This is a genomic window from Aliivibrio sp. 1S175, assembly GCF_001690985.1.
Classification (GTDB): Bacteria; Pseudomonadota; Gammaproteobacteria; order Enterobacterales; family Vibrionaceae; genus Aliivibrio.
This window is the reverse complement of sequence record NZ_MAJS01000024.1, coordinates 57,672-161,656: the sequence shown is the minus strand read 5'-3', so window position 1 is coordinate 161,656 and position 103,985 is coordinate 57,672. Positions and strand designations below refer to the sequence as shown.

Sequence of the window (103,985 nt, the reverse complement as noted above, 5' to 3'; positions counted from 1 at the left end):
ACTAAGTATATTTAAGAGAGTATGTAAATGAATACTATTCAGAGTCTGGAACTACTTGAGTTCGAACTATGGCGTCGCTGGCGTTTAAAAATAAGTGATCAAGTAAGTAATGATCTAACAAACAATGAATTAGACTACCTTTATGCACTTAATGGGTTAATAGAAAACGCATCACTTAGCTCTTTAGCCGAGAAGATGAATGTTAGCAATGCCTCTGCGAGCCATATGGTGAGTAAGTTAGAATCAAAGGGATATTTATCTAAAATAAAAAATCATACTGATGGCAGAGGGGTGAGATTAGTTCCAACCGAAAAAACTCAAGCATTGCGTGATTTAGAAGTAGATATCTATAAGCAGGTTGATAGTGAATTTCAATACGCTTTATCTGAGATTGAATATGAGCAACTTAACTCGCTCTTATCCAAAGCTATCGGTGCATTATTAAATCAAGATAGGTTATGAATATAATGAAATTCAATTATTTGGATGTGATGGCTAACCGCCTTTATAGTGATTTATCAAAATATTATGACTATGTAATTAGTCGAGATGATTATCAAGGAGAGGCTCAATTTTGGATAGAACTTATTGAGAATAAATGTGCTACAACGCAACCCAAGTTCCTTGAATTAGCTTCAGGGCCAGGGCACCTTCTCTCATATATCAGCCCTTATGTTGAAGCATTTGTCATTGATTTATCCCCAGAGATGCTAACAAAATGTAAGCAATTTAACCCGAATGTGAATGCCATTCAGGGTGATATAACACAATTTGGTTTGCAGCAAGATTTCGACTTTATTTTACTGCATGACAGTATCGGTCATCTGTTTAATGTCGATGATATAAAAGCTACTTTTGAGAACGCTTACCAACATTTAAGATGCGGAGGTATTTTTGCCTTGTCTCCAGAGTTTGATGGGGATAGCTTCAATAAGCCTATTGTTGATCATCGCATAACATTATTACCTGAAAGCGACTTGACCGTCATTGATTATATAGAACGACATCCAATACATAAAAATCGACTTAATATCCTGACTTCGTACTATGAAAAAGATCAAGGAGTCACTCAAATAGAATTTGACCGAATGGAGTTAGGAATATTTAGTGTTGAGTTCTATAAAAAAATTATGGAAGACGTAGGGTTTAACGTTGAACTTTATACAAAACCAGAAAACTCGAGTACCGAATGCCGAACAGCAATTGTAGGTACTCGATTATCTTAAACTAACGTTTTTGTCTAAAAGTACTATGAGATGGAATAACAAATTAACAAGGTAAGACTTATTTTTAGCTACTGAAGCGCCAATCCGAGTTTATATACAAGGTCAATATACTGCGTAACGTGAGAATCAGAGATAAAATTAACTGCATTAGGTGAAGCGAAAATCCAATATGAGTGAATTTTTCACAAATTCTTTTGCTTCAGAGGAAGCTAATTCATATCAATTCTTCGTTTCATTTGATGCGGTTGTTTAAAGTACTTACACTCTGCGCTTTTTAAATGCATACCAACCTGCACTTAGTAGAGTTTTAAATACCACCCCAAAGGCACTTAATTGAGGGTCAGCTTCTTTTCCATCAGCAATACGCCACATTTGGTGTTCATACCAAACAAGCCCAACCATCGCCATTTTATCTAATGCAGGTTTGCCCGTTGTTGGTTCGGCTAGTGGCATTCCATGGCTTGGGTCTTCAATTAGTTTATTAGGAAAATCAGGGTCAACCGCCATGGTTCGTGCAATGCCAATAAAGTCAGTTGCAGAGGTATTTAAGGCTTCATTCATTGCAGGAGCAGTACGAAAACCACCGGTAACAACCAAGGGTGTATTGACCAGTTTTCTTACTTTCTCCATGTAATCCATAAAGTAAGCCTCACGTTTAACGGTGCTTTCTTTTACAGGTTTATTTTTATCTTTGGCTCCCATCATCGATGGACTCTCGTAAGTGCCGCCGGATATTTCGATCAAATCGATGCCGTTATCACTTAGAGTTTGTACAACCTGCATGGACTCATCTTCTGTGAATCCACCTTTCATAAAATCGGCACTGTTAAGCTTAATACCCACCGGAAAAACATCACCAACTTCTTTACGGATAGCACGATACACTTCGAGAACAAAACGCAGTCGATTCTCTAATGAACCACCCCATTGGTCGTCTCGTTGGTTGTGTCTTGAGGATAAAAATTGGCTGATAAGATAGCCATGAGCCCCATGAATTTGCACACCAGTAAAGCCAACTTGTTTTGCTAGTTCGGCACTGGTAGCGAACTTATTAATGATCTCATGGATTTCATTATCAGTGAGTTCTCGTGGGGTATTAAAGCCTTTTTCTAATCCGCGTTCTAGTGGGATAGCAGAGGGAGCAACAGGGTCTGCACATAAGAATTTAGGAATTTGTTTACCTGGATGATTAAGCTGCATCCATATGTGTGAGTCGTTTTGTTTTCCGGCATTCGCCCACTCAGTAAATAACGTAAGATCACTTTTCTCATCTAAAACCACATTCTTAGGCTCACCAAGGGCAGTTCTATCCACCATGACATTCCCCGTCATCGATAAACCAATACCGCCTTTAGCCCAACGTTGATAGAGGGTTGCTAAACCAGACGTGGGGTTATGCTGCTTATCGCCAAGCTGTTCACTCATTGCTGATTTGAACAAACGATTTTTAATCACTTGGCCATTGGTAAGCGTAAATGGGTTACTGATATTTATCGAATTCATATTTGCTCTTACTGTGACATTATTGTTATTTAGTATGCCCTAAATAGCGATTAACCCCACTTAAATAAGCAGGGTTATATGATTTATTTTTTGAACTCTAACTAGTAAGGCAATTACGCTTGATACTCAGGGTAATCTGTTAAGCCTTGCTCTGCACCGCCAAATAACGTATTTGGATCGTGTTGAGCTAGAGGATAACCGTGTTTAATGCGAGTCGGTAAATCAGGGTTCGCAACAAATGGACGACCAAAGCTGATCATATTTGCTAAACCACTGGTTAATGCTTGATCTGCTTTTTCGGTATTGTAGCGACCAGCATAAATAATAGTGCCTTTGAACGCATCACGAATCGCTTCTTTAAACTCTGCAGGTGTCTCAGGAGCATCATCCCAATCTACTTCAGCAATATGCATATAAACCACATTGAGTTTATTTAATAATACAGCAGCAGCGGTGTAGGTTTCAGTTGGAGTCTTATCAACTGTCCCATTTAATGAAGTAAACGGAGCAAGACGAACGCCGACACGATCATGACCAATAGCGTCAGTCATTGCCTCAACCACTTCGCCTAAAAAGCGCAGACGATTTTCGATAGAGCCACCATATTCATCGGTACGATTATTGGCTTCAGAATCAATAAATTGGTTAATTAAATAGCCATTTGCAGCATGAAGTTCAATGCCATCAAAACCAGCTTCTACTGCATTTAGCGCCGCTTGACGATACTCTGCAATAACATCAGCAATGTCTTGTTTTGTCATTTCACGAGGTTCAACCACATCAACAAAGCCCGGAGCATCAGTGCCATTATCAATAAACACTTTTACGTTTTCTGCTTTTAAGGCTGATGATGAAATTGGTTGCTGACCACCAATATTATCAGGGTGAGTAACACGGCCAACGTGCCAAAGTTGAGCAAAAATAGCACCTCCTTTTGCGTGTACAGCGTCAGTGACTTTTTTCCAACCTGCAATTTGTTCTTGAGAGTAGATACCTGGAGTCCATGCATAACCTTGGCCCATTTCTGAAATTTGAGTACCTTCAGCAATGATAAGCCCTGCAGTTGCGCGTTGTGCGTAATATTGCGCCATCATGTCGTTTGCAATGTTACCTGGTTGGGTAGCACGAGAGCGAGTCATTGGTGGCATAACAATACGGTTTTTAAGCGTAAGATTACCCAGTTGCATTGGTTGAAATAGTGCATTTGCCATGGTAAATCCTCTTTGTGCTTATGCGAAGGTTATTATTATCTAATTAATGGAAGCGATGTGGTGCTTCCCCTTGCCTAGCTAACGGTTGTTATTTTGTATGGGAGTAAGATATACAAAAAAGAGGGTTACATGAAATTATGATTACTTATTATTTTAATAACAAAGTGTAATGATTTATTGTGGGGAGAGCCGATATTTGGAATAGAGCCTGAATGTCGATGTGATTAAGATAAGAGCTTTGGGTGCAGCGAGTAAACTAGGCTATCATTCATTACCTTCTAAATTTGGTTGATGTTGTTATGCCTACTTTCTCTTTTTCAATGATCCCGACAGGGGTTAGGTTTATGTTTCTTTCTGCGCTTGGATTTGCGCTCATGTCAGCGTGCGTAAAATACGTGAGCAATTACGGCATTCCAGTATTTGAAATTGTGGCAGCAAGGGCATTAGTTTCTTTGATCATTAGCTATGCAGATGTGAAACGAAAAGGCATTTCGATATGGGGGAACAATAAACCCTTACTTCTTGCTCGTGGGACAGTAGGCACAGCAGCGCTTATGTGTGTTTACTACGCAGTGACGACCTTACCTCTGGCTGAAGCAACTATCTTACAATACGTTCATCCTATTTTTACCGCATTGCTCGGCGTCCTGTTTCTTAAAGAACACATTCAAAAATCAACCATGATATGCATTGCGTTTTGTCTTGTTGGCTTGTTTGTTATGGTTCAGCCAAGCATGAACAGTGGCAGTACAAGTGAACTGCCTATTTTTAGTATCCTTGTTGCGTTGTGTGGTGCATTAGGAAGTTCGATTGCCTATGTGATAGTAAGAAAACTTAGCCAAACAGAAGACAGCTCTGTGATCATATTTTATTTCCCATTAGTGGCATTACCTATCTCAAGCGTACTGATTTGGAATGACTTTGTATGGCCAAGTCTGTTCCTTACCATGATCCTGATTTTAATCGGCATCTTCACGCAAATTGGACAATATGGATTGACCAAAGCCATGCAAACCCAAGCCGCAGGTAAAGCGTCTGCGTATTCCTATGTTCAGATTGTCTTTTCTGCGCTATTAGGTGTTTGGGTATTTAATGAGATCCCATCAATGTGGACTTATATCGGTGGTGGTTTGATTGTGACAGGTGCGCTTATTAACGTATTTGGTAAGCAGGCTGTTTCTACTTCTGAGAAGAGTAATTCAAGAAAGTAATTGGGTTATTTATTGGGTGTCTAACGTATTGGGTTGATTAATTGAAATAGTGCGGCAGTGTCGCACCATTTCAGTTTTAGATTAATAACAGGTATTAAGTAAACGCGTCATATGAAGCGATTGCTTGCTTTAATCTAATCCGATATCAGATGGTCGATCTTTAATTTAAAAGGAAATTGCTTTCCTTAGAAAAGTTAAATCCAGACTTCAACTATATACCAAAAAGAAAAATGCTGTTCACTCTTAAGTGAACAGCATTAACCCGCAGGTTCCTTTTTATTAGTGCCTAATTATGTTGGAGTTACGCTTGGATAGCTGACTCTTGAGTCGTTGTTTTAGCGTGCGCTATTTCTTCTGATGCAATATCAAGAATCTTATCTTGCTCACGTTGATGTTTCATAATGTCGTTGTAATTCACTTTTAAGTATTGCAGAGTTTTAACCGCAGCAATAAAGAAGATTGGTACAATCAGCACAATGATCAGAACAGGAAACGATTTTAGAATGTTCAGGTCAGCTTCAATTACTAAGAAGATGATTGGCAGTGCTGTTAGCAGTAAACACCAGAATAAACGGAACATAGGGTTTACGTTCGCTTCTTCATCCAGTTCTTTGGTTGCGATACCTGCTAGAGAGTACGATGTACCATCTAGTGTTGTAACAGTAAACAGAATCATAGTTACTAGGTAAATCGCCGTTAGAATCATTGGAATAGACGTAGAGTTAAAGATTTCTTTTACGAGCGTCGTTGGTTGGCCTTCCGTGATCATTTTCACACCATCAACAGCACCACTATTCACAAGATCCATTGCGAAGGTACCACAGACACCGAAGATAACCGCTGAGCCCATAGTGCCGCCGATAACCAGAATAAGTACGACGTCACGTAGTTTTTGACCTTGAATGATCTTAGTAATGAATACGCCCACACCCGGAGAGTAAGAAATCCAGTTTGCTAGGAAGAACACTGTCCAGTACTGAGGGAACATAGTCGTACCGTATGGATCTGTGTTTGTACTCATGCGGATGTATTCAGACAGCATCACGCCAATACCGTTAGTTAGGTTATTCATAATCAGTGCGGAAGGACCGATGATGAAGATGATACCTACGAATGCGGCACAAATGTAGATTGTTGCGCTAGATAGACGAGCCATACCTTTTTCTATACCGATGTATGAACTCATAGAGAAGATCACCGATAGGCCAAGGATTACGCCAATACCCAACATCAAGTTATCTGGAATACCCGTTAAGCTTGCAAGGTTTGACGAAATCATTGGAATTCCAAGGCCGAGTGTCAATGCCGTTGCTGCAAGTGTTGTGATGATGAACAATAAGTCGATGAATTTTTGCGCCCAGCCTGGTAGACGGTCATTAAATAGTGCGTTGATAACACCACTTAAGCTCATCCGACGGTTGCCTTTTAAGTAGAACACAACCGCGAATGGAATCGCTACGATTAGATAGATGAACCAACCAGCAGCGCCCCAGTGGAACATGTTGTACGCAGAAGCGTACTCCATCGCCATTGCTTTGTCTTCAATACCAAACTGTGGGTCCATGAAGTAATAAATCGCTTCGATAAATCCCCAGTACATCGTACTTGCGCCCATACCAGCAGATAATGCCATAGCGAACAGTTGGAACTTGGTGAATTTTGGCTTGCTGTCACCCATACGGATATTGCCGTATTTAGAGAAAGCGAGGAACAAAAGAGTACCCGTCGCAAAAATGGTGTACCAAAGGAAACCAGAACCGAAGTTAATCACGGTGAAGTCTAGCATGCTGCCCATGGTGGTTTTAACCGCTTCTGGATAAAGTACCGCTAGAATTCCCAGTAGCAGCACAAATCCAAAGCTGCTAAAGGTGAGTTTCCAGTCTATTTCTGAAGTATTCAATTTCATTGTATGACTTTCCATTATTGTCTAATTTTGAGAATACTCGGACGGCGTGTTCTTAATGACTGACATTAGGTTTGTTTACCCTCCAACCGCTCCAAAAACGTAACTTGAAGGGCAAACAATGTAGGTAGAGGCGTGTCAGTTTTTGCTGTCTCTGTATTAGTTATTTTTATTCATTAACAAGTAATTACTCGAACACGTAAGACGTTACAGACATTTCTTTCACTTTATCCCAATCCATTTCAATGCCAAGACCATTGCCTTCAGGTGCGTGGACAAAGCCTTCTTTATCTGTGCGAATGGTATTGATCGATGCTAGCTCAAAGTCATCGTATGGGTAGAACTGTTCGAAGAACTTACAGTTGTTGTGTGCCAGAGCTACGTGTAGGTTTGCTGCTTGCGTTAGCGTGTAGCCCATCGATTGAATTTCTAGGTTCTTGGAGAAGCCTTCCGCGATGTGGAAGCATTTGTTTAACGGTGTGATACCTCCACATACAGTTGCGTCTTGACGAATATCAGACCACATGTTTTGTGAAAGAGCGTACGTCACTTCTTGAAGTGTCAGTAGGCAGTTACCATGGCTAGAAATTTCTAGGTTCGTGTGATCAACTAAGCGTTTGTATGTGTTGTAGTCATAATCAGAGACTGGTGCTTCGAACCATTCCCAGTTGTAGCTTTCTAGGCGTTTTGCCATCGCCATTGCTTGTTCTGGCGTATAGAACGTTGCGGTATCGAGCATAAAGCGAATGCTTGTTTTACCGTAACGTGCTTGTACTGCATCAACAAGAGCAACATCTTTTGCGTATACGCAGTAGCAGTGCAGTTTGATTGCAGTGAAGCCGTGCTCAATACAGTCATCTAGGTATGGGAAGTACTCTTCAACGGTGTCAAACATTGGCGTTGATGCGTAAGAAAGCATTTTTGAACGAGCGCCGCCTAATAACATGTAAAGAGGCATGCCCGCTTTTTTGCCTTTGATATCCCATGCCGCGATATCGATAGGAGATTTCGCTGGTAGACCGCCCCAAGTACAACGAGATTGTAGCCAGTTGTATAACTCTTGGGTAGCAAGTGGGTTTTTACCAATCAGGCCCGGAACGATAGTTCGTTGTGATTCAATGATACAACGGTCAAAGTCGTTTTCTGTGTAGCTGATTGTTGCACCAGCACCTTCCGTACCGTCGTTACAGATAAGGCGCACAATGTTGTTGGTGTATAGTAAAGGTTCTTGGTTATCAGCCCAAGGCACAGGAGCCGCTAGGCGATCTGCAACAGCGTAAAGTTCAACGCGTTCAATTTTAAGATCTGACATTTTATAATCCTTACAGGCGTGAGCCATTTTTAATCATGATGGCGCGAATATCCGCAACGTTTAGGTCGCGAATCGCAGAATTTGTATCAATTGCTTTTACTGCGGCAATGCCTGCAGCATGACCCAATTCAAAACATTGAGCCGTTACTCGAGCTGATGCGAGAGCTTCATGTTCAGCACTCAAACAGCGGCCCGCGACGATGATGTTTTCACCGACGATGGGAACGAGAGTATGAAACGGGATGTCATAGTAGTCGTTCAGTAACCAGTGCAGTTTTGGCTTATCACCAGAGTGCAATTCGATTGGCCATGGAGTTCGACAGATGCCGTCTTCACGTTTACGGCAATTAACTACGTCTTCGTTAGTTAGTGTTTCAACACCAACAATTGAACGTGTTTGACGAATGCCAACTTCAACACCAGTATCCACCACGTAAGCGTCTTCGCAGCCCGGTACATACTTATTAAGGAAACGTGCGTAGTCACGAACTTGGCGACGACCAAAAATTTCTGCTTCGGTAAAATCTTTCGGATCGATAACGTTCAAGGTGCGGCCATCTTGGCCAGCTAAGCGAGTAGCGTTAACCATCAGTTCGCTAGGGCGAGTAGTAGGGAAGATCCAGATCTTATGACGAGGAAGATCATAGTTACCCGTCGCATTCGCCGCGAGGATGTTCTCGGTTACTTTTGGTGGGCAGATTGTGTCTTCACCGTAGTACGCTAGGTATTTGTCCATGTCGACACCAGCGTAGCGGAAGAACATGGTCGGGTTTTGAATGCGCCCATTGTCACCGAAATAGTAATCCATACCTGCACGAGCGATAATTGCGGCATCACCAGAAGCATCGATGATTTGTTTACTTAGAATGATGCTTTGGCCTGCGTTTGATTCAACGACAACGCCTTTAAATGCATCACCATCCATGATCACGCCAGTTACTGAAGTGTGGAACAAAGTAGTAACGCCAGCTTGCTCTAAAAGATCATCTGCGACTTCACGCCACACAAGTGGGTCGTGCGTCACAGTGAAGGTTTTTCCGTAAATTTGTGGAGGCGTCACGCCACCACGTTTTTCCAATTCTTGACGAAAACGTTCAGTAAAACCGAAAACAACTTGCTCTGGTTGGGCATTTTCGTCTTCTGTTGCCATGTACATGCCGCAAATGGTGCCGGATAGGCCAGCGACCGCTGCACCACCGCAAAATCCATATTTCTCAATCAACCATGTGTTCTTACCCATACGACCTGCGGTTTCTGCTGCGGCTACGCCAGCAGGGCCACCACCAATAACCAACACTTCGGTTTCTGCCAAGATTGGCAGCTCCGGTAGAGATTCAAAACGACGGATAATGTTCCAAAATTTCATTGTTGCCTCACTAATAGATTACTGATGTTCATCTGATATATCAGTTGTGTATTTTTAATATATGCCTGTATTTTTTGTGGTACAATTAATTTCGTCCTTAATGTGAGATTGCTCACTAAACAATTTATTGAGGGAACAAAAGGAAATGAAAATTAACCCCGTAAATAAGAATGAAGTTGCATACCATCAATTGGAGAAAATGATTATTTTCCGCGAACTAGAGCCGGGAACTATGGTGAGTGAGAAACAACTCGCAGAAAACTTAGGGTTAGGAAGAACACCAGTACGTGAAGCATTGCAGCGTTTATCTTATGAGCGAATGGCAGAGATTCATCCGCGAAGAGGTATTCAAATCCCCCCGATCTCGGTCGAAAGTCAGCTCAAAATATTAGAAGTACGTCGAGACATCGAAGCTCTGTGTGTTCGTTATGCCGCATCGAGAGCCAGTGTTGAAGAGAAGCAACAGATGTTGCAGTTAGCGGACGGCTTAGAAATATGTGCTCAGAATCGCGATGATTTTGAATATGCAGAATTGCTAAAAGAAATACATGTATTATTGGTAAAAGCCGCAGATAATGAATATCTGGAGTTAGCTATGGCCCCACTACAAGGGCTATCTCGTCGATTTTGGTTTGCTTATAAAGATGAAGGTCAAGATTTGTTCAAAGCGTCTTCTCTTCATGCTGCGGTGCTGCGAGCCGTCAGTCATACCGATGCAGAAGAAGCAGTAGCGGCATCTCATCGATTGAATGATTATCTGACCGACGTGGCTTATCGAAGTATCAAGCCGCGGGTTCTTCCGTATGATTAGGAACTAAATACCCCGTGTGATGCTCAAACTGGTGTTTTTAATCTTAATTCGAGCATTACATGGATTTCTCCAGCCACTAATATTCAGCTGATATCATTTCTTTTAAATTTGTTGATGCCTTATACCTACGTTTTTTCAATGATCCCGATTGAGTTAGATTTATGTTTCTTTACTACGCTTGGATTTGCACTCATGTTGGCGTGCGTAAAATATGTGAGTAACTATGGCATTCCAGCACTTGAAATAGGGCCGGTAAAGCGTCTGCGTATTCCTATGTTCAGATCGTCTTTTTTGCGCTATTAGGCGTTTGGGTATTTAATGAGATCCCATCAATGTGGGCTTATATCGGTGGTGGTTTGATTGTGACAGGTGCGATCATTAACGTATTTGGTAAGCAGGCTGTCTCTATTCCTAAGAAAAATAACTCACTTAACTAAGCGGGGCTATGTTTATCCCTTTTATGTAACCAATCAACACCTGATCTTAGGCACATCGTTCCATCTGGTTGTATATTGCGGCGTTAATCTATCGCGCCGCATTCCCCATTTTTCATTAATCCCTTGAGCGCCTAAAAACAGCGCATCCGTGCCATATTTTTGGTTAATACCATCAAATACACTCATCAATTCCGTATTATTTGGGGTCGGGTTTAGCATATCAAATTGCTCATGATCGCCATCGCTTAAGTCCAGCAAACCAACGCCCACTTTGTAATAATTAACACCTGGCTGAAATAACGCTTTAGCAAGAGAGGTCGCGACGGAAGTCAGTTGTGTTGCATCTGCTGTTGGATACGCAAAGTTATGAATTAGTTTTCTATTTACTGGCTTTTCATCAAAAGGGGAGTTAGAAGAAAAACACATCATAATTTTACACAGCGAGCCTTATTTTCTCGCCTTATAAGAAGCAATCGCCGCGTGCTTGGCTAACGCTTGCTGCAGTGATTCTAAATCGGTAATTCGGTTACCCATGCTTCTTGTTGAGAATATCTGTTTCTTATCCGCTCGTGCTACGCCCCATGATTTACAGACTTGGCCATTTAACTCCAGAACCACGCGCTCTACTTCCACATTGAAATTTTTACGAACCAGACCTATCGGCATCGCGCACAATTGCAACGCTGTATAAATTCCCATTGTGTTCATGCGTTTTGATAATTGGCGACCAATTCCCCATACATCACCGACGTCTAAAACCCCCAATACTTTTAAACGCTCTTGCTCTGAATCTAGAACGCAAACCCCATTGTATTGTTCTATTGTTATAACTACCATCTACAAATGGATATAATTCAAAATCACTTTTTAAGTACTTCTTTTGAAAGCCCATCAAATGGGCTTTATTCGCACCGAATTTTTGATAATTGGTAAACATCCCGTTCACGTAGAATATTTTAACTTTATCTACGTTTTCCTCACAAGATGCTGCGTAAGAAGAGCTAATAGAAAAAAGTGTGATAAATATTGATGCTAATACTTTATTCATTTTGAAACCCCTTCTAAGAACACATTACAATCAATCTCATAAATATCAGGCTCGTTTCCTTGTAAAGCTTTATACAGCTGAGTTGATGCTTCGTTACTTGCAATTGCACGTTCGATTGTGTCGTAATATAAGTCGATAGGGTTTACGAAGTGAGGGTTGGCTTGCTTGTAAATATCAATACAGTATTGAATTGTAATACCATCAATTGCCATTAACTGAGCATCTTCTACCGTAATTTCAATGTTATTTTCACTAAATTCGAGAAGTTTTCCGAACTCTTTACCAGCCTGAGTAGCTAGTGCAACTTCTTGTGTATTTGTATAAGTTTCTTCGACGGTAACTGCATAGTCGTCACGTAAGCCATCTCCATCACTATCTTTCCCAATTACATTTCCGTCGTCAGGAGTAGGGTCTGGGCTAGGTTTTCCCCCAACATCGAGATCTAATCTTTGCCACTCTGCTGAATCACTAGGAATCGAATTATTATTCCACCATTTTGCAATATAATACCCAACATTATATTCAACAACAGTACCACCATTGTACGGGGTTGATTGTTGCCAACGTTCAATCTCCTCAGTATTGATTGTTATCCAACCGTCCCAGCTTACTTTGTTATTTAAAGGTTCAGTGCCTTGAGTCCAGTGCGACGATATATATGTCAAGTCTTTCCACTGAACAACATCACCAGAATTGTATACTTTCTTTTCATCCCACTCTTCGGCTGAAAGGGCGACGTTAGGCAAACTAAAAATCGAAAGTAGAATGCCGAACTGAATAAACTTGTTTTTCATAAACCACTATGTCCTTAAAAGAAAATTTCCATTTGTTCCTTAGAAGATGAATAAGTTACTTCATCCAATAATTCTTCATATTTATTTAGTATTCTTATAGTGTCACCATTGTTGTTTAGTGTTACTCCTGATTGAATTTTATGAATAATTGTTTGTTGTTTAGCTAGATCGATTTCAATTACTTCATTTTTAAGTGAAGCATCTTGGATGATAATTTTTCCTTGAAAACTATTACCGAAATTTTGGATTTTGATTAATTCGTTACCCGAGTCTGAGTCTAAAGGGTTAGGGAGCAACGCTGTGATTCTTAACTTAGGTGCATCACAATCAGGGCAGTGAAAATCCACATAAACAGGAAGGTGGTCTGAAGCTCGCGTGTCATCATTTCCATCAATACCAACGACTTCATCAAATATTTTGGCTGCGGTAGGTTGACTGAAAAGAGTAATTAAGGCGGGTGAAACTAAGATTTGGTCGTACAAAGCCTTTCTTGCTGGTATGTCGTTTAAGAAATTATCAATATTTTATTTTCTTGAACCTGGTATCGATGGATTGACTAATCTTACAGATAGAATCTGTCTTATCGAGGCTTTTTAGACCAAATGAAACATGTTCTTTTAACGTTAATGGCTCGGTAATGTTAATAAGAAAACTGCCATTAACATTCTCTATTTGCATAGGGGAGTCGATGCCACGTTCTAATGTGTTAAGCGATCTATCATCTGGTGTGTCGTTGAAGTCACCTAAAAGAGCAGCATATTCAGTAGGAGCTTGATATATATAATCAATAAGGTCTAATGCTGCATTTGTCCTCTGCTCATCCGTAATCATTCGACCGTTATAACGAGATTTTGCATGATGATTTAACAATAAAATTTCTTTACCTTTATACGAGATGAATAATTTTAAAACTCTTCTTTCATCAATAAAATTTGGGTTCGACTTAGGAAAGGCAAAGTCTATGTTTTTATCCACGTTCTTCAAATTCCCAGAATCCAATCTATATTGAAAACCTTTTCGGATGGCGAACGCCAAATTCATATCATCTGTGCTGTCATCATCGATAATTATGTTCCAATCTGTTGCGGGGAAATATCGTTCTACAGCGTACCGATCTCTAACTTCCTGCAGTGCCACAACATCAGCGTTCAGATTGTTTATAACGCTTTGATAATTAATGACACGTACCTTGTTCATACAAGCAGGCAGGAATTTTGAGTTGTACGTAGCTAGTCGAAGGTTTTCACTTGATATGGCATATGGGGTAACGATTAAAAGACAAAGTAAAATAATTTTCATAAGTGCAGTTATATAAAAAATAGATATGAAAATAGTATCGTAATTATATTTAAATTTGCTAATTCGCCAATTATTTTTCGATTAGACTCACCTCACTCACTCCTGTATGGACAATGATTTCAGCTGATTATGTGATTTTAGTTGCTCAAAATCAGGGTTGCATAAATGCGGTTTGAGAGCATTGAACTTATCTGTAGGCCAATCGTAAACTTTAAAAGATAACAGCTCTTCTATCGCGGAAGGCTCAAAGCGATATTTCACGTGTTTTGCTGGAGAGCCTGCAACCACGCTATATGGCTCAACATCTTTGGTGACGACTTCATGAAGTAACTGAAACTTTGACCAGTGCTTTTCTTGCATAATAAACCTTTAAACGTATATAAAAATAATGCGGTTGGCATTAATTTAAAATAAGTCAGTGGATTCTAGGCTGTTTACAGTGGTTTACTTTTGAGCATGTATAATTCGTAACGTATTAAAATATAAAGAAACATTACTCTGATATGTTGTATTACTTTAATAGTCAACTACACTAATACAACTTACCAACTCATATGGATATTTAGCTAATGAACACCAAAAAAAATCATGTCATTTCATTTTTATCAGTACTGTTTTTGGTTGTCGGTTGCTCGCCATCATCTGATGTACCTTCTACGACTATTAGCGATTACAGTGGTTCAGCAAGTATTACGCAAGGTGCCGCCAAAGCGGTAGAGTCGGATATTTTTGAGTGCAAAAATGGGCGCAGCCGAGTTGCAAGTATTGGTGATATCACTGATTTAGAAGGTAAGGTTTGGCGCGTTCCTGCAAAAAATAATTTTTCCACAGGCCCTAAAGCTGTCGATCTATATGAAGAATGTGCAAATATCACGCCTTCAAATATTTCTAATGTAGATGAAGCTTCAGTGCCTGTTGTCGTTATTGATCCAGACGGTGAAGAAATTACGGGGTATATTTTTGCTGATAACTATTTTGAATTGTATATCAATGGTTCTCTTGTCGCGGTAGATACAGTGCCGTTTACACCGTTTAATTCTAGTATCGTGAAATTTAAAGTTAAGAAACCTTATACGATAGCGGTAAAAGTTATTGATTGGGAAGAAAACTTAGGTTTGGGAACAGAGAATAACCGTGGAAAGAGTTATCACCCAGGAGACGGTGGTTTTATTGCTAGCTTTAGCGATGGTACTGTTACAGGCTCAGATTGGAAAGCTCAAACATACTATACGTCACCTATTTATGATCTTACGTGTCTAAGTGAAGTGGAAGAGGTACGCCTGTCTGAAACTTGTACTACAGAAGGTACAGATAATGGAGAGAATGCTTACGCCGCTCATTGGGAAACCCCAAATAACTGGATGGGTAAAGAGTTTGATGCAACATCTTGGCCTCAAGCAACGTTATATACAGAAGGCGACATCGGCGTAAATAACAAGAAGGCGTACATGAATTTTATTGATAAATTTAGTGGTGCGGGAGCGAGTTTTATTTGGTCAACGAATGTGGTGCTTGATAATGAAGTATTACTTAGATATGAGGTTAAGTAATATTTCTGGCTCTGTGTAACTATCTTTTAGTTATCTCAGGTATAGGCGATTTTGATAAAAAAACAAAAAAGGCGTTAGCAAATTATTCTCTGCTAACGCCTAAATCATTATGTATAACGAATATGGAACGTTTACTGATTATGCTTAGTTTAAGTCTTAATCAACGTTACATTCAGTACAACTTTGTAGTACGATTTCATGTTCAAATACTGCTGTATCATTACCGTCTTCTAGTAACTCAGCTATTTCATCCGCAACTTCTTGCTCATCTTCCGCTTTAACTTGATCTGCTAGTTGTTCTTCTGAGTAACCGTAGAAATTCAGCAATAAGTAATCACGAGCTTCTGCTTTAGTACAAGTTACGTTCACAGAAAGCTCTGACTCTGCGCCTTCTTGCGCGATAATTGCAGCCGCTTGTGCTACGACATCATCTTTCATCGTCGCCGTTAACCAGCCAAGATCCGTGTTTACTTTGGTTTTTTTACAGTTAAAACAAGGCAGTTGTTGAAAGTAATATTGAAAATTAGTCATGGGTAATCTCTCTTTGAGTTCTGTATAGCAAGATTATGCGTATTTTGGGGTAAAATACTATCTTAATTAGGTTATTACCCCGAAACTAATTATTTGCGGACTCAAAGATAAGCAAGTGAACCTTTAGGGCGTTAATCTAAAGATGCCGATACTTTACTGTGACACTCTTGCTGTCACTAAAGGATAAATGCGCCATAAGTGTGACACTTTCATCCAGAAAAGTGTCACAATTAAAAGGGTATCTGTCATGAATAGGTTTGAAATTAAACGCAATATCGAGCGAAGATAAAGAAGATTGTTAAACAAGTCATACTGACGCCGGAATCTCAACCTCTTGATATAATTGAATCGTTTATTAGCAATGAACAAGAAACGGATAAGCAAAACATTATCGCCCTTGTATTAGAGGAGCTAGGACGAATTCACGAGGGAGTATTGGCACGATACGGCCTAAGACTGTCTCAGCTAGAAAAGTGGCGTTAATTGCATGGGTAATGAGCAACAAGGCAAGTGTGCAAGCGGGACAATAACCATGCGCAAAAAGCACAAACAACGTGCTTATTGCGGCCACGTTCCGCAACAAGTTCCATTGAAATGGTTTAATTCTTTGAATTTACTTTAATTTATTGTTTAACCTATACTAACATTCTATGAGTTTGAGTATATTAGCCATACCTTTCAGCCAATCCCGCTCTATCTCGCTAACCTCCTTAAAGCAAACAACGCTTAAACTCGATGGCTCGACAATGAAAGTTTCACCGCGTACGGTATTAGTAAACTGGTCTGAATCGAACCACTTAAAGATGACCGAGAAATGGATTTTTAAACCTTCTAAGGCATTGCATTACAAGCCGCGCTAAATAACCCAGAAGACGGTTATGATAAAACCAATATTGCGTGACGCTTGTTAGGCGACGGTGTTGAATAAAGTGTGAATAGGTTATTTATCTATGAATTTTTGCAATATGCTCATACTTATCGACTACGGATAATCCTAGTACATTTTTTTGTGCGGTTAATGCAACCTTTTGACCAATCGATATTTCCTGCCAAAATTTCTCTTTAACTCGTAGTTCTAACCGAGGGTAATTAACGGGTTGTACTGTAATGGTGTAATAGGCGCTTCGGCCACTACGGTGTGCTTTTTCAATGACAGGGGTATTGATAATAAAAGGAGAGCCAATTAAGGCATGCATGTTAATCGCCCCAACAAAGCCAATGCAAAGCACCATATAGATAGAACGGTATTTAAAAATATAGAACGGATGTTGGCGAACTTTACTGTTGTGATTTAATTTCTGAATATCATTGTAATGCGTTAATACTAACCAACCAAGTGCATAACCAAAAATAGCCACGGCAAGCATGAGGTAATAACCGTAAAAAGTTGTGTTGGTGGTTTCTAAGAAAAACCAACCACAAATCATAAGCGGTACGAACCAAGGGTGACCTATTGTTTCTATTATTTTATTCACCGGATTCTGTATTCCAAAAATAGAGAGCATTAAACAAGATTACCCCAAAATCATCACAAGAACACAATAAAACTGAAGTATAACTGTCATCTTCAATCCCTACTATGAGCATCACATTAACGGTTACTCATACTAAATCATTAGGGAATAAGATGAAAAAGCAATTGATAACAGGTGTTCTAGCGTCGTTACTTTCAACGACAACCATGGCAGAAACCAACATAACGTGGTGGCATGCAATGAGTGGTCAGCTAGGCGAAACAGTCAATACTATTGCTCGTGATTTTAATGCGTCACAAGATGAATACAAAATTACCCCAGTGTTTAAAGGCTCATACGTAGAAACCCTCACCGCAGGCATTGCCGCTTATCGTGCCGACCAAGCGCCGAACATTCTGCAAGTGGCCGATGTGGGTGCCGCAACCATCATCAATGCCCCTGGGGTTGCAAAACCTGTCGAAGATATTCTCGTTCAATCTGGTTATTCATTTAATAACAAAGACTACATTGCAGGGGTTCGTAACTTCTACGCAGACAGCAATGGAAAAATGATCGGTATGCCATTCAATAGCTCAACCCCAGTGCTCTATTACAACAAAGACATTCTTGCAAAAGCAGGGGTCGAAGCGCCTAAAACCTATGAAGAGCTAGAACAAGTCGCGAAAAAATTAAAAACGCAAGGCTACGCCACTTTCTCACAATCTTTAACGCCTTGGATCATGTTCGAAAACTTCAAGTCTCGCCATAACCTTCCTGTTGCTAATAAAAACAATGGCTTTGATGCGCCAGCGACCAACATCATGATTAATACGCCAGACATGGCAATGCACTTTAACAAGCTAAAAGAGTGGTCAGACAAAGGGTATTACAAGTATTACGGCTCAGATTGGGATGCAAACCAACAACCATTTGAGAAGCAAAAAGTAGCAATGTGGTTAGGATCATCAGGCTCGTTTGGTGGGTTACGTAACCGTGTTGATTTTGAGTTAGGTACAACGTATCTACCATATTGGAAATCAGTCAATAAAGAGGCCGGTCGCACCTTTATTGGTGGCGCTGCGTTATTTGCCATTGATGGTAAGCCAAAAGAAGAAGAGCAAGCCGTTGCAGCCTTTTTTAGTTATTTAACAAGCCCTGAGACACAAATGTTTTGGCATAAATCAACGGGTTATGTGACGGTTACCAAAGCCGCTTATAACATGACTAAACAATCAGGTTATTACCAAGAACAGCCAGATGCAGAAGTAGGCGTAAAACAGTTGAGCTTACCGGGTGGCGAATGGACGCGTGGTTACCGCTTAGGTTTCTACTCACAAATCCAAGAGGTAATGCATAGAGAGTTTGATAACGTATTTGCAGACCGAATTACGGTAGAAAAAGCACTCGCCAATATCGATAAAGAAAGCCAAGTGATGCTAAACCGTTTCGCGCGCTCAGTGCGATAACAAGGGTTCACTGTGGTTGATTTAGGTTAGCCACAGTGATTTTTTTCTTTTTAATGTAGTAGGTTATAACAGTGGAACAACGACAACAATTTACCCACTCGGCATTACCTTATGCGCTTTTAGTGCCACAAATCGCCATTATTGCGGTGTTCTTTTTCTATCCTGCAGCCGAAGCGGTTTATCTCTCCTTTATGCTAGAAGACCCTTGGGGGTTATCATCAACCTTTGTCGGTTTAGAGAATTACGACATTATTTTTAGCTCGGCAGAGTATTTAAGATCGATCTTTTTTACGGTTGGCTTTGCCATTGTTGTGTCATTTTTATCATTAGCCATCGCGCTTTTACTGGCGGTGAAAGCCAATAATATTTTGCATGGTAAGAGTGCTTATAAAATCACGCTCACTTGGGTATATGCGGTTGCTCCTGCGGTGGCCGGTATTATGGGCGGCTTTATTTTCAATCCTCATATTGGTGTTTTTACCGATATTTTTGCCAGTCTTGGTTGGGATTTTAGCTTATACACCAGTCCTTTTGATGCGACGTTAACCTTGGTTTTGGTCTCGGTGTGGAAGCAAGTCTCGGTTAACTTTATCTACTTTCTTGCTGGGCTACAGTCTATTTCCTATGCGGTGAATGAAGCGGCAATGTTGGATTGCGAGAGTGATCGCCGTCGCTTCTGGACTATTACTTTTCCACTGCTTGCTCCTACAGGCTTTTTCTTATTAGTCATCAACTTAACCTATGCCTTTTTTGAAACCTTCGGCGTTATCGATACTTTAACGTCAGGCGGTCCGGGTGGGGGAACGACCTCATTGGTTTATAAGATTTATCGTGATGGCTTCATTGGGACAGACATTGGTGGCAGTGCGGCGCAATCGGTGGTGTTACTGGTTTTAGTCTTAATGCTGACTTGGGTGCAATTTAAGTTTATTGAAAAGCGTGTGCACTATTAATTCAAAGAGATGTATTGGTACACAGCAATGATGAGAATTTTATTATGAAACAGAATCAATGGTTCGATCATGTGATCCTAATAGCAGGGGCGCTTTTTATGATCATCCCTATTTGGCTAATTTTCGCCAGCTCTACCCACAACCCAAACACCATTATTAGTGATGGATTGCAGTGGTGGCCGGGCGGTAACCTTTTTGAGGTTTACGGTGAAGTGTGGGACAAGAGCATCGGCTTTAGTACGGATGTGAATGCAAAATCGATGATCATTAACTCAATGGTGATGGGACTTGGCTTTGCCATTGGCAAGATCATTATTTCGATGATGGCAGCTTATGCCTTGGTCTATTTTCGTATGCCTTTTGCTTCGCTGTGGTTTTGGCTGATATTTGTCACGCTATTGTTGCCATTAGAAGTGCGCATCATTCCTTCTTATGAGGTGGTTGCGAACTTAGGGATGTTAAACAGTTTTTCTGGGCTCATTTTACCGCTAATAGCTTCAGCGACAGCGACGTTTTTCTTTCGTCAATTTTTTAGAACTATCCCAAATGAATTACTAGAAGCAGCGCAACTTGATAACGCGGGACCAATTCGCTTTTTTCTCGATATTTTATTACCGTTATCAAAAACTATGATCGCTGCGATTTTCATCATCATGTTTGTGGTGGGTTGGAACCAATATTTATGGCCAATCATGATGACCACCGATGAAAGTTACAACACTATCGTGATGGGCGTGAAGCAGTTATTGAGTGACATAAGCCAAAGCAGTCAACCGCGTTACGACCAAGCCTTTGCTCTGGTTATCTTCGCCATGTTGCCACCGATTTTAGTGGTTATTATTTTTCAGCGTTGGTTTGTGAAAGGCCTTGTTGAAACCGAGAAATAACCGTGCTGATGCGGCTATGAAACCGCATTGCCAATACCTAATTTGTGAAGAGATAGACTATGTTAGCACTTAAAAATTTAGTAAAAACCTACGACAATGGTCACCAAGCGGTAAAAGGTGTTTCTGTTGATATTAAGCAAGGTGAGTTCATTGTATTGGTTGGTCCGTCGGGCTGTGGTAAATCCTCTATCTTGCGCTCTATCGCAGGGTTAGAGTCGATCACTGGTGGCGAAATTGAGTTGAATCATCGTCGTATTGATACCGAAAAACCTGCCAGTCGTGATATCGCTATGGTATTCCAAAACTACGCGTTATATCCGCACATGACGGTTTACGAGAATTTGGCCTACGGGTTAAAAAATCGAGGTGTTGATAAGGCTACGATCACATCAAAAATTAAAAAAGTTGCTGAAACACTCAAAATTGCAGAGTATTTAGATCGCAAGCCTGCAAAGTTATCAGGTGGTCAGCGTCAACGTGTTGCCATGGGACGTGCGATTGTGCGTGATCCACAGTTGTTCTTGTTTGATGAGCCATTATCTAATCTAGATGCTTCACTGCGTGCCCACATGCGTTTAGAAATTAAAAAGCTGCAACGAGAGCTAGGCGTAACCAGTGTGTATGTGACTCATGATCAAGTGGAGGCGATGACCTTGGCGGATCGTATTATTGTGCTAAACCAAGGTGAGATTGAGCAAATCGGCACGCCATCTGAGGTGTATCACCAACCAGCAAGTACGTTTGTGGCGAGTTTTATTGGTAGTCCTGCGATGAACTTCCATCAAGCGGAAATTGTGAATGGGGTGATTAAGTTTGATCAACAAAGTGTGTTTCTGGCTGAATACGCCCATCTACCTGCTCAGACAATACAGCTTGGAATTAGACCTGAACACGCCTTGTTAGAGCCAGTAAATACAGGGTTAAGCTTTCCATTAAGTGTGCAAGCAGTTGAACCGTTAGGGCCGAATCAGTTAGTTCATGGTTTGGTTGGAGGCAAAACATTTACCGCGTTAACGCCAGAGTTAGACTTTGCCACTCAAGAATCACTGACGCTTAACGTTGCAAAGCAGCACTTGCATTTGTTTGATGAGGCGGGGAAGCGCTTATTGGCTGATACCAATGTGTTAGCGCAAGCAAGCTAGATCATTCGTTTCAGATTAGCTCACTTTAGCTGATGGTAGAGTGAGCTTAACAAAAATAGGACTTTATTTTTTCTCGTAACCACCGCAATGCAATTACTAGTAGAAACCATAGACATTAGTGACACAAGAGACGTACATTCAACCGCTCTATTGTGGGTAATGTAATGCCAGTCAGTTAAGTTGACTGGCATTTTTTAGTTTGATGAAGCAGAGAGAGGCGCTTATTGGCGATACGAATATGTTAGTGAAAGCAAGTTGGATCTCTCGTTTCATATTATCGAACTATAGTGTTAACTTAGGTTGAATAAAATCAATAAATGCTGAGATACGTTTTGCAACAGATGATGATTTATAGAACACCGCATTAATTTGTTCTCTCCCTGTATTTGTCAGCTTCTCACTCTCTAATAGCGTAATTAACCGTCCTTCTTCAATATCTTTCTTAACCATAAAACCTGATAAACAAGCGATACCATTACCAGCTAAAGTTAGTTGTCGAACCGTTTCTCCATTACTCGATGTCAGTATGGGATTTAACGATTCAAAACCTTTCAAAGGCCAGACATTGAGAATTTTAGGCCCTGCGAATCCAATTGTGTCATGCTTAACTAAATCACTGCATTTCTTTGGAATCCCCCTATGTGATAAATAATCAGGCGTAGCAACAATATATAATAAACTGCGTCCAAGTAATCGAGCATGAAGTGTCGAGTCATTGAGATCACCAATCCTAATCGCTAAGTCGGTTTTCTTTTCCAATAGGTCAACAAAACCTTCATTAGAAGTGAGTTCCAAATCGATATGTGGGTATTCTTGGTTAAATGCTTGTATTAGAGGTATGAGCTGATGGAAAACAAATGGACTGGCCGCATCTACTCGTAAGCGCCCTCTTGGTAACTCGCCGCGAGTGATGATCTCTTCCTCTGCTAGTTGGATCTTAATTAATCCAACTCGTACCGACTCTACAAATTGACGCCCTTCGTCCGTTAACTCTACTCGCCTAGTTGTTCGGTTAAGAATCGAGACCCCAAGTTGTTTTTCTACCTTACTCACCGCTCTTGATACACGAGCAACTTGAATATCTAATGCCTCTGCAGCTGCCGTAAATCCGCCACTATCGACTACCGTCAACAATATTTCTAAATCGTCAGACCGAGTTCTCATATCATTCCTTTTTCTGTTTTTTACTGTCTTTTATTGCATATATAACAAATATCTTTTGTTAAAGCCTCTATTTTTCTCAACTATTGTTCCAAGCATAATGCCTTCATTGAAACAGATCGCGGTATTACAGGTAATCAACTTCACCTCATATCGCTCTATATAATACTAAATATAAGTGAGTAAATTATGCCCTTAGCACTTCTTGCATTGACGCTCAGCGCCTTTGCTATAGGAACAACAGAATTTGTTATTGTTGGGTTGCTTCCAACAATGGCTACCGACTTAAACGTCTCTTTACCATCCGCAGGGCTTTTAGTTAGTCTTTACGCCCTTGGTGTTGCCATTGGCGCGCCAGTTTTAACTGCGCTTACGGGTAAATGGAATCGAAAGCACGTATTACTAAGCGTCATGTCTCTTTTTGTCGCAGGTAACCTACTCGCATGGCAAGCTCCTAGCTATAGCACCTTAATCGCAGCCCGAATTTTGACGGGTTTAGCACATGGTGTGTTCTTCTCTATTGGTTCAACTATAGCTACAGGTTTAGTTTCTAAAGAAAAGGCGGCCAGTGCCATTGCTATTATGTTTACAGGTTTAACTGTAGCATTAGTCACTGGTGTTCCACTTGGTACTTATATCGGTCAAGCTTTTGGTTGGCAGTCAACGTTCCTTATTGTGGCCGTTTTAGGTTTAGTCGCGTTAATTGGTAGTGCTTTCTTAGTACCGAATAACCTTAAACAACCTCCAGCGTCAAAACTATCTTCACAACTGAAGGTACTAACACAACCCCGATTATTATTGGTCTATGCCATCACGGCATTAGGCTACGGTGGTACATTTACTGCATTTACGTTCCTTGCCCCTATTTTAGAGCAAGTGTCAGGGTTCAACCCTAGCGCTATCAGTTTAATTATGTTGGTGTATGGTGTTTCTGTCGCTGTTGGTAACATTTTTGGTGGGAAAATGGCGGATAAAATTGGTCCAATCAAAGCGCTGACTATCATTTTTTCAGGTTTAGCTGCTATCTTAGTCGTATTTAATTTTACTGCAGTTCACCCTATTGCAGCGGTGGCGACTATCTTAGTTTGGGGAGCGTTTGCCTTTGGTAATGTTCCAGGACTGCAAGTGTATGTCGTAAAACTAGCAGAGAAACACACTCCTGATGCTGTTGATGTAGCTTCTGGACTTAATATTGCTGCTTTTAATGTGGGTATTGCTCTTGGTTCTTGGGGAGGCGGCTTGATTGTTGCGAAAGCAGGACTTATGCATACGCCATGGGTTGGCGCTGTTATTGTTCTTATTGCACTAGCTCTCACTCGTTATAGTGGTCGACTAGACCGTCGTAATGAAGAAAAATGCGAAGCGCTTAAATTAGCGTAAACAAAATTCTTCAAATTTGACTATCGTTTGTTGTTAATTTTGCAAGTGGAGTATGAGGAGGTGTTCCATTTTTAGTGGATAACAACTCTAAGCTATTTTGGGGTAGTGGCAGGTTAGCTATTACCCCGAAGCTTACATAATGTTAACCCTACACCTCTCCAGCCACCGCGCATTGGCCTTCAATCACTACCTTCTGCTTCTTCTCTAGCATCTCAAACACAATCAGCAACACAGCAGCTATAACAGCACCAACAAAGCATAAATACAGTGCGCTGTAGTAGTTGTATAACTCACCCACTACACCCACCATCACGCTTGATACCAAGACACTGATGTTCAACATGTTTGAGAAAAGGGTAGAGGCCGTGCCTAATCGGTCTTTCATCATGTCTTGCAGTGCGACCATTCCTAACGTTGCACACACACCAATGAAGAATCCATTAAGTACTTGGGCAATCAACATGCCTGTAAAACTGGTGGTTGATAACATAACAAGAAAGAACATGGCACCAGATAAGACACCAAGCGTCATTACTCTGGTTGTGCCTAGTTTTTCTGCCATTTTACCTGCTCCAAGCATAACCGGAATTTCAAAAGCTGCCGCCATACCAAACATTAAGCCTAACCAACTCACATCAACTTGCAGCTCTTGTGAAAGATACAAAGGCATACTGGTGATGTATAAATTATTGGCAGAAAAAGCACACACAATAATAAAGCAATAAAATACAACCATGCGTCCTAACGGTTTATTCTCAACCGTTGCCGCCGTTCGTTCTTCTTTTGTTACCACATTATCGGGAATGAATTTAGCGACGATGAATATAGCGATAGATACAGTTATGGCAGACACCGCAAATGTAGCACTAAATCCAAATTGTGCTTTAAGCATAAATGCAGCGGGAGGACCAAATACCCAAGCAATGGCAAGACCTGCTCGCATTGTTGCTAAAAAACTGGTGCTATTAGCAACGTGTCTGTCGCCATATTCACGGCCTAATGCAAACAGTTGGCCGAAAGAAGCCCCACTAATACTGCCAAACCCAACAGCTATCGCAACGGCTAACCAATAGTCTCGAATAACGGTAAAACTAGCGACTAAAATTAAGTAGCTTGCTAATGAGGTGATAAGGATAGTTTTACGGTTCCAATGCGTGTCTGAACGTTTTGCAATAAAGTGAGATACGATCACTGAACTGCTGACAGCAAGTGTCATATACAGACTTAACATCATTGGTGACGCGCCCAGCTCCTCTACAATGAATAGACTTGATAGTGGGTAAAAAAACGCACTACAAAGCCCTGTAATAAAGGCGGTAAAAATAAACAAAAATGACTTTTTGTTATGTGGCATAGTAAAACTCCAGTGTACGAAATAGGTTTTTATTAACGATTTTATTTATGCGTAGTCTACTCAATGATTGTGGGGGGCATTGATGTTATTCGAGCTACATCTAATACTATTCATTCATTTTATCATCTTCCTTTGACAGATAATGCTTACCGGATTAGCCTGAGAGACTACTTAATCGTTGGGATAAAGAATGAAACCGTTTAAAGAGCACGTTCAAAATGTGCCGAGTTTTGATTGGATTGTTAGAGAGTTTCATTGTCGTGTAGAAGACAGTGAATTTGCTTGCTCTTGGCATTATCATTCTGAATATGAATTGGTGTTGTATCTTGACCCCGGCGAGGCATTTCAAGGCAGTTATTTTGCGGGAGATGCGATTGGCGATATCAATCATAATACCTTGTTACTTTATGGGCCCGGCTTACCGCATATGGTGGCAGGACGAAGTGTAAAATCAGTTAAAAATAATCACCATACGCTTATTGTGTGGTTTGCTCATCATTGGGTAGAGCGATTACAAACGTTGCTACCAGAGGCGAGAAACCTTAAGCGTTTATTAGATAACTCGGCTTACGGCCTCTCTTTTAGCACCGAAACCGCCCAAAAGGTATCGGCATTACTTAATGATGTGGAGAAACTAGATCGCCATTATCAAGCCATTAAAGTCATTGAAATATTGGTCAGTCTTTCTGATGATAGTAAAGCAAAAACCTTATCAACGACGCCTTATCGTAGCAGACCAATTTCAGAAGATACGGAATTAAACCAACGCTTTGAAAGAGCAACTCAGTATGTTGAAAAGTATTATGGTGATGCGATTAAAATATCCGATTTGTGTAAGAAACTGCACATGAGTGAAAGCTCGGCATATCGAATGTTTGAGAAGCATTATGGGATGAGTTTTTCTGAGCATTTAAAGCAATATCGAATTGGTAAGGCGTGTGAACTGTTAGCGAATACCTCCTTACCAATCGCTCTTGTTGCAGAGAAGACAGGGTTTAAAAATATCTCGAATTTTAATCGACAATTTAAAGAGCTAAAAGTCATGACACCAACGGAATTTCGACGTCGATTCAATTAGGTAATTATTCAGAAAATTATTAGGAGGAAGGTAAATGAATTTAAATTTTATCAAACATTTTCTTGCAGTGTATGATTTTGGTAGTGTCACAAAAGCCGCGGTTCATTTAGATATTACTCAGCCTTCAATGAGCAGTGCGATTAAAAAATTTGAAGAGAGTTATGGGCAGCCGTTATTTTTAAAAGTAGGGCGATCTCTAGAGCCAACAGATGCGGCTCATTCATTGGCCTATCAGGTACGGCCGATAATGGAGCAACTGGTAGTGGCGTTGGAATCCCCTCGTCGTTTGATTATTAGTGCGCCTGAAATCGTATTGCAATCTCTGCCTGACATGGATGATGCTTTGTTGACAGAAAGTCCAGCGGTTGAATATCAAATGCTCGATAAAATTCGCTCGGGTGAGGTGGATATTTTGATTGATGATATTACGGTTACTGACTATACCTTTGTGACGGAGAGTTTAGGTAAGTTGGATATCGCCTTTGCTTGTCGACGTGATCACCCAACCATTATGGGAAATTCATTAAGTTTAGAGCAATTTAACCAAGCCGAGCATGTCATGCTTAAATTGAAAAATGAGAACATGGGCGCATTTGAAACCCGTCCTGATGAGATATTTGAGCGTAACATTGTTCGTGAAGTGAGTGGGCCATCTAATTTATTGTTAAGTGTTAGACACACGGATGCGATCTGTATTGTGGCTGAAAGTATGTTTGGGTTAGCCAAAGAGCTCGGCTTAAAAGTAGTAGAGTCACCTTTCCCACTTCAACCGTATGAAATTAAGCTTATTTATCATCGCCGTAATATCACGAATAAAACACACAAATATATACGTGAGCAGATTAAGGCAAGATTAAGTTAAGTAAACGGAATGCTATGATATGTTAAGCAGTAAATGCATAGGTAAAAACTATGCATCACATAGCCAGTGACCAATAGTTTATCGTTATCAACCATCATAGTATTACCTGATTAGAGTCTAATTTATTAATATGTAATGAAAAATTAGATTTATTTTAACTACAGGTAAACCGGAGTTATTTGATGAAACTTGATAAAGATGTTGTTATTCCTCGTGTATTGATTGCCACCATTGTCGCAGTTTTAATGCTTGTACCTAATGTATCCTAGTGTATAAAGTGGGCAAGACATAAATGTATTGTCAGCGGTACAAGTACAAGTTAGTGAGCTAACAGAACCCCCCTCTACTTGACCGCTAAATTCCTTAATCTACAGTTTAATCTTCTTTCTTCTTTCTTCTTTCTTCTTTCTTCTTTTCTTATTCATCTTGAAATCCTTTCTTGATTGACTCACTAATCATCAATTTTAACCAACGATGAGGTGAACTAGTAAGTGTTCTTCTGTGTTCAATTAAGTAAAGATCAACAGTATATGGCTTGCTATCAAACGTTTTTATTACTTTAAAGCTTGAATCTAAAATTGAGTCTTTTTCTAATAAATGCCCACCAATAATAAGACGATCTGTGCCTTTAATTGATTCGATAAGCGTTGCTAGTTGCCCTGATTTTAACGCTACATTCCTGCATTTTCCTTGCTTTCTTAATTCCACATCGAGTGGGTTTAGGTATTCACCTGTGGATCGAATATCTAGCGATAAGTCTACAAAGGCGTATTCAAGGCAATCGTCTATCGTGATGTGTTTCTTTTGTAATAAAGGATGGTCAGCAGAACCATAAATAACAGGGTAAGTCTGCCCAATCTTCTCTGAGTGATATTCATCACTAACGACGGTATCTTTGATATGTATTGAGAAATCAACGTGACCTTCTTTTAGTAACAAAATAGGGTCAATAGCAGAGGGGTACTCTTCAAGAGTTACTTTTGGTGCAGCATCATAAATTGCTTTGGCTAATGGGGCAGTAAGCAGTTTACTCATGAGTGGTGGTGTTGATATGCGAAAGGCTTTTTCACACAACTCAGCAGAAAAAGTGGAGCTGTTTATTAAGCTATCAATTGAAAATAAAATCTCATCAAGTTGCGACTCTAACTCTAGTGTTTTAGCGGTAGGTTGTAAGCCATTTGATTCACGATAAAAAAGAGGATCATCAAATAGGTCTCTAAGGCGGCCTAAAATTCGACTCATTGCTGGCTGGGAAAGGAATAGTTTTTCTGCCGCTCGTGATACATTTTTTTCTTTAATTAATACACTAAGAGAAACGAGTAAGTTGAGATCAATTCGAGAAAGCGCTTGTTCAAGTGTTTTCATATATATCCTTAATTGTATTAATAACAAACAATGATATTACATCATAGCATATCAGTTATTTGATCTTATGATTTCTATAAATGCATTTTTAAGTCTATTATTTAATCAATCCAACAGAATTGAATAACAGCTTAGGAGCTATTAAATGAAATTTTCCCTAATAACTAAAAGTGTTTTACTGAGTGCAATGGTTACGGCAACTTGCGTTTCGGCTTCTCAGCCTACGACAAGTCTAGATGGATTTTTTACTGCTGATGGAAAAATGGTGACAGCGCAGACGTACCCAACCGATGAAACGGCTCACCAAATTTTGAAGAATCAAGATCTTGTAGGGGTTAATGAGTTTTTACATAAACGCCAGCTTACCCCAACAGATGCACAGCCTGTGGTTCGCATGAACCGTGATACTTATTATTCAATGGCTGTTGTTGATGTATCAAAAGGAGCTACAGTGACAATGCCTGAGATACCAGAAGGAAAATACATCTCTGTGCAACCCATTACAGAAGATCATCATATTCAACCAATGTACAACGGTGGTGGGACATTTAACTTATCGACTCATACGGGTAAGCATCTTTATTTAGTGATCCGTCTTGATGCTACTTTTACAGAGCAAGAAGCGGCGATGTATCAAGACCAAATGAAAATTAATGCAAATAGTGCAGAGTTGTTTATTTCTGAAAGTGTAAATCAAACATCATTTAAAAAAGTGGAAGATGAGCTGAAGGCTAAAATGCCAATGATAAATGAACGTGATGGCAGCGCAGCATTAACAGGCATGTTTACTGGGTTTAATGATGAATCGACGACATTGTTTACTCAAGAAAAATATGAAGTTGGGGCAGCTATTGGTTGGGGTGGTGCTCAAATGATAGATAATATCTATGAAGTATCAGGCAATTACCCTGCGGATACGTGTTATCAATCAACGTTTGAAGATCCTAAAAACAAAGCGTTTTGGTCTATCACGGTTTATGACAAGTCAGGCTTTATGTTTAACGATGTAGCGAACGTAAGCTCTAACACCGCGACAGTAAATAAAGATGGGACTTACACAGTCAGCTTTGGTTGTGGTGCAGATGCCCCAAATAATATTGAAACAGCGAACGATTCGGGTGTATTTAACTTAGGTATTCGCCATTACCAACCAAGCGATAAAGTTCGAGTGGATGGTTACCGTATTTTACCAACAGTGAAAGCGAAATAATTGATATAAATTGAATTAAATCATAAGCCGTTAGATATATTCTAGCGGCTTTTTATGGTTTTGTTTTACGTAATTCTCAATTAAAGGCTCTGGCTACACGACCATGACTGCTTAATATATAACTACCGATATAAGCTGGGATAAAAACAGATTGTCCCTTAGCCAATACCATTGTTTCCCCATTTTGGCTGCGTAATTCTAACTCACTGTCTATTGCCATTACTATTTCAGCACCGTGGATCTTAACGTCGGCCTCTTTTGGCGAATGTATAATGCCGAAATTAAAGTCGTTTACTGGAATGTCGTAGTTATCACAGAGCCCTTCTTTTTGCGGTGACAAAATCAGATCATCAAAGGCGATAGGTACAAAGTGAGTACATTCAACAAGTTCATCCACATCAATGTGTTTTGGTGTTAACCCTGCACGTAATACATTGTCGGAATTTGCCATTATTTCTAATCCCGTTCCTTTTATATAAGCGTGTGGTGTATTGGCACTTAAATACATCGCTTCGCCTGGCTGTAATGTAATCACATTAAGAAGCAGTGGAGAAAAGAGCCCGACATCATAAGGGTATTGATGGTTTAACTCTATGATTAAGGCAAATTCAGCTTGATCTTGATGAGCTTTGGCATAGGTCAGTAGTTGGTCTAATGCATTGTGTTGTCGTAACTCACTTAGGGTTAATAAACCGTTGAAAAATGTCTTTAATCCTAGGGGGGTAAGTGTGTGGCTAAAATCCATTACTAGATCTGTTAATTCAACAATATGTAAGGCAGCAAAGAACCCCATAATTTCATCGTATGCACGAAACCCATTCATCGCTTGGTAGTCAGTGAGCGCGTAAACCAATTCCGGTTTATGATTCGTATCTTTATAATTTCTATGATCGGCTGTTAGGGAAATGCCTGCTTGTTCTTCTTGTTCAAACCCTTTCTCTGCTTGGCTTTTGCTTGGATGAACTTGAATTGATAACGCTTTATCGGCGGCGAGAATTTTAAATAAAAAAGGAAGATCGCCAAATTCTTGGGCAATATCAGAAGATAAGTAAGCCGATTTATTGGAATTGATTAGCTCTGATAAAGGGATTAAATGCTTATCAAACGTCACCATTGAACAACCTTTAGGATGAGTTCCCATCCAGACCTCAGCTTGTGGTTGCTGTGATTCATTTTCAAAACCAAATAGATCATGAATAGAAGAGGTGCTTCCCCATGCATAGGTTTGAATTTTGTTTTCCATTGGGAAGAAGGAGTGACGTGATAAATGGCCTGATGACATGAATTTTCCCGTAGTTAGCTTTTCTAATCGATTAGAAAGAAAGTGATTTCAGTGGTATTTGATTACTTGAAATACTAGGGAGTAGGCAAAAAAATGCATGAGAGAGGGTCTTAGAATTATTAGGAAAAATTCTTAGAAATGGCGTGGAGATATAAAAAGCGTGAAAAGAGTCACATTGTTGATGGGGCGTAGAATTAAAACTGTGTCATATCGATTGTTAATTAACCAACTTGAGTGAATCGTAAATCAGGCTCGATATACTCAAGTTGGTGTAAATATTGACGCAGTGTTTATAAACGATACCTTGTATCAATTGTTTTCTGAGGTGATTGAGCTTGCAAGAAAGGCAAGAGAAGAAGCCCGATCACGGCAGCACAAGTCGAAATAGTAACGAAAAATCCAGTCCAACCGTAGGTTTCTAAAATGAGAGCCAGTGGATACCCAGATAATGCGGCACCCATATAAGCGAAGAGACCAACAAAACCAGTGGCTGCCCCTGCGGAATCCTTGTGTGAGCATTCTGCTGCTGCCATACCAATTAACATTTGAGGACCAAAGACAAAAAAGCCTATACAGAAAAGCCCGGCGGCTTGAAAAACAAAATTAGTCAAAGGCATCAGCCACAATGCAGACACCGACAAGAAAATCCCGATAGCAAACAAGATATTCATTGGTCCACGGTTACCTGCAAATAACCGGTCAGAGCCCCAACCCGCAACAAGTGAGCCAATAAACCCACCAATTTCAAATAGAGATAACGCAGCATTAGCGTTAATTAAACTGTAGTTATGCTCTTCAGTTAGATATAAATTTCCCCAATCATTAACCGCGGTTCTTACGATATAAACCAACACATAACTAAAAGCGAGTAACCAAATATACTTATTGCTAAATACATAGGTTTTTAATATCTCTCGATAGCTTAGTCCTTGTCCATGGTTCTCTTGTGCTAATTCTAAAGGGTCATTTCGCCATTGTCCTACGCTAGGTAATCCCATGGTTGTTGGCTTATCTCGTAAACGCCAACACACAATTAACCCAATAATAATGCCTATGACGCCAGGCCAAATAAAGCCAGCTCGCCAGCTATAATGCAAAGTAAGGTAACCCACTAGAATCGGGATAAGGGCACCACCAATATTATGTGCGGTGTTCCATGTTGCCCAACGAAACCCACGCTCTGATCGTGAATACCAGGTGGTTAATAGTTTGGAACATGAAGGCCATCCCCAGCCTTGAAACCACGCGTTCAACATCCAAAGAGAGATAAAGGCCATTAAAGAGCTAGAAAAACCAAACGCGATATTAATAATCCCCGTCGCTATCAAGCCAATACCCATAAAATAGCGTGGGTTTGAGCGATCCGAAATCGTGCCGGAGATAAATTTTGATAGGCCATAAGTAATATAGAAAAGCGTACCAATTAAGCCTATGTCCCCTTTATCTAAGCCCAAATCGGTGATCATCGCTGGGGCGGCATAGTTGAAGGTCTTACGAGTAAAGTAAAATCCGGCATAACCTACGTACATTCCTAGCATGATATGCAAGCGCCAGTAACGATAGCTTTGATTAATCTTTTCCTCACTCAATGGCGTGGAATTTGAAGTCGTCGAGCGTAAAAATCCAAACATATTTATACTCACACTTTAGGTAATGCAATGCTGATTTTAGTACCAGAAAGCGGGGTGTTTGAGTCAATTACCATCTTTCCTCCAAGAGCTTGAACCCGTTCTTGCATACCGCGAACCCCCATTCCGTTCATTAAATCTTGTGCTTTAAAACCAATGCCATTATCAGAAATTAAGAGGGTCACTTGGCTATCTAATATCAACGTAATGTGGATCTCATTGGCCTCTGCATATTTATAAGCGTTGTTTAATGATTCCTGACATAAACGAAAAATGGTCACTTTAAGAGTGTCACTTAAGCACAGGTAATCACCCTGCCAATTCAAGTTGATATCAATACCATGATCAGAAAATTCCATTTCTCGAATAAGCTGCTCAACAGATTCTTTGAGATCGAGATCATCAAGCATTTTGGGTCTTAGTTTCGTTAATAATCGTTTAGTGGTGTCGTATACGTTTAGAGAAAGTGTTTCTATTGTATCAGCACAACGAACGCTCATTTCAGCCGCATCAATGCGTTTTATGATGTTTGCCTGAGTTCGAATTGCGGTAATGTTTTGACCAATCTCATCATGTAATTCACGAGCGATATCACGACGAACTGATTCTTCAGCCGTGATTAATTGACGAGATAGGTTTTGATTGCGAGAGAGCTCACTGCGTAATTTATGGTTTAAATCTTTTTGTTTTTGCACCGCTAAACCAAGCAATATACCGGTAATTGTTTGTGCAGAAAGAGATAAGAGTAGATCGGTAATTTCTAATTTAGAAACACCACTGTGGGCTGCAATTAATGCGACGCTATTAAATAATGTGGCGAGTAATGCACCTTGCCAACCGTAACGAACGGCAAGCAATATAATCGGGATCGCCATACAAAAAGGAGCAAATCGTCTTAATTCTTCAGGTAAGCTCGTCTGTATAAAAATACTGGCAATAAATAACAGGCTATACAGCGCAATATGACGAATTTTAAATTCAACAACGGTATTAATTAAGTAAGAACTGAGTGGTGCCCATTTGTTTTGGAAGAGGTAATTCCAGACTAAATAACACATAGGAACCAACATTAAACCGCCAGTGATACTGACGAGCCACACCATATAAATCGAAGGTACATGAAAACCAACGGCAGAAAGATTAATAAAAGCCATGATGATGATGACGCTTGTCATGACTAATAGATGGCGATTCTGATCACCGTAGTAATAGCGTTTAGCCAATAAAGTAACCGGAATACTCAATGCACTGGCAATGAGGACAGTTAACCATTGTGGTTCATTTAGCAAAAGAGCTAACGCAATCGTCAGACCCCACTCCGCAATGTAAATGGCTGGCCAGTATCGTGTTCGTGTGTGCAGTGCTATCCCTAATCGTAAAGAAAAAGGAAACAACAAAATAGCCAGTTCAGGATCGTTAATGAAATAGTAGGCAATGACCCACAAACAAAACCATGAACACCCAGCCATAAAAATGCCACAGACAGAAGTGGCTAAATAAGTTCGCATTAGTAAGCGTCTTGGGAGAACAGTTTGGCTAACTCAACGTTGTTTTTAACGCTCAATTTATCCATGGCATTAGCTCGATGTACATGCACCGTTTTATGGCTTAACCCCAATTTTGTTGCGATAGACTTAACATCTAATCCATTAGCAAGTAATTGACATACTTCGTTTTCTCGGCGAGTTAGCTGGCTAAGTGATGTGTTTCTTTTTACTGGTGTAGCAAGTTTTATTGCAATGTCTGGGGTGAGATAACAGCCCCCATTTGCTCCTGTTCGCACGGCTTGGATTAGTTCATCAGGACTGCAACGTTTACTTAAGTAGCCTTTTGCTCCTAGCTCTAACGATTTTTCAACCATAGCGGGAGAGTCGTGAACACTGAGCATAATACTGGCGATGCCGGAGGGGATATCTTCGAGCAGACTTAAACCACTTTCATCTTGCATTGAAATATCTAGGATAACGACATCTGGGTGGCAACTCGGAAGTCCGCGACGTGCTTCTGCCGCAGAGCTGAATTGACCAACCACAGAGATATCAGATTCTAGGCTGAGTAATTGAGCAAAACCAGAACGGACAATGACGTGGTCATCAACAAGTGCAACATTAATCATGATATTAACCAGAATGTAGAGTGAGAAACGAAATAACTCCCAATGATAAGAGAATCAATATTAAGACTGAATAATGATACTTAATTGATGGGATGATTTGTATGATCTCGCGCGCTTTACGTAAGTTAAGCGCGCGAAAATTGATTACGCTTGGTTTGCAGCTAAGTGCAGTTTTTTAGCGTGGCGGATCTTTTTCTCTTCAGCGATAGCAACGAAAAGAAGTAAGACAATACAAATCGCGGCGGAGGTATCTAATGCGGCGAAAGTACCTTCCCAGCCCGTTAAGCCAAAGATAGGTGTACCATCGGCAATCATACCAAGACCTAGTTTTGCAAAGCTGTCACCAATTAGATAAGCGAAAGTACCTTTAACGCCGTCGGCAACACTGATTGCTTTTTTCGGAACAAAACCAACCGCAGCAACACCAATCAATAGTTGAGGACCAAACACTAAGAAACCAAGAATAAAGAGTGAACCAAGGTACATGAATTCGCTGGTTGCATTTTGGTAGAACTCAAGCGATACAATGATTAAACCAAGAGACACACAAGCCACCAAAGCACGACGACCATTCGCGAGATCGGATAAATAACCCCACATTAGCGTACCAACAAGTGCTCCGACTTCAAACAACGTGAAACCTGTAATCGCCGTTTCTTTTGATAGGCCAAGCTCTTGGTATGCGTAAACCGTTGACCATTGGTCGATACCAATACGAACAATGTATAAGAAAATGTTAGCGAAGCAGAGTAACCAGATCACTTTGTTTTTAAGTACGTACTCAACAAAGATCTCTTTTTTCGTCATGTGGTTTTCTTCAGCGATCGTATCTTCTTCACTGATTTCTTCGTCAAAAAGCTCTTCTACTGTACCTAGACCGTAAGCTTCCGGTGAGTCATTACCAAAACGCATTCCAATAAAACCAACGATGATCGCGATGATAGAAGGGAAGACGAACATGCCGATAACGTTGCCATCAAAAAAATAGTTAGCACCAAATAAAGCGACACCAGCAGCACCTGCACCACCCACATTATGAGACATGTTCCACAAGCCTAAATATGACCCGCGTTTATTACGTGGTGTCCATTTAGTGATGGTGGAATAGCTTGAAGGGCCACCCGTACTTTGGAAGAAACCGCTGAGAGCGTAAAAGGCTATCATCATGAATAAGCTAGCACTGCCGCCGCCCATACTGAAGCTGAAACCTAGCATAGCTAAGCCCGAAAGAATAAGCATGAAAGGCAAAAATTGTTTGGTATTTTTCCCATCGGCATAATAGGAAACAACCGTTTTACCAATACCGTAAGTGATTGAAAAACCAAGACCAATTAAGCCAAGTTCTGTCATCGACAATCCGTAAGTTGAAATCATGTCGTTTTGTGCGACATTGAAGTTTTTACGAATCAGATACATGGTTAGATAACCAATAAACACGACCAAGTAAGATTGTAGGAAAGGTTTAAACCACATCTTTCTTCTGACTTCTACCGGAAGATCTAGTGTCGGTTTTCTAACCTGTTCTAGGAACTTTAACATTGTGAACTCTCTTATAATGTATGAGGGTATGCATGAGGGGTTAACTCTCAATGCGCTCTTTATATATTGGATTGATTGAAATAGTAGAGAGTAGGAAGGGAGCTTGCATGAGAGAGGGTCTTAGAATGACTAGGAAAAATTCTTAGAAATTAACAAGCTGTATAGAAAGCGTGAAAAGAGTCACATTGTTGGGCATAAAAAGGAAATGAAGCCGTTAACGTGAGTTAGTTGGTTATTTATTAAATGGAAAATCGTCAATATTTAAGTTGAATAACATCAAATTCAATTGTTCAAAGAACATATAATGGTTCTATTAGGGGAATGTTTTATAATTTAAAATATTGAATTTGATGGTTAAATTCAGAAAAGAAAGAAATAAATAATCATGCAGATTGATGCTATAAAAGTAATACTTTCGATGATCCATTCTTTGTCATCCCAGCCGAGCATTCTAATTTCTGATGGGGTGAAGTTGATTTCTAAGTCTTCAAAATCTTCATTTAAATCGCACATAACAAATCCTCTTAAATAGTCAGTAAAAAGAGGTTATCTGCTTTTCTAGTTTAGTTAAATTTAATAATGTAAAACGAGTGTTTAAATTTAATTAACCAGTAAATTTTGTTATTGGTCCATTTTAATCATAAAAAAAGATGAAAGAGAGGCTCTTTCATCCTTTAAATTGAGGCTTTTTATTGGCTAGCTATCTTGATTAAAATCCAAATTTTCCGTTAGTGTTTTTCCATTCTGTTTTTTCAGGAATGGCTTCAACCGTGTCCCAATGTTCTACGATCTTGCCGTTATCTAGGCGGACGCGGTGCGGAGCTTCTGGATCATGAGAGAGGGAGGTTCTTTCATACAAAGAAGACAGTTCGATGATCTCTAATTCAGTATTATTGCTTTTGTCGTGATTAAAACCAACATTAGGGATATTCATAACTGTCCTTTTTATCAGTGACGTTTTGCAACTAAGGTAAATTTGTAATCTCTTGGCGAGATAAAGTTACGGCTGTATTCAAAAACGATGCCACCCTTTAAATAGCCTCGGCTGCGTTTTTCAATAATAGGCACGCCTTCTTCCGTATTCAGATAATCGGCAATATCTTTACTTGGCAGAATTGGTACTAGTTCTTGCTCACTGCGATCAATCGTTAATCCTTTCGTGTTCTCAATAAAATCGTATTTAGATTGTTGCATGACTTGGTAAGACAGATCCGGGAAGAGAGCAACAGGTAACCACGTTTCTTCGACAGCAATCGGATTGTTATCAATATAACGCACACGCTTTACGTAAAACATGTGTTCATTCTCTGCTATGTCTAAATGCTCAGCCATTACGAGTGATGCTTTTTGGATTTCAAACGCCAATACATCGCTGTGGGTTGCCACATCTAAATGTGCCCACTTTTCTTGAAAGCTCGATTGTTGGTAAATATCGTAATTTACCTTGTTCTCTTTTACGTAAGTGCCGCTGCCTTGCACACTTTCGAGCTCATCATTTTCTATTAATAGTTTTAATGCCTGACGGATAGTCACTCGACTAACAGAAAACAGTTCTCGTAATTGCGCTTCACTTGGAAGTGCTTCACCGACTTTATATTCGCCTTGGCTGATCTTCTCTCGGATAGCATCAGCAATTTGACGATACATTGGGAGCCTTGCCATTAAAACCTCGTAATTTTACTGTAAAAATTGTCTACACTAACTTGTATCATACGAATAAAAGGTAATAAGACAAGTTTTAATGCCAATTTGATTCTAATACATATTTAATACAGGTTGTGGTGGTTGTGATAGTCATCACAGATAAGTTGTATTAAAAAGGTATTATTGTCTCAGTTACCAAATACAAACACTCATTCGTGACATGGGACAAAGGTTATGAAACTGACTACTCTTACAAATAAGTCGCTCATTAATCTGCAGACGACATTTAATAGCAGAGAAGAAGCGATTTATGCACTTGCTGACCAATTAGAACAACAAGGCAAGTTACATAATAAAGATGAATATTTAGAGGCTGTATTTGCTCGTGAAGCAGAAGGCCCAACCGCGTTAGGTGAAGGGTTAGCAGTACCTCACGGTAAAACAGATGCGGTAAAAGAAGCCGCATTTGCTGTTGCAACCTTAACGCGAGATCTAAAGTGGAAAGGCGTTGATGAAGATGAGGACGAAGACGTAAACCTTATTTTCTTAATTGCGATCCCTAATGCAGAAGCGGGTTCTACCCACATGCATTTACTGACGGAATTAACCACAACCTTAGTGGATGATGATGTTCGTGAAGCCGTATTAAATGCCACCACAGCAGAAGAGATTTTTTCTCTGTTTGATGGGCATAAAGAAAAAGACACTGAATCATACAACTTAGATACAAATGCGCCAACAATTGTATGTGTAACTGCGTGCCCTGCAGGCATTGCACACACGTATATGGCTGCGGAATACCTTGAAAAAGCAGGGAAAAAACTTGGTTATAACGTCCATGTTGAAAAACAAGGTGCAAATGGTATTGAAGATCGTATTACTGCCGAGCAACTAAATAAAGCCGTCGCGTGTGTTTTTGCAGCGGAAGTTGCGATTAAAGACGTTGAGCGATTTAAAGGCATTCCACGAGTTGAAACGCCAGTAGCAGAGCCTATTCGTCATGCAGAACGCATTCTTAATGACGCGATAGAAGAAGGTAAAAAAGGGCGTTCTGCCGATTTTGTGGAAGCAACAGACGACAAACCTAAAAAATTACCACTGAAAACAGAATTAAAACAAGCCCTACTAAGCGGTATTTCGTTTGCCGTACCATTGATCATCGCTGGCGGTACAGTGCTTGCGGTTGCTGTTCTTATTGCTCAAATTTTTGACTTACAAGAACTGTACGCGACAGATGGTTCATGGTTATGGATGTACCGTAAATTAGGTGGTGGCTTGCTTGGTACGCTAATGGTTCCAGTACTGGCAGCGTACACGGCTTACTCCCTTGCAGATAAACCGGCGTTAGGTCCAGGTTTTGCTGCGGGTCTTGCGGCTAACTTGATTGGTGCGGGTTTCCTTGGTGGTGTTGTTGGTGGTTTATTAGCTGGCTATGTCATGCGTTGGGTGAAAGAAAATATTCGCCTAGCCCCTGCATTCAACGGTTTCCTTACGTTTTATCTTTATCCTGTGATCGGTACTTTGGTCGTTGGTAGTTTAATGTTATTCGTTATTGGTAAGCCAGTTGCGTTTTTAAACCAAGGTTTAACGGATTGGCTAAACGGTTTGTCAGGTACTAATGCCATCTTACTTGGTGCGGTACTAGGGTGTTTCGTTTCATTCGACTTAGGTGGTCCTGTCAACAAAGCCGCTTACGCCTTCTGTTTAGGTGCAATGGCGAACGGTGTTTATGGTCCTTACGCCATCTTCGGTTCAGTAAAAATGGTATCAGCCTTTACGGTAACGGCGTCAACCATGATAGCGCCTCGTTTGTTCAAAGATTTTGAAATCGAAACGGGTAAATCAACATGGCTACTTGGCCTTGCAGGTATTACTGAAGGTGCGATTCCAATGGCGATTGAAGATCCAATTCGTGTTATCGGTTCATTCCTTGTGGGTTCGATTGTAACGGGTGCAATGGTTGGTGCCGCAGGTGTTGGTTTATCTACACCAGGAGCAGGCATCTTCTCGCTCTTCTTATTGCAAGATGGTGGTATGGGGTCATTCATGGCAGCAGCTGTTTGGCTAGGCGCAGCTCTGGTTGGGACGGTGATTTCAACATCAATTCTTATTATGTGGAGAGGCCACGCAGTAAAGAAGGGAAAGCTTGAATTGCAAAAATCTGAAAAAGTAACAGCAGCAACTCAGAACTAACAATAAAACGATTGGAGTATCGGGTTTCCCCCTAAAGTTTCTCGATACTCCTCTCATCTAAACCTCCTAGGTTATCGATACATCATGGGGTTTTAAATGAGAGAGGCTCCACACTCGATTTATTTAAACGACATTAATTTCATTATTGCGGCTGTAAAGCGGCGAGAAAATCAGGTAAAAAATTATGACTACTACATCACGCGTTCATATTACTCCACACATGCACTGGGATCGTGAATGGTATTTCACAACAGAAGAGTCTCGCATTCTTCTTCTTAATAACATGGAAGAAATCATGACCCGTCTGGAAACGGATCCAGACTACAAATACTACGTATTAGATGGTCAAACTGCGTTATTAGAAGATTACTTTGCGATTAAACCAGAACACAAAGAACGAGTAAAAGCGCTAGTTCAAGCCGATAAATTGATTGTTGGCCCTTGGTATTCTCAAACCGATACGATGCAAGTATCAGGCGAATCGATTGTTCGTAATATGATGTATGGTCTACGAGATTGTTTAGAATTAGGTAACCCAATGAGAATTGGTTACTTACCTGACTCATTTTCGATGAGTTCTCAACTACCAATGATTTATAACGCATTTGGAATTGATAGAACCATGTTTTGGCGTGGTTGCTCTGAGCGTCACGGAACAAATAAAACAGAATTTTTATGGCAATCAAATGATGGCAGTGAAGTAACGGCACAAGTATTGCCATTGGGCTACGCGATTGGTAAGTACTTACCTGAAGATGAAGAAGCACTACGCAGCCGACTAGATACTTATTTTAAAGTATTAGAAAATGCGTCAGTAACCAAAGACATTTTATTGCCAAATGGTCACGACCAAATGCCAATTCAAAACAACATTTTTGAAGTGATGGACACATTGCGTTCGGCTTACCCTGATCGTGAATTTATGATGAGTCGTTTTGAAGATGTGTTTGAAAAAATCGAAGGCATGCGTGATCAACTTGATACCATTAAAGGCGAGTTTAATGATGGTAAGTACATGCGTGTTCACCGCAGTATTTCTTCAACGCGTATGGACATTAAACTTATTCATGCTGAAGTTGAGAATAAAATCGTCAATATTCTTGAGCCATTAGCGTCTATCGCATGGACATTAGGGTTTGAATATCACCACGGTTTGATCGAGAAAATGTGGAAAGAAAGCATGAAAAACCATGCGCATGACTCGATTGGTTGTTGTTGTTCTGACAAGGTTCACGCTGAGATTTTAAACCGCTACATTTTAGCTGACGACATGGCAACTAACTTAATCAATTTCTATAAGCGTAAAATTGTTGATCACATGCCTGCTCGTGAAGGCTGTGACAAATTGGCGTTCTTCAACTTATCGCCTTACGTTCGTGAAGAAGTGATTAACACTACCATTACTATTCGTGCTCAAGAGTTTTCTATTTTTGATGATGAAGGCAATCAAGTTGAGTACTTCATTCAAGACCAACGCGAGATTGACCCTGGTAAAATTGACCGTCAAATTGTGCATTACGGAAACTACGACCCGTTTATTGAATACGACATTCAAATTAATCAAATGGTACCAGCAATGGGCTTTACGACCCTTCATATTCAGGCAAATGAAGAAGGGCGTGTAAAAGTTGCAGCGCAAAAAGATTACCTTATGGAAAATGAGTTCTATCGCATTGATGTGAACACCAACGGCACATTAAGTATTTTCGATAAAGAAACAAAAGAGACGTTTGAGCAAGTATTGCGTTTAGAGGATGGATCTGATGATGGTGATGAATACGATTATTCACCTTCTCGTGAAGAATGGTTGATTCACTCTGATGAGTTTACCGCAGAAACAAGCATTAAACATGAAGGTTATCAGTCAGTTGCTTCAATCAAGTTACGTATGCAAGTGCCTACTAACTTAGAAGCGCGTGAATCACGTTCAAACCAAGATGCATTCGTTGATATGGATTGCCAAGTGGTATTGAAGCAAGGTTCTCGTCGTATTGAAGTACGTATGGAGATGGATAACCAAGCGGATGATCACCGAGTTCGAGTGTTAATTCCAACGAAATTTGTTACCGACACCGTTGTTGCAGATAATCAATTTGGGGTTATTACTCGCCCAACGAATGATCCTGCGATGGAAGTATGGGAAGAAGAAAAGTGGAAAGAAGCACCAGTCCCTATTTATCAGCTAATGAATTTCGCAGCGCTTGAAAATGGCACCGCAGGCATGGCCGTAATGACCAATGGTCTGCGTGAGTTTGAAGTGATTACTTCACATAGTGAGCAGCGTGACACGTTAGCATTGACGTTATTTAGAGGCGTTGGCGTGTTAGGTAAAGAGAATTTACTTACTCGTCCAGGTCGTCCATCGGGTATTAAGATCCCAACACCAGATTCTCAAACACGTGGAAAAATAGTGTGTGAATTTGCATTGTTTGGTTTTGCTGGCAATCACATTGATGCAAATGTAATGGCAGAAGCGCGTGATAACGTGACCCCAATTCAGTGTTATAACAAGATCCCATACAACGCAATGAAGCTTAATGTTGGTGAGCAAAATCTACCATTAACGTTCAGCTTATTAGAGAAAGAGAAAAAAGGCGCGGTATTAAGTGTGCTGAAAAAAGCAGAAGATTCTGATGCATTAATTTTGAGAGTCTACAACCCTGCGGAATCGGGATCACTAGAAGATAATGTTCGTTTTTCTCAAGATGTGATGTTCTGGAATCAAGTAAGAATGGATGAAGAATTATTAGAAGTACAAACACCGATAGAGCAATTTGGATTGATATCCCCTTGTCAGGCTAAATCGTTCAAAGTGACTTTCTAAGGTTTTTCATTTGAAAGTAAACCTTCTTCTTTCATGTTTTGGGAGGAGGTTTACGATTACTTTTCATCATCATTAGAGTAGTAGGCATATATAATGCAAACCAACATATTTAAACTCGACAATGTGATTCAAAACTACGCATGGGGCAGCCAAACCTCTATCCAACAATTGTTTGGAATAGAGAACCAAGAAGGCTTGCCTCAAGCAGAAATTTGGATGGGCGCACACCCAAATGGTTGCTCAAAAGTGGAAGCAACAGGTGAGTTGCTGTCAGAGCTAATTAAAAAATATCCGATTGAAACGTTAGGTCGTTATACGCATCAACGTTTTGGTGATTTACCTTATTTATTTAAAGTATTAGCCGCAGATAAGCCATTATCGGTGCAAGTTCATCCAAAGTTGAGCGATGCAAAGTTAGGCTTTGAAAAAGAAAACCAACAAGGTATAGAGCTGGGCGCGTTTAACCGTAATTACAAAGACGCGAATCACAAACCAGAGTTGGTGTATGCACTGACGTTTTATAGAGCAATGAATGGCTTTCGTCCTATTGCTGAAATGGTGTCTATCTTTGAGCAAGCGAATGTCTCCGTATTATCAGAAGCGGTCACTCAATTAAAAGCCTCGCCAACAAGCAGCAGCTTACAAGCTTTCTTTACTACGGTAATGAGTTTGACAGGTAAAGACAAAACCGATGCATTAGCGCAATTGATTGAAGGCTCTGATACTAAAGCCAAAACCAAAGTAGCGCGTGAAGCGTTTGGTATGGTTGCGGAATTTAGTGAAGAGTTCTCGGACGACATAGGGCTGTTTTCGCCATTAATGTTGAATGTGATTGAACTTGAACCGGGTGAAGCGATGTTTTTACACGCAGCAACACCACACGCTTATGTTCAAGGCACAGGATTAGAGATCATGGCGAACTCTGACAATGTACTAAGAGCAGGGTTAACGCCGAAACACATGGACATTGAAGAGCTGATTTCTCATACCGAGTTCCATTCTATTCCATTTGATGACATTCGTTTACACCCGATAAAAAAAGAGCGTAAACACAGTTACCCAATCCCTGTTGATGATTTTGGTTTTGAAATTATCGAAGTGGTTGAAGAGAGTGCTGAACAATATGTTCGTGGTGCTGAAATTCTCTTTTGTATAGAAGGGGAAGTGATTATTGAAAGTGATGACTCGGTAACGACATTACACGCGGGACAATCGGTCTTTGTGTGTAATAACGCAGATGTTTATAGCTGTAAGGGTAAAGGTACATTAGCCCGAGCATATAACTAGGTATTACGTGTATTTCTAGTTTATGATTTTTAATGTAAAAAGGCTTCTAGTGATAGAAGCCTTTTTTATGTTTATAGCATTATTATTCTTGTTTTAATGAGCACTCAACATCAATCAATAATTCACTAAGGTGAGTTGGGCACAGCATATCGTCTTTAGCTACTGAAAACTTAGCTGCCATATTTTGATTAAATAGATTCCAATGTTGCAGTAGCAGTTTTTCATGGTTATCTGCAAATTGTGGCCAGGTTTCAGACATCATTGGCGTTAAGCTTGATGCACCATGAGCAAAAATTAACATTTGCCATTTGGTTTCCCAAATATCGAGCTGTCCATCTGGATTTGCTTGGTTGTACTCTTCAAAAAGATCTTTAAATATCGCTTCAAATTCACACTTAGTTTTTAAGAAGTACTCAAGTAATGCATTGTCATCTTGGCGAATGGCATCAGCAATCATTTTAATTGGCTGTGGGTTCATCAAGGTAAAAGCGGACAGCTTAATAATGAATAGATAAATGCGATAGCTGGGTGTTTTATCGGTTGGTAGTGACTCGATAATCGCATCTAAGTAGCTTTGCATATGTTTATCACAGGCATCACAAATCGCCTTCCAAATCATATCTTTACTACCAAAGTGATGACGAATAAGACTGTGAGAAACACCCGCTTTTTCACTGATATTACGCAGTGATACACGCTCGTAACCTAGCTCGCCAAACATCGTTGCCGCAACCATTAAGATTTGACATTTTGTTTGTTCAGCAGCTTCGGTACTTCTTTTTCCCTGCTTTTTCTCTGTCATTATTCACCCTTAGTTTGTGCTCTTAATTACCAATATATACGTATTAAGTGTTGCTAATAGTTCTGATTTCTGTACAGCCTAATGCGTATTGATGGCCTAAGCATACCAAGTTCAGCACCTAACGCGTACTTAAAAATTCACTTTTCAATTGTTTTACTGCACAAGTGTAAAATATATTGATCTACTTCAAATTAAAACTATACTGCACAACTGTGTAGTAAATAAAATGAGTGGAGATACTTGTGCGAAAACTAAATATAAAGCGCACATTCCTAGGAGCTTTTGTTGTATTAAGCTTGTCGGGTATGTTGACGGGATGCAATAAAGCGATATCTGAAACCACAGATATGACAGTTAAGCCTGTAAAACTATTATCGATAAAAGATCTCGCAGTTGCTGATTCTGATGCGTTTCTTGCGCGTATTGATGCTACGTATCGAGCACAATTGTCATTCCAAGTAGGTGGTGCAGTCTCTGATATCAAAGTAAAAATGGGACAAGCCGTAACTAAAGGCGAGTTATTGGCATCACTAGATCCAAATGATTTACAACTGGCATTGGATGCAGCGAAAGCACAGTTTTCATTAGCGAAGACACAATGGAGTCGCGCGAAAAGTTTGTACAGTAAGAAGCTCATTAGTACTAATGATTACGATCAGCGTGAGACACAATATCAAGCGGCATTGGCAAATTACGAGCAAGCAAAAACGGATTTAAGTTATACCGAAATTCATGCGCCGTTCTCTGGCATTATTTCGTATACCTACGTAAAACCACATCAAATTGTGGGTGAGAAGCAAGAGATTTTAAATCTGATTGATAACTCAACATTGGATGTGTCGGTAACCTTACCTATTAGCTATGTAGATTCAGTTTCTATTCCGGCATTAATCAGCAGTGATATGTGGGTAACCATGGATAATGAACCTAACAATCAAATTCAAGGCAGATTTAAAGAGATCTCAACGCAGCCTAATTTAGACACTAATAGCTACGAGGCGATTGTAACGATGGCCTTACCTAAAGGGCGTAATCTATTAACGGGTATGACGGGACAAGTTCATATTCCAAAACAGAAAAGCGCTGATTATTTGCAACTACCCCAAAGTGCGTGGGTAAATAAAAACACCAAGCAAGGGCAAGTGTGGTTAATGAATGATGAAACAAATACGGTCACTAAAGCGACGTTACCGTTAAACGAGCAAGGGTTGGTGATATCTGGCTTGAATGCAAATGACTATGTTGTGATTGCAGGCGTTGATAGCCTTGTTGAAGGTCAAACAGTAAAAGCATGGCAACGTGAGGAAGGTATTTAATGAAGCGTTCATTATATTCCTTATTGGTAATGAGCCTCTTTATGCTCACGGGCTGCCAAGAAGAAGCGGTAACAGAAACCAGTGAGCCACTTTATATTTCAGGCTTTGCAGTTGGCGCGCCTGTGACTCAACAATTTCGCTCTTTTAAAGGCCAAGTGGTTCCTGCTGAGCAAACCCCGATTGCGTTTCGAGTTACTGGTGAGATCCAAGAGGTATTAGTTAAAGCTGGAGATGTGGTTAAACAAGGCCAACTCATTGCAAAACTAGAAGATAGCAAGGCAAAACAAGCGGTTAATGATGCTAAGGCACAGTATTCGTTAGCGTCAAAACAGTACCAACGCGGTAAAGAATTGAACCGTCGCGCTATGATTTCAAAAGCGGAACTTGATGAATTATTTGCGAATAGAGAACTGGCTCAAGCGACGTATCGTTCAGCAAAAAACCAATTAACGTATACTCATCTTGTTGCGCCATTTAGCGGAAAAGTGCTTGATGTTTATAAAGAGCAGTTTGAACGTGCAGCGGCAGGCGAGCCCATTCTGAATTTGTATCAAAACGATAAAGTGTACGTGCGTATTGATCTTTCAGATAACGTGTTAGCCATGATAAATCCTGAAACCAATCGAGATTCTTACCATCCGGTGACCACATTTGTAGGTTTATTAGATTCTTATTCTATGGAGTATTTAGAGCACACTAGTGAGCCAAATGCTCAAACTCAAACCTATGAGATGTACTTAACCATGCCTCAACCGAGTACTGAGATTTTGCCTGGTACCAGTGCCACGGTGAATGTGGACATGGTAGAAGCCGGGATCACCTCAATTGATGGCTACCATGTTCCAGTGACGGTATTGCAAGCGGGTCAAAAAGCAGGTCTGTTTTATGTGTGGATCATACGTGATGAGCAAGCGGTTAAAGTGCCAGTAACCATTCGCCAAATTAACGGTGAAGGGGCAGTTGTGGCTTCTGGTATTACTCAAGGTGATGTTCTTGCCAACTCAAGTTTACGAAAATTACGTGAAGGCAAAAAGGTAACGTTAGTGGAGAATCAACAATAATGAACATTGCTGAATATTCAATAAAAAACAAAGTCATTAGCTGGCTATTCATTGTTATTTTAACTATTGGTGGAATCACCTCATTTTTAGATTTAGGCCGTTTAGAAGACCCCGCTTTTACGATTAAAGATGCGATGATCATCTCGACTTATCCGGGGGCAACCTCAAAAGAAGTTGAAGAAGAGTTAACGTATCCGTTAGAAAAAGCGATCCGTAAATTACCTTATATCGATAAAATTACATCGACGTCGTCTAATGGGATGTCGCAGATCATGGTGAGCATGAAGATGGATTACGGTCCAGATGAGTTGCCACAGATCTGGGATGAAATGCGTCGTAAAATTAATGATTTGAAACCAACTTTGCCTCAAGGGGTTCAATCTTTACAGATCATTGATGATTTTGGTGACGTGTTTGGCGTAATGATGATGCTGACGGGTGACGATTATAACTATGTAGAGTTAAAACGTTATGCGGACACATTAACGCGCGAATTAGAGCTGATTGATGGGGTCGGTAAAATCTCTATCGCGGGTGATCAACAAGAAATGCTGTTTGTTGAAATATCACTCGATCGCTTAGCCGCACTGAATCTAGACATGAACAGCGTGGCTGGTTTATTAAACCAACAAAATAACGTGGTTCAGGCGGGTGAAGTATTGGTGAATGGCGAGAGCTTAACCATTCGTCCAAGCGGTACGTTAACCACGATTGAATCGTTAGAAGACTTGATTATTCATGGTCGTGATACGGGTAATTTGATCCGCTTAAAAGACGTAGCGACCATTAGCCGTGGCACACAAGAGAAACCAAGCAATGTGATCCGATTTAACGGGAAAAATGCGTTAAATATAGGTTTATCGTTCGCGTCTGGTGTAAACGTGGTCGAAGTTGGTCAGCGTGTTCAAGAAGAGCTAGCGTATTTAGAATCAATAAAACCTGCGGGACTTGAGCTAAGTTATTTCTATAACCAAGCGCAAGAAGTAGATACGTCAGTTCGTGATTTTATCATCAGTTTAGGTGAAGCGGTCGCGATTGTTATTTTGGTTTTATTGTTCGCGATGGGTATGCGAAGCGGCATCATTATTGGTGTTGTTTTATTGCTGACCGTGTTTGGTACCTTCATCTTAATGAGCTACAACAACATTGACCTTCATCGTATCTCATTGGGGGCATTAATTATTGCGTTAGGGATGTTGGTAGATAATGCCATTGTAGTGGTTGAGGGGATTTTAGTTGGCCTCAAAAAAGGGCGAACCAAAGTTCAAGCAGCTGCGGACATTGTAAAACAAACACAATGGCCTTTATTGGGCGCAACAGTGATCGCGATTGCCGCGTTTGCTCCGATTGGTCTGTCTGAAGACGCCACTGGTGAGTTCATGGGCGACTTGTATTGGGTTCTATGTTACTCACTGTTTTTAAGTTGGGTAACGGCTATTACAATCACGCCATTCTTAGCTGACTTGCTATTGAAAGAAGAAGATAAAAATACAGGTGAAGAAGAAGAAGACGCTTACAAAGGGTTCTTATTTACTGCGTTTGGTTCATCACTTAAGTTCGCTTTACGTTTCCGTTGGGTAACGGTTGTCTCGCTAGTGGGTTTACTTGTCGTTGCGGTAATGGCGTTTGGTAATGTGAAGCAGCAATTCTTCCCAGCATCAAACACGCCGATGTTTTACGTAGATATGTGGATGCCAGAAGGCACTGATATTCGTGAGACAATTAAGCAATCAGAAGCGGTTGAGAGCTACATTAATAAGCAAGACAACATTGAGTTTGTTTCAGCCTCGATTGGTCAAGGTATGCAGCGTTTTGCTCTGACGTATCAACCAGAAAAGAGTTATGAAGCGTATGCACAGTTTCAGATCAGAACGACGGATCGTGAAGCCATGTTTAACTTATTAGAAAACCTAACTAACTCATTAGATAAACGTTTTGATAAGCCTACCTTCCAGTTCAAAATGATGGAATTTGGCCCTTCTCCTGCGTCTAAGATCGAAGTTCGTATTTCAGGGCCAGACCCTCAAATTCTGCGTGATTTAGCGACCGATGTTGAAGACATTCTCGCGACAGATTCAGGCTCAAGAAACATTCGACATGATTGGCGTGAACGTACTAAAGAGCTAACGCCTGAGTTTAATGAATCGAAAGCGCGTCGTTTAGGGATCTCAAAAGAAGACTTATCAAATACGCTGCAAATGGCATTTGGTGGTAATACATTAGGAATGCTGCGTGATGGCACACATACTCTGCCAATTGTGGCACGTTTGCCAGAAGTAGAGCGTGTTGATTTTGAATCACTGCAAAACGTGAAGATCTGGAGTCCATCATTACAAAGCTACATTCCAGTAGACCAAGTGATTGATGGTGTGAACCTAGATTGGAGTGAGCCTCTTATCCAGCGTCGCGACAGAAAACGCACTATTACGGTCATGGCAGATCATGATTTATTAAGTGATGATACGCCTGCAAGTTTGTTAGCGCGTGTTCAGCCAAAAGTGTTGGAAATGCCATTACCTGAAGGGTATGAAATTACTTGGGGTGGCGAATATGAATCATCAAAAGATGCACAAGAGTCTCTATTTGGTTCATTACCAATGGGTTACTTGTTCATGTTTATCATCACAATGTTGCTGTTTAACTCGTTTAAAAAGCCGTTAGTGATTTGGTTTACGGTTCCGCTGTCCATCATTGGTGTCGCGTTTGGTTTGTTAAGTACCAACATGCCGTTTAGCTTTACTGCGTTCTTAGGCTTATTAAGTTTAAGCGGTATGATTTTGAAAAACGGGATTGTCTTGCTTGATCAAATCAATCTTCAATTGTCATCAGGTAAAGATCCGTACATTGCGATAGTGGACAGTGCGATCAGTCGTGTGCGCCCTGTGAGTATGGCGGCGTTAACCACAATACTAGGGCTTATCCCATTATTGTTTGATGCCTTCTTTAGCTCAATGGCAATCACTATCATGGCGGGTTTAGGTTTTGCGACCATTCTGACCTTGATTGTAGTGCCGGTAATGTACGCGATTTTATTTAAGATTAAGCCAGCGCAAAGTAACGCATAAACTAACACTGTCTTTGAGTTTATTTTTACTCACCAATCACAATGGCCTTAGGGTTTATTGTGGTTGGTTTTTTACGTTATAATCACCCTAAAGATAGTTACTTATATTTCACGGGTTAATGCTATATTTTGAGTGATAACCCTGTATAATCCGCCGCCTATTTACTGGTAATATCATTGTCTCTCTAAGACAATCATTCACGCGTTAGTTAAACTTAGGAATTCGTTATGACTGAAGAAGAAAGAATTGAACTGCAACAGAACAACCCATTACACGGTCTTAAGTTAGAAATCTTACTGCAAGAGTTGGTTGATCATTACGGATGGGAAATTCTAGACACCGCAATGCGTTTAAACTGTTTCAACACAAACCCGTCAATGGTGAGTAGTGTGAAATATTTGAAGAAAACACAATGGGCAAGAGAGAAGGTTGAAAACTTCTATTTATACCGTTTTAAACGTATGCCTAAAGCGTCTGATCTTGAATATCAAATGCCTCCACGTTCACGCACATTCGCTCATGGTCTTGAACCTCGTGAACCAATGGAATTGACGATTGAATCGATTCTGCTTTCTCAAGCGAAGTCAGCGTCAGCGCACCAAGCCCGCTCTCAAAACCGTGGCGGTAACTATCGTCGATAAGAAAATCATCGATAAGATAACTGTCACTAACTGAATGTTTATCTAATTGTTGAATAAAAAAAGCCAAGCAAGGTAATCCGAGCTTGGCTTTTTTGTGTGTCTTATTTACTACTTTTTATAGCATTAAGTAGGTAAGTAAGTTAGTTAGTACCTACTATGGTTGCTGCTTTGTTGGAGCAAGTGCAATCTCACGGATACATACGTTTTGAGGCTGTTGGTAAGCAAAAGATACAGCACGAGCAATATCATCAGCAGCTAGAACGCCACCCATGCTTTCTTTCCATTCACCGTAACCGTCTTTGATCTCTTGAGAAGTTGTATGAGTTAGAAGCTCAGTTTCAACGGCACCCGGTGCAATCGTAGTTACACGAACGTTTGATAAAGCCACTTCTTCACGAACGTTTTCAGAGATAGCGTGAACCGCGAATTTAGTACCACAATAAGCTGCATGGCTTGGGAACGTCTTCTTACCAGCAATAGAGCTGATGTTGATAATAGTACCCGTGTTACGCTCCATCATAGGTGCTAGAACCGCTTGCATGCCATTTAGAAGACCAATAACGTTTACATCAAACATGGTCTTCCACTCTTGTGCGTCTTGAGTGTCAATTTGGCCAAGAAGCATAGCGCCTGCGTTGTTGATTAGCGCATCAACAGGACCGAACTTAGCTTCACCTTGAGCGATTGCTGCATCAAAAGACGCTTTGTCTGTTACGTCTACTTTTACAGATAAAGAGTTTGGTAAGTTTAGAGCTTCAAGACGGTCAATACGACGAGCAAGAAGAAGCAGAGGATGACCTTCATCGCTTAAACGACGTGCGATAGCTTCACCAATACCAGAACTTGCACCTGTAATAACAACTAATTTTTTCATCTTCTATTTCCTCAATAAATTCAACAAGCAAACGAATTCAGAACCCTGTTTCGTTGCGATGGATGTATATTAATAAAAACCTTATTGTTGATATATAGCTATTTACTTGAAACTCTGTTGCTGTACTGCAACAATAAAGGGGTCTATTTACTGTGGTGGCTTTATGATTAACCAAATCAACCTTACTGATATTCGCTCTTTTGTTCTTATTGCTCGTTTAGGCAACTTTACTAAAGCAGCAGAAACACTTGATGTCTCTCGCTCTCATGTTTCTCGTCAAATAAGTAGTCTTGAAAAACAAATGGGCGTGACATTATTAATACGCACGACTCGGACTTTACGTTTAACAGAAGCAGGAAAGCATTTTTATTACCAGTGTGAGCAAGCCCTTCATACTATAGACCAAGCGTTGTTATCTGCTGTTGATGATGTAGAAAAAGTACAAGGAGAGATAAAAGTGAACTGCGTAGGCGGGCATTTAGGTGAGGTTGTTATTGCTGAAATCGTTAATACATTTATGCAGCAATACCCAGATGTTTCGATCAGCTTAGATTTTAGCAGTAATCGTGTCGATCTAATTGAAGAAGAATTTGATATAGCGTTTCGCATGGGTACTTTAGATGACTCCGGTTTTGTGGCTAAAAAACTATTAACGATAGATATGGGAACGTTAGCAAGTCCAGAGTATTTGGAAAGAAGAGGGCGACCTAGCCATCCTAAGGAATTAAATCAACATCATTGTTTAACAGGATCTGTGCGTAAGTGGCATTTTCAATCGACACAATCGCAAGATTATTATGATGTGACAGTGAAAGGGAATTTACAGTGTAAAAATGGACGAGTATTAGTTGCTGGTGCAATCGCAGGCAATGGAATTATTCGTGTACCTTTGATTTATTGCCAACAAGAATTGGATGATAATAAATTAGAGCAAGTGTTTGCTGAGTGGGTTATTCCAAGTGTCGATTTTTCAGCTATTTATCATCGAGATCGATATCAACCTAAACGAATAAGAACCTTCATTGATTTTGTTTATTGCTATTTATCTCACTAAAATATGACCTTACACCACGTTTATCGTGAAGTATTATTGTTACTATTATTGATAGTGTCTATTATTCAGAGTAATGGATTGTTAAATGTTTATTATCAGGGCTGATATAATGAATGTTCGATTAAAATTAGTTTTATTTCTCATCTTGCTATTCTCTATTTCCATTGTGGGCTCTATATTAACGTTAAAATTAGAGTCTTATGGTGATGAAAAACTAAGTTGGGTCATTCACACTCATAATGTGATAGCGAGTTCAGAAAAATTACTTAGTAGTATGAAAGATGCTGAGACTGGACAACGAGGCTATCTTTTAACGCAAGAAGTTATGTACTTAGAACCTTATTATACGGGTATATCTAGTGCTCTAAAGTATTTTCAAGACCTGAAAATGCAGACACAGGATAATATAGATCAGCAAAAGGCTCTTGAGCATATAGATAAATCAATAAAATTAAAATTGGATGAATTGGCTTTAACTGTTGAATTGGTTCAATACGATAATTTATCTCAAGCCTTAAGGGTTGTGAAAGAAAATAGAGGTAAAGATTATATGGATGATTTAAGATCCGATCTTACCCAATTTATTAATATAGAATTATTGTTACTTGAAAAGCGTAAAGGTGATTTTAAAGAGAATAGAACACAGCTTGTTACGTTAATTAAAATGCAAATGGTATTGCTAATCTTTTTAGCCATAGCCACCATTTTTTTTATGAAACGAAATTTATTTGATCCATTAAATCTTTTGCTTTCAAGTACTAAAAAAATGCAACAAGGTGAAAAATTAGATATTTCTGATGTTGTTGAAGATAATGAAATGGGAAATCTTCTTGCGGCTTTCTTTAAAATGAATGAGGTTGTACACGAAAAAGCAGAAGTATTAGCTTATAAAGCCCACCATGATGAACTTACAGGTTTGAAAAATCGGAGTATGGTGAATACTGAACTGCAATGTGCGCTTCATCATGGTGAAAAAACACAAACTAAAGTTGCCGTTTATTTCTTGGATTTGAATAAGTTTAAAGAAATAAATGATTCATTGGGGCATGATATTGGTGATCTGGTTTTAATTAAAACAGCCCAATTGCTGACAGAGACGATTCGTTCTAAAGACAAAGTATTTCGATTAGGTGGTGATGAGTTTTTGATTATTGGACAAGATATATCTCAGAGCTCAGGTATTAAAAAATTGACGTCAAAATTGTTAGAACAGTTCAAATTTCCAATACTTATTAATGAAAAATCAATGATGATATCTCCCTCTATTGGAGTCTCTATTTATCCTGATGATAGTCTGAGGGGAGAAGAATTGGTCAAATTTGCAGATATTGCCATGTATGAAGCGAAAAAAGAACAGGGCAATAACTGCTGTGAATTTGATGTATCAATGCTTAAAAGAGACAATGATTAGGCTTCTATTTTTTGCCATTTTTAAGGTGATAACGGTTTTTCCCTAATAATTTAGCGTGATACATCGCTTCATCTGCTTGTTGTAATGCGCTTTCTAAATCTCGTTTACTGTTTCTATCCCAATAATAAACCCCAATACTCGCGGACACTTTTGCCTCATTGTTTTTAATTATGATAGGTTGACTAATTTCTTCTAGAATATGTTGAGATATGGAATGAATATTATATTCTTGATTCGTTCTTTCATTAGGTAAATAAAGACCTAATAAAAACTCATCTCCTGATAAGCGAGCGACAAGATCATACTGGTATACGCAGTTGGTAAGTCGTTGAGCGATTATTTTTAATAATGCATCACCAGACTGATGTCCATAGGTGTCGTTTACCGCTTTAAAACCATCAAGATCGATAAACAGAATATAAGCTGACCTTCCTTTTTTATGTAGATCAAGAAGGTTATGATAAATGTTTTTCTTATTTGCTAGTCCTGTTAATGCGTCATGATTGGCTTCAAAACTGAGTCTTTTTAGCTCAAGTTCTTGAGTTTGGTCACTAATTGAAATAATGAATGATTCTACTTTATCATCACTGTTTTTAATGGTTGTGATTGTAATTAAACAAGGTAACCAGGCTCTGGTGTCTCTTAAATTATCGGATAATTCTAAGCTTGATACTTCAGTTTTAACGTTAAGAAAACCATGTTTCAGTAATTTCTTAAATACAGTAAATGAAAGCTCAATGGGTTCTCGTAAATACAGTTGATTTAGGTTGTCTATTTGCCCAAAAATTCGAATAAAAGCATTGTTTTTAGTTTCGATATTTAATTTTCGACTTAATACGATGGCAGAAATTGGATTCTGGTCAAAAATCATTTCAGCCATACGTTGGCGTTGCTCTGCAAGATAACGATTACTGATATCTTCAACATGTATTAATGAGTTTTTGTCTCCAGCGATAGGGTATGTTGATATCTGATACAGTTTGCCTGAAAGCTGATGACGAAGCACTATAGGATCCAAGCGTTGATGCTGCTTAATATGCTCTTGTAACGATAGTAATCGGCTCTTTGGTTCAAAGCTACTCAAAATTATATCAATGAACTGGATGTCTAGATCTACAACAATATTAATGTTTTCAACCGTAAGGGATGACAATAATTGATGAGCAGCTGGATTGTAATAAGTGATTTTTTTATTTGGAGATACCACTAATAAGCCTTGCTCTAGGGAATCAAGCACTTGGTTTATATAGTGGTTTTTATCTTCTAAATGTTGAAACGCTTGAGTTAGCAGATTGTCTCGATGGCTGAGATTATCTAACATTTCATTAAAACAGCGAGTTACCATACCTAGTTCATCTGAATGTAAAACAGAGAGGCGTTGATTTGTGACCCCTTTTTTAATGACGCTTTGCATTGAATGAAAGATAGATAATAACGGCATAGCAATCAGTCGATGTAATCTGTGAGCAAAGAATAAAGCTAAGCTAGATAACAACACGGTTATGAATAAAAAGACAGTAATGATCTGATTACGCTGTTGGAACATTTTATCTTTAGATGCCCATACCGTTAGGTTTCCAAGATGTTCATTTTCTAGGGTAATAGGCTGCGTGATAGCAAAAAAGATTGAATCATTACAGCTGATGTTTTGTTGAACCCATTGGCAATTCATTGGTAACTTATCAAGTGTGGCAAAAGATTCTTTATTTATATCTTCAACATAAGCAGCAATTATTTCTGGGTCAAAAGAAAGGGCATTCATTTGATCTAAAACCGTTATTTTGTCATTGAAGATTAATGCTCCAGATAAGTTACTGGCAATCCCTTGGGCTAAAATTGACGTACGGGTATACAAGTTAGCACTGTGTGTGACACCGACAAAATAAGCAACACTTGCACCTAAAATAATACTACTAAGTGTAAGCAGCGTCCAAATAGGATAAATCACTTTTTTTCGCAACGGTAGCGAACTAAACCAAAGATGGATCATAGTGATCCCTCATCGTTAGCTATGTTCGAGACGGACAGTAGTTGTGAACGTAAAGAGAGCCCGGTTGGAGCAATGTGTTTTAAACTGATCAAAGGCTTAATTCGATTATTTATTTTAATAAAAGCAATCATGCCTCCTGAATGAATGAAGGATTCTCCGTCGCCGACTAAAAGAGCGTGTGGCTGTGAAGTCTGAAACTGTTTAATCATGATTGGGTCTTGAGTTGAGAGATAAATAACGTGACAGCTATTTGGTTGAATGTCACTGATTGAAGAATAAGGAATGAATGTTGCTTGAGCTGGTTTTTTATTTATTAAGGCTCGTAATGTGTTGCTTATATCTGATGATGCTTCAGAGCAAAAATTGAATTTTTGATTACTAGGGGCAAACGCGCCCCAAGTTGTTAAGAAGGCAAACCGAAAGAGATAGACGGCTTTTAAATTATGGTCTTGAATATTTTGGGTATTTGCTTTGAGTGCAAAACTACTTATAGGTAAAGCCAATAAAAGGATCAGGCACACCATCATTTTATAGGGAAGTCTATAAAATGATGAAAGGGACGAACTTGCCTGTGCTTTTATTATTGGCATAGCTATATGAAATTCCAGCTCAATTCAGCATAATATTGAGTGCCGTTGGCAAAAGGGTTTAATTGTTCTGAGTATTCTTTTACTTGGTCGTTTCCTAGGTTTTCAGCACTGATTTTTACGCTTGGCCATGTTGGTTTGTGCTGCCAGTGAATTGACATATCAAGAGTAACTAACTCTGGCCATACAAGATAATCATCGCCATAATTTCGGTATGCGGCTACCAATTTTTCATCAGGCTTAGAGGCTGAAACGTAATTAACAACAGAAGAAACCCAAAGTGTTGGATGAATATCCCACATCATGTGCAGTGTTGCATAATGATTGGGTGTATTTTCTAGATCTAAAATAGGTAAGTCGTTTGAACCACAAATAGATCCAGAGCATTCGCCTTTAATCGTTTTATAACTATAGTTAGCATTAACGTGCAATACATTAATTGGCTGCCATTGCATACTCAATTCACCGCCCATCGTTTCTTGAGAAAGAGGGTCGATGAGTTGGACATACATATCATGAATGACAGTACCAATAGCTCCGTTTGAATGATCTTGGGAGATATAAACAAATCCCCCCATATTCTGATACGCCCTTACGTTATCGTGTTGACTGTAAAATAGGCTTGCACTGAACTGAAATTGGTTATGTTGCCAATAGCGATATCCAATCTCATAAGTATCAACGGATTCCATTTCTAGATCACGATTACCTAAGTATTTATAAGCTTGCAGATAATCAACAGGACCAATCGTGCCATTTACAGGTTTGTCATAAACATTCCCCGTTGCTGGGTCATAATAACCACATGAATTACAAGAGTAATTTTCTTGAAATTGTGTATCTAACTCTAAACGAGAAGGCGTTATTACCGCACGTCCCCAGCCCATCCAAAGGCGTTGATTATCGGTTAGTTTTTGTAATAATCGAGCTTGAGGTTGAGAGTAGACTTCTTCGGTTATATTGGCATATTGCCAACGGTTACCTAATGTCACCTCTGTGGATTCGGTAATATTAAACGTCCAGTTTGCGTATAACCCGTAGCTTTGGTTCAGAAATTCATGCTCTTCAATAGTGCGAACATAAGGAGATAGATATTGCTCTTGTTCAGTAAATTGAGCGTATTCTTCATCAATAATACGAGCATTTGCACCGAGAGTTAAAATTCCCCAATCTTGAGTGTTAAATGTGTAGCGGCTGTCTAAATCTATACGAGTAAAACTTGCAGGTTCATTGGTGCTGTCTGAATCACTGTAGGTTACCCAAGCTTGGTTCTCCCATTGATCGCCATCTGACTTTTCATGAAGATATTGAATACCAGCGAAGAGCTCTTGTGAGTTCATTTCTGTTAGAAACGCATCATAATCACTTTGATGTGATGCAGGATTCAAAAATGCAGGTGTGTAGGTTAACCATTGGTATTCTTCGCGTGAGCGAATGCCACCAAATTGAATAGAAACGGTATTTTGAAGATTCTGATAATCGGCACGTAAACCAAATCGTTCGGTTTGTACTTCTAAGTTACGTAAGTCTTTTAGGTGAGCGTCTTCATCAGTAAAAGGAGAATGTTCTAGTAGCTCTATATAGCCTGATAGGTGTGTGTTTGTGTTAATTTGAGCGCTGTGATGTGCTTTATATTCACGATAATCATAATTACCCACAGAGGCGCTAAGTTGAGCTTTTGGCGCACTTTCTGCATCTTTGGTGATGATATTTATGACACCATTAACCGCATTACCACCCCATATCGTGCCTACAGGACCTAATACCACTTCTATGCGGTCAATATTATCTAAACTAACAGGTAAAGTATCCCAATTGACACCAGAATAAAGAGGGTTAACGACACTTCTTCCATCGATCATGACAAGTAGAGTGTTGTTTTCTCCTTGGTTTTTACTTCGAGCTGAAATAGTCCAATCATAGTCAGAAAATTTAGTTACATGCAGGCCTGGAGCAAGCACTAATACATCGGCAATGGAGCGAGCACTAGATCGTTCAATTTCTTTGGATGTGATTACATGTACAGCGGCAGGAACGTCAGACAAGCTTAATGATGTTTTCGTTGCGGTAACGACTTTAGTATCAACAAGAGAATCTAATGGCATATTAAGTAATGCATCTAGATCATTAAGTCCATCATCTATATTTGCGATAACAGGAAAAGACATAAGGGCAGACAAAGCATAAAAAAGTTGAGTTCGAGATAGTATCTGCATGACGTTCAATCAACACCAAATATAATTTAATTATAAGGTATAAAGTAAATACCCATTTTGTATATTTTGAGTTAAATCTTACATTTAAGATATCATTATGAAGTTAATTTTCGTGTAACTTCAAAATATTACGAATTAAATTTCATTACACCAATGAGATTTTAGAAAATAATACGACTAAAAGAAACGGTGAGTTGGTGTGATTGAGAAATATTAAAGGGGCATTTGAAACATTGTATTAAATGTTGAGTGTGTAGATCATAAAAAAGCCGATACACGTTATAACGTATCGGCTTTTTTAAGAACATTAAGCTGTTTGTAATTGCATTCTTTGTATTGGTTTATCATTAATAGGTAAATGAATTAATGCCGCACAGAAAGCTAGAACAACCGTAGACCACCAGATTGGTTCGTATGAGCCATAGTAATCATAAATACGACCGCCAGCCCAAGCGCCTAAAAAGCTGCCAACCTGATGAGTAAAGAAGACTAAACCATACAGAGTTGATAAGTAACGAGCCCCGAATATTTGTCTCACTAAGCCAGAGGTTAATGGCACTGTACCCAACCAACAGAAACCAATCGCACCACCAAAGATCGCCGCCGTATGCTCGGTGACAGGCAAAGTGACGAACGCGCCAATAACGATAGTACGTACAAAATACAGTGCTGACATTACGTGTCGCTTGCTGTACTTATCACCCATCACACCCCAGAAGTATGAACCAAAGATATTAAAAATACCCACATAAGCCAATGCCATTGCGGCACTTGAAGCCGGCAGATCTTTATCGGCTAAGTAACTAGGTAGATGCGTAGCAATAAACATCACATGGAAGCCACACACAAAGAACCCTGCGTGGATTAACCAGTAACTTTTGTTAGCAAATGCTTCTTTTAGCGCCTCAGTTAATGTTTGTGTATTTTCTTCTTCTGTTTGTTTTTTTGATGGCTTTGCTGTTTTCATAAACAGAGCAAAGGTAATAATAAGTGAGCATAGCATTGCAAAGACTTGCAGCGCGAATTGCCAATTAAAGTCATGCATTAAAACTTGAGCCCCTGGAATGACAGCAAACATACCAAAAGAGCCGGCAGCCGTCGTTAAACCAAAAGCTTTAGCGGCATGTTCAGCAGGAACGACTTTAGCGACAGCGCCTAGAATAATCACATAACTGGTTGCACTTAAACCGAAACCAACCAAAGCGCCAAGAGATAAATACAACATACTTGGTTCTGTTGCGACAGAAGTAAGAACAAGCCCTAACGCATAAGAAACGGCACCAAGCATAATAATGCGCTTAGATCCCCACTTGTCTGATGCCATGCCAACAAAGGGTTGAAAAACACCAAATAATAGATTTTGTAGCGCTACAGCAAAGCTAAAAAATTCACGACCTGTTTGGAAATGGTCTGAAATTGGCATCATAAAAATACCGAATGATTGTCTGATCCCTAGACTGATAATTAAAATCCCGATCCCAAGCCATACTAGTGGTGGAAAGCGAAAAATACTCATAATGTGCTCTTAATGGTGATGATGAGAATGATGGTGGCTTTCGTCTTGCCCTGTTTGCTGATGACACCCACTGTTTACGGCTTGTTGAGCTAATAAGTTCAACAAAGCAGGTGAGTTATGAACGGCAATAAGGGATAAAACTAATAACACACTCATTCTGACCAATTGAGCGAAAATGGATTGTGAAAACATGCAGCGCTCTTAGGGTTAAAAATAAGAGCGCGCATAGTAGAGAAAGGCAGTATATGAAGCAAATGACTATTTGTAAGGGTAACTATGAATTTTATGCATATATTATTTATTAAGGAGGCCGTTTATTTTCGTTAATCGAGAATTTCACCAACAACGACATCTTCCACTTTACTATTTAAGAATAAATTACGTTTAATAATAGGTTCAACGGCAGCTAATGAAGCAGACACGCCAGGCCAGCTGTCAGTGTGTGCGGCTAATTCAATATAAGCCACGTTATCTCTTATTCTAAAGTGTGTAACTCTGGCTGAGTTTTTATAATTAGAGACAAAAATATCTTTAGCACTTTGTTCTGCAAGGTTTTTAAAGGATATTTTAGGAATGCATTCACTTATAAATTGAACCGAATTTAATGGACTCTCCCCGCCTTCTTGTGAAAACCGAGCCATAGAATTACGATAGTCTAAAATGTTTTTAGGTAGAGAAAAAATAAATTCATTCTTCTTGCACTCAGAACTTTTTAGTTCAATCTCTTGCTCAAATTGGCAACCACTAAAGAGAAGTAATAGTGGCATGAGAGATAATAATTTTTTCATGGATTGAACTCGAGTAATTTATTTCTATTAATAAAATAAGTTTATAGGATTGAGTGTCTAAAAAGTGCCTTTATTTTAATAAAATGAGTAAAAAACAAAGTAGAGATCATTTTACCTTGATTTGTAGTCCATAGTATTAAATTGGCTTTAATCTTAAAATTAAAGGCCGTAATACGAAAGAGATAATTTAAAAGGAAAAAAGATGAAGTTTATTTGGTTAAAAATAGTGATTACGATATTAGTTTTTGCAATGTTGTTTGGTGTCGTTTTCTATCAAGTACAGAGTGGCGTGGTATAGCGATTGTGGTTTTCATTCGATGACTAGAAATAGAATGCGGTTTCGAAAACAATGGGTCGCCTTCTGATTTATTAGTCAAGCTATTCCATCGTGAAGGAGTCAATGTTTATAAAAATAATAGGTTTGATCTCTATTAAATGAAAAAAGATAGGCTAAGTAATTACCTTATTGAGCTATTTTTATCTAAGCTAATAAATAGGATATAAAGAACCTAAAGTAAGAAAGGGATGCAATATGAAAGGAATTATATTTTCAGAGTTTTTAGAATTAGTTGAAGATACGTTTGGTTTAGAAATTTGTCAGGAAATGCTGGATCAAAATAACGATGAAGGGGCTTACACCTCTGTAGGGACCTATGATCATAAAGATTTAGTGAAACTCATTATTTCATTAAGTAAATTAACCGGCATCAGTATTGAAGATTTGCAGGAAGTATATGGAAAGTCTGTTTTTCTTACATTGTTTAATAGTATGCCGGGTTTAAAGGGCAAGTCGTCTTCAACGTTTGAATTTATTAAGCAAGTAGAAAACTATATTCACATTGAAGTGAAAAAATTATACATAGATGCAAATCCGCCGCAATTTACTTTTATTTCAAGCACTGAATCTGAAATGGTAATGGATTATATTTCAGCACGTTGTTTTTCCCATGTGTGTTTTGGCTTAATACAGGGGTGTGCAGATCATTTTAATGAGAAGATTGATATCCAAATGACACCAATTCAAGACGATGGTTCTCAAGTACGTTTTACCCTAAAAAAACAGTAAGGTGTATTAAGGGATAATTATGGATAATGAGAAGATGCTTGAGTTGTTGAATCGTAAAATTCAACGAGAAAAAGCGGCGCGTAAAGCTGCTGAAGCATTGTTGGAGAAAAAAAGTCATGAACTTTATATAGCGAAACAACTGGTAGAAGAAACGTTATTGATCGTAAAAGAACAAGCGGAAAAAGACGTCGAATTACTCCAATTTAAAGGGTATTTAGACGCGATCTTGTTGGATTATAATCAAGCATTTTTACAAGATGAACCATCAAGTATTTTATTGCAACGACTGCTAGATGATTTGGCAAGTATCGACAGTATTGCCTCATTATGCTTAACCGTGGCACCTGAATTAAATGTTCATGGGCATATTCAATCGGTGTTAGTTGCTGGAGATTATGTTGAGAGTGAAGATCAAATTCATTCTAATTCAGAGTTCAATTGGAGCCGAAATGGGGCTCATATAATTGTGTATTTACATCATGAAGATGAGCGATGTGGCTCATTACAATTTACTTTTAATCAAGCACCAAATAAAACATGGCATCAAACTATTGAAAAACAATGTCGTTTATTTTCTGAAATGTTAAGTGCCGCGTTTGTTCGTCAACATTTGCTTGAAAAAACGATAAAAGAGAAACAAAGAGCAGAGAATTCAGAGCAATCTACCCGTGATTTTGTAGCAATGATAAACCATGAACTAAGGACACCTCTTAATGGTCTACTGGGGTCTGCAGAGTTAATGGAAGACAGTGATATCACCAGTTATCAGCAAACGCTGTTAACAACGATTCATCAATCTGGCGAAATGCTAAGGGTCATTATTAATGACCTACTTGATTTTAGTAAAATGAATGCGGGAATGCTTCAGTTAACGAGCATCCAATTTGAACCTGCGATATTAATTCAGACCATTAAACATATTTTTGCTCATCAAATAGAAGAAAAAAGATTGAGTTTTGTTATCGAGATAGAAAATACACTACCCGCTGAATTGTGGGGAGATGTTGACCGAATTCAACAGATATTAGTAAACTTGATTGGTAACGCGATTAAATTTACGAGAGAAGGAGAGGTCATTTTTTCTATTTCTTGGCATGAGAATGCACTACGTTTTATTGTGTCAGACAGTGGGTGTGGGATCCCTCTTGAAAAACAAGCGACGCTATTTGACCCATTTACTCAGGTTGATAATTCAAGCCAACGACAGTTTGAAGGCACCGGCTTGGGGCTTTCTATTTGTAAATCACTGGTTGATAAAATGGAAGGCGAGTTAACGTTAAAAAGTGAGTTAGGTAAAGGCGCAGTATTTACAGCTACTATTCCACTAATCGTTGCTTCTAAGAAAAAATTGGAATCGAAAGAATGCGCTGATTGTACTCATTCAATTGATGGGCTTTCAGTTTTAGCTGTCGAAGACATTAAGATGAACCAAGTTATCTTGAATATGATGTTAACAAAAGTAAATATACAACCAGATTTTGCGAATGATGGTCAAGAAGCTTTGGTATTTTTAGAGCTGAAAGACGTTGATATTATTTTAATGGATTGTCGAATGCCGATAATGGATGGTTTTGAAACAACAAGAAGGTTGAGAGAGCAAGGGTACAATAAACCGATAATAGCCTTGACTGCAGGAACAACCTCAACCGAGGTAGATAGCTGTGTGAATGCAGGAATGGATGATATTTTGCATAAGCCATATAAAGCGAAAGATTTAGAAAAAATGCTAATGAAATGGAGTTGTTCTTCTTTTTCTGGGAACGATAAGGTATAAAAAAGCCCAGCTCTCATTATGAGTACTGGGCTTTGTCTTTTAAATTAAGCGCTATGCATTAGATAATGCAATTTCTTCTGCTTTTTTGCTGCTTTCAAGCATTTTACGAATAACAATTGAAGCGGCAAATGCAACGCCAACCATGACTACCGCTAAGATAGTAAGCAGTTGGAAGTAGTTGCCGTAAACGGTTTGTACAAATTCCTGCGTAATCACTTGGCCTTTCTCTTGGGCGATAGACGTTGAGAATACCGCACCCACAATACCACTTAGTGCGATAGCAACAGAGAATAAGCTTACAGAGAAGTTTTCAATATGCTTTGGTGCAACAGACAAGATGAATGCAACCACTAAGCTACCCACAATAACTTCAGCAAAGGCTTGGAAGAAGTGGATAAGTAGGAATACTTCAGGACGAATAATCGCATCTTCACCAACACCCATCACAGCCATGGTTAAAATACCAAATGCAATTGCCGTTAGAATGAAAGAAAAACCAATTTTTGTTGCCGTTGAAAGGTGAATCTCACGCTTTGCAAGTGCAGAGAAAATCATCGCAATTACAGGTCCAGCCACAATACACCATAGCGGATTCATTGCCATAGATGCTTCAGGAGCAATTGGAATTAAATTAAATAAATCGCCACGCATGGTATTAATACTAACCATGGTCATTGATGTCATCATCTGGCCATAATAAACAAAGAAAGCGGTTGTTAATGCCGTCATGATTAAAATGGTACCCATCTTCAAGGCATCTGCCTTTTCAGATTTAATCATTAAGTAAATAAAGTAACCAATAGCGGCAAGACCAATGGCATAAACGATGTTCTGTCCGATATCCATGTTGGAAAACATGAAGAACACAAGAGCAATCATTGCTGCTGAGGTGATTAAAAAAGCAATCCAGTTTTTTGTACTTACCGGCGTTTGATCAATCTCTGCTCCAACTGTTAATAGAGATTTACGGAAAATAACCAAGGTGGCCAATGCAAAGAAGGCTAAAATAGAAGATAACAGGAAGCTTCCGTGGAACCCAATAACAAGAACGAACATTGGGAATAAGTATTGGCCCAATAGAGCGCCAACGTTGTTAACCGAGTAGTTTACTGGGTAGCAGTTCTCAAAGTGCTCTTGAGTATCAAATGTGCGTTTGTAAAGGCTAGGGTAAGATGGCGACATTAAACCACGAGCGTAACTTGCTAACGCGATACCACATAGCGCCATAGGTACATTCGTAGTGTACGAGCCAAGAACTAACAAAGCATAACCCGTAGAGAAGCCAAGGTAACTGATGGTTAATGAACGATAAGCCCCTAAAAACTTATCCGCAATAAAACCGCCAGCAATCGCAAATAAAGGCCCGATTGATGAGAAAGCACCAACCACCATCATGGTGTCAGCCTCGCTATAATTTAGCTCTTCAAGGAAAAAGCGAGTTAAAATGACCATTACGCCATAGAATGATAAACCAAACATCATTTGGCAAAACATCATGGATTTATTTAGTTTGTTCCACATAAGGATTCTCTTTTAGATAATTACTCTTTGTATTTTACCATCAAAAGAATGTAACAAAGTACGTTATTCTTAAAGTACCATTGTGGAAATAGTGTAATGAAGGGTATTTTTTAGTGTTTTGTTTTATTAAATGCGAATGATTTTTTAGATTCTGTTTCTTCTGATGAGTAAGTAATCAATAATTAAATAGAAAATAGATGAATCATTCAAATTTTTAATTCTTTGAGCTATCTCATCTATTTTCCAAATACGAGAACGTAATCGTTAACGTTGAGTGATCAAGAACTCTAGTGCGCCCGTAATTGCTGCAACTTGAGCATCATTACATTCTTGAACGGTTACTTTATCACTGTCAGGGTAGACTTCCGTTGTCGAAACAAAATCCGCATTGGTTAGCCCTGCGCACAGTCCTAATTTCTTTGTTGGGTAGTTTATTACGCCTTCCTGCTCGACATCTGAACCAATAATTTGGTTGTTTTCATCAGGCGGTGCAATGTGAGTTACTGTACGCACTGAATCAATAATTGCTTTTTGAAATTCAGGAGCGGGTTTATCGGTATCACCCACGGTGTAAAACCCATCAGGAATATAACCTTCGATGTATTCTAATCCGTCACGCGCCGCTAATGCTGGGCGAAATTCGGTTTCATCGCTGTCAGTCGTTTCATGTAGATCGATATGAGCAAATACAGGCGTTTCTAATGAAGCGACTAATGCCATTAAACCTGCGGATTCTTCTGTTGGAGTGTCAGCGTAGAATGAACGGTTAGGATCCGTAGCTGTAGGATTCCAACGATTAATTACTTCATAACCCCAAGGACTGACACAAGGCGCAACAACAATATTAAACCACTGACTGTAATGCTCTGCTTTAGAGTCTATAAACTGCAAGGCACCGTGAACGCCTGATGTTTCATACCCATGAACACCACCACTGATTAATAAGGTAGGTTTAGCATTATCCCATTGGCGAGTTTTAATGCATAACAATGGAAAGCGATCTTCATCATACGATAATGCACCATATTGAGATACGTCAAAGCGATCAGCAAGAGCATGAATTTTAGTGACGACGTCTTCCTGATAAGATCGTTTTACTATCATTGTTGCTAACCAAATTGCTTTATCTTCTTCATTCCAAACTTGGCCTTGTCTACCAATTGGGTAGGTATAATTGTTTTTCATATCATTCCTTTATTATTATGCAGTTTTCATGTTTCTGAGCAAGCAGGACATAGTAACACTAATTTAGTTGTTCACGGTTCCATATAATACGATCACTGCCTCGATAGATACCAAAACGAATGATGGCTTTTATAGAATCTTCAAAAGAGTCATTTTGATCAACGTCTTGCTTTAACCAAGGTAATTCAAATAAAGACAGCGTTGGAATGACTTTTCCTTGGTTGCCATTACCCGGAGCACTGAATGTCATGCTCGTTAAACCATTATTTACATTTGTGTCAGTCAAACTTGCTGATGTCGTCCCTTTTCCTACTGGCAATGCCGCAGGATCATTCCCAACATCAAAGGTGAAATAATTCGGTTTTAGAACAGTGCAACTGTAGTTATTCTTTTCAAAACGTCCGCCAATGTATGATTCTGTTGTGATTTTTGATTCTAAAGACGACAGCTCTGAACCATAAGTATTCGCCATTGTAATTCGTCCCCATTCTTGTCTATGCTCAGGGGTTGCTGGGAAGTCATAATTAAGGCAAGCACCCGACGAATTTACTTTATAGCAGATTTGATCATCGTCTTTTAGGTCATCGGCCGTTAGTTTTAGTGTAATTGCATCATTGGTAGGTGCGTGAGGAGCAAAGGGCTTTTTATAGCGCAACTCAGCACCTTGTAGTTGAACTTGGCTTTTATTTTTAATTTTTACCACGTTGCCAGCGGTAGCAAACCCACTACGATGACCAAGAATAGATAGGCTGTCAGTATCTATCACGTCAATATCAGAAGGTGTGGCAGCATAAGTTCTAAAATTCCAACCGTTTCGGTATTTCCACCAGTCGCCAATGTTGTAATTTTGAAGTTGCCCGCCAGTTTGAGAAAGAGGTGTTACTTCAAGCGTTGGAAGACGATTAAATTCAAAAGTTTGCCCCATGTAAGTATAAGAGCCACAGGCATCGGTAATACTTGGTTGTTCTGCTGACATTGAGAAATAAGCGGGCGTAAAACGACCAATACTCCCCGTTGATGCCGATTGAATTTGATAAGCGGTACTGCCAAGATAATTAGCCGGTGGTGTTACTGATATATCAAACACACCCACTTCACTAATGCTTTGTGTAATACGATTGGTCCCATCTTGTGATGCAACATGATCGTATTCATTGGCTAATAGATTACCCAAATTACCGCCTGATGATGCAATCGGAGCGATTAATTGATGATCAAGTAACAGCATGTTTTGTGCATAGTTAGGCGTTGTTGGGTTGTTTGCAATATAGGTATCACTATCGCTGACCCATGCGTGCGCCCTTACGTATAAATTAAATTCTTCTCCTGCATGCGCGAATATGGTGCAAGTTGGATCTTCTGAAGGGCAGTGACTGTTGGTCGTTGAATTGCGGCTATCGGCGACTAAAGCACTCAATCCAAGAGGGAAGCTTACAAATTGATCGCTGCCTCTAATTATTTGTCGCTGAGGTAGAGTGTGTTTTACGTTTAATTGTAATTGACCTGCATCAGAGTAATTCAGAGGGAGTTTCGCTTCGTTATTTACAAAATTCAAAGAAACGGACGTTGCTGACGATTCGTTCTTACCGATGGCTTTCCACGTTTGATTACTCCCAATAGAAATGTCTGGTGAGCCAATGATATTTGCCGAGTTTGGGTTGATATAATCGGACCAGACTTGAATGTTTTTAGAACCGTTAAAGGTGTTACCACATCCTTTAATCGTCGCATACACAGGTTTACTTGCTAGCTTATCAGGAACAATAACGGTTAAACCTTCAGGCTTGAAAGCCAGAGAACAGTTATTTTTACTTAATGATTGGCCATTAATACTACACAGAGTATCACTGAATGGTTTGGTAGTAGGTTCAGAACTCACAACTCCCAAGGTTACGTTACCTTGGGTCGGTTTTCCGATAGATAAATTAGCAACGCCATTACGCATGGTAATGCGATTACCATTTAACCAGTAACCATCACCACCTAGATTCGAGGTGTTTAAAGTAACATCAACATCATCAGTAAATAAAGTCGAGCAAGATTCATCAGCACAAGCTCGTAAAGTCACATCAGATACATCACAAGTAGAGCCTTCACCTGAATGATCAAATTCAAAATGGTCAATTTGCTCTCCAATGGGTTTTGAGTACAAAGCACACACTTTGAAGTTGTCGATTTCATGAGTGTTATACAGTTGCCCTGTGGAGCCGGTTAGCGACATGATGAAATTTTCAGGAACCGCTGCTTGATTGTATTGAGGAGCAAGTACGTTGATAGGGCCGATAATTGTGCCAAAACGAGGGCTATCGCCTTTCCATTGGACACTGCGTTCAACTGTGACATTTGCAGTATTCCTGTTTCTTGAATCGATAGTAATACGGTAGCGATGTGTTTTGCTATTTCCGTTATTATTATCAATGTCAGGGGTTACTTTATTACCACTAATATAATTATAACCAGCGAAACTTTGCCCCGAACCTCTTAATACAACAGATTGATCAGTTGAATTTGAATTACGGTTTACTGAGCCGCCTTCTTTAGAGTAGTTACCATATTCATCAAGACCAATACCAAGCCAACCACCAGTAAAACCGGGTTTTACTGCCTCATGGTTGTTTTTGAATCCATAACCTAAAGGCCCACCAAAAGCGCCGGCTTGAGGGGTTATATTTGCATCAGAAAATACAATAGCAAGGCCATCAGCACCATTACCGCCATACGCCATATAATCAAATTCAACTTCAATCTTGTTACCAAGAGCAGGGTAGAGATATTGATAAGATGATGCAGTAGATTGCGCCCTTTGCGCCTGTGTTAGTTGTAAGCGGCCATTAATAATTCTAGGGATAAAGTTACCACTACTCGCACTCGTCACCCAATTACTGTCGAGATTTCCATTATTGAAATCGTCTTCATAACAGGTAGGCAACACAACATCAGGACATGGATGGCGTTGTTCATATAATTGGTTTATTTGACTGTCTGATAAGGCTTGGTCAAACACATTAACTTCATCAATCAAGCCATCAAAGGTACGAGATAAATCATAGTCATTAGCTACTTGTACCGGTTGAGTATTTTCTTTTAGGTGTCGTAATGGTTGCACGTCTTCAACAATCGATTTTACTTCTTGTCCATTAATAAAAATGGATGCTTTATTTCTATTATGTGCGTTATAGCGAATCGCAATATGAGACCAGCGATTTTCAGGAATGCTTTGCGAAGTAGTCAGGTTCATTGGGTAATTGGTGTTTTTTAGTTCCCAATACCAATTGATTTGGCCACGAGAATTTAAATGAAATTCATAGTTACCATTTTTAGATACAATAGTATAAAGCCTACCATTATGAGGATAAGAGCGAGGGTTTACCCATGCACTCACTGTAATCTCATCTTCGTTCGATAATTTACTGTTATGAGGCACTTCAATGTATTGCGCTTGAGCATGATTAAAGTTGCCGTAACCACAAGTCCCCATATTGGCTAAATCGATTGGTAGAGCAGGGTTGTCTTTTTGTGGGGCAGGATTATTTATAGCGGTACCGTTATAGCCGTTGCCAGAGCTGTCTTTAACTTCGCCAATAGTACCATCCCATGAATTCTCATCTAAACGTAAAGATAAAGCGGCTGACGGAAATGATATTGATGCTCTATCTTCAATATAAGCATTACTATTTAGTCGTAAGTGTTTACTCAATGTTCGACCGATGATATGGCTAGTATCATCTAAAATAATGTTATTGAATGCGTATACATCACCTTCGATCAACGCATTAGATTCAATATGAATATTGCTATATGAATAAAGAGCAAAGCTGCTATCGTTATTCTGTTTTATGGAAGAATCATTGTAAATACCTAGATTATTTTTTAAAAATAACCGAACGTTACCTTCAATATTAATTTGAGACATAGAGTTTATGGATAAATTTTCAATCCAATAATCACCGGAATGGAATGTCAACGTTCCACCATTTAGTGATAAATTCTTGATTCGTTGTTCGGGATTATTAAACACAAATGAACACTGAGAATCATTTGAAGTGATTTTTTTGTATGAGGAGCCATCAAAGATATATAACCCACCGCTATTACATGTATAGGATGCTTTTGAAGTTGACTTCTTAAAGTTAGGTAGAGGAATATCTGAACTACTGCTTCCTGTTATTGGACATTCTTCATATTCTCCATTTGCATCCTCACAGCCATCATTTGGATAACCATTACTATTATTCGAATAGAACTCTAATTTTGCACCATTTGTTCCTTTGATCTTTGTATTATTATACATGGTTAATTTAGATGATTTTTTTGAATGCCCTTGAGCGACCCCTGGAAAGTAAGTGTCACGATCGATATTTTGAAAAGCGTGTGCAGTTAAAGAGAATGCACACATACTAAGAAAAACCGATAAGATCCCGAATTTAGAAGACAAATTAATTTGCATCGCGAATACCTACTTCAATAATACGCTGTAAGGTGGTGGAGCCAAATTTACATTGAGCGGTACTGACCAACTGGTGGACGACTATCCCAGAATCTAACTTGCCATTAGTCGAGCAGGTAACGCTAGCACTGCACTGAGACAAGCCATCGCCTTCAAAGCTATAGGTAACTGCTGTGTTTTTTGGAACGAAACAGCTGCCTTCACCTGACATATAAAAAGCACTAATATCAAGTTGGATTCCTGATTGCGCAGCCATGTTGGTACGAGTTCCCATGATTTCGGTGACCGCATGAGTGTTCACTTTTTGTTGGTTTTTCATCATCATTAAGGCAAGAAAAGCCACAACAACAAGAATAAATACAGTAAGAATTAAGGCTGAACCTTGTGAGTTTTTAGGGCGTGTTGAAGATAAGAACATCATGATCTAATCTCACCTCTTCATTATTATCGCTAAAAATAAATTGCAATTTAACCAAACCATTACGAACCAAAGAAGGGTGTTCAACGTTGAATGACGCATCTTTGATGTTGTCTGCCATAAGTTGACGTTTTCCGGAGGATAAGCCTGATGGAGATAATTCGGGTCTAGATAATGGGTAATCTGAATATCGGAATAATTGGGAGCCTTCTATGCAATACCCGAGAGGTTTTCTGTACATATATAAACGGTGTGCGGGTGAATTCTCTTCAAAACTTGTCGGTTGAGTTAACGTTATATCCACCATTTCTGCCTCATTACCAGCCGTAAAATCAATATCTTGTGCCGCTTGAGCTATTCGTCCAAGGCCACTTGTTGGAAGGGGAGATAATAACTCTGTTGCGGAGGTTGGCATGACAACCAATCTGTCTCCTAATTTGATCCCGCGTTCTGGTAATACGCGCACAATATTGGATTTTTCAGGAGTAATTGCTAAGGTTTCATAGACTGCGGTATTGACGGTGGGCAACCATTCGATACAAGTCTCTGTTGAGTTGACTTGTACGCTATTTGGAACCGCATCACGGATCTCTTTGTGCATACGCTCAGTAACAAATCGACCTTGAAGAATGAGTTCTTCTCTGTCTGTCGTACCAGTATAAATTGTCATACTGTGTTGGATAATGGCACTTAACGAAAGACCAATTACCGCCAGTAATACAATTGAAATGATCATCTCAATTAATGTAAATCCACGATTGGGTAAGCGCATTAGAAATTTCCTCTGATCACAGAGAAGACATAATGCTGACCACTGGGATCAATTATATTAACGACAATACGTTTGCTGTTACCAGCAATAGCATCAGGAACGCCGTCTACTTTGTTATTCACATTAGCGTCATAGAAAACACGGATTGAAATAGAAAAATTGGGGTAAATTTGGGCTAAATCATCACCTAATACACTTTGAATACTGCCGGATAATCCATCAAAGTCATCAACATCATTAAATAAAGTGCGATCAGGGACGCCATTGATGATCTCGTCGGGATCTGGTCCTAAGCAGCTTTTACCTAAGCTATCGTCACATTGAGGTATACCATTAATGACTTTTGTTTTAGCGAGGGAGCACATCTTGCCTGATTGGCTGTTGCACTCAGGAATCCCACCATTAGGGCCACTGTTTTCATCGTATTTACGTCCAATAATTTCATCCATAACCGCAGCGCCTAATTCAGTCGCTTTAGTTGAATGGATCAGTTGAGCGCTATCTTGAGTGCGTGGAAATAACAATACAGTCAATGTCATTAAGGCAAAGCTAATGAGAATAATCGATAGCACAATAGAGATTAAACTAAAGCCTGTTTGTTGATTAGCACGCATGAATATAGCCTTCTGTTTCAATGCATATTGTTTGTGTCGATGATCCGTAAATAATTATTTCACAGCGAGTGTTAGTGCACTGAGTCACTCTTCCGATTGAATCAAAATCTAATGCATAAGGTATTATTGGTGTGATTAGATTTGAGTTTACCTTTAATGCAAAAACAGCATTATATTTTGCTAGCGAAGCAACGTAAGTGTCATCTTGGTTTTCAAGATATTCATTACTCTTTTGTGTGTTAGGGAATACAGACGAACAATTCTCTGGTGTTTCATCTAAGCCGACCTGCTGCGCCCTGTGCTCGTTAATTAACCAGCGGTTACAAAAGCCATTTCTATTCATCGCTCGAATTTGCGTTAAACGTAAAGAATGCAGTAATTCTGTTTTTAATGTTTGCGTTGATACGCTACTAATTCCGGAGAAGTAGCTATTCGCACTGAGAGACACTATTGAGATTAAAACGATAACCGCAATAAGCTCAATTAAAGTAAATCCAGAGGTATGATTTCTAGTCATTTTTTTTCGTTACAAAATGTAAATTTCAGGGGAATCGGTAAGTGTACGGATAAAAATTATTAAGAGAAGTAAAATAAGCATAAATTTGGTGAGTACTTTCTTATTTTTATGTATATCCAATGTGAAGTACTTCCATGTTCATTGCATTTATTTGCGAGTAGGTTCAAATATTTTTGATAATGCTTTATTACTCACTTTTCGGTAACAGTCAATAAGTATTTTTTATAATCTCTATGGGATCTCGTTTTTTCTGCTTTGGTAGCTAAGGTTTTTTGGCGATTTAAAGGGTAATTAGTAAAAAAGGTGCCCCAATAAATAGGTCACCTTTTTCATTTTTTGAACAAGATAGAGATAAACTATTCTACCTGTTCACGCTTCCATATAATACGGTCGCTTCCTCTGTAGATACCAAAGTGAATAATGGTTTTAAGGGAATCTTCAAAAGAATCACTTTGATCAGCATCTTGTTGTAGCCAAGGTAAGCCTAATAGAAAGAGAGTAGCGATGATTTCACCTTGGTTGCCGTTACCTGGTGGACTAAATTTTAGACGTATTATCCCATCATTCATGCTTGAATTACTTAAATTTGCTGTGGTATAGCCATCGCCAACAGGTAAGTTTTTAGGATCTGTTCCTACGTTAAAAGTGAAATCTGATAACTTCAAGGTTGTACAATTGTCATGGTTCTTTTCAAAACGACCTGCAATGTAAGATTCGGTTATGATGGTTGATTCTAATGGCGCTAACTCTGAACCATGAGTATCGGCCATCGTAATTCTTCCCCATTCTTGGCGATGTTCAGGAGTGGCAGGAAAATCATAAGGTAAGCACTCACTTTCAGGACTAGACTTATAGCAAACACCATCTGAATCTTTTAAATCATCAGCCATTAACGCCAACGTGACGACATCTTGAGTCGCGGAATGAGGCGTGAATGGTTTGTTATAGCGTAATTCTGCATCTTGCAATTGAACCCCATTGCTATTGGGCAGTCTTACCACGTTACCCGCTTCAGCAAATCCTTCACGGCGTTTAGTAATGTAGTTACGGTCTGTATCTACAACGTCTAGTTTTGATGGTAATGCAGTATAAGAGCGTAATGCCCATTCATTTTCATAGCGCCACCATTTACCAACATTATAGTTTTGAATCGGCTGGCCTGTGTATGATAATGGCGCTAGATTTAATGTTGGCTCATCATCAAATTTAAAGGTTTGCCCCATGTAAGTATAAGTATGACATGCATTGGTTATGGTTGGTTGTTCTGCGGACACTGAAAAATAAGCAGGCGTAAAGCGGCCAATACTGCCCGTTGATGCGGACTTAATTGTGTAAGCCGTGCTACCAAGATAGCTGCTTGGTGGAGTGACTAAGAATTTAAACACTCCCACTTCACTGATACTTTGTTGAATAGCATTTAAGCTGTTTTTTGCTGAGGTATGATTATATGTATTAGCGAGCAGTCCTCCGGATTTACCTCCTAACACTGCTGAAGGAGCGATAAGTTCGTGAGTTAATTTTAAACCTTGCTGCGTGTAATTTGGTGTGGTTCGGCCAATTGAGGCGTTATTATCACTCCATGCATGAGCCCTGACATTAAGCGCAAATAACTCGTCTGCTTGAGCAAACACTGCGCAATTTATATCCTCTGAAGAACACGTTTTATGAGGCGTAGAACTGTTCTGTTTGGAAACGTAAGCCGTTAATCTAGCAGGGAAGCTGACGAACTCATCGTCACCTTTGATAATGTGCTGTGGCGTTAATGAATGACTCGCGTTTAGTTGTAGTTTCCCTGCATCAGGATAATTTAGTTGAAAAGTCGCTTCATTATTTTCAAAGTTTAATCGTAGTGTGGTTGCCGATAACTTTGTTGTTCCAATGTTTTTCCATGATTTATTCCCCTCCGTCGCCGAAATTCTTGGTGCCCCGATGAGCTTCAGCGCATTAGGCTCAATATAGTCAGACCATACTTGAATCTCTTTAGTGCCATTAAAGTTATTACCACACCCCTTAATTGTTGCAGTGACGGACTTGTTAGCTAATTTGTCTGGAACATCAATAGTAAATCCTCCAGCATTAAAGTGGATATCACAGTTGCTATTTTTACCGTCTTTAGTTTTACATAATAAAGGATTGTCAGCGTGTGGTAATGCACTCTCTATCCCTAACGTCACATTGCCTTGTGTTGGTTTACCTATCGATAAATTGATGTAGCCATTTTTTATTTTGATCTTATTACTTGGCTTCCAATAGCCGTCATTAGTTATATTTAAAGACATACTGACGTCATCAGTAAACAACGCAGAACACTCCGCGTTAGCACAAGCTTTTAATGTGACAGCAGAGGTGCTGCATGTTGAACTTTGTTTTGCGTGTAAAAACTCAAAATGGTCTATTTTTTTTTCAATTAAACTAAGGGGTTCAATATAACTCTCACCGGTGATATGAAGGCTTTTACTTGAAACTCGACCAGAAATATAACTGAGCTCATTTTCATTTTTGCTGCTACTTAAAGCGATTTTTTCTTTTGCATAGATATCGCCTTCAATAAATGAATGGTCAAAAACCTTTACACTCGAATAGCTAATAATCGTAAGTGATGAATTTTCTGCTTTTATAATTTTAGCCTTACCACTTAAACTGAGCTCTTGATTAACAAATAAACGAACATCGCCTACTATTTCTAAGGTCGGTTGATTTCCTGTTATTAATAGGTATTGGATCCAATAGTCTCCTGACGTTAATGTCACTTTGGCGCTATCGATGATTTCTAAATAAGAGAAACGGGCCTCTTTTGATGGAGTTTTAATTGTTGCATGGCAAGTGCCTTGGATCTCTATTGAGGTGAACTTATCTTTTTCGTTTAACGTTAATGCGCCAGAGTTACATTCCGTGTATTTGGCTGTACCAGGTTTCTTAAAAGGAGGTAAAGGAAGTGCGGGTACATTTTGTTTAGTAATTTCACATGTTTTATAACCACCAAGCCCATTATCGCAGCTATTTTTAGGTAATCCTTCCCCTTTATTGCTAGAACAAAAATCTAAAGGAATGCCTTTTGTGTTATAAATTTTTGTATTTGAAGACATCATTAACTGGTTTCTTTCACAGTGACCTAAAGATTGAGAATGGCCCTGTGCACTGTTAGGAAAATAAATACTTTTATCTATGTCCTGAAAGGCTTGTACTAATGAAGATGATAGGCATAAGCTAAGAAAAATAGAGCTCAAATAGACGATTGAAAATCGATTAATGTGCATCACGAATACCTACTTCAATAATACGTTGTAAAGTGGTGTTACCAAATTGACATTGGGCGGTACTAATTAACTTGTAAATCTTAATTCCTGAATCTAAAACCCCTGTTATGTTGCAGTCTATATCGGCTTTGCATTGTGATAATCCATCACCTTTAAATTGGTAATGTTTTATTATTGCAGCGCAATTTTGTATTGGTGATGAATAAAAACTGCTAATACCTATTTGAATAGCTGATTGTGCCGTCATATTAGTTCTAATTCCCATTACGGCTGTCACCGTGTGAGTGCTGGTTTTTTGTTGAATTTTCATCATCATTAATGCTAGAAAGGCCACAACGACTAGAATGAAAACGGTGAGAATTAAGGTTGAGCCTTGTGAATGCTTAGGGCGTGTTGAAGATAAGAACATCATGATTTAACCTCACCTCTTCATTATTATCATTAAAAACAAATTGCAATTTTACGAGCCCGTTACGAACCAAAGAAGGTTGATCTATCTCAAATGACGCATGCTTAATGTTTTCAGCCATTAAATGACGTTTCCCATCTGAAAATCCATTAGGAGAAAGCTCATGGCGAGATAGCGGATAGCCTGAGTATCTGTATAGTTTTGAGCCTTCTAAACAATAAGCCAAAGGTGTTTGATAAATATATAAACGCCGAGCAGGGGAGTTCGCCTCAAACGTAGTGAGTTGTGTCAGTGGAACATTAATCATAGTAGGAGGTACTTCCGTTGATAAGGGGCTCCTGTCTGAAACAATAGCTACACGGCCTATACCGTCGGCTGAAGGCTCGGCGAACAAGACTGCCGCCGCAGATGGCATAACTACCATTCTGTCATTAAGATTAAGTGGTTTTTCCGGTAATAGTCGTAAAATGTCAGAACGAACTGGGCCCATAGGTAAGTTTTCATAGACCGCGGTGTTTATAACCGGGATCCATTCTATGCAGTTTTTTTCTGCATTGACTTGAATGCTATTTGGAACCGTATCTCGGATCTCTTTATTCATTCGTTCAGTAACAAAGCGACCTTGAAGAATCAATTCTTCTCTATCGACGGTATCAACATAAATAGCCATACTATATTGAATGATAGAGCCAATTGATAAACTAACGATCGCTAATAAAGTAATAGATATGATCATTTCAATTAAAGTGAAACCACGATTCATCGCTGTCATTAAAAGTTGCCTCTAATGGTCGAAAATACATAGTGTTGGCCACTTGGTGCGATTACTTTTACGATAATTCGCTTACTGTTTCCTGAGATAACATTAGGGGTACCATTAAATTGGCCTCCTATATTTGTGTCATAGAAGACGTTAATTGAAATTGAAAAATTAGGATAAATTTGAGCCAAATCGCTCCCTAGAACATCTCTAACGCTTCCTGATAATCCATTAAAGTCATCTACATCATTAAATAATGCACGTTCGGGGACACCATTAACTATTTCTTCAAGATCGGCACCTAATTTGTTTGGCGCAGTACAAGCAAGAGAAAGTGGGCGATTACACTCAGGAAGCCCTCCATTGGGGCCGCTATTTTCATCATACGAACGACCAATAATGTCTTCCATAACAGCAGCGCCTAATTCAGCGGCTTTGGCGGATTGTATTATTTGAACACTGTCTTGAACTCGTGGGAAAAGAAGCATGCTTAGCGTTATTAACGCAAAGCTCATTAAAACAATAGATAGAATAATGGAGATAAGGCTAAAGCCAGTTTGAATATTAGCACGCATGGATATACCCCTCTGTTTCAATGCATATTTCTTGATTTGAGGCACCATGAATTACTATTTTACAGCCACTCTTGTTGCATTGTTTTATTCTTCCCATTGGGTCAAAATCTAAAGCATATGGAGAGATTAATGTGATTGGTGTTGAGTTTACTTGCAAAGAGAAATAGACATCATGTTTGGCAAGAGATGCCACATAACTGATGTCTTGATTATCAAGATAAGCATTATTTGTTTGTTGATTCGGAAAAGATGTTTCGCAATTCTCTATGCGTTGTTCAAGACTAATTTGTTGAGCTCTATATTCATCGATTAACCAGCGGTTGCAATAACCACTGCGATTCATTGCTCTAATTTGGGTTAAGCGCAAAGAATGAAGCAACTCTGTTTGTAATGCTTGGGCTGACACACTGTTTATTCCGGAGAAATAGCTACTAGCACTAAGCGATACAATTGAGATTAAAACGATGACACTGATTAACTCAATTAATGAAAATCCATGTATATGATTACGATTCATTTTTGTTCGTTATAAAATATTAGCCGTATATTAAATGAACTCTACGGATAAAAAATTAGAGAAAGATAAAGAGATAGTTACAGACGTAAATAAAACATTAACGACTGTGATTGTTTTTGGTTGTATTAAGTTGTGTCCATTGAGGTTATTTAGTTATTGATTTATATAGTAAAAGTAGATGGAAAATACGTGATTTTCAGCAGCTGTCAATAAAATGTTTATGCTATTTATTTTAACTATGTAGTACTTTTTAGATGAAATTTAGGGTTCTAAAGATGAGCAGTGGTAACAATGAGTTGTGATTGCTACCACTAAATTGATTAGTATATTACTGAGCTATCACTTTACCCTCACGGCGAGGATCGGCAGCACCCACAAGAGAATTTCCTTGCAGTTTAATCGCTTGAACCCCTGAGTTTAATTCCTTAACTTGAACTTTAAATCCTAGCTTTTCTAACTTAGGAACCCATGCTTCAGCGGTGGTGTCTTTTTCTATTTCAAATGCCCCAAAGCGATTATTCATGTTAGGTAAATCAATGGCTTGCTGTAGGTTTAAACTCCAATCTAGATGAGCAACCAATGTTTTTGCTACGTATCCGATAATTTGACTGCCACCGGGAGATCCAATCGCCATATACGGTTTATTGCCTTCCATTACGATAGTGGGCGCCATGGATGAACGTGGACGTTTACCCGGCTCGATGCGATTGGCAATAGGAACACCATCAACATGGCTTCTAAAAGAGAAATCAGTTAACTCGTTATTCAATAAGAACCCGCCAACCATTAAGCGAGAGCCAAAGCCATTTTCTATGGTGGTAGTAATTGAAACCACATTACGATCTTTATCGACAATCGAAAAGTGACTGGTAGAAGGCAGTTCAATGGCTTCATCTAATGCGTAATTGTTGGTATGAGACCACGGTGGAGAGCCCGCAGAGGTTTCAGTTAATGCATCCTTTCCTTTTAGTAGTTCAGCGCGTTTTTCTAAATACTTTTTATCTAATAAGCCTTGAGTTGGCATTGGAACATAATCACTGTCTGCCATGTATTTACCGCGATCAGCAAAGGCTAGGCGAGAAGCATCTCCTAATAATCTCCAACTTTGTACATTGTCTTTACCCATATCTGAAATTGGGTAATGGCTGAGTACCCCCATAATTTGTCCAAGTGCCAATGCTCCTGAACTTGGTGGTCCCATTCCACAAATTGCGTATTGGCGATAAGGTGCGCAGACGGGTTCACGCTCTTTTACTTGATAAGCCGTAAAATCAATGAGATTAAGTACCCCAGGGTTTGAGGTCTCATTTCTTACTGTGTTCACAATATCTTGTGCAATTTTTCCTTGATAAAAAGCGACGGCGCCTTGCTCAGAAATAACCTGCAGTGTTTTTGCATAATCTGGATTTTTAAGCTGTTGACCCGCTTTTATTGGTGAACCGTCGTGGTTAAAAAAGTAGGCTTTAGCGGCAGAAGAGCGTTGCAGAAACTCTTGGTCATTATCAACCAATTTTGCTAAACGAGGACTTACGGTGAATCCATTAGTTGCAAGCTCAATGGCTGGTTCAAATAGGGTTTTCCAATCCAGTTTGCCTAGTTTTTGATGAGTATCCCACATCAATTTTACTGTGCCAGGAGTACCAACAGATCGCCCTCCGACTACGGCATCATAAAACTTAAGAGGTTGGCCTTTGTCATCTTGAAATAATTGAGGTGTCACTTCTAATGGTGCCGTTTCCCTTCCATCAAAAGTAGTAAGCTCTTGCTGTTTTGCATTCCAATAGACAAGAAATGCACCGCCACCAATACCCGATGATTGAGGCTCTACTAGCCCAAGCACCAATTGCGTTGCAACCATGGCATCAATCGCATTACCACCCTTACGCAGCATCTCAGCCCCCGCTTCACTGGCATAAGGGTTTGCGGAGGCGATCATCCACTCTTTTCCTTCAACGAGGTTTTGCTTGGTTAAGCCCGTTGCGGCTTCAGGGGCAACATTGTCTGTCGTTTGAGCTGCAAATGATATTGGCGTAATAAGAGAGGTTGAAACCAGTAACGCAAGAGTTGATGCTTTCCACTGCATAGATATTCCTTAATCGTATCAATTGGATGTAGGTAAAGACGTCGAGTTAAATAAACTGAGCAGAAAAAGATTGGCAGAGGAAAGGAGGCCTGTCGAATACGTTATTAGTGTTCTTGGTTAATGCTCACGTTTTAAACGAATTGAGAGTTACAATCTTACTTGCAAGATAGACAACGCCGATAGATATCACATCAATCACAGATATCACTATTTGGTCTTAATATAAGGGTAATAATCGAATGAGAAATACCCTATGATGGTTTTATATTGTGTTTATGGATGAACTTAATGAATCAAATGGACTTTTTGCGATGTGCCAGTGTGGGAGTACTTTTCGGCCTGGTTGGTTGTTCGTCAAATTCTGTCAATGATATTGATAAGGTTGAAGAACCAACGACGTTGACCAAGCAAACCCTAAATATTGAAGGGCTAAAGCATTGTAATAATGCCAATGATAGTCGTATTCATTTAAATCCAGATGAACCATTAACCATTATTGTTCATGGCTGCTTCGCTTCTGCGGGTCAATTTAAAACCTTAGCGGATGTGTATGGTTTATATGATCAACAAGCTATCTGTTTTGAATATGATGACAGAAAGAGTTTAGAAGAGACCTCTGGCGAGCTTGTTTCTGCTCTAAATAAATTATCAAAGGAAAACCCCAATCAACCTCTGCATATTATTGGCCATAGCCAAGGTGGTTTGGTCGCTCGTAGAGCACTTACGGTTGATAGAGAAGATGAGAAAAAAGTCGCGACAAAACAACTGCAACTTACCACGGTCTCTTCCCCATTTAATGGCATTGAAATATCGTCACATTGTGGAATGACTTCTTTACGGATCTTGTCTTTGGGTATTGTTGATTTGATCTGCTATGCCGTGACAGGAGAGAAATACCAACAGATCCCACCGAACGCGGATTTTATTGAACAACCTGGAGATCTTCTCTCTTCAGTTTCTCAGCATTTAGTAATAAAAACGGATGAGCGTAATACGTGTCGTAGAACCAATGATGACGGAATATGCGTTGAAGATGATTACGTTTTTAGCGTTAATGAGCAGTCGAATCAAGACGTGGATGATGTCGTTCATGCGAATCCAATAACGGTGAAAGCAGGCCATGTTGAGATTGTCGGTAATGGCGATTCTGTTCCGACGGATTTGATTGATATCTTAAAAGAACAACAATTGCTGATTGATAATGGAACGGTTGATCAGTTAGAGCAAGCGCGTTTAATTGAACAGCTTTATTTTCAAGACGAGAGTTCTAATTCATCTATATTGAAATAAACAGGGTGGCATAAATACCACCCTGAAATCAGTTTAGCGTCCGTACGTTTTCATAATATACGCTTCAAATTCATCACACATTTTTGCATTTGATTCAGCGTTATTTGCCAGAGTGTTAGCCCCATCAATCACCGTGATATTGGCATGTAATGGCGAAATGTCAGCTTGAGTACGTGTGTTCATGTCTGCAATCTTTTGTTGTTCTGTTTTCCAGGCATCTTCTACCGATAGATTACATTCATCCGCTAAGTATTTAGCATTAAACCCTTCACCAGTAAGGGCAACAATAGAATCATTGTGATTTACGCTGTTGCCTGCATTCCAATAATGCTTAGCTAGCAAAGGCCCGATTTTTGGGTTATCCGCCAAGAAACCAAACTTCTCAGTAAAGTATGCACGAGTTTGATAGACCGCCATGTGCGCTAATAAGTAACCGTGATAAGCACACGAAGCTTCATCAGACACTAAGTGAGGAATAGCCATTAATGGGCGAGGGCTGCATTCTAATCCAAGGATTTTTTTCTCAGAAGCGCGGGCTAACTTGGTGATGTTTTCTGGTGTTAATTCTGCATCGCTTAGCTGATATAACGCACGTTCAAAATACGGTACGACTAAAATACTGCGTTCTTGATACGCTTTAAACGGTTGTTTACTGTCGATCATAGCTTTGATGATCTCATCAGGCACTGGTTTTCCATCAGTATCTAACGCGTATTGTTTTAACCAATCAGCATCAGCTAATAAGCTGTCACAAAACATAGATTGCGTTTCAGCGTAGGCCATTGACGTTGGTGCAAATTCTTGCGAGAAACACGGAGCGTTCATTTTTACGTTAGAGAAATGTGCGGCGTGTCCCCCTTCATGGAATAAGGTATTCATGCCATCGTAGCCGCTGCCAACTTGGTCTGGTTTTGCGTTGCTAGTAAAGTTAACTTTAGCGGCGATCCATTGGTTTTGATCGTAAAATGATGGAATAGGACCATGACAAAAACCATTCGGGTATTTGCCTTTACGGTCGAGTAAATCAAGGGTTAATTCTGCGCCTGAGAATTCGATATTTAGGCGACCAAACGATTCAACCCAACGACGTAATGATTTTGAAAATGGTACGTAAGGGTCTAACTCTCGCATCACATCGCCAGCAAACGAGAAGACAAAGTTGTGTGCGAGCAGTGATTCACTTCCTTTGTTTGCGGCAAGTTGGTCTAAGCTGTTTTGATGACAATCGCGTGTGCGTTTTTCAAAGTCATCCAAAATAGTAAACAGTTCATCTGCGCTCATTTTTTCTTTTTTTGTTACCGAGTAATCAAAGAAAGTATCAAACCCTTGAGATCGTGCGAATTTATTACGTAGTTTGATTAATTCAATAAATCCATTTTGCAATAACCATTGCTCTAAGCCAAGAAACGCTTGATGAGCAGATTGACGTGTGGCGGCATTAGCGCTGGTGCGAACAATAGAAGCGAGTACAGGAAGAGAGCCTTCAACCGTTTCACCTTCTTCGTTTACATACGTCATGGTGTGGTTTTGTTTTTTCTCAAATAGACCCGCTTCAAATTTTATTAGTTCTGTTTTTAACTGTTGAGCTTGTTTTGATTCTATTGCGTGAGATTCAAATGTGGCTAACCAGCCTTTTAAACCAATCAAGGTTTGTGTTTTTTCTTCATTATCAGTGATTGATTCAGCCAGTATGATTTGTTCTTTAACTGCGGAGATTTGCTCAGCATTACTTAAAAAGTTCGTCCATGTGGTTTCTGCTTCCGTAGAGCCTTGGTGATCATCGCTCAAACCCATGTAGGTATCCCAAAAGAAGTTTTCTTTGGTGCGATGAATCGATAAATAACGTTGGTTTAAGTCATTAAGATAAGTAGTGGCAGTCATTTTCGTCCCTTTAAATACAGCGTATGCAAAGGATTATTATGACATAGATGGTATAGATATGAGGAGATTAAAATGAAAAGAGCTCAATCTGTAATTAGATTGAGCTTAATAAATGAAGCTTAATATTGTGCTTCTAATTGGAACCTATAGAGCAAGTAACAACTTTTCAGCCGTGCTTTCAGAACTTGCTGGATTTTGCCCTGTAATGATAAGGCCATCTTGAATAACAAAGGGCGCCCAATCACTGACTTTTTGATAATCACCGCCTTGTTTCTTTAATTCATCTTCTAATAAGAACGGCACAATGTCTGTTAAGGCAACGGCTTCTTCTTCTGTGTTACTGAACCCTGTTACGGCTTTATCTTTTACTATTGATTGACCTGCGGTGTCTTTTGCATTCAATAATACCGCACCGGCGTGACAGACAGCAGCAACGGGTTTATTGCTATTTAATAGCGTTTCAATAAGAGCGATTGAGTTTTTATCATCAACCAGATCCCATAATGGTCCGTGACCACCAGGGTAGAATACAGCATCGTAATCGTCAGCTTTGATATCGCTTAACGTGTGAGTGCTTGCTAACGTCTGTTGTGTTGATTCATCGTTATCAAAACGACGAGTGGCGTCCGTTTGAAAGTTTTCTAATTCACTGTTTGGATCGATAGGCGGTTGTCCACCCAGTGGAGAGGCCAGTGTAATGTTAATTCCGGCATCAAGAAATACGTAATAAGGTGCCGCAAACTCTTCAATCCAAAACCCTGTTTTTTCACCCGTATTACCAAGGTCAGAATGTGAAGTCAGAACCATTAAAATTCGTTTTTTAGGTGTAGTCATTATTCTATTCCTTTAATTATTGGTTGACCCTGAAGAGATGAATCAAGGCATGGATAAAATATAGAGTGTAAACCTCAGTTAGACAATGCAGATTAATTTGATTACATTGATTCAAAAATTCGACTAATAAAGTGAGATAACAATGAAATTGTCGTTTGAACAACTAAAAAGCATGGTGGTATTCACCCATGTGGTGGATCAGGGCAGCTTTAGTGCGGCAGCAAAGCAGTTGGAATTATCACGTACCGTGGTCAGTTATCACATTAAGAAATTAGAAACGAACTTAGGCGTGACGTTAATCAATCGTTCGACGCGAAGTTTGTCACTCACTGATGCGGGAATTGAATTTTATAGCAGTTGTCGGTTGATCTCAGATCAAGCGCAATTTGCGAATCAGAAAATGGAAAACTATAAAAATGAGCCTGAAGGGGTATTAAAAATCACGTGTCCTGTGAACATGGGATTGCAGGTAATTGTCCCTGCATTGAACGTGTTTAAAGCGCAGTTTCCTAAGATTGAATTAGATCTTATTTTGTCTGATGAGGTGGTTAATATCATTCAAGAAGGGATTGATTTGGCGATTCGAGGAGCTGCACTGCCTGATTCAGGCTTAAAAGCCCGTAAGCTTTCTTCTTTACCGACTTGTTTATGTGCGTCCCCAAGTTATTTAACTCGCTGTGGCAAACCGCTTACTCCTGCTGAATTAGAGCAGCATAACTGGGTCATGTATAAATTAGGATCGCCAACGCTAGATCTGACAAAAGGGACAAGATCCTATCGCATTAAAATGAGTGGTGACATTACCACCAATAATGCCGCAGCACGAACCGCTTTTGTTGAGGGTGGACACGGCTTAGGACGAATACCTGTGTATGATGCGATGCCTAAAATAAAAGAAGGCACGTTACAAACGGTGTTAGATGAGTATGAACTGGCCGATATTGAGGTGTATGGCGTATATCCACCCGGAGCAACGGATTCTAAAAAAGTGCGTTTATTGTTGGACTTCTTAATTCAATATTTTGATAGTACACACCCTAGAAGTTCAATGTTGTTGGGGTAATATTGAACACTGAGTTTTAATTAATAAGAATAGGCATGAATAAACTAGATTTATTTTTGATTGAATTTTAGGCGTTTTTAGTGTGAAAAATACATAAATCACTTCGCTTTCATTTACTTAACTATGAATGGTAACTGATTGTAATAGTGTGACGGTAACGATTGCTTATTTATATTTCTCTCAGTTTGTGCAAGAATGCGCGCAGAAAATGACAGCATCTTAACGCTTATTAGTAAGGAATGTTCCCATGTCTCAGGGCAATGTACAGAATACAGCACCACAATCCAACATGGATAAAAAACTTGATGGTTTCTTTAAAATATCAGAACGCGGTAGTACGGTAAAAACAGAGATGATCGCAGGATTAACGACGTTCTTAGCGATGGTGTATTCGGTTATTGTTGTGCCAAGTATGTTAGGTGCCGCAGGATTTGACTCGGGCGCTGTGTTTGTTGCGACGTGTTTGGTTGCCGCATTTGGCTCATTACTAATGGGCTTGTGGGTTAACTTACCAATGGCGATTGGTTGTGCTATTTCTTTAACTGCCTTTACTGCATTTAGCTTGGTATTAGGGCAAGGCGTCAGCATTTCTGTTGCGCTTGGTGCTATCTTTATTATGGGCGTGTTGTTTACGCTTATTACGGTAACGGGCGTTCGCCAATGGATATTAAGTAATCTGCCTGTTGGGATTGCTCATGGTACTGGCATTGGTATTGGTTTATTCCTTTTATTAATTGCTGCGGATGGCACAGGACTTATTGTTAAAAATGCACACGCAGGTTTACCTATTATGCTAGGCGACATTACGTCGTTCTCTGTCATTATGTCGGTACTTGGTCTTGCTGCTATTTTTGGTTTAGAGAAAAAACGCGTTCCCGGTGGTATTTTATTAGTGATTGTCGGTATTTCTATTATCGGCTTAATCTTCGACCCAAACGTGATTTATAATGGTTTCTTTGCATTACCAAGTTTAGAAACGGCCGATGGTGGTTCATTGATTGGTTCGATGGACATTATGGGAGCGTTAACGCCTGCGATTCTTCCTGTTGTTATTGCTCTAGTAATGACGGCGGTATTTGATGCAACAGGGACTATCCGAGCACTGGCAGGTCAAGCGAATTTATTGGATGAAAACGGACAAATCATTAATGGTGGCAAAGCACTAACGGCGGATTCTGCAAGTTCAATTGTTGCAGCGGTTGTTGGTGGCGCTCCTGCTGCTGTTTATATTGAATCGGCGGCGGGTACAGCGGCGGGTGGTAAAACAGGTTTAACGGCTGCGGTTGTGGGCGTGTTGTTCTTAGCCATGATTTTCTTATCACCAGTCAGTTACTTGGTTCCTGTTTATGCAACGGCTCCGGCATTAATGTACGTAGGCTTATTAATGCTGAGTAATGTGTCTAAATTGGATTTTGACGATTCTGTTGATGCATTATCTGGCCTTGTTTGTGCCGTGTTTATTATTCTGTCTGCAAACATCGTAACGGGCATCATGATTGGCTTTACTACTCTGGTTGTTGGACGCATTTTTGCTGGTGAGTTTAAGAAACTAAACGTAGGTATTGTGTCAATCACGATCGCTTTGATTGTGTTTTACGTGGGTGGTTGGGCGATTTAACGCTTACTATTGATGATTGAAAAACGGATGCTTAATCGCATCCGTTTTTTTATGCGTGTAATAAAAGAATAAAAATATCAGACAATAAATTCAGTTTAAATGTGGTTAATTTTAAAGCGTGTCCTATCTTTTAAATTAAGGTATTGATTCTAAGTTGTTACTTTTCAAGAGTGATAAGCAGTCTCAGTGATAATGATAAAAGATAAGGAATTACGATGAATAGGATGTTTAAAAGCTTGACCGTGACAGCAGCACTTTCATTTTCATTGGTAGCGAATGCAGCACAAGAAAAGCCAAATATATTTGTTATTTTTACCGATGATATCGGCATCTCAAACCTCAGTGCTTATCATAATGGCGTAATGAGCAGTGATACACCAAACATTGACAGCATTGCTGAAAAGGGAATGCTACTCACCGATTATTATGCTCAACCGTCTTGTACCGCTGGTCGCTCTGCCTTTTTGACAGGACAATTACCCGTGAGAACAGGGATGCACTCCGTTGGTTTACCCGGCGGTCCTGTAGGCTTAAATCAAGATACGCCAACGCTTCCTGAAGTATTAAAAACCCTTGGTTATACAACAGGTCAATTTGGTAAAAACCATTTGGGAGATAGAGATGAATTTTTACCAACCAACCATGGTTTTGATGAGTATTGGGGGTGGTTATATCATCTCAACGCGATGGAATATACGGAAGATCCAGATTGGCCAAAAGACGAAGCATTTCAAAAGTTTGCCCCACGTAATGTTATTCACGCCACCTCAGATGGTAAAGGAAACCAAACCATTAAAGATGATGGAAGATTATCAATTGAGCGAATGAGAACGTTAGATGATGAAGTAAATAAACACACCATTAACTTTATCGAAAAAGCCGTTAAAAACAACCAACCCTTCTTTACTTGGTATTGTCCATCGAGAGGCCACGTATGGACTCATCTTTCGCCTAAATACGAAAAAATGTTAGGTCAAAACGGGTGGGGATTACAAGAAGTCGTCATGAAAGACTTAGATGATCATGTTGGTGAAATGCTGGCGAAGATTGAAGAATTAGGTATTTTAGATAATACCATTATTATCTTTACTGCCGATAATGGCCCTGAAATTATGACATGGCCAGACGGTGGCATGACGCCTTTCCACGGTGAGAAAGGAACAACATGGGAGGGCGGTGTTCGTGCGCCATTCTTAATTCAATGGCCAAATAAAATTCCTAAAAACACAGTAAACAATGGCATGTTTGATGGCATGGATTTATTGCCAACCTTAATCGAAGCGGCGGGTGGACCTGCTGATTTAAAAGAAAAAATGCTTAAGGGCTATAAAGGGTTTAAAGGACATTTGGATGGGTACAACCAAATGGACATGTTAACTAATGATGGCGAATCGAATCGTAAAGAGCTGTTTTATTATGAAAGAGATAAGCTACAAGCGGTACGCGTGGGTGATTGGAAAGCACACTTTGTTGTGCAAAATCATGGATGGAGCGGGGCAAAAGAAGAGTTAAATGCCCCGTTATTATTCAATTTACGTCGTGATCCTTACGAGCGAGCAGCGGAAGAATCGGGAATGTACCTAAAATGGATGGGACAAAAAATGTGGGCATTTGGCCCAGCTCAAGCTGCTGTCGGTCAGCATTTAGAAACGTTTAAAGAGTGGCCACCAGTGACTTCAGATACCGTAATTTCAGGTGGAGTGGGTAACTAATTCATCAGTTCAAATAAATAATAGTAAAGGTGCAGGTATATTTTTGTCATTGTGATTAAGAATGTAAATGCACCTTTTTTTTTATGCATAGAGTAATGCATACCAATATATGGGAAATAAAATATGAACCGATTATTTTTACTTTCAGCGTCTTCTGGCTTAATCATAATAGCGCTTGCCTATGGATTAATGCCTGCACAATCATTGCCTTTTTTGTTTAATATTGACCCAACATCAATTAATGTCACGCATATCTTCCGTGCTGTTATGGGATTGTATTTAGGGTTTGCTATGCTTTGGTTAGTGGGAGCATTTAATCAAAAGTACCAATTGCCGGCCTTGTATAGTTTGGTTGTTTTTATGGTGGGCTTGGCATTTGGACGTTTATTAAGTATTGCTCTTGATGGGATGCCAAATGGATTGTTGCTTTTCTATCTGTTTTTAGAGTTTGGATTTGGTATTCTAGGGGTTATTCTGATTAAAAACACAGAGAAAAATGCTGTGTGATTCTATTCTCAATTAAGGTTGAGTAAGGGCATGTTATGCAGGAACCATCGTCTATCATTATTGCAGGGTCTACTGGTTTGATTGGCCATCATTTATTGAATTTCGCTTTAAAAAATGATGAAGTTCAACACGTTTATAGCTTAACTCGTCGACCGTTAGAAGAGGTAAGTTCTAAGCTTATCCAGATAGTAAGTTCTGAATTAGCTATTGATAAAGAAAGTCTTAAAGAGAGTATTCCTCGCATTGGTTTTATCGCCTTAGGAACGACCATTAAACAGGCTGGCAGCAAAGAGGCACTTAAAGCCATTGATGTATCGCTAGTGGTCGACGTAGCTCAATCTATGCGTGATATTGGCGTTGAATGTATTTATGTTGTGTCTTGTATTGGAGCATCAAGTTCTGCACTTTCGCATTATTTAAAATGCAAAGGTGAGATGGAAGAAAAAGTCACGGCGATTGGTTTTAAAAATGTTACGTTTATGCAGCCTGGTCCTTTGTCTGGAACAAGAGCAGAAACACGTTCGGACGAAACATTATTGCAAGGAATAATGAAACTCTTTCATCCCTTAATGAGAGGGTTTTTACTTAATTATAAGCCTATTCATGGAGAGCTGGTTGCTCAAAGTATGCTTGATTTAGCACTACATAACAGTGAGACAAATGGTTGTTATCGATACACCTCAAGAGATATGTTTGCATTAGTAAATAAGTAGTGTTTCACCGCGTATATTGTGATGAATAAAGGAATGGACAGTTAGTGCAGCAATTTGATTATAACTTACTAAATACGCTAGAAGTCTTATTAGAAGAGCAAAGCGTAACCTCTGCCGCTTTACGATTGCATTTAAGTCAATCTGCGGTTAGCAAGCAGTTGGCTAAATTGCGTGAAGTATTTGGTGACCCCTTATTTGAGAGAACACCTTATGGATTACGGGCAACGCCTAGAGCAAAGCAATTAGCACCAGAATTACGTCAAGTGTTACAACATCTGGAGCTATTTACTCGCCCCGCGCATTTTGAACCCAGTGAAAGCCAAAGAACATTTGATATTCACATGGTAGAACCTGCATATTCTTTAACTTATCCCCATTTCATGCCTGAGATATTAAAGCAAGCACCTCAAGTCAATGTGCATGCGAAAACATGGCGTCGTGACAGCTTAGAACAATTGTTACGCTGTGAAATTGATATGGCAATAAGTTGTTGGGAGTGGGACTCTCGTTCTAAATGGCACATGGAAAATATTCCCACAGAATTGAATTATGTTGAGTTAGTTAAAGATCATGCCGTTTGTTTAGTTCGAGAAGACCATCCGTTATTTCAAGAAAAATGGGGATTAGACACCTTTTTAAAATATCGTCATCTACAAGTGGTTTTTGGTGGTATTGAGCAATGGTTGTTGGATGATATTCTAAATTTAGAACACTTAAAGCGAGATATCGCAGTTAACTTAACAGACTTTCATTCAGCAATGGAATTGTGTGAACACAGTGATTTGATTCTATGTGCTCCCGCAAAATACGTAGACAACATGTTGAAAGGCTCACCATTAAAAATATTACCAGCGCCCATAGCAATGGAAGCGGGATGTTATGTTCTTATGTGGCATAAGCATTTTGATTTTGACCATTCACATCGTTGGTTCAGAGAATTGATTATTGAACGAGTAAAAGCAGAATATTAATCATATTACATAAAATTGGAGGTACAAAAAAGTACCTCCATGTAGAATGAACCCTTAATAGCTATTAGATAAATCGTAAATACGTAAAGAGTGTATTAACGTATCTATGTCATCCCCTAGGTAATCTACCGTTACCGGAATTTGAGGCAGCAGAGTAAAACTTGAATCACTGAACCTGCCTTTTCCATCGTGCTCTAAGTGCACAAAGAAAGCCGGATAATCAGAGCGCAGAGTAATGCGATTATCTTCTTGAGTTACTTCAATATTCGCTTTTTTAATCGTAAGTTGTTTAATCGTTGGTGCAGCAAACCATGTATTTTGAACTTTCTCGCCATTAACGGTTATTTCGACAAAGAAAAAGCAGTTATTTTCACTGACTTGAAATTTCTCTTTTGTTAATGACCAAATGATATCATTGCCATCTTTTTCAATAGAGTAATTAATTGCCCATTGACCAAGAACTTCGCCATTGAAATCCATCCAATACACATTACCGTCGATATGGTTTTCAAATCGAGAATCGTTAACGACTCTAATTTGAACTTCCTTATCGGTTTCTTCAAAAGGAATGTAGGTCGGTGCAAAAAATCGCTTCGCATGATAATGAAGTTGTTTCCAACGACCGCTGTATTCAATGCTAGACCAAGAACTTACAGGCCAGTTGTCATTTAATTGCCAATACAACATACCTCGGCAAATAGGGCTTATCGCTCGCCAATATTCACACCCAGTTTTAATCGCAATAGATTGCTGTACTTGGCTTAAATACAACATCTGTTCAAAGTTGGATGGAAAACGGAAATAACGAGTAAACATCTCAGTGATGATGCTGTTCCCACGGCCATTTTTTTGGTGCGCTTCAAATGTTGGGGAGGTGACGTTCCAATCATGTTCAGGAACAAAGCGTTTCACTTCCGCAAAAGAAGGCCATGATTGAAAACCAAACTCTGAACAAAAACGCGGTTTAATATCTAAATAAGCACTGAATGATTTTCCTGAATGCCACACATCCCAGAAGTGCATATCACCGCGGTTATCGTTGTGCCATGCGTCACCAAAATCCATATCGCCATTACAAGGGGAGCTGGTCCAAAAACGTCGGCTAGGATCTTCTTCTGCAATCCATTGGGCGATATTACGGTTTAGACGATCATAATTAACGGTGTAGGTTGTTTTGTTATTCTTTGATTCATCATACCAACCAATAGCGCCAATCACTTCATTGTCACCGCACCAAAGGACAATTGATGGATGGTCTTTCAGTCGGTTTATTTGTTGGCGAATCTCAGGTTCTACTTCTTTTAAGAACGTATCAGTGGAAGGGTAAAGTGAACATGCAAACATCATGTCTTGCCATACCATTAAGCCCAATTCATCACAAATCTCATAGAAGGTATCTGATTCATACTGACCACCGCCCCAAACGCGGATCATATTCATATTGGCTTCTTTTGCACTGCTCAATAGTTCACGATAACGATCTTCAGACTCTAAGCTTGGCATTGCATCCATAGGGATCCAGTTGGCCCCTTTTGAATTAATAGGGAAGCCATTAATCACAAACTCCATTGCAGACCCAATGGCATCGTCTTTATTGTTTAAGGTAATTTGGCGAAGCCCTATCTTTTTAGAGATTGATTGATTATTCAGATCAACATGCAAAGAGTATAATGGTTGCTCTCCGTATCCTGCTGGCCACCAAAGCTCAGGGTCTTCAATGTGGAAATTAACGACAGTGATCCCCGTTTCACAAGTGGTGGTCATTTGTATTTGATCGCCAAATGTCACGGTGAGTTCATGATCACTTATCGGATCGTGATGAACTACAGCGCTGACATCAACACTTCCTTGGTGCCAAATTTGCTCAGTATGAACGGACAGTAACGTAATTTGATCAATCACTTCAATATAAACAGGATCGTAAATACCAGAAACTAATAAACAAATTCCCCAGTCCCAGCCTGAGTGACATTGTGTTTTACGGATAAGATTCATGTGAGGAACTTGGTTGTTCCCTACCGCCCATGGAATAGGCATTGGTAGTGTACCTGCTCGTTGTTTCCCTTCTTCATCTACGCGCGCAAAATGTACATCGATATGGTTTTCTCCAAGCACAGTAAAAGGTTTGATATCAATACGATGCTGTTGGAACATATTTGTACTGCGTAATACTAACTCTCCATTAATAAAAACATCAGCCAGTGTATCGAGACGGCTTAGGTTTAAGAGTAGTGAAGAAGCATTGAGTTCTGATGATGGAAGAGAGAAAGTACGAGATAAATGCCAATCGCATTCCCGCACCCATTGAACGTGTTCTTCATTGGTTTCTTGATAAGGATCCGTAATGAGATTTGCTTTTAATAAAGCGTGATAATTATCTCCCGGAATAGACATTGGGATAGAGAGTTGAGAATGCGTAGGCGAGGTAAGTGTCCAATCGCCATTAAGAGAAACCTGCGACATAAAGAATCCTTCTGATGCCGTTGATATAAGTAGTTCAACATTATAATTAAGTCATGCTGAACGATATTCATAAGTAGCAAAAGAGTGTATGTCTGAGAAGAAAATAAAAATGTGATGGTACTCTCGAACAAAACAAGAGTAAGTCGTTTTATTTATACAAATTAGATGGTTAGCACAATTATTTTTTGTTATTTTCACAACATTAACAGAGTTGAAAAAATTGAATGATATCTTGCCCTGTTACGATTTCTCTGTGACTTTCTTTTTCTTTGGGTACCACGCACCTTCTGAATCATCAAGTTCTGAGACTTAGTTCGATCAAAATCTGGCACTTTATCCATTTTAAGTTGAATCTGTGTTTGTCGTGAAATATCCTTTACTAAGTATTTTTTGGGATATTAATATATCTAAGTTAGATATTTATAGTTAATAATAATGAATTCATGGTGAGTTTTGTATTCCCATAAATAACGTATTAATAACACGTTAGAATACTTAAAGGAAAGTATTCTAACGATATTTTAATTTTTTATTTCAATTTCAATTTATTTTTATTAAATTCAAATTCTGGATAGAAACCTTTTTTAAGCATATTATTTCGAAGCTTACAGATATTGACTCCTTTATCTATGTTAAATACAAAAATACGGTTTCGACTATACATAAACTTTATAGGGAATGTTTTTACCAACACCGAGATTTCACTATCGTTATCTAATTTTAAAAAAATAAGATTTTCAATTTTATCACTTGTGATAAGGTCTCCATCATTATTTGTTTTATACATAAAGCTTCTCTTTTCATGTTGATTTTTCATATAATCATAAGCATTATTTGATTTGCATATTTGTTTAAATTCATTAGCTTTCGCGCTAGATTGAAAAGAAAAATAAGAGATTGTAAAAATAAGTAAAAAAATAAATTTTTTCATAAGGAATACCATTTTAATGACCAAATATTCGTAAGGACCATGAGTTTAAAATACCATTAACTCTGTTGTTTTTTACTGTCATGATGCGAGGGTTTTGATTATCTTTGTCCAAGCTTAATGTGCTGTAAAAATCATCTATATAGTAAACTTCAACTTTTTTACTCATATCAGATACGACTAATTTCCAATCTCCTTCGGATGATTCGCCATAAAATTTATGAGATAAAAATAATGTAGAATTAGAGGTGTCATCATAACTTTTTTCTTCTGAAGAAAAAATTATAGCACTATGTGGAGACAATAATGTACTACTTGTTCCACTTGGTGAAATTAATTTGACTAATAAGTCTGACATCCTTTCATGGTCAAATGTTAAATTTACTTGTACTGATTCAACGGTTAAGTTGTTAACATCTGTTATACTACTTACAATATGGATTCCATTATCTGGAATCTCAATTTTATCATCACTAGTATCAATCCAACTAGATATTTTCATATCAGGTAACGGTTCATGAGTTTTTGCTAATATTAAAGACTTATTAACGTCTACAAGTCCGAAACCATATAATGGGCTATACCAAAACCCTGCGTTATTCCTTTCCCAAGGTTCAATAGCAGTATAAGTGTCATAAAAACCATCATTGTCAGGATTATAATAATATTTCCCTTCTATAGCGGGATAATATTCATCTATACGGGTAGCCCCCTTTATTAAAATATCCCGAATATCCCTTTGCTTTAAATTAGGATTAGCTGACATAATCAAAGCAATAGAGCCCGACACATTTGGCGCCGCTGAAGATGTCCCATTCATAGTTGCGGTATAATTACAATCTGGATCATGTTTATTTCCACCATGCAATTTATTTATATGATCGCCTGTCGTTGTATTTTGTCCCTTGTCGCAACCTGGCAAATCAGTGGTAACAATAGCGGGTCCATATTCCCCATAACCCCCACCAGGGGCACTAATAAAAATGTTACTTCCTACTGAACTATAATCCGAAATTTTTCCAAATGCATCTATAGCGCTAACAACTAAATAACCATAAAAATTATTACTAATATCATTAATAGTACTGATTCCAACTGGAATATTATAGGGCTCAGCCAATAGAGAATAAGATGTAAAAAAATACATTCCATCGTATAGGTAGTCCTTATATTCGTTACCAGCCGCTTTAACATACATAACATCATATTCGTTAGTCATATATATTAAATTTTCATCTTTCATTACTTGAATTAGTGAATAAGGTTCAAGCTGAGTATTTTCAGAGCCAAAGCTTAAATTATAAATTTTATTAAATGCATTATTATTAGATGCCTTATTAACAAGTTCAAGTCCGTGAGACTTACGCCAATTAGTGTAGTTCTGCTCAACCTCATCACCAATAAGATTGTATCCTTGTATTTTTGCCATAGGAGCAACCCCCTTTGTACCTATGTCATTATCTACTGAAGCTAGAATACCAGCTACAGCAGTACCATGTGATTCATTGTTAATTGGTCTTATATCTTCATTCTTGGTCCGGAAATTCCATCCTGGCGATACTGCTTGAACATTATTTAATAAATTAGGATGTTCAAGCCAAATACCAGTATCAACAATCCCAATGTTTATATTTTCTCCTAATACACTCGCTCTATGAGCGGCCCATAAATTTAAGTCATATCCACTTATACCACCTTGTCTTGAAAATGAATTTTGCCCAACATTCATTAAGTGCCATTGTTGATTTTGTAATTCATTATTACCAGGAAGGCATCTTTCGTCACTATCCCTTCCCACATCCTTAATATTGTCCATTGACTTAACAAGTCTGCAATTAATATTTTTAATTGGTATTGGTATTGGTATTGGTATATCTTCAATTGGAGACGCAACTTTTTTGTTTTTAAAAGGTCCACACCCTGTAGTAATAAAGAGTGATAAAAAAAATAAACATGTGATTCTATATGTATTAATCATATTGAAATATTACCCTAACGATGTAATTTAAATAAAACTTACAATAAATCAATGAAATGGTGGAAGTGCTAAAAATTAGAGTTGTTGAAAAAATTAATGATTAACTCAACTGCGCTGCTTGTGATTGCATTCGTCCGTCTTAGGATTGCACGTTTTTTGCATTGCACGGATTGAAATATACAAATTTAATTAGACTGACAATATAATAAAATTGTCATTATTTTCTGAATCGTCGGGGAATGATTATTAACTAATTTAATAAAATAAGAGCTTTAAATCTCACAGAGGATTACTATGAACACTACTCACTGTCTTTTTATTATTGAGGATGACAATAAACTTCGTCAGATCCTGTCGTCGTACTTTAGGGCACAAAATTTCGATGTGGTAGAGTTTGCGGAAGGTAAAAGTGCTGTTGAGGCCATTATTTCTCAACAGCCTGAACTAGTGATGCTAGATCTTATGTTACCGGATATCGATGGCCTGACAATTTGCCGACAAATCCGTCCCAAGTTTTTAGGTAAGATACTAATACTGACTTCTAGCGGCGATGATTTTGACCATGTTGTTGCGCTGGAAATTGGCGCTGATGATTTTGTTACTAAACCTATAAAACCACGAGTGCTATTAGCCCGATTACGAGCTTTAGTTCGTAATGAAAGTACCCACATACACTTGCCAGAATCCATATATCAATCGTCAGAAAACACATTAATTTTTGGGGGGTTATTGCTCAATAATATAAGGAAATGGTGTGAACTGTCTGGTAAGCATATTGTTATGACAGATAGCGAATTTGATCTTTTATGGTTGCTTGGCAGTTCTGCGGATCAAGTGTTGTCAAGAGATGACTTAACCCGTGCTATACGTGGTATTGAGTATGATGGATTAGATCGTACTATAGATAACAAAGTGGTCAGCTTGCGTAAAAAACTGGGAGATACTTCGTCTTCACCCTACCGTATTATTACTGTTAGAGGAAAAGGCTACGTTTTTGTACCGGACGCTTGGAACGACTAGAAATTAGGATATTTAAGTATGTGGCGTATCTATATAGAATCTTTTATTCGGTTGTTTTTTTTCTTTATTCTTAGCCTTTTTGCTTATGATGAATTCGTTTATCAGTTATCTTCCGATTATGACTATGTACTTGAAGATATGGAAAGTGCAGCATTCCAACGTATCTTACTAAGATTGTCTGAGTGCAGCACAAACCAAGAGTTGAATCAGTATCTTTTGAATTATGCTGATTTAACCGCGAGCAATCTGAACCTTGTGCATCCAGAAGAGTTACCGGAAGACGTAAAAAATTACTTTGCCCTGAATGAGAAGATACATTCTTTTTCGTTTCGTAACGAAGATAGGCACTTGTGGATTACATTGCCTGACGTATCGAATTTTTATCATTTTGAACCTGATACTAACTCTATGATTAGGGAGAAGATTAGCTTCAACGATTCGTTGTTTTTTGTTTTTATAATTGGTGGGTTTCTAATTTATTCAATCAGTCTTATCTGGTTTCTCAACCGACGGATCCTGGTTTTAGAACTGGTTACCGCCGATATTGCCAGAGGAAATTTAAACGCACGCGTACCAACCAACAGTGGTAGTAAAGTTGGGGGATTGAACGAAAGCGTGAATGATATGGCAGACAAAATATCTCAACTGATTTCTAACAATCGTACCCTTGCACAGGCGGTAGCCCATGATCTTCGAACACCGATTTTTCGTATTCAGTGGCAAGCTGAATTAATTCAGGAAAGTACGATTATTGAAGATGTGTGGGAGAAAGTAGCAAGCATTATTGAAGATACGGAAGAGATGGAACAATTGGTTAATGGGTTACTTTATTTTACCAAAATTAGCAGTCAAGAAATACCGCTACATAAGGAATTCTTCCTTCTTGAACCTTTCGTTAATCATTTAGTTAAGCGTCTTTATAATCCTAAAAATCGAGAAATTGAAGTCATTATTGATCCAGATGTTTATCTTCTTGCCGCTACAAATCTGTTTAAACCCGCGCTAGATAATGCACTGTCAAACGCTGTTCGATATGCTGAGTCTAAAGTGCGACTGGTTTGCCAATCAAACAAGCAACAGCTTAAAATTATTATAGAAGACGATGGTCCCGGTATTCCAGAAAAATATTGGGGTACAGTGTTTGAGCCATTTTTCAGTCTTGACCCATCTCGAAATAAAGAAAATATGGGGAATGGACTGGGCTTAGCGATAGTAAAATTGACTGTCGAGAAACATGGAGGTCAGGTGATACTTGAAAAAAGTGAGCTTGGCGGGGCGAAGCTCAACCTTATAATCCCAAATCTACAACTCTGACAATTACAAACAAATACATGACAAATTGTCGATATTGTCAACCTGCTTAATTTTGTAATTTTACTTAGTAACTTGGCTAATCAAATAATCAATATATACGTTCAATGTATCTAAGATTCATTTGATAATGTTTATTACAACCATCACAGTTGTTCAACTAGGTAATTAATATGAAAAAAATATCTTTATTTGTTATATGCTTAACCTTATTCCCCCTTCATTCTTTTGCTGAGCATATCGTTGGTACCGCTGTTGGCTATGGTAGTCAAAAATTCAAATTAAATGATGGAGGTTCGTTTGGTGATTCGTTTAATCTTAATACTTACTACCGGTATATGATTAATCCATATATTGGTATTGAAGGTGGGTGGACATCTGGTGGTGGTGGTATAGTTAGTGGTTTGATTAATATAGTATCAGAAGTGGATGATGATACTTTTTATGGGCCTAGAACTAGTGCTTTTCTTCAGTACCCATTAATGGAAAATCATTTTATTAATAACTTCATTTATACAAAGTTAGGGGCTAACAGATATAAAGTTGATTACACTATAGATAACGTATCTAAATCTGCTTCAGATATAGGTTTTGAGGCATCATTAGGACTTGAAAGTCGGTTCAATTTTGGTTTGGGATTAAATATAGAATATAAAAATATCACTAATCCAATTATTAAAGCTAATCTATTGATGGTAGGAATGAGTTATAAGTTTTAACGTGAGACATTACTTAACATTATAATGGGTATAAATTATTATATAATATCCGTAGCTAATATGGGACCGGGTATCTAATCGACTGAGATAAATGCCAGTCGTATTCTCTTACCCATTGAACGCGTTTTTCATTGGTTTCTTGATAAGAATCGGCAATGGGATTTGCCCTCAATAAAGTGTGATAATTATCTCCAGGAATAGACATTGGAATAGAGAGTTGAGAGTGCGTAGGCGAGGTTAGTGTCGAATCGCCATTAAGGGAATGCGACATAAAGAATTCTTCTGATGCCGTTGATATAAGGAGTAGATGAGAAGTGTATGCCTGAGTAGGAAATAAAAACGTAATGGTACTCTAGAACAAAACAAGAGATAAGGTTTTATTTATATAAATTAGATAGTTAGCTCAATTGTTTTGTGATTATCACAGAATTAGCAGAGTTGAAAGTATTGACTGATTTCTTGTCCTGTTGCGACTTCTCTGTGACTTTCTTTTATTAACCAATTTAATGGATTTCTCACCCAAGGTTGAGGGTCTTTTGCCGGAAAGTCATCAACACAACGTAATCCAACAACATTCCAACCTTGTTGCTTACAGGTATTTATGCAGCGTTTCGCATGCCAAGATTGGGCAACGACCACAACATTACGTGAATGAATGTTGTTTAAGGCTTCACGCGCAATATCTGTGGTGGTTTGGTAGTCCTTATTTTCAATAACACTGATTTGTCTGTCTTTAGGGAAGTGGAGTGCAATTTCTTGTTGAAGTTGTACATGAATATTGGGATGTAAATGCTGGATATTTGCAGCCAGTTCACTTAGTTGAATGTTTACATCAGCGCTGTCACCAAATGAGAAGGCAATTAAAGTGTCAGCTTGATTTAGATCCCCAAAAGGCATTAGAAACGGTTGACCTAAAGCAAGGTAATTTTCTAAGCGTTGTTTTGATGATATTGGCAGTTGGTATGATGGATTACAGTAGCTAAATACTTGAGGATTAAGACGTAAGGAAGATGCAAAATCGTGGTGAATTTTGATATCAGAGTTTGAAAAGTAATTTATAAGATCACGCATTGTCCTATCCTTTTTTAAGAATGATAGCCACTGAGATTAACAATCCGTTGTTATAGCATTAAGCCGTTATATCGTATTTAGTTGTTATAGTAATATTAAGGCTAACAATGAAGTGGCATGATGAGTAGAAATTAATCAGCTAATGAGCTTGAGTCTTATAAATTAAACTTTATTTTTTTAAGGTTATTTGATGTCAGAGTAAATATGGAAATGAAGTCTAGTAAGACAAGGTTAGATTTTTAAGTATAAAGCTGCTTATAATCACATTACTAAATAATTGATGTGGTAGGAATTCATGGATCTAAATTTACTTAAAGCATTCGATGTTGTCATGAATACACGCAGTGTGAATGAGGCAGCAGTCAGTTTAGGTGTTAGTGCTCCTGCGGTAAGTCACACATTAAATCGCTTGCGAGAACAATATCAAGATCCGCTGTTTATTCGACAAGGGAGAGGAATCGTTCCTACCAATTTTGCAATTGAATTGCATGCCGAAATTCAAGAGCCATTAATTCGGTTATTAAATGGGGCAAAATCCCGTCAAGCGTTTGATCCTAGCACTAGTCAGTGAACCTTTCGTATTTCAAGCCATAAAGATTTAGATTTAATGGTCGTTCCTCCTCTTATTAAATACCGTGATCAGTTTGCTCCTAACGTAAATTTCAAAGCAGATATCGAGCATCTAAATGAAGAAGATAGACAGGCTGATTTACGCATGCGTAAAGTGGATTTAATTTTGGCAACGGTGCCACTTGAAGAGCATGGCTATCATAATAAATTGTTATTTGAACAGCAGCTTGTTGTGGTATGCAGAAAAGACCATCCAAGAATTAAAGACAGTATCACTCAAGATCAGTTCTTTGCAGAACAACACCTATTGTGGAAAACCCAGAGAATGGATAACTACATTATGGATTCGTTATTAATTGATAAGTTACCTCAACGAAAAGAAGCCTATGCGACAGGCTCTATTTGTAATTCTATTATGATGGCGGCTCAAATGGATTGGTTGTGCGTAACTGGAGTATGGCATTCAAAAATGATGTCTAAAATGCTGCCATTAACGATACTTCCATTGCCTTTTGAATCTCATCCCTTACCTGTTTATATGACGTGGCATCATTCACAACAATCAGATACTGGTCATCAGTGGTTAAAACAGATATTTGAAGAGGTTACGCAAGATCTAACGAGTTTATATTTATGAATTAACGGGAGTGCTCCTGTTATGGATTAAATAAAACTAAATCCACTTTTAAGTATGACACTATCGATTGTTTAATTGATAACTCTTAATATTTCTCCATCGACGAGCAAAATGGATTGCTCGCACTATTAAGAGAGAAATTATGTCATTTAAAAAATCCATAGTATCACTTGCTGTTATTGCTACCTTAGCGCCTGCGTTTGTGTTTGCTGCGCCGACAACCAGTCAGCCAAAAGAAGCGACAACGCACACTATTCAAAAGAACGACCAGTTAAAGCAATATTTAAATTTTGATAATAAATCTGATTTTGAAGATGCTTCACGTGGTTTTATTGCAACATGGCCAGAAACAACAATTAAAGACGCAAACGGTAATGTCGTTTGGGATTTCTCAAAATTTAATTTCATCGACCAAGATGATAATACTCAAACCATT

At 39.0% G+C, this 103,985-nt stretch carries 84 protein-coding genes and 4 pseudogenes (1 of these 88 only partly in view); 37 read left to right on the top strand and 51 right to left on the bottom strand.

Going from position 1 to position 103,985, the window contains the following annotated elements:
* Positions 1 to 27: 27 nt before the first annotated feature.
* Positions 28 to 462 (top strand): MarR family winged helix-turn-helix transcriptional regulator, encoded by a 435-nt coding sequence (locus A6E06_RS10360; protein ID WP_065592320.1) that lies wholly within the window; start codon positions 28 to 30, stop codon positions 460 to 462.
* Positions 463 to 467: 5 nt separating this feature from the next.
* Complete coding sequence (locus A6E06_RS10355) at positions 468 to 1,226, top strand: trans-aconitate 2-methyltransferase (protein WP_065592443.1); 759 nt, start codon at positions 468 to 470, stop codon at positions 1,224 to 1,226.
* Between the two features lie 258 nt (positions 1,227 to 1,484).
* Here the strand turns inward: A6E06_RS10355 and A6E06_RS10350 are convergent, their stop codons facing one another.
* Both A6E06_RS10350 and A6E06_RS10345 read right to left on the bottom strand, forming a co-directional pair.
* On the bottom strand, positions 1,485 to 2,729 hold the full coding sequence (locus A6E06_RS10350; RefSeq protein ID WP_065592321.1) for an NADH:flavin oxidoreductase/NADH oxidase family protein: 1,245 nt from the start codon (positions 2,727 to 2,729) through the stop codon (positions 1,485 to 1,487).
* A gap of 113 nt (positions 2,730 to 2,842) precedes the next feature.
* Positions 2,843 to 3,940, bottom strand: a complete 1,098-nt coding sequence (locus A6E06_RS10345) for an alkene reductase (RefSeq protein ID WP_065592322.1) — start codon at positions 3,938 to 3,940, stop codon at positions 2,843 to 2,845.
* Between the two features lie 299 nt (positions 3,941 to 4,239).
* On the opposite strand from A6E06_RS10345, the gene A6E06_RS10340 reads away from it, so the two are divergent.
* Complete coding sequence (locus tag A6E06_RS10340) at positions 4,240 to 5,151, top strand: DMT family transporter (RefSeq protein WP_065640696.1); 912 nt, start codon at positions 4,240 to 4,242, stop codon at positions 5,149 to 5,151.
* Positions 5,152 to 5,452: 301 nt separating this feature from the next.
* Here A6E06_RS10340 and A6E06_RS10335 read toward each other — a convergent pair whose 3' ends face one another.
* From A6E06_RS10335 to A6E06_RS10325, 3 genes are all read right to left on the bottom strand, one after another.
* Positions 5,453 to 7,057 (bottom strand): BCCT family transporter, encoded by a 1,605-nt coding sequence (locus A6E06_RS10335; RefSeq protein ID WP_065592324.1) that lies wholly within the window; start codon positions 7,055 to 7,057, stop codon positions 5,453 to 5,455.
* Between the two features lie 184 nt (positions 7,058 to 7,241).
* Entirely contained in the window at positions 7,242 to 8,366 is a 1,125-nt protein-coding gene (locus A6E06_RS10330; RefSeq protein WP_065592325.1) for a mandelate racemase/muconate lactonizing enzyme family protein, read from the bottom strand.
* Between the two features lie 10 nt (positions 8,367 to 8,376).
* Positions 8,377 to 9,732, bottom strand: coding sequence for an FAD-dependent oxidoreductase (locus tag A6E06_RS10325; protein ID WP_065592326.1), 1,356 nt, complete (start codon positions 9,730 to 9,732; stop codon positions 8,377 to 8,379).
* A 145-nt stretch (positions 9,733 to 9,877) separates the two neighbouring features.
* Between A6E06_RS10325 and A6E06_RS10320 the strand changes: the two genes are divergently transcribed.
* Both A6E06_RS10320 and A6E06_RS19575 read left to right on the top strand, forming a co-directional pair.
* Complete coding sequence (locus tag A6E06_RS10320) at positions 9,878 to 10,543, top strand: GntR family transcriptional regulator (RefSeq protein ID WP_065592327.1); 666 nt, start codon at positions 9,878 to 9,880, stop codon at positions 10,541 to 10,543.
* Positions 10,544 to 10,791: 248 nt separating this feature from the next.
* Positions 10,792 to 10,980, top strand: a pseudogene (locus A6E06_RS19575) (EamA/RhaT family transporter); the annotation flags it as partial.
* Positions 10,981 to 11,013: 33 nt separating this feature from the next.
* Here the strand turns inward: A6E06_RS19575 and A6E06_RS10315 are convergent.
* From A6E06_RS10315 to A6E06_RS10295, 5 genes and pseudogenes are all read right to left on the bottom strand, one after another.
* Positions 11,014 to 11,802: pseudogene (locus A6E06_RS10315) on the bottom strand (DUF4113 domain-containing protein); the annotation flags it as partial.
* 222 nt (positions 11,803 to 12,024) lie between these two features.
* Positions 12,025 to 12,822 carry a hypothetical protein gene (locus A6E06_RS10310; protein ID WP_065592328.1) on the bottom strand — a complete coding sequence of 266 codons (798 nt, stop codon included), beginning with the start codon at positions 12,820 to 12,822 and terminating at the stop codon, positions 12,025 to 12,027.
* Positions 12,823 to 12,836: 14 nt separating this feature from the next.
* Positions 12,837 to 13,304, bottom strand: a complete 468-nt coding sequence (locus tag A6E06_RS10305; RefSeq protein ID WP_065592329.1) for a hypothetical protein — start codon at positions 13,302 to 13,304, stop codon at positions 12,837 to 12,839.
* A gap of 34 nt (positions 13,305 to 13,338) precedes the next feature.
* The gene (locus A6E06_RS10300) at positions 13,339 to 14,121 is read right to left on the bottom strand and encodes an endonuclease/exonuclease/phosphatase family protein (protein ID WP_065592330.1); all 783 of its coding nucleotides are present in this window, start codon (positions 14,119 to 14,121) and stop codon (positions 13,339 to 13,341) included.
* Positions 14,122 to 14,217: 96 nt separating this feature from the next.
* Positions 14,218 to 14,451 (bottom strand): annotated as a pseudogene (locus A6E06_RS10295) (hypothetical protein); the annotation flags it as partial.
* Between the two features lie 239 nt (positions 14,452 to 14,690).
* Between A6E06_RS10295 and A6E06_RS10290 the strand changes: the two are divergent.
* A complete protein-coding gene (locus A6E06_RS10290; RefSeq protein ID WP_141676939.1) occupies positions 14,691 to 15,671 on the top strand; it encodes a hypothetical protein in 981 nt (326 codons plus the stop codon).
* A gap of 156 nt (positions 15,672 to 15,827) precedes the next feature.
* Here the strand turns inward: A6E06_RS10290 and A6E06_RS10285 are convergent, their stop codons facing one another.
* Both A6E06_RS10285 and A6E06_RS10280 read right to left on the bottom strand, forming a co-directional pair.
* Positions 15,828 to 16,202 (bottom strand): hypothetical protein, encoded by a 375-nt coding sequence (locus A6E06_RS10285; protein ID WP_065592331.1) that lies wholly within the window; start codon positions 16,200 to 16,202, stop codon positions 15,828 to 15,830.
* A gap of 944 nt (positions 16,203 to 17,146) precedes the next feature.
* Positions 17,147 to 17,677 carry a hypothetical protein gene (locus A6E06_RS10280; protein ID WP_141676938.1) on the bottom strand — a complete coding sequence of 177 codons (531 nt, stop codon included), beginning with the start codon at positions 17,675 to 17,677 and terminating at the stop codon, positions 17,147 to 17,149.
* Between the two features lie 152 nt (positions 17,678 to 17,829).
* On the opposite strand from A6E06_RS10280, the gene A6E06_RS10275 reads away from it, so the two are divergent.
* The 4 genes from A6E06_RS10275 (at position 17,830) to ugpC (ending at position 22,104) form a co-directional block, all read left to right on the top strand.
* A complete protein-coding gene (locus tag A6E06_RS10275) occupies positions 17,830 to 19,122 on the top strand; it encodes an extracellular solute-binding protein (RefSeq protein ID WP_065592333.1) in 1,293 nt (430 codons plus the stop codon).
* Positions 19,123 to 19,193: 71 nt separating this feature from the next.
* Complete coding sequence (locus A6E06_RS10270; protein ID WP_065592334.1) at positions 19,194 to 20,075, top strand: ABC transporter permease subunit; 882 nt, start codon at positions 19,194 to 19,196, stop codon at positions 20,073 to 20,075.
* Between the two features lie 44 nt (positions 20,076 to 20,119).
* Positions 20,120 to 20,962 (top strand): sn-glycerol-3-phosphate ABC transporter permease UgpE, encoded by an 843-nt coding sequence (gene ugpE / locus A6E06_RS10265; RefSeq protein ID WP_065592335.1) that lies wholly within the window; start codon positions 20,120 to 20,122, stop codon positions 20,960 to 20,962.
* Positions 20,963 to 21,021: 59 nt separating this feature from the next.
* Positions 21,022 to 22,104, top strand: a complete 1,083-nt coding sequence (gene ugpC, locus A6E06_RS10260; protein WP_065592336.1) for a sn-glycerol-3-phosphate ABC transporter ATP-binding protein UgpC — start codon at positions 21,022 to 21,024, stop codon at positions 22,102 to 22,104.
* Between the two features lie 282 nt (positions 22,105 to 22,386).
* Here the strand turns inward: ugpC and A6E06_RS10255 are convergent, their stop codons facing one another.
* Entirely contained in the window at positions 22,387 to 23,268 is an 882-nt protein-coding gene (locus A6E06_RS10255; protein WP_065592337.1) for a LysR family transcriptional regulator, read from the bottom strand.
* 186 nt (positions 23,269 to 23,454) lie between these two features.
* Between A6E06_RS10255 and A6E06_RS10250 the strand changes: the two genes are divergently transcribed.
* Complete coding sequence (locus A6E06_RS10250; RefSeq protein ID WP_065592338.1) at positions 23,455 to 24,645, top strand: MFS transporter; 1,191 nt, start codon at positions 23,455 to 23,457, stop codon at positions 24,643 to 24,645.
* A gap of 148 nt (positions 24,646 to 24,793) precedes the next feature.
* Here A6E06_RS10250 and A6E06_RS10245 read toward each other — a convergent pair whose 3' ends face one another.
* Positions 24,794 to 25,999, bottom strand: coding sequence for a sugar efflux transporter (locus A6E06_RS10245; RefSeq protein WP_065592339.1), 1,206 nt, complete (start codon positions 25,997 to 25,999; stop codon positions 24,794 to 24,796).
* Positions 26,000 to 26,189: 190 nt separating this feature from the next.
* Between A6E06_RS10245 and A6E06_RS10240 the strand changes: the two genes are divergently transcribed.
* Both A6E06_RS10240 and A6E06_RS10235 read left to right on the top strand, forming a co-directional pair.
* On the top strand, positions 26,190 to 27,077 hold the full coding sequence (locus A6E06_RS10240; protein WP_065592340.1) for an AraC family transcriptional regulator: 888 nt from the start codon (positions 26,190 to 26,192) through the stop codon (positions 27,075 to 27,077).
* Positions 27,078 to 27,111: 34 nt separating this feature from the next.
* The gene (locus tag A6E06_RS10235) at positions 27,112 to 27,939 is read left to right on the top strand and encodes a LysR family transcriptional regulator (protein ID WP_065592341.1); all 828 of its coding nucleotides are present in this window, start codon (positions 27,112 to 27,114) and stop codon (positions 27,937 to 27,939) included.
* 417 nt (positions 27,940 to 28,356) lie between these two features.
* On the opposite strand, the gene A6E06_RS10230 is transcribed toward A6E06_RS10235, so the two are convergent.
* On the bottom strand, positions 28,357 to 29,304 hold the full coding sequence (locus tag A6E06_RS10230; RefSeq protein ID WP_065592342.1) for a LysR family transcriptional regulator: 948 nt from the start codon (positions 29,302 to 29,304) through the stop codon (positions 28,357 to 28,359).
* A gap of 187 nt (positions 29,305 to 29,491) precedes the next feature.
* On the opposite strand from A6E06_RS10230, the gene A6E06_RS10225 reads away from it, so the two are divergent.
* Positions 29,492 to 30,514, top strand: coding sequence for a DUF1254 domain-containing protein (locus tag A6E06_RS10225; protein ID WP_141676943.1), 1,023 nt, complete (start codon positions 29,492 to 29,494; stop codon positions 30,512 to 30,514).
* Positions 30,515 to 30,590: 76 nt separating this feature from the next.
* Here the strand turns inward: A6E06_RS10225 and manA (A6E06_RS10220) are convergent, their stop codons facing one another.
* The 8 genes from manA (A6E06_RS10220) to A6E06_RS10190 all read right to left on the bottom strand — a co-directional run bounded on the left by manA (A6E06_RS10220) (position 30,591) and on the right by A6E06_RS10190 (position 38,741).
* Positions 30,591 to 31,796 carry a mannose-6-phosphate isomerase, class I gene (gene manA / locus A6E06_RS10220; RefSeq protein ID WP_065592344.1) on the bottom strand — a complete coding sequence of 402 codons (1,206 nt, stop codon included), beginning with the start codon at positions 31,794 to 31,796 and terminating at the stop codon, positions 30,591 to 30,593.
* A 290-nt stretch (positions 31,797 to 32,086) separates the two neighbouring features.
* On the bottom strand, positions 32,087 to 33,427 hold the full coding sequence (locus A6E06_RS10215) for an MFS transporter (RefSeq protein WP_065592345.1): 1,341 nt from the start codon (positions 33,425 to 33,427) through the stop codon (positions 32,087 to 32,089).
* Between the two features lie 8 nt (positions 33,428 to 33,435).
* On the bottom strand, positions 33,436 to 34,932 hold the full coding sequence (uhpB, locus tag A6E06_RS10210) for a signal transduction histidine-protein kinase/phosphatase UhpB (protein WP_065592346.1): 1,497 nt from the start codon (positions 34,930 to 34,932) through the stop codon (positions 33,436 to 33,438).
* Positions 34,932 to 35,540 (bottom strand): transcriptional regulator UhpA, encoded by a 609-nt coding sequence (uhpA, locus tag A6E06_RS10205; protein ID WP_065592347.1) that lies wholly within the window; start codon positions 35,538 to 35,540, stop codon positions 34,932 to 34,934. Before uhpA ends, uhpB begins: the two co-directional genes overlap by 1 nt.
* 144 nt (positions 35,541 to 35,684) lie before the next feature.
* A complete protein-coding gene (uhpT, locus tag A6E06_RS10200) occupies positions 35,685 to 37,079 on the bottom strand; it encodes a hexose-6-phosphate:phosphate antiporter (protein WP_065592348.1) in 1,395 nt (464 codons plus the stop codon).
* Between the two features lie 360 nt (positions 37,080 to 37,439).
* Entirely contained in the window at positions 37,440 to 37,592 is a 153-nt protein-coding gene (locus A6E06_RS19965) for a hypothetical protein (RefSeq protein ID WP_175365422.1), read from the bottom strand.
* A gap of 196 nt (positions 37,593 to 37,788) precedes the next feature.
* Positions 37,789 to 38,013: a hypothetical protein gene (locus A6E06_RS20110; protein WP_065592349.1), complete on the bottom strand. Its 225-nt coding sequence runs from the start codon at positions 38,011 to 38,013 to the stop codon at positions 37,789 to 37,791.
* Positions 38,014 to 38,027: 14 nt separating this feature from the next.
* Complete coding sequence (locus A6E06_RS10190) at positions 38,028 to 38,741, bottom strand: GntR family transcriptional regulator (RefSeq protein ID WP_065592350.1); 714 nt, start codon at positions 38,739 to 38,741, stop codon at positions 38,028 to 38,030.
* Positions 38,742 to 38,957: 216 nt separating this feature from the next.
* Between A6E06_RS10190 and mngA the strand changes: the two genes are divergently transcribed.
* From mngA to manA (A6E06_RS10175), 3 genes are all read left to right on the top strand, one after another.
* Positions 38,958 to 40,916, top strand: a complete 1,959-nt coding sequence (gene mngA / locus A6E06_RS10185) for a PTS 2-O-a-mannosyl-D-glycerate transporter subunit IIABC (RefSeq protein ID WP_065592351.1) — start codon at positions 38,958 to 38,960, stop codon at positions 40,914 to 40,916.
* Positions 40,917 to 41,100: 184 nt separating this feature from the next.
* Complete coding sequence (mngB, locus tag A6E06_RS10180; protein WP_065592352.1) at positions 41,101 to 43,740, top strand: mannosylglycerate hydrolase; 2,640 nt, start codon at positions 41,101 to 41,103, stop codon at positions 43,738 to 43,740.
* A gap of 93 nt (positions 43,741 to 43,833) precedes the next feature.
* Positions 43,834 to 45,027, top strand: coding sequence for a mannose-6-phosphate isomerase, class I (manA, locus tag A6E06_RS10175; protein WP_065592353.1), 1,194 nt, complete (start codon positions 43,834 to 43,836; stop codon positions 45,025 to 45,027).
* Positions 45,028 to 45,109: 82 nt separating this feature from the next.
* Here manA (A6E06_RS10175) and A6E06_RS10170 read toward each other — a convergent pair whose 3' ends face one another.
* On the bottom strand, positions 45,110 to 45,829 hold the full coding sequence (locus A6E06_RS10170) for a TetR/AcrR family transcriptional regulator (protein ID WP_065592354.1): 720 nt from the start codon (positions 45,827 to 45,829) through the stop codon (positions 45,110 to 45,112).
* Between the two features lie 242 nt (positions 45,830 to 46,071).
* Between A6E06_RS10170 and A6E06_RS10165 the strand changes: the two genes are divergently transcribed.
* The 4 genes from A6E06_RS10165 to A6E06_RS10150 all read left to right on the top strand — a co-directional run bounded on the left by A6E06_RS10165 (position 46,072) and on the right by A6E06_RS10150 (position 51,912).
* Positions 46,072 to 47,145 carry an efflux RND transporter periplasmic adaptor subunit gene (locus A6E06_RS10165; protein ID WP_065592355.1) on the top strand — a complete coding sequence of 358 codons (1,074 nt, stop codon included), beginning with the start codon at positions 46,072 to 46,074 and terminating at the stop codon, positions 47,143 to 47,145.
* The gene (locus tag A6E06_RS10160) at positions 47,145 to 48,206 is read left to right on the top strand and encodes an efflux RND transporter periplasmic adaptor subunit (protein ID WP_065592356.1); all 1,062 of its coding nucleotides are present in this window, start codon (positions 47,145 to 47,147) and stop codon (positions 48,204 to 48,206) included. The genes A6E06_RS10165 and A6E06_RS10160 overlap by 1 nt, the downstream gene beginning before the upstream one ends.
* Positions 48,206 to 51,271 (top strand): efflux RND transporter permease subunit, encoded by a 3,066-nt coding sequence (locus A6E06_RS10155; protein WP_065592357.1) that lies wholly within the window; start codon positions 48,206 to 48,208, stop codon positions 51,269 to 51,271. The genes A6E06_RS10160 and A6E06_RS10155 overlap by 1 nt, the downstream gene beginning before the upstream one ends.
* Before the next feature lie 227 nt (positions 51,272 to 51,498).
* A complete protein-coding gene (locus tag A6E06_RS10150; protein ID WP_065592358.1) occupies positions 51,499 to 51,912 on the top strand; it encodes a VF530 family DNA-binding protein in 414 nt (137 codons plus the stop codon).
* Positions 51,913 to 52,066: 154 nt separating this feature from the next.
* Here the strand turns inward: A6E06_RS10150 and A6E06_RS10145 are convergent, their stop codons facing one another.
* Complete coding sequence (locus tag A6E06_RS10145) at positions 52,067 to 52,786, bottom strand: SDR family oxidoreductase (RefSeq protein WP_065592359.1); 720 nt, start codon at positions 52,784 to 52,786, stop codon at positions 52,067 to 52,069.
* A gap of 163 nt (positions 52,787 to 52,949) precedes the next feature.
* On the opposite strand from A6E06_RS10145, the gene A6E06_RS10140 reads away from it, so the two are divergent.
* Together A6E06_RS10140 and A6E06_RS10135 are read left to right on the top strand one after the other, a co-directional pair.
* Positions 52,950 to 53,840, top strand: a complete 891-nt coding sequence (locus tag A6E06_RS10140; RefSeq protein ID WP_065592360.1) for a LysR family transcriptional regulator — start codon at positions 52,950 to 52,952, stop codon at positions 53,838 to 53,840.
* A gap of 85 nt (positions 53,841 to 53,925) precedes the next feature.
* Positions 53,926 to 55,251 carry a diguanylate cyclase domain-containing protein gene (locus A6E06_RS10135; protein ID WP_255310622.1) on the top strand — a complete coding sequence of 442 codons (1,326 nt, stop codon included), beginning with the start codon at positions 53,926 to 53,928 and terminating at the stop codon, positions 55,249 to 55,251.
* Between the two features lie 4 nt (positions 55,252 to 55,255).
* Here A6E06_RS10135 and A6E06_RS10130 read toward each other — a convergent pair whose 3' ends face one another.
* From A6E06_RS10130 to A6E06_RS10105, 6 genes are all read right to left on the bottom strand, one after another.
* Positions 55,256 to 57,241: a diguanylate cyclase domain-containing protein gene (locus A6E06_RS10130; RefSeq protein WP_065592361.1), complete on the bottom strand. Its 1,986-nt coding sequence runs from the start codon at positions 57,239 to 57,241 to the stop codon at positions 55,256 to 55,258.
* Entirely contained in the window at positions 57,238 to 57,768 is a 531-nt protein-coding gene (locus tag A6E06_RS10125) for a YfiR family protein (protein WP_255312073.1), read from the bottom strand. Before A6E06_RS10125 ends, A6E06_RS10130 begins: the two co-directional genes overlap by 4 nt.
* 65 nt (positions 57,769 to 57,833) lie before the next feature.
* Positions 57,834 to 60,044 (bottom strand): TonB-dependent siderophore receptor, encoded by a 2,211-nt coding sequence (locus A6E06_RS10120; protein WP_065592363.1) that lies wholly within the window; start codon positions 60,042 to 60,044, stop codon positions 57,834 to 57,836.
* Between the two features lie 307 nt (positions 60,045 to 60,351).
* Positions 60,352 to 61,560 carry an MFS transporter gene (locus tag A6E06_RS10115; protein WP_065592364.1) on the bottom strand — a complete coding sequence of 403 codons (1,209 nt, stop codon included), beginning with the start codon at positions 61,558 to 61,560 and terminating at the stop codon, positions 60,352 to 60,354.
* Between the two features lie 9 nt (positions 61,561 to 61,569).
* Complete coding sequence (locus A6E06_RS10110) at positions 61,570 to 61,752, bottom strand: hypothetical protein (protein ID WP_065592365.1); 183 nt, start codon at positions 61,750 to 61,752, stop codon at positions 61,570 to 61,572.
* Positions 61,753 to 61,883: 131 nt separating this feature from the next.
* The gene (locus A6E06_RS10105; protein ID WP_065592366.1) at positions 61,884 to 62,348 is read right to left on the bottom strand and encodes a hypothetical protein; all 465 of its coding nucleotides are present in this window, start codon (positions 62,346 to 62,348) and stop codon (positions 61,884 to 61,886) included.
* A 532-nt stretch (positions 62,349 to 62,880) separates the two neighbouring features.
* Between A6E06_RS10105 and A6E06_RS10100 the strand changes: the two genes are divergently transcribed.
* Positions 62,881 to 63,414, top strand: a complete 534-nt coding sequence (locus A6E06_RS10100; protein WP_065592367.1) for a heme NO-binding domain-containing protein — start codon at positions 62,881 to 62,883, stop codon at positions 63,412 to 63,414.
* A gap of 19 nt (positions 63,415 to 63,433) precedes the next feature.
* Positions 63,434 to 65,188, top strand: a complete 1,755-nt coding sequence (locus tag A6E06_RS10095) for an ATP-binding protein (protein WP_065592368.1) — start codon at positions 63,434 to 63,436, stop codon at positions 65,186 to 65,188.
* Between the two features lie 51 nt (positions 65,189 to 65,239).
* Here A6E06_RS10095 and A6E06_RS10090 read toward each other — a convergent pair whose 3' ends face one another.
* From A6E06_RS10090 to ggt, 13 genes are all read right to left on the bottom strand, one after another.
* The gene (locus A6E06_RS10090) at positions 65,240 to 66,709 is read right to left on the bottom strand and encodes a peptide MFS transporter (RefSeq protein ID WP_065592369.1); all 1,470 of its coding nucleotides are present in this window, start codon (positions 66,707 to 66,709) and stop codon (positions 65,240 to 65,242) included.
* A gap of 264 nt (positions 66,710 to 66,973) precedes the next feature.
* Entirely contained in the window at positions 66,974 to 67,894 is a 921-nt protein-coding gene (locus A6E06_RS10085) for a M14 family metallocarboxypeptidase (RefSeq protein WP_065592370.1), read from the bottom strand.
* Positions 67,895 to 67,952: 58 nt separating this feature from the next.
* The gene (locus tag A6E06_RS10080; protein WP_065592371.1) at positions 67,953 to 72,341 is read right to left on the bottom strand and encodes a DUF6701 domain-containing protein; all 4,389 of its coding nucleotides are present in this window, start codon (positions 72,339 to 72,341) and stop codon (positions 67,953 to 67,955) included.
* Positions 72,331 to 72,762 (bottom strand): MSHA biogenesis protein MshP, encoded by a 432-nt coding sequence (locus A6E06_RS10075; RefSeq protein ID WP_065592372.1) that lies wholly within the window; start codon positions 72,760 to 72,762, stop codon positions 72,331 to 72,333. The genes A6E06_RS10080 and A6E06_RS10075 overlap by 11 nt, the downstream gene beginning before the upstream one ends.
* Positions 72,734 to 73,531 carry a PilW family protein gene (locus A6E06_RS10070; RefSeq protein ID WP_065592373.1) on the bottom strand — a complete coding sequence of 266 codons (798 nt, stop codon included), beginning with the start codon at positions 73,529 to 73,531 and terminating at the stop codon, positions 72,734 to 72,736. The genes A6E06_RS10075 and A6E06_RS10070 overlap by 29 nt, the downstream gene beginning before the upstream one ends.
* Positions 73,531 to 74,145 (bottom strand): MSHA biogenesis protein MshD, encoded by a 615-nt coding sequence (locus A6E06_RS10065; RefSeq protein WP_065592374.1) that lies wholly within the window; start codon positions 74,143 to 74,145, stop codon positions 73,531 to 73,533. The genes A6E06_RS10070 and A6E06_RS10065 overlap by 1 nt, the downstream gene beginning before the upstream one ends.
* Entirely contained in the window at positions 74,135 to 74,662 is a 528-nt protein-coding gene (locus A6E06_RS10060) for a Tfp pilus assembly protein FimT/FimU (RefSeq protein WP_065592375.1), read from the bottom strand. Before A6E06_RS10060 ends, A6E06_RS10065 begins: the two co-directional genes overlap by 11 nt.
* Before the next feature lie 356 nt (positions 74,663 to 75,018).
* Positions 75,019 to 77,751 (bottom strand): DUF6701 domain-containing protein, encoded by a 2,733-nt coding sequence (locus tag A6E06_RS10055; RefSeq protein ID WP_255312072.1) that lies wholly within the window; start codon positions 77,749 to 77,751, stop codon positions 75,019 to 75,021.
* A gap of 157 nt (positions 77,752 to 77,908) precedes the next feature.
* A complete protein-coding gene (locus A6E06_RS10050; protein WP_065592377.1) occupies positions 77,909 to 78,331 on the bottom strand; it encodes an MSHA biogenesis protein MshP in 423 nt (140 codons plus the stop codon).
* Complete coding sequence (locus A6E06_RS10045; protein WP_141676937.1) at positions 78,303 to 79,100, bottom strand: PilW family protein; 798 nt, start codon at positions 79,098 to 79,100, stop codon at positions 78,303 to 78,305. Before A6E06_RS10045 ends, A6E06_RS10050 begins: the two co-directional genes overlap by 29 nt.
* The gene (locus A6E06_RS10040; protein ID WP_065592378.1) at positions 79,100 to 79,663 is read right to left on the bottom strand and encodes an MSHA biogenesis protein MshD; all 564 of its coding nucleotides are present in this window, start codon (positions 79,661 to 79,663) and stop codon (positions 79,100 to 79,102) included. The genes A6E06_RS10045 and A6E06_RS10040 overlap by 1 nt, the downstream gene beginning before the upstream one ends.
* Complete coding sequence (locus A6E06_RS10035) at positions 79,653 to 80,180, bottom strand: Tfp pilus assembly protein FimT/FimU (RefSeq protein WP_065592379.1); 528 nt, start codon at positions 80,178 to 80,180, stop codon at positions 79,653 to 79,655. The genes A6E06_RS10040 and A6E06_RS10035 overlap by 11 nt, the downstream gene beginning before the upstream one ends.
* Before the next feature lie 328 nt (positions 80,181 to 80,508).
* Positions 80,509 to 82,263, bottom strand: a complete 1,755-nt coding sequence (gene ggt, locus A6E06_RS10030; protein WP_065592380.1) for a gamma-glutamyltransferase — start codon at positions 82,261 to 82,263, stop codon at positions 80,509 to 80,511.
* Positions 82,264 to 82,551: 288 nt separating this feature from the next.
* Here ggt and A6E06_RS10025 point away from each other — a divergent pair, with 288 nt between their 5' ends.
* The gene (locus tag A6E06_RS10025) at positions 82,552 to 83,553 is read left to right on the top strand and encodes a triacylglycerol lipase (protein WP_065592381.1); all 1,002 of its coding nucleotides are present in this window, start codon (positions 82,552 to 82,554) and stop codon (positions 83,551 to 83,553) included.
* A 33-nt stretch (positions 83,554 to 83,586) separates the two neighbouring features.
* On the opposite strand, the gene A6E06_RS10020 is transcribed toward A6E06_RS10025, so the two are convergent.
* Both A6E06_RS10020 and A6E06_RS10015 read right to left on the bottom strand, forming a co-directional pair.
* Positions 83,587 to 85,434, bottom strand: a complete 1,848-nt coding sequence (locus A6E06_RS10020) for a M3 family metallopeptidase (RefSeq protein ID WP_065592382.1) — start codon at positions 85,432 to 85,434, stop codon at positions 83,587 to 83,589.
* A 144-nt stretch (positions 85,435 to 85,578) separates the two neighbouring features.
* Positions 85,579 to 86,268, bottom strand: coding sequence for a type 1 glutamine amidotransferase domain-containing protein (locus tag A6E06_RS10015; RefSeq protein ID WP_065592383.1), 690 nt, complete (start codon positions 86,266 to 86,268; stop codon positions 85,579 to 85,581).
* Positions 86,269 to 86,410: 142 nt separating this feature from the next.
* On the opposite strand from A6E06_RS10015, the gene A6E06_RS10010 reads away from it, so the two are divergent.
* From A6E06_RS10010 to A6E06_RS09985, 6 genes are all read left to right on the top strand, one after another.
* Positions 86,411 to 87,331, top strand: coding sequence for a LysR family transcriptional regulator (locus A6E06_RS10010; RefSeq protein ID WP_065592384.1), 921 nt, complete (start codon positions 86,411 to 86,413; stop codon positions 87,329 to 87,331).
* A gap of 247 nt (positions 87,332 to 87,578) precedes the next feature.
* Positions 87,579 to 88,949, top strand: coding sequence for an NCS2 family permease (locus A6E06_RS10005; protein WP_065592385.1), 1,371 nt, complete (start codon positions 87,579 to 87,581; stop codon positions 88,947 to 88,949).
* 224 nt (positions 88,950 to 89,173) lie between these two features.
* Positions 89,174 to 90,661, top strand: a complete 1,488-nt coding sequence (locus A6E06_RS10000) for an arylsulfatase (protein WP_176703467.1) — start codon at positions 89,174 to 89,176, stop codon at positions 90,659 to 90,661.
* A gap of 123 nt (positions 90,662 to 90,784) precedes the next feature.
* Positions 90,785 to 91,168 carry a DUF4345 domain-containing protein gene (locus A6E06_RS09995; protein WP_065592387.1) on the top strand — a complete coding sequence of 128 codons (384 nt, stop codon included), beginning with the start codon at positions 90,785 to 90,787 and terminating at the stop codon, positions 91,166 to 91,168.
* A gap of 35 nt (positions 91,169 to 91,203) precedes the next feature.
* A complete protein-coding gene (locus tag A6E06_RS09990) occupies positions 91,204 to 91,881 on the top strand; it encodes a nucleoside-diphosphate sugar epimerase (RefSeq protein WP_065592388.1) in 678 nt (225 codons plus the stop codon).
* A gap of 44 nt (positions 91,882 to 91,925) precedes the next feature.
* The gene (locus A6E06_RS09985; RefSeq protein WP_065592389.1) at positions 91,926 to 92,852 is read left to right on the top strand and encodes a LysR family transcriptional regulator; all 927 of its coding nucleotides are present in this window, start codon (positions 91,926 to 91,928) and stop codon (positions 92,850 to 92,852) included.
* A 54-nt stretch (positions 92,853 to 92,906) separates the two neighbouring features.
* Here the strand turns inward: A6E06_RS09985 and A6E06_RS09980 are convergent, their stop codons facing one another.
* The 3 genes from A6E06_RS09980 to A6E06_RS09970 all read right to left on the bottom strand — a co-directional run bounded on the left by A6E06_RS09980 (position 92,907) and on the right by A6E06_RS09970 (position 98,221).
* Entirely contained in the window at positions 92,907 to 95,315 is a 2,409-nt protein-coding gene (locus A6E06_RS09980) for a glycoside hydrolase family 2 protein (protein ID WP_065592390.1), read from the bottom strand.
* Positions 95,316 to 95,844: 529 nt separating this feature from the next.
* Entirely contained in the window at positions 95,845 to 96,246 is a 402-nt protein-coding gene (locus tag A6E06_RS09975; RefSeq protein WP_065592391.1) for a hypothetical protein, read from the bottom strand.
* Between the two features lie 13 nt (positions 96,247 to 96,259).
* On the bottom strand, positions 96,260 to 98,221 hold the full coding sequence (locus A6E06_RS09970) for a S8 family serine peptidase (RefSeq protein ID WP_083190310.1): 1,962 nt from the start codon (positions 98,219 to 98,221) through the stop codon (positions 96,260 to 96,262).
* Positions 98,222 to 98,515: 294 nt separating this feature from the next.
* Here A6E06_RS09970 and A6E06_RS09965 point away from each other — a divergent pair, with 294 nt between their 5' ends.
* The 3 genes from A6E06_RS09965 to A6E06_RS09955 all read left to right on the top strand — a co-directional run bounded on the left by A6E06_RS09965 (position 98,516) and on the right by A6E06_RS09955 (position 101,271).
* Positions 98,516 to 99,241, top strand: coding sequence for a response regulator (locus A6E06_RS09965; RefSeq protein ID WP_061029855.1), 726 nt, complete (start codon positions 98,516 to 98,518; stop codon positions 99,239 to 99,241).
* Between the two features lie 18 nt (positions 99,242 to 99,259).
* Entirely contained in the window at positions 99,260 to 100,555 is a 1,296-nt protein-coding gene (locus A6E06_RS09960) for an ATP-binding protein (protein WP_065592392.1), read from the top strand.
* Between the two features lie 170 nt (positions 100,556 to 100,725).
* Positions 100,726 to 101,271 carry an outer membrane beta-barrel protein gene (locus tag A6E06_RS09955; RefSeq protein WP_065592393.1) on the top strand — a complete coding sequence of 182 codons (546 nt, stop codon included), beginning with the start codon at positions 100,726 to 100,728 and terminating at the stop codon, positions 101,269 to 101,271.
* A gap of 55 nt (positions 101,272 to 101,326) precedes the next feature.
* On the opposite strand, the gene A6E06_RS19790 is transcribed toward A6E06_RS09955, so the two are convergent.
* Positions 101,327 to 101,542, bottom strand: a complete 216-nt coding sequence (locus A6E06_RS19790; RefSeq protein WP_141676936.1) for a hypothetical protein — start codon at positions 101,540 to 101,542, stop codon at positions 101,327 to 101,329.
* Positions 101,543 to 101,700: 158 nt separating this feature from the next.
* On the bottom strand, positions 101,701 to 102,342 hold the full coding sequence (locus tag A6E06_RS09950) for a YdcF family protein (RefSeq protein WP_141676935.1): 642 nt from the start codon (positions 102,340 to 102,342) through the stop codon (positions 101,701 to 101,703).
* Between the two features lie 295 nt (positions 102,343 to 102,637).
* Between A6E06_RS09950 and A6E06_RS09945 the strand changes: the two are divergent.
* Together A6E06_RS09945 and A6E06_RS09940 are read left to right on the top strand one after the other, a co-directional pair.
* Positions 102,638 to 103,549, top strand: a pseudogene (locus tag A6E06_RS09945) (LysR family transcriptional regulator).
* Between the two features lie 142 nt (positions 103,550 to 103,691).
* Positions 103,692 to 103,985: the 5' end (the start) of an alkyl/aryl-sulfatase gene (locus A6E06_RS09940; protein ID WP_065592394.1), read on the top strand. Its footprint extends 1,674 nt past the window's final position; the window shows 294 of its 1,968 coding nt (coding positions 1–294); the start codon lies at positions 103,692 to 103,694; its stop codon lies beyond the right edge, outside the window.

What these genes read in the sequence shown, in the direction of transcription:
- A6E06_RS10090 (WP_065592369.1), bottom strand. Translation starts at nt 66,709, where the DNA reads ATGTGGAACAAACTAAATAAATCCATGATGTTTTGCCAAATGATGTTT.
- A6E06_RS10155 (WP_065592357.1), top strand. Translation starts at nt 48,206, where the DNA reads ATGAACATTGCTGAATATTCAATAAAAAACAAAGTCATTAGCTGGCTA.
- A6E06_RS10300 (WP_065592330.1), bottom strand. Translation starts at nt 14,121, where the DNA reads ATGAAAATTATTTTACTTTGTCTTTTAATCGTTACCCCATATGCCATA.
- A6E06_RS10215 (WP_065592345.1), bottom strand. Translation starts at nt 33,427, where the DNA reads ATGTTTGGATTTTTACGCTCGACGACTTCAAATTCCACGCCATTGAGT.
- A6E06_RS09960 (WP_065592392.1), top strand. Translation starts at nt 99,260, where the DNA reads ATGTGGCGTATCTATATAGAATCTTTTATTCGGTTGTTTTTTTTCTTT.
- A6E06_RS10075 (WP_065592372.1), bottom strand. Translation starts at nt 72,762, where the DNA reads ATGATGTTCTTATCTTCAACACGCCCTAAAAACTCACAAGGTTCAGCC.
- ggt (WP_065592380.1), bottom strand. Translation starts at nt 82,263, where the DNA reads ATGCAGTGGAAAGCATCAACTCTTGCGTTACTGGTTTCAACCTCTCTT.
- A6E06_RS10005 (WP_065592385.1), top strand. Translation starts at nt 87,579, where the DNA reads ATGTCTCAGGGCAATGTACAGAATACAGCACCACAATCCAACATGGAT.
- A6E06_RS10330 (WP_065592325.1), bottom strand. Translation starts at nt 8,366, where the DNA reads ATGTCAGATCTTAAAATTGAACGCGTTGAACTTTACGCTGTTGCAGAT.
- A6E06_RS10010 (WP_065592384.1), top strand. Translation starts at nt 86,411, where the DNA reads ATGAAATTGTCGTTTGAACAACTAAAAAGCATGGTGGTATTCACCCAT.
- manA (WP_065592344.1), bottom strand. Translation starts at nt 31,796, where the DNA reads ATGTCATCAGGCCATTTATCACGTCACTCCTTCTTCCCAATGGAAAAC.
- A6E06_RS10000 (WP_176703467.1), top strand. Translation starts at nt 89,174, where the DNA reads ATGTTTAAAAGCTTGACCGTGACAGCAGCACTTTCATTTTCATTGGTA.
- A6E06_RS10170 (WP_065592354.1), bottom strand. Translation starts at nt 45,829, where the DNA reads ATGACAGAGAAAAAGCAGGGAAAAAGAAGTACCGAAGCTGCTGAACAA.
- A6E06_RS10225 (WP_141676943.1), top strand. Translation starts at nt 29,492, where the DNA reads ATGGTTACGGCAACTTGCGTTTCGGCTTCTCAGCCTACGACAAGTCTA.
- A6E06_RS09955 (WP_065592393.1), top strand. Translation starts at nt 100,726, where the DNA reads ATGAAAAAAATATCTTTATTTGTTATATGCTTAACCTTATTCCCCCTT.
- A6E06_RS10290 (WP_141676939.1), top strand. Translation starts at nt 14,691, where the DNA reads ATGAACACCAAAAAAAATCATGTCATTTCATTTTTATCAGTACTGTTT.
- A6E06_RS10070 (WP_065592373.1), bottom strand. Translation starts at nt 73,531, where the DNA reads ATGCGCTTACCCAATCGTGGATTTACATTAATTGAGATGATCATTTCA.
- uhpA (WP_065592347.1), bottom strand. Translation starts at nt 35,540, where the DNA reads ATGATTAATGTTGCACTTGTTGATGACCACGTCATTGTCCGTTCTGGT.
- A6E06_RS10065 (WP_065592374.1), bottom strand. Translation starts at nt 74,145, where the DNA reads ATGCGTGCTAATCAACAAACAGGCTTTAGTTTAATCTCTATTGTGCTA.
- A6E06_RS09990 (WP_065592388.1), top strand. Translation starts at nt 91,204, where the DNA reads ATGCAGGAACCATCGTCTATCATTATTGCAGGGTCTACTGGTTTGATT.
- A6E06_RS10125 (WP_255312073.1), bottom strand. Translation starts at nt 57,768, where the DNA reads ATGATGGTGTGCCTGATCCTTTTATTGGCTTTACCTATAAGTAGTTTT.
- A6E06_RS10255 (WP_065592337.1), bottom strand. Translation starts at nt 23,268, where the DNA reads ATGAGAACTCGGTCTGACGATTTAGAAATATTGTTGACGGTAGTCGAT.
- A6E06_RS10325 (WP_065592326.1), bottom strand. Translation starts at nt 9,732, where the DNA reads ATGAAATTTTGGAACATTATCCGTCGTTTTGAATCTCTACCGGAGCTG.
- ugpE (WP_065592335.1), top strand. Translation starts at nt 20,120, where the DNA reads ATGAAACAGAATCAATGGTTCGATCATGTGATCCTAATAGCAGGGGCG.
- A6E06_RS09965 (WP_061029855.1), top strand. Translation starts at nt 98,516, where the DNA reads ATGAACACTACTCACTGTCTTTTTATTATTGAGGATGACAATAAACTT.
- A6E06_RS10120 (WP_065592363.1), bottom strand. Translation starts at nt 60,044, where the DNA reads ATGCAGATACTATCTCGAACTCAACTTTTTTATGCTTTGTCTGCCCTT.
- A6E06_RS10020 (WP_065592382.1), bottom strand. Translation starts at nt 85,434, where the DNA reads ATGACTGCCACTACTTATCTTAATGACTTAAACCAACGTTATTTATCG.
- mngA (WP_065592351.1), top strand. Translation starts at nt 38,958, where the DNA reads ATGAAACTGACTACTCTTACAAATAAGTCGCTCATTAATCTGCAGACG.
- A6E06_RS10245 (WP_065592339.1), bottom strand. Translation starts at nt 25,999, where the DNA reads ATGCCACATAACAAAAAGTCATTTTTGTTTATTTTTACCGCCTTTATT.
- A6E06_RS09950 (WP_141676935.1), bottom strand. Translation starts at nt 102,342, where the DNA reads ATGCGTGATCTTATAAATTACTTTTCAAACTCTGATATCAAAATTCAC.
- A6E06_RS10340 (WP_065640696.1), top strand. Translation starts at nt 4,240, where the DNA reads ATGCCTACTTTCTCTTTTTCAATGATCCCGACAGGGGTTAGGTTTATG.
- A6E06_RS10235 (WP_065592341.1), top strand. Translation starts at nt 27,112, where the DNA reads ATGAATTTAAATTTTATCAAACATTTTCTTGCAGTGTATGATTTTGGT.
- A6E06_RS19790 (WP_141676936.1), bottom strand. Translation starts at nt 101,542, where the DNA reads ATGTCGCATTCCCTTAATGGCGATTCGACACTAACCTCGCCTACGCAC.
- A6E06_RS09980 (WP_065592390.1), bottom strand. Translation starts at nt 95,315, where the DNA reads ATGTCGCAGGTTTCTCTTAATGGCGATTGGACACTTACCTCGCCTACG.
- A6E06_RS10100 (WP_065592367.1), top strand. Translation starts at nt 62,881, where the DNA reads ATGAAAGGAATTATATTTTCAGAGTTTTTAGAATTAGTTGAAGATACG.
- A6E06_RS10095 (WP_065592368.1), top strand. Translation starts at nt 63,434, where the DNA reads ATGGATAATGAGAAGATGCTTGAGTTGTTGAATCGTAAAATTCAACGA.
- A6E06_RS10110 (WP_065592365.1), bottom strand. Translation starts at nt 61,752, where the DNA reads ATGTTTTCACAATCCATTTTCGCTCAATTGGTCAGAATGAGTGTGTTA.
- A6E06_RS20110 (WP_065592349.1), bottom strand. Translation starts at nt 38,013, where the DNA reads ATGAATATCCCTAATGTTGGTTTTAATCACGACAAAAGCAATAATACT.
- A6E06_RS09970 (WP_083190310.1), bottom strand. Translation starts at nt 98,221, where the DNA reads ATGATTAATACATATAGAATCACATGTTTATTTTTTTTATCACTCTTT.
- A6E06_RS10275 (WP_065592333.1), top strand. Translation starts at nt 17,830, where the DNA reads ATGAAAAAGCAATTGATAACAGGTGTTCTAGCGTCGTTACTTTCAACG.
- A6E06_RS10150 (WP_065592358.1), top strand. Translation starts at nt 51,499, where the DNA reads ATGACTGAAGAAGAAAGAATTGAACTGCAACAGAACAACCCATTACAC.
- ugpC (WP_065592336.1), top strand. Translation starts at nt 21,022, where the DNA reads ATGTTAGCACTTAAAAATTTAGTAAAAACCTACGACAATGGTCACCAA.
- A6E06_RS19965 (WP_175365422.1), bottom strand. Translation starts at nt 37,592, where the DNA reads ATGTGCGATTTAAATGAAGATTTTGAAGACTTAGAAATCAACTTCACC.
- A6E06_RS10285 (WP_065592331.1), bottom strand. Translation starts at nt 16,202, where the DNA reads ATGACTAATTTTCAATATTACTTTCAACAACTGCCTTGTTTTAACTGT.
- A6E06_RS10250 (WP_065592338.1), top strand. Translation starts at nt 23,455, where the DNA reads ATGCCCTTAGCACTTCTTGCATTGACGCTCAGCGCCTTTGCTATAGGA.
- A6E06_RS10115 (WP_065592364.1), bottom strand. Translation starts at nt 61,560, where the DNA reads ATGAGTATTTTTCGCTTTCCACCACTAGTATGGCTTGGGATCGGGATT.
- A6E06_RS10085 (WP_065592370.1), bottom strand. Translation starts at nt 67,894, where the DNA reads ATGAAAAACAATTATACCTACCCAATTGGTAGACAAGGCCAAGTTTGG.
- A6E06_RS10105 (WP_065592366.1), bottom strand. Translation starts at nt 62,348, where the DNA reads ATGAAAAAATTATTATCTCTCATGCCACTATTACTTCTCTTTAGTGGT.
- A6E06_RS10350 (WP_065592321.1), bottom strand. Translation starts at nt 2,729, where the DNA reads ATGAATTCGATAAATATCAGTAACCCATTTACGCTTACCAATGGCCAA.
- A6E06_RS10230 (WP_065592342.1), bottom strand. Translation starts at nt 29,304, where the DNA reads ATGAAAACACTTGAACAAGCGCTTTCTCGAATTGATCTCAACTTACTC.
- A6E06_RS10055 (WP_255312072.1), bottom strand. Translation starts at nt 77,751, where the DNA reads ATGATGTCTTCAAATACAAAAATTTATAACACAAAAGGCATTCCTTTA.
- A6E06_RS10145 (WP_065592359.1), bottom strand. Translation starts at nt 52,786, where the DNA reads ATGAAAAAATTAGTTGTTATTACAGGTGCAAGTTCTGGTATTGGTGAA.
- A6E06_RS10060 (WP_065592375.1), bottom strand. Translation starts at nt 74,662, where the DNA reads ATGACTAGAAATCATACCTCTGGATTTACTTTAATTGAGCTTATTGCG.
- A6E06_RS10140 (WP_065592360.1), top strand. Translation starts at nt 52,950, where the DNA reads ATGATTAACCAAATCAACCTTACTGATATTCGCTCTTTTGTTCTTATT.
- A6E06_RS10025 (WP_065592381.1), top strand. Translation starts at nt 82,552, where the DNA reads ATGAATCAAATGGACTTTTTGCGATGTGCCAGTGTGGGAGTACTTTTC.
- A6E06_RS10160 (WP_065592356.1), top strand. Translation starts at nt 47,145, where the DNA reads ATGAAGCGTTCATTATATTCCTTATTGGTAATGAGCCTCTTTATGCTC.
- A6E06_RS10080 (WP_065592371.1), bottom strand. Translation starts at nt 72,341, where the DNA reads ATGCAAATTAATTTGTCTTCTAAATTCGGGATCTTATCGGTTTTTCTT.
- A6E06_RS10045 (WP_141676937.1), bottom strand. Translation starts at nt 79,100, where the DNA reads ATGACAGCGATGAATCGTGGTTTCACTTTAATTGAAATGATCATATCT.
- uhpB (WP_065592346.1), bottom strand. Translation starts at nt 34,932, where the DNA reads ATGCGAACTTATTTAGCCACTTCTGTCTGTGGCATTTTTATGGCTGGG.
- A6E06_RS10040 (WP_065592378.1), bottom strand. Translation starts at nt 79,663, where the DNA reads ATGCGTGCTAATATTCAAACTGGCTTTAGCCTTATCTCCATTATTCTA.
- A6E06_RS09995 (WP_065592387.1), top strand. Translation starts at nt 90,785, where the DNA reads ATGAACCGATTATTTTTACTTTCAGCGTCTTCTGGCTTAATCATAATA.
- A6E06_RS10050 (WP_065592377.1), bottom strand. Translation starts at nt 78,331, where the DNA reads ATGATGTTCTTATCTTCAACACGCCCTAAGCATTCACAAGGCTCAACC.
- A6E06_RS09975 (WP_065592391.1), bottom strand. Translation starts at nt 96,246, where the DNA reads ATGAAAAAATTTATTTTTTTACTTATTTTTACAATCTCTTATTTTTCT.
- A6E06_RS10135 (WP_255310622.1), top strand. Translation starts at nt 53,926, where the DNA reads ATGTTTATTATCAGGGCTGATATAATGAATGTTCGATTAAAATTAGTT.
- A6E06_RS10320 (WP_065592327.1), top strand. Translation starts at nt 9,878, where the DNA reads ATGAAAATTAACCCCGTAAATAAGAATGAAGTTGCATACCATCAATTG.
- A6E06_RS10130 (WP_065592361.1), bottom strand. Translation starts at nt 57,241, where the DNA reads ATGATCCATCTTTGGTTTAGTTCGCTACCGTTGCGAAAAAAAGTGATT.
- manA (WP_065592353.1), top strand. Translation starts at nt 43,834, where the DNA reads ATGCAAACCAACATATTTAAACTCGACAATGTGATTCAAAACTACGCA.
- A6E06_RS10345 (WP_065592322.1), bottom strand. Translation starts at nt 3,940, where the DNA reads ATGGCAAATGCACTATTTCAACCAATGCAACTGGGTAATCTTACGCTT.
- A6E06_RS10190 (WP_065592350.1), bottom strand. Translation starts at nt 38,741, where the DNA reads ATGGCAAGGCTCCCAATGTATCGTCAAATTGCTGATGCTATCCGAGAG.
- A6E06_RS10015 (WP_065592383.1), bottom strand. Translation starts at nt 86,268, where the DNA reads ATGACTACACCTAAAAAACGAATTTTAATGGTTCTGACTTCACATTCT.
- mngB (WP_065592352.1), top strand. Translation starts at nt 41,101, where the DNA reads ATGACTACTACATCACGCGTTCATATTACTCCACACATGCACTGGGAT.
- A6E06_RS10310 (WP_065592328.1), bottom strand. Translation starts at nt 12,822, where the DNA reads ATGAAAAACAAGTTTATTCAGTTCGGCATTCTACTTTCGATTTTTAGT.
- A6E06_RS10240 (WP_065592340.1), top strand. Translation starts at nt 26,190, where the DNA reads ATGAAACCGTTTAAAGAGCACGTTCAAAATGTGCCGAGTTTTGATTGG.
- A6E06_RS10355 (WP_065592443.1), top strand. Translation starts at nt 468, where the DNA reads ATGAAATTCAATTATTTGGATGTGATGGCTAACCGCCTTTATAGTGAT.
- A6E06_RS10035 (WP_065592379.1), bottom strand. Translation starts at nt 80,180, where the DNA reads ATGAATCGTAATCATATACATGGATTTTCATTAATTGAGTTAATCAGT.
- A6E06_RS10335 (WP_065592324.1), bottom strand. Translation starts at nt 7,057, where the DNA reads ATGAAATTGAATACTTCAGAAATAGACTGGAAACTCACCTTTAGCAGC.
- uhpT (WP_065592348.1), bottom strand. Translation starts at nt 37,079, where the DNA reads ATGTTAAAGTTCCTAGAACAGGTTAGAAAACCGACACTAGATCTTCCG.
- A6E06_RS10360 (WP_065592320.1), top strand. Translation starts at nt 28, where the DNA reads ATGAATACTATTCAGAGTCTGGAACTACTTGAGTTCGAACTATGGCGT.